This window comes from Halomonas sp. NPDC076908 (assembly GCF_050269715.1).
In the GTDB taxonomy this organism is placed as follows: domain Bacteria; phylum Pseudomonadota; class Gammaproteobacteria; order Pseudomonadales; family Halomonadaceae; genus Vreelandella.
Genome location: NZ_JBNNIW010000012.1, coordinates 1 through 114,502 on the forward strand (window position 1 = coordinate 1; position 114,502 = coordinate 114,502).

103 protein-coding genes and 1 pseudogene are annotated in these 114,502 nt (G+C 54.1%); 53 read left to right on the forward strand and 51 right to left on the reverse strand.

Annotated elements, in window-relative coordinates; translation table 11 throughout:
* Positions 1-370: 370 nt before the first annotated feature.
* Positions 371-784 carry a nucleoside diphosphate kinase regulator gene (rnk, locus tag ACQKE4_RS08925; RefSeq protein ID WP_427387921.1) on the reverse strand — a complete coding sequence of 138 codons (414 nt, stop codon included), beginning with the start codon at positions 782-784 and terminating at the stop codon, positions 371-373.
* 307 nt (positions 785-1,091) lie between these two features.
* Between rnk and rlmM the strand changes: the two genes are divergently transcribed.
* Positions 1,092-2,159: a 23S rRNA (cytidine(2498)-2'-O)-methyltransferase RlmM gene (rlmM, locus tag ACQKE4_RS08930; protein WP_427387922.1), complete on the forward strand. Its 1,068-nt coding sequence runs from the start codon at positions 1,092-1,094 to the stop codon at positions 2,157-2,159.
* Between the two features lie 20 nt (positions 2,160-2,179).
* On the opposite strand, the gene ACQKE4_RS08935 is transcribed toward rlmM, so the two are convergent.
* Positions 2,180-2,467: an antibiotic biosynthesis monooxygenase family protein gene (locus ACQKE4_RS08935; RefSeq protein ID WP_427387924.1), complete on the reverse strand. Its 288-nt coding sequence runs from the start codon at positions 2,465-2,467 to the stop codon at positions 2,180-2,182.
* A 29-nt stretch (positions 2,468-2,496) separates the two neighbouring features.
* Between ACQKE4_RS08935 and tusA the strand changes: the two genes are divergently transcribed.
* Entirely contained in the window at positions 2,497-2,751 is a 255-nt protein-coding gene (gene tusA, locus ACQKE4_RS08940; protein ID WP_427387925.1) for a sulfurtransferase TusA, read from the forward strand.
* A 145-nt stretch (positions 2,752-2,896) separates the two neighbouring features.
* Here tusA and ACQKE4_RS08945 read toward each other — a convergent pair whose 3' ends face one another.
* The 3 genes from ACQKE4_RS08945 to ACQKE4_RS08955 form a co-directional block, all read right to left on the reverse strand.
* Positions 2,897-3,592, reverse strand: a complete 696-nt coding sequence (locus tag ACQKE4_RS08945; protein WP_427387927.1) for a hypothetical protein — start codon at positions 3,590-3,592, stop codon at positions 2,897-2,899.
* 137 nt (positions 3,593-3,729) lie between these two features.
* Positions 3,730-4,731, reverse strand: a complete 1,002-nt coding sequence (locus ACQKE4_RS08950; protein WP_427387929.1) for a DUF3080 family protein — start codon at positions 4,729-4,731, stop codon at positions 3,730-3,732.
* Positions 4,731-6,149, reverse strand: coding sequence for an MATE family efflux transporter (locus tag ACQKE4_RS08955; RefSeq protein ID WP_427387930.1), 1,419 nt, complete (start codon positions 6,147-6,149; stop codon positions 4,731-4,733). Before ACQKE4_RS08955 ends, ACQKE4_RS08950 begins: the two co-directional genes overlap by 1 nt.
* A gap of 138 nt (positions 6,150-6,287) precedes the next feature.
* On the opposite strand from ACQKE4_RS08955, the gene ACQKE4_RS08960 reads away from it, so the two are divergent.
* Entirely contained in the window at positions 6,288-6,878 is a 591-nt protein-coding gene (locus ACQKE4_RS08960; RefSeq protein WP_427387931.1) for an elongation factor P hydroxylase, read from the forward strand.
* Here ACQKE4_RS08960 and ACQKE4_RS08965 read toward each other — a convergent pair.
* Both ACQKE4_RS08965 and ACQKE4_RS08970 read right to left on the reverse strand, forming a co-directional pair.
* A complete protein-coding gene (locus ACQKE4_RS08965; protein WP_427387932.1) occupies positions 6,875-7,354 on the reverse strand; it encodes a hypothetical protein in 480 nt (159 codons plus the stop codon). The two genes, ACQKE4_RS08960 and ACQKE4_RS08965, sit on opposite strands and share 4 nt — an antisense overlap.
* 13 nt (positions 7,355-7,367) lie before the next feature.
* Positions 7,368-8,219 carry a TatD family hydrolase gene (locus tag ACQKE4_RS08970; protein ID WP_427387933.1) on the reverse strand — a complete coding sequence of 284 codons (852 nt, stop codon included), beginning with the start codon at positions 8,217-8,219 and terminating at the stop codon, positions 7,368-7,370.
* Positions 8,220-8,455: 236 nt separating this feature from the next.
* On the opposite strand from ACQKE4_RS08970, the gene ACQKE4_RS08975 reads away from it, so the two are divergent.
* Genes ACQKE4_RS08975 through ACQKE4_RS08995 form a run of 5 tightly spaced genes read left to right on the forward strand, consistent with a single transcriptional unit; the run spans position 8,456 to position 15,355 of the window.
* Positions 8,456-9,697 carry an ABC transporter substrate-binding protein gene (locus tag ACQKE4_RS08975; RefSeq protein WP_427387934.1) on the forward strand — a complete coding sequence of 414 codons (1,242 nt, stop codon included), beginning with the start codon at positions 8,456-8,458 and terminating at the stop codon, positions 9,695-9,697.
* A 39-nt stretch (positions 9,698-9,736) separates the two neighbouring features.
* On the forward strand, positions 9,737-11,290 hold the full coding sequence (locus tag ACQKE4_RS08980) for a fatty acyl-CoA synthetase (protein WP_427387935.1): 1,554 nt from the start codon (positions 9,737-9,739) through the stop codon (positions 11,288-11,290).
* Positions 11,291-11,292: 2 nt separating this feature from the next.
* Positions 11,293-12,435: an acyl-CoA dehydrogenase family protein gene (locus tag ACQKE4_RS08985; RefSeq protein ID WP_427387936.1), complete on the forward strand. Its 1,143-nt coding sequence runs from the start codon at positions 11,293-11,295 to the stop codon at positions 12,433-12,435.
* A 38-nt stretch (positions 12,436-12,473) separates the two neighbouring features.
* Positions 12,474-13,661 carry a beta-ketothiolase BktB gene (gene bktB / locus ACQKE4_RS08990; RefSeq protein WP_427387937.1) on the forward strand — a complete coding sequence of 396 codons (1,188 nt, stop codon included), beginning with the start codon at positions 12,474-12,476 and terminating at the stop codon, positions 13,659-13,661.
* Between the two features lie 41 nt (positions 13,662-13,702).
* Positions 13,703-15,355 carry a fatty acid--CoA ligase gene (locus ACQKE4_RS08995; protein WP_427387938.1) on the forward strand — a complete coding sequence of 551 codons (1,653 nt, stop codon included), beginning with the start codon at positions 13,703-13,705 and terminating at the stop codon, positions 15,353-15,355.
* Positions 15,356-15,368: 13 nt separating this feature from the next.
* Here ACQKE4_RS08995 and ACQKE4_RS09000 read toward each other — a convergent pair whose 3' ends face one another.
* Positions 15,369-16,364, reverse strand: a complete 996-nt coding sequence (locus ACQKE4_RS09000) for an AraC family transcriptional regulator (protein WP_427387939.1) — start codon at positions 16,362-16,364, stop codon at positions 15,369-15,371.
* A gap of 203 nt (positions 16,365-16,567) precedes the next feature.
* Between ACQKE4_RS09000 and ACQKE4_RS09005 the strand changes: the two genes are divergently transcribed.
* Entirely contained in the window at positions 16,568-18,484 is a 1,917-nt protein-coding gene (locus tag ACQKE4_RS09005; RefSeq protein ID WP_427387940.1) for an ATP-binding cassette domain-containing protein, read from the forward strand.
* 81 nt (positions 18,485-18,565) lie between these two features.
* Here the strand turns inward: ACQKE4_RS09005 and ACQKE4_RS09010 are convergent, their stop codons facing one another.
* The gene (locus ACQKE4_RS09010; RefSeq protein ID WP_427387941.1) at positions 18,566-19,018 is read right to left on the reverse strand and encodes a universal stress protein; all 453 of its coding nucleotides are present in this window, start codon (positions 19,016-19,018) and stop codon (positions 18,566-18,568) included.
* Positions 19,019-19,213: 195 nt separating this feature from the next.
* Between ACQKE4_RS09010 and ACQKE4_RS09015 the strand changes: the two genes are divergently transcribed.
* Positions 19,214-19,756, forward strand: a complete 543-nt coding sequence (locus ACQKE4_RS09015) for a preprotein translocase subunit YajC (RefSeq protein WP_427387942.1) — start codon at positions 19,214-19,216, stop codon at positions 19,754-19,756.
* 4 nt (positions 19,757-19,760) lie between these two features.
* Here ACQKE4_RS09015 and slyA read toward each other — a convergent pair whose 3' ends face one another.
* Positions 19,761-20,213: a transcriptional regulator SlyA gene (gene slyA, locus ACQKE4_RS09020; RefSeq protein ID WP_427387943.1), complete on the reverse strand. Its 453-nt coding sequence runs from the start codon at positions 20,211-20,213 to the stop codon at positions 19,761-19,763.
* Between the two features lie 76 nt (positions 20,214-20,289).
* Positions 20,290-21,444 carry a DUF5924 family protein gene (locus ACQKE4_RS09025; protein WP_427387945.1) on the reverse strand — a complete coding sequence of 385 codons (1,155 nt, stop codon included), beginning with the start codon at positions 21,442-21,444 and terminating at the stop codon, positions 20,290-20,292.
* A gap of 331 nt (positions 21,445-21,775) precedes the next feature.
* On the opposite strand from ACQKE4_RS09025, the gene fadB reads away from it, so the two are divergent.
* Positions 21,776-23,962 carry a fatty acid oxidation complex subunit alpha FadB gene (fadB, locus tag ACQKE4_RS09030; RefSeq protein ID WP_427387946.1) on the forward strand — a complete coding sequence of 729 codons (2,187 nt, stop codon included), beginning with the start codon at positions 21,776-21,778 and terminating at the stop codon, positions 23,960-23,962.
* A gap of 23 nt (positions 23,963-23,985) precedes the next feature.
* Positions 23,986-25,164, forward strand: a complete 1,179-nt coding sequence (gene fadA / locus ACQKE4_RS09035; RefSeq protein ID WP_427387948.1) for an acetyl-CoA C-acyltransferase FadA — start codon at positions 23,986-23,988, stop codon at positions 25,162-25,164.
* A gap of 122 nt (positions 25,165-25,286) precedes the next feature.
* Here fadA and ACQKE4_RS09040 read toward each other — a convergent pair whose 3' ends face one another.
* Positions 25,287-25,763: a flavodoxin family protein gene (locus ACQKE4_RS09040; protein WP_427387950.1), complete on the reverse strand. Its 477-nt coding sequence runs from the start codon at positions 25,761-25,763 to the stop codon at positions 25,287-25,289.
* 93 nt (positions 25,764-25,856) lie between these two features.
* On the opposite strand from ACQKE4_RS09040, the gene ACQKE4_RS09045 reads away from it, so the two are divergent.
* The 4 genes from ACQKE4_RS09045 to ACQKE4_RS09060 all read left to right on the forward strand — a co-directional run bounded on the left by ACQKE4_RS09045 (position 25,857) and on the right by ACQKE4_RS09060 (position 27,853).
* A complete protein-coding gene (locus ACQKE4_RS09045; RefSeq protein ID WP_427387952.1) occupies positions 25,857-26,231 on the forward strand; it encodes a thiol-disulfide oxidoreductase DCC family protein in 375 nt (124 codons plus the stop codon).
* A 23-nt stretch (positions 26,232-26,254) separates the two neighbouring features.
* Positions 26,255-26,818 (forward strand): hypothetical protein, encoded by a 564-nt coding sequence (locus ACQKE4_RS09050; RefSeq protein WP_427387954.1) that lies wholly within the window; start codon positions 26,255-26,257, stop codon positions 26,816-26,818.
* A gap of 101 nt (positions 26,819-26,919) precedes the next feature.
* The gene (locus ACQKE4_RS09055) at positions 26,920-27,396 is read left to right on the forward strand and encodes a YbhB/YbcL family Raf kinase inhibitor-like protein (protein ID WP_427387956.1); all 477 of its coding nucleotides are present in this window, start codon (positions 26,920-26,922) and stop codon (positions 27,394-27,396) included.
* A gap of 115 nt (positions 27,397-27,511) precedes the next feature.
* Positions 27,512-27,853 carry a zinc ribbon domain-containing protein YjdM gene (locus ACQKE4_RS09060; protein WP_427387958.1) on the forward strand — a complete coding sequence of 114 codons (342 nt, stop codon included), beginning with the start codon at positions 27,512-27,514 and terminating at the stop codon, positions 27,851-27,853.
* 71 nt (positions 27,854-27,924) lie between these two features.
* Here ACQKE4_RS09060 and ACQKE4_RS09065 read toward each other — a convergent pair whose 3' ends face one another.
* A complete protein-coding gene (locus ACQKE4_RS09065; RefSeq protein WP_427387960.1) occupies positions 27,925-28,128 on the reverse strand; it encodes a putative motility protein in 204 nt (67 codons plus the stop codon).
* Positions 28,129-28,447: 319 nt separating this feature from the next.
* On the opposite strand from ACQKE4_RS09065, the gene ACQKE4_RS09070 reads away from it, so the two are divergent.
* From ACQKE4_RS09070 to ACQKE4_RS09100, 7 genes are all read left to right on the forward strand, one after another.
* A complete protein-coding gene (locus tag ACQKE4_RS09070; RefSeq protein WP_290834160.1) occupies positions 28,448-28,912 on the forward strand; it encodes an SUF system Fe-S cluster assembly regulator in 465 nt (154 codons plus the stop codon).
* Between the two features lie 79 nt (positions 28,913-28,991).
* Entirely contained in the window at positions 28,992-30,434 is a 1,443-nt protein-coding gene (gene sufB / locus ACQKE4_RS09075; protein WP_427387962.1) for a Fe-S cluster assembly protein SufB, read from the forward strand.
* Between the two features lie 72 nt (positions 30,435-30,506).
* Positions 30,507-31,256: a Fe-S cluster assembly ATPase SufC gene (gene sufC / locus ACQKE4_RS09080; protein ID WP_427387963.1), complete on the forward strand. Its 750-nt coding sequence runs from the start codon at positions 30,507-30,509 to the stop codon at positions 31,254-31,256.
* Positions 31,253-32,593, forward strand: coding sequence for a Fe-S cluster assembly protein SufD (gene sufD / locus ACQKE4_RS09085; RefSeq protein ID WP_427387965.1), 1,341 nt, complete (start codon positions 31,253-31,255; stop codon positions 32,591-32,593). The genes sufC and sufD overlap by 4 nt, the downstream gene beginning before the upstream one ends.
* 38 nt (positions 32,594-32,631) lie before the next feature.
* Positions 32,632-33,897 carry a SufS family cysteine desulfurase gene (locus ACQKE4_RS09090; RefSeq protein ID WP_427387967.1) on the forward strand — a complete coding sequence of 422 codons (1,266 nt, stop codon included), beginning with the start codon at positions 32,632-32,634 and terminating at the stop codon, positions 33,895-33,897.
* Between the two features lie 106 nt (positions 33,898-34,003).
* A complete protein-coding gene (sufT, locus tag ACQKE4_RS09095; RefSeq protein WP_427387968.1) occupies positions 34,004-34,573 on the forward strand; it encodes a putative Fe-S cluster assembly protein SufT in 570 nt (189 codons plus the stop codon).
* 161 nt (positions 34,574-34,734) lie between these two features.
* Positions 34,735-35,493, forward strand: a complete 759-nt coding sequence (locus tag ACQKE4_RS09100) for a SanA/YdcF family protein (protein ID WP_427387970.1) — start codon at positions 34,735-34,737, stop codon at positions 35,491-35,493.
* Between the two features lie 52 nt (positions 35,494-35,545).
* Here the strand turns inward: ACQKE4_RS09100 and ACQKE4_RS09105 are convergent, their stop codons facing one another.
* From ACQKE4_RS09105 to ACQKE4_RS09120, 4 genes are all read right to left on the reverse strand, one after another.
* Positions 35,546-35,992: a hypothetical protein gene (locus ACQKE4_RS09105; protein ID WP_427387971.1), complete on the reverse strand. Its 447-nt coding sequence runs from the start codon at positions 35,990-35,992 to the stop codon at positions 35,546-35,548.
* An 88-nt stretch (positions 35,993-36,080) separates the two neighbouring features.
* The gene (gene rimK / locus ACQKE4_RS09110; RefSeq protein ID WP_427387972.1) at positions 36,081-36,989 is read right to left on the reverse strand and encodes a 30S ribosomal protein S6--L-glutamate ligase; all 909 of its coding nucleotides are present in this window, start codon (positions 36,987-36,989) and stop codon (positions 36,081-36,083) included.
* Positions 36,990-37,029: 40 nt separating this feature from the next.
* Complete coding sequence (locus ACQKE4_RS09115) at positions 37,030-37,470, reverse strand: ATP-dependent zinc protease family protein (RefSeq protein WP_290834147.1); 441 nt, start codon at positions 37,468-37,470, stop codon at positions 37,030-37,032.
* A 36-nt stretch (positions 37,471-37,506) separates the two neighbouring features.
* Entirely contained in the window at positions 37,507-38,544 is a 1,038-nt protein-coding gene (locus tag ACQKE4_RS09120) for a DUF3549 family protein (RefSeq protein ID WP_427387974.1), read from the reverse strand.
* 324 nt (positions 38,545-38,868) lie between these two features.
* On the opposite strand from ACQKE4_RS09120, the gene ACQKE4_RS09125 reads away from it, so the two are divergent.
* A complete protein-coding gene (locus ACQKE4_RS09125; RefSeq protein WP_427387976.1) occupies positions 38,869-39,201 on the forward strand; it encodes a YqcC family protein in 333 nt (110 codons plus the stop codon).
* Between the two features lie 144 nt (positions 39,202-39,345).
* Here the strand turns inward: ACQKE4_RS09125 and ACQKE4_RS09130 are convergent, their stop codons facing one another.
* The 6 genes from ACQKE4_RS09130 to ACQKE4_RS09155 all read right to left on the reverse strand — a co-directional run bounded on the left by ACQKE4_RS09130 (position 39,346) and on the right by ACQKE4_RS09155 (position 47,162).
* On the reverse strand, positions 39,346-39,987 hold the full coding sequence (locus ACQKE4_RS09130) for an OmpW/AlkL family protein (protein WP_427387978.1): 642 nt from the start codon (positions 39,985-39,987) through the stop codon (positions 39,346-39,348).
* 190 nt (positions 39,988-40,177) lie between these two features.
* Positions 40,178-41,668 (reverse strand): sodium/proline symporter PutP, encoded by a 1,491-nt coding sequence (gene putP / locus ACQKE4_RS09135; protein WP_427387979.1) that lies wholly within the window; start codon positions 41,666-41,668, stop codon positions 40,178-40,180.
* A gap of 284 nt (positions 41,669-41,952) precedes the next feature.
* Positions 41,953-45,144 (reverse strand): bifunctional proline dehydrogenase/L-glutamate gamma-semialdehyde dehydrogenase PutA, encoded by a 3,192-nt coding sequence (putA, locus tag ACQKE4_RS09140; protein ID WP_427387981.1) that lies wholly within the window; start codon positions 45,142-45,144, stop codon positions 41,953-41,955.
* Positions 45,145-45,294: 150 nt separating this feature from the next.
* Positions 45,295-46,128 carry a helix-turn-helix domain-containing protein gene (locus ACQKE4_RS09145; RefSeq protein WP_427387983.1) on the reverse strand — a complete coding sequence of 278 codons (834 nt, stop codon included), beginning with the start codon at positions 46,126-46,128 and terminating at the stop codon, positions 45,295-45,297.
* 24 nt (positions 46,129-46,152) lie between these two features.
* The gene (locus tag ACQKE4_RS09150; RefSeq protein ID WP_427387985.1) at positions 46,153-46,512 is read right to left on the reverse strand and encodes a hypothetical protein; all 360 of its coding nucleotides are present in this window, start codon (positions 46,510-46,512) and stop codon (positions 46,153-46,155) included.
* A gap of 242 nt (positions 46,513-46,754) precedes the next feature.
* Complete coding sequence (locus ACQKE4_RS09155; protein ID WP_290834130.1) at positions 46,755-47,162, reverse strand: CBS domain-containing protein; 408 nt, start codon at positions 47,160-47,162, stop codon at positions 46,755-46,757.
* Between the two features lie 225 nt (positions 47,163-47,387).
* Here ACQKE4_RS09155 and ACQKE4_RS09160 point away from each other — a divergent pair, with 225 nt between their 5' ends.
* The 8 genes from ACQKE4_RS09160 (at position 47,388) to ACQKE4_RS09195 (ending at position 53,586) form a co-directional block, all read left to right on the forward strand.
* Positions 47,388-47,927: a YqaE/Pmp3 family membrane protein gene (locus ACQKE4_RS09160; RefSeq protein WP_427387987.1), complete on the forward strand. Its 540-nt coding sequence runs from the start codon at positions 47,388-47,390 to the stop codon at positions 47,925-47,927.
* 88 nt (positions 47,928-48,015) lie between these two features.
* The gene (locus tag ACQKE4_RS09165; protein ID WP_427387988.1) at positions 48,016-48,885 is read left to right on the forward strand and encodes a carboxylate/amino acid/amine transporter; all 870 of its coding nucleotides are present in this window, start codon (positions 48,016-48,018) and stop codon (positions 48,883-48,885) included.
* 62 nt (positions 48,886-48,947) lie between these two features.
* A complete protein-coding gene (locus ACQKE4_RS09170; protein ID WP_427387990.1) occupies positions 48,948-49,880 on the forward strand; it encodes an NAD(+) kinase in 933 nt (310 codons plus the stop codon).
* 2 nt (positions 49,881-49,882) lie between these two features.
* A complete protein-coding gene (locus tag ACQKE4_RS09175; protein WP_427387992.1) occupies positions 49,883-50,869 on the forward strand; it encodes a metallophosphoesterase in 987 nt (328 codons plus the stop codon).
* A 216-nt stretch (positions 50,870-51,085) separates the two neighbouring features.
* Positions 51,086-51,940: a rhomboid family intramembrane serine protease gene (locus ACQKE4_RS09180; RefSeq protein WP_427387993.1), complete on the forward strand. Its 855-nt coding sequence runs from the start codon at positions 51,086-51,088 to the stop codon at positions 51,938-51,940.
* A gap of 10 nt (positions 51,941-51,950) precedes the next feature.
* Positions 51,951-52,235: a YeaC family protein gene (locus ACQKE4_RS09185; protein WP_427387995.1), complete on the forward strand. Its 285-nt coding sequence runs from the start codon at positions 51,951-51,953 to the stop codon at positions 52,233-52,235.
* On the forward strand, positions 52,219-53,079 hold the full coding sequence (locus tag ACQKE4_RS09190; RefSeq protein ID WP_427387997.1) for a DUF2797 domain-containing protein: 861 nt from the start codon (positions 52,219-52,221) through the stop codon (positions 53,077-53,079). Before ACQKE4_RS09185 ends, ACQKE4_RS09190 begins: the two co-directional genes overlap by 17 nt.
* An 81-nt stretch (positions 53,080-53,160) precedes the next feature.
* Positions 53,161-53,586, forward strand: a complete 426-nt coding sequence (locus ACQKE4_RS09195) for a CopD family protein (protein ID WP_427387998.1) — start codon at positions 53,161-53,163, stop codon at positions 53,584-53,586.
* Positions 53,587-53,624: 38 nt separating this feature from the next.
* On the opposite strand, the gene ACQKE4_RS09200 is transcribed toward ACQKE4_RS09195, so the two are convergent.
* Positions 53,625-54,086: a DUF2231 domain-containing protein gene (locus ACQKE4_RS09200; RefSeq protein ID WP_427388000.1), complete on the reverse strand. Its 462-nt coding sequence runs from the start codon at positions 54,084-54,086 to the stop codon at positions 53,625-53,627.
* Positions 54,087-54,122: 36 nt separating this feature from the next.
* On the opposite strand from ACQKE4_RS09200, the gene coxB reads away from it, so the two are divergent.
* From coxB to ACQKE4_RS09220, 4 genes are read left to right on the forward strand one after another with little or no spacing between them, the layout of a single operon-like run.
* On the forward strand, positions 54,123-55,193 hold the full coding sequence (coxB, locus tag ACQKE4_RS09205; protein WP_427388001.1) for a cytochrome c oxidase subunit II: 1,071 nt from the start codon (positions 54,123-54,125) through the stop codon (positions 55,191-55,193).
* Positions 55,190-57,733: a cytochrome c oxidase subunit I gene (ctaD, locus tag ACQKE4_RS09210; protein WP_427388002.1), complete on the forward strand. Its 2,544-nt coding sequence runs from the start codon at positions 55,190-55,192 to the stop codon at positions 57,731-57,733. Before coxB ends, ctaD begins: the two co-directional genes overlap by 4 nt.
* A 4-nt stretch (positions 57,734-57,737) precedes the next feature.
* The gene (locus ACQKE4_RS09215; RefSeq protein ID WP_427388003.1) at positions 57,738-58,094 is read left to right on the forward strand and encodes a hypothetical protein; all 357 of its coding nucleotides are present in this window, start codon (positions 57,738-57,740) and stop codon (positions 58,092-58,094) included.
* A gap of 47 nt (positions 58,095-58,141) precedes the next feature.
* Entirely contained in the window at positions 58,142-60,286 is a 2,145-nt protein-coding gene (locus tag ACQKE4_RS09220; protein ID WP_427388066.1) for a heavy metal translocating P-type ATPase, read from the forward strand.
* A 22-nt stretch (positions 60,287-60,308) separates the two neighbouring features.
* On the opposite strand, the gene ACQKE4_RS09225 is transcribed toward ACQKE4_RS09220, so the two are convergent.
* On the reverse strand, positions 60,309-60,605 hold the full coding sequence (locus ACQKE4_RS09225) for a winged helix-turn-helix domain-containing protein (RefSeq protein WP_427388004.1): 297 nt from the start codon (positions 60,603-60,605) through the stop codon (positions 60,309-60,311).
* A 41-nt stretch (positions 60,606-60,646) separates the two neighbouring features.
* A complete protein-coding gene (locus ACQKE4_RS09230) occupies positions 60,647-61,729 on the reverse strand; it encodes a PA0069 family radical SAM protein (RefSeq protein ID WP_427388005.1) in 1,083 nt (360 codons plus the stop codon).
* Between the two features lie 173 nt (positions 61,730-61,902).
* Here ACQKE4_RS09230 and ACQKE4_RS09235 point away from each other — a divergent pair, with 173 nt between their 5' ends.
* From ACQKE4_RS09235 to ACQKE4_RS09250, 4 genes are all read left to right on the forward strand, one after another.
* Positions 61,903-62,634 (forward strand): SDR family oxidoreductase, encoded by a 732-nt coding sequence (locus ACQKE4_RS09235; RefSeq protein WP_427388007.1) that lies wholly within the window; start codon positions 61,903-61,905, stop codon positions 62,632-62,634.
* A gap of 60 nt (positions 62,635-62,694) precedes the next feature.
* Positions 62,695-63,237, forward strand: coding sequence for a DinB family protein (locus ACQKE4_RS09240; RefSeq protein ID WP_427388008.1), 543 nt, complete (start codon positions 62,695-62,697; stop codon positions 63,235-63,237).
* Between the two features lie 50 nt (positions 63,238-63,287).
* Positions 63,288-63,743: a hypothetical protein gene (locus ACQKE4_RS09245; protein WP_427388009.1), complete on the forward strand. Its 456-nt coding sequence runs from the start codon at positions 63,288-63,290 to the stop codon at positions 63,741-63,743.
* Between the two features lie 66 nt (positions 63,744-63,809).
* The gene (locus ACQKE4_RS09250) at positions 63,810-64,280 is read left to right on the forward strand and encodes a GNAT family N-acetyltransferase (protein ID WP_427388011.1); all 471 of its coding nucleotides are present in this window, start codon (positions 63,810-63,812) and stop codon (positions 64,278-64,280) included.
* 146 nt (positions 64,281-64,426) lie between these two features.
* On the opposite strand, the gene pgi is transcribed toward ACQKE4_RS09250, so the two are convergent.
* The 4 genes from pgi to ptsP all read right to left on the reverse strand — a co-directional run bounded on the left by pgi (position 64,427) and on the right by ptsP (position 71,850).
* Positions 64,427-66,094, reverse strand: coding sequence for a glucose-6-phosphate isomerase (gene pgi, locus ACQKE4_RS09255; protein ID WP_427388012.1), 1,668 nt, complete (start codon positions 66,092-66,094; stop codon positions 64,427-64,429).
* Positions 66,095-66,275: 181 nt separating this feature from the next.
* A complete protein-coding gene (locus tag ACQKE4_RS09260; protein WP_427388013.1) occupies positions 66,276-68,012 on the reverse strand; it encodes a PTS fructose-like transporter subunit IIB in 1,737 nt (578 codons plus the stop codon).
* Positions 68,009-68,980, reverse strand: coding sequence for a 1-phosphofructokinase (gene pfkB / locus ACQKE4_RS09265; RefSeq protein ID WP_427388015.1), 972 nt, complete (start codon positions 68,978-68,980; stop codon positions 68,009-68,011). Before pfkB ends, ACQKE4_RS09260 begins: the two co-directional genes overlap by 4 nt.
* Positions 68,980-71,850 carry a phosphoenolpyruvate--protein phosphotransferase gene (gene ptsP / locus ACQKE4_RS09270; protein ID WP_427388016.1) on the reverse strand — a complete coding sequence of 957 codons (2,871 nt, stop codon included), beginning with the start codon at positions 71,848-71,850 and terminating at the stop codon, positions 68,980-68,982. Before ptsP ends, pfkB begins: the two co-directional genes overlap by 1 nt.
* Positions 71,851-72,112: 262 nt before the next feature.
* Between ptsP and cra the strand changes: the two genes are divergently transcribed.
* The gene (gene cra, locus ACQKE4_RS09275; protein ID WP_427388017.1) at positions 72,113-73,102 is read left to right on the forward strand and encodes a catabolite repressor/activator; all 990 of its coding nucleotides are present in this window, start codon (positions 72,113-72,115) and stop codon (positions 73,100-73,102) included.
* Here the strand turns inward: cra and ACQKE4_RS09280 are convergent.
* Positions 73,099-73,575, reverse strand: coding sequence for a methylglyoxal synthase (locus ACQKE4_RS09280; protein ID WP_427388018.1), 477 nt, complete (start codon positions 73,573-73,575; stop codon positions 73,099-73,101). The two genes, cra and ACQKE4_RS09280, sit on opposite strands and share 4 nt — an antisense overlap.
* A 213-nt stretch (positions 73,576-73,788) precedes the next feature.
* On the opposite strand from ACQKE4_RS09280, the gene gap reads away from it, so the two are divergent.
* Positions 73,789-74,793, forward strand: coding sequence for a type I glyceraldehyde-3-phosphate dehydrogenase (gene gap, locus ACQKE4_RS09285; protein ID WP_427388019.1), 1,005 nt, complete (start codon positions 73,789-73,791; stop codon positions 74,791-74,793).
* Positions 74,794-74,803: 10 nt separating this feature from the next.
* Here the strand turns inward: gap and ACQKE4_RS09290 are convergent, their stop codons facing one another.
* From ACQKE4_RS09290 to ACQKE4_RS09315, 6 genes are all read right to left on the reverse strand, one after another.
* The gene (locus ACQKE4_RS09290) at positions 74,804-75,853 is read right to left on the reverse strand and encodes a LacI family DNA-binding transcriptional regulator (RefSeq protein WP_427388020.1); all 1,050 of its coding nucleotides are present in this window, start codon (positions 75,851-75,853) and stop codon (positions 74,804-74,806) included.
* A gap of 145 nt (positions 75,854-75,998) precedes the next feature.
* A complete protein-coding gene (locus ACQKE4_RS09295; protein ID WP_427388021.1) occupies positions 75,999-77,105 on the reverse strand; it encodes an ABC transporter ATP-binding protein in 1,107 nt (368 codons plus the stop codon).
* 72 nt (positions 77,106-77,177) lie between these two features.
* Positions 77,178-78,803: an alpha-glucosidase family protein gene (locus tag ACQKE4_RS09300; RefSeq protein WP_427388068.1), complete on the reverse strand. Its 1,626-nt coding sequence runs from the start codon at positions 78,801-78,803 to the stop codon at positions 77,178-77,180.
* Between the two features lie 45 nt (positions 78,804-78,848).
* Positions 78,849-79,691 carry a carbohydrate ABC transporter permease gene (locus ACQKE4_RS09305; RefSeq protein WP_427388022.1) on the reverse strand — a complete coding sequence of 281 codons (843 nt, stop codon included), beginning with the start codon at positions 79,689-79,691 and terminating at the stop codon, positions 78,849-78,851.
* Positions 79,691-80,674 carry a carbohydrate ABC transporter permease gene (locus tag ACQKE4_RS09310; protein WP_427388023.1) on the reverse strand — a complete coding sequence of 328 codons (984 nt, stop codon included), beginning with the start codon at positions 80,672-80,674 and terminating at the stop codon, positions 79,691-79,693. The genes ACQKE4_RS09305 and ACQKE4_RS09310 overlap by 1 nt, the downstream gene beginning before the upstream one ends.
* A 16-nt stretch (positions 80,675-80,690) precedes the next feature.
* On the reverse strand, positions 80,691-81,962 hold the full coding sequence (locus ACQKE4_RS09315; RefSeq protein WP_427388024.1) for an ABC transporter substrate-binding protein: 1,272 nt from the start codon (positions 81,960-81,962) through the stop codon (positions 80,691-80,693).
* A 419-nt stretch (positions 81,963-82,381) separates the two neighbouring features.
* On the opposite strand from ACQKE4_RS09315, the gene ACQKE4_RS09320 reads away from it, so the two are divergent.
* From ACQKE4_RS09320 to ACQKE4_RS09350, 7 genes are all read left to right on the forward strand, one after another.
* Entirely contained in the window at positions 82,382-83,899 is a 1,518-nt protein-coding gene (locus tag ACQKE4_RS09320) for a carbohydrate porin (RefSeq protein ID WP_427388025.1), read from the forward strand.
* Between the two features lie 94 nt (positions 83,900-83,993).
* Entirely contained in the window at positions 83,994-86,699 is a 2,706-nt protein-coding gene (gene malT, locus ACQKE4_RS09325; RefSeq protein WP_427388026.1) for an HTH-type transcriptional regulator MalT, read from the forward strand.
* A gap of 145 nt (positions 86,700-86,844) precedes the next feature.
* Positions 86,845-88,539: an alpha-glucosidase gene (locus ACQKE4_RS09330; RefSeq protein WP_427388027.1), complete on the forward strand. Its 1,695-nt coding sequence runs from the start codon at positions 86,845-86,847 to the stop codon at positions 88,537-88,539.
* Positions 88,527-89,642: a sn-glycerol-3-phosphate ABC transporter ATP-binding protein UgpC gene (ugpC, locus tag ACQKE4_RS09335; RefSeq protein WP_427388028.1), complete on the forward strand. Its 1,116-nt coding sequence runs from the start codon at positions 88,527-88,529 to the stop codon at positions 89,640-89,642. Before ACQKE4_RS09330 ends, ugpC begins: the two co-directional genes overlap by 13 nt.
* A 113-nt stretch (positions 89,643-89,755) precedes the next feature.
* Complete coding sequence (locus ACQKE4_RS09340; protein ID WP_427388029.1) at positions 89,756-90,280, forward strand: DUF3455 domain-containing protein; 525 nt, start codon at positions 89,756-89,758, stop codon at positions 90,278-90,280.
* Positions 90,281-90,398: 118 nt separating this feature from the next.
* Positions 90,399-90,953, forward strand: a complete 555-nt coding sequence (locus ACQKE4_RS09345) for a sigma-70 family RNA polymerase sigma factor (RefSeq protein ID WP_427388069.1) — start codon at positions 90,399-90,401, stop codon at positions 90,951-90,953.
* Positions 90,950-91,687: an anti-sigma factor gene (locus ACQKE4_RS09350; RefSeq protein WP_427388030.1), complete on the forward strand. Its 738-nt coding sequence runs from the start codon at positions 90,950-90,952 to the stop codon at positions 91,685-91,687. The genes ACQKE4_RS09345 and ACQKE4_RS09350 overlap by 4 nt, the downstream gene beginning before the upstream one ends.
* A 77-nt stretch (positions 91,688-91,764) precedes the next feature.
* On the opposite strand, the gene malG is transcribed toward ACQKE4_RS09350, so the two are convergent.
* From malG to malE, 3 genes are read right to left on the reverse strand one after another with little or no spacing between them, the layout of a single operon-like run.
* Positions 91,765-92,655: a maltose ABC transporter permease MalG gene (gene malG, locus ACQKE4_RS09355; RefSeq protein WP_427388031.1), complete on the reverse strand. Its 891-nt coding sequence runs from the start codon at positions 92,653-92,655 to the stop codon at positions 91,765-91,767.
* A 10-nt stretch (positions 92,656-92,665) separates the two neighbouring features.
* Positions 92,666-94,222: a maltose ABC transporter permease MalF gene (gene malF, locus ACQKE4_RS09360; protein ID WP_427388032.1), complete on the reverse strand. Its 1,557-nt coding sequence runs from the start codon at positions 94,220-94,222 to the stop codon at positions 92,666-92,668.
* Between the two features lie 60 nt (positions 94,223-94,282).
* On the reverse strand, positions 94,283-95,470 hold the full coding sequence (gene malE / locus ACQKE4_RS09365; protein WP_427388033.1) for a maltose/maltodextrin ABC transporter substrate-binding protein MalE: 1,188 nt from the start codon (positions 95,468-95,470) through the stop codon (positions 94,283-94,285).
* Positions 95,471-95,778: 308 nt separating this feature from the next.
* Here malE and zwf point away from each other — a divergent pair, with 308 nt between their 5' ends.
* The 4 genes from zwf to ACQKE4_RS09385 all read left to right on the forward strand — a co-directional run bounded on the left by zwf (position 95,779) and on the right by ACQKE4_RS09385 (position 100,526).
* Positions 95,779-97,284, forward strand: a complete 1,506-nt coding sequence (gene zwf, locus ACQKE4_RS09370; RefSeq protein ID WP_427388034.1) for a glucose-6-phosphate dehydrogenase — start codon at positions 95,779-95,781, stop codon at positions 97,282-97,284.
* A 1-nt stretch (position 97,285) separates the two neighbouring features.
* A complete protein-coding gene (gene pgl / locus ACQKE4_RS09375) occupies positions 97,286-97,951 on the forward strand; it encodes a 6-phosphogluconolactonase (protein ID WP_427388035.1) in 666 nt (221 codons plus the stop codon).
* Between the two features lie 42 nt (positions 97,952-97,993).
* Positions 97,994-98,656, forward strand: a complete 663-nt coding sequence (locus ACQKE4_RS09380) for a bifunctional 4-hydroxy-2-oxoglutarate aldolase/2-dehydro-3-deoxy-phosphogluconate aldolase (protein ID WP_427388036.1) — start codon at positions 97,994-97,996, stop codon at positions 98,654-98,656.
* A gap of 274 nt (positions 98,657-98,930) precedes the next feature.
* Entirely contained in the window at positions 98,931-100,526 is a 1,596-nt protein-coding gene (locus ACQKE4_RS09385) for a solute:sodium symporter family transporter (RefSeq protein WP_427388037.1), read from the forward strand.
* 108 nt (positions 100,527-100,634) lie between these two features.
* Here ACQKE4_RS09385 and ACQKE4_RS09390 read toward each other — a convergent pair whose 3' ends face one another.
* The 11 genes and pseudogenes from ACQKE4_RS09390 to ACQKE4_RS09440 form a co-directional block, all read right to left on the reverse strand.
* Positions 100,635-101,531: an SMP-30/gluconolactonase/LRE family protein gene (locus tag ACQKE4_RS09390; protein WP_427388038.1), complete on the reverse strand. Its 897-nt coding sequence runs from the start codon at positions 101,529-101,531 to the stop codon at positions 100,635-100,637.
* An 11-nt stretch (positions 101,532-101,542) separates the two neighbouring features.
* Positions 101,543-102,148, reverse strand: a complete 606-nt coding sequence (locus tag ACQKE4_RS09395) for a 2-dehydro-3-deoxy-6-phosphogalactonate aldolase (RefSeq protein ID WP_427388039.1) — start codon at positions 102,146-102,148, stop codon at positions 101,543-101,545.
* 22 nt (positions 102,149-102,170) lie between these two features.
* Positions 102,171-103,169 (reverse strand): 2-dehydro-3-deoxygalactonokinase, encoded by a 999-nt coding sequence (locus ACQKE4_RS09400; protein ID WP_427388041.1) that lies wholly within the window; start codon positions 103,167-103,169, stop codon positions 102,171-102,173.
* A 3-nt stretch (positions 103,170-103,172) separates the two neighbouring features.
* Positions 103,173-104,321: a galactonate dehydratase gene (gene dgoD, locus ACQKE4_RS09405; RefSeq protein ID WP_427388042.1), complete on the reverse strand. Its 1,149-nt coding sequence runs from the start codon at positions 104,319-104,321 to the stop codon at positions 103,173-103,175.
* 43 nt (positions 104,322-104,364) lie between these two features.
* Positions 104,365-105,087 carry a FadR/GntR family transcriptional regulator gene (locus ACQKE4_RS09410; protein ID WP_427388043.1) on the reverse strand — a complete coding sequence of 241 codons (723 nt, stop codon included), beginning with the start codon at positions 105,085-105,087 and terminating at the stop codon, positions 104,365-104,367.
* A 178-nt stretch (positions 105,088-105,265) separates the two neighbouring features.
* Complete coding sequence (locus ACQKE4_RS09415) at positions 105,266-106,213, reverse strand: carbohydrate kinase family protein (RefSeq protein WP_427388045.1); 948 nt, start codon at positions 106,211-106,213, stop codon at positions 105,266-105,268.
* A 66-nt stretch (positions 106,214-106,279) separates the two neighbouring features.
* Positions 106,280-107,147 (reverse strand): annotated as a pseudogene (locus ACQKE4_RS09420) (aldo/keto reductase).
* 60 nt (positions 107,148-107,207) lie between these two features.
* Positions 107,208-108,173 carry a glucokinase gene (gene glk, locus ACQKE4_RS09425; RefSeq protein WP_427388046.1) on the reverse strand — a complete coding sequence of 322 codons (966 nt, stop codon included), beginning with the start codon at positions 108,171-108,173 and terminating at the stop codon, positions 107,208-107,210.
* The gene (gene edd, locus ACQKE4_RS09430) at positions 108,173-110,062 is read right to left on the reverse strand and encodes a phosphogluconate dehydratase (protein WP_427388048.1); all 1,890 of its coding nucleotides are present in this window, start codon (positions 110,060-110,062) and stop codon (positions 108,173-108,175) included. The genes glk and edd overlap by 1 nt, the downstream gene beginning before the upstream one ends.
* Positions 110,063-110,279: 217 nt before the next feature.
* On the reverse strand, positions 110,280-113,378 hold the full coding sequence (locus tag ACQKE4_RS09435; RefSeq protein ID WP_427388049.1) for an efflux RND transporter permease subunit: 3,099 nt from the start codon (positions 113,376-113,378) through the stop codon (positions 110,280-110,282).
* A gap of 8 nt (positions 113,379-113,386) precedes the next feature.
* Positions 113,387-114,445 carry an efflux RND transporter periplasmic adaptor subunit gene (locus tag ACQKE4_RS09440; RefSeq protein WP_427388050.1) on the reverse strand — a complete coding sequence of 353 codons (1,059 nt, stop codon included), beginning with the start codon at positions 114,443-114,445 and terminating at the stop codon, positions 113,387-113,389.
* Positions 114,446-114,502: the final 57 nt, after the last annotated feature.

Genomic DNA, 114,502 nt, shown 5'->3' on the forward strand with positions numbered 1-114,502 from the left:
CGCCGATGGTAGTGTGGGGTCTCCCCATGCGAGAGTAGGTCATCGTCAGGCACCTATTCAACGAAGAACCCAGCCACCCGGCTGGGTTTTTTGTTTGTGCGGAAAAAAACAAGCGGTCTCCCCATTGGCCCGTTTGTCGGGAACAAACGGGAACCGCTTTAGCGGGCCCGAAGGCGAGTCTCAGGACGAGACGAGTAAAGTATCGGCAGCCATCGTCAGGCACTGATACCAAAAATCCCCCAGGGCTTGCGCTCTGAGGGGTCTTTTTTGCGTGAGGAGTGAACTGCCAACGTAATCCTCACACCTCACTATTGACTCTTACCTGCATAAAACTCCCAGACATTCATCGCTGGGAGTTATATATCAGCTACTATCGATGAAATTGCCCTTCGCGTTCCGGTTGCCAAAGTACCGCATCAATTCGTAACAGCGTTTGGCTGTTATTAGGCAGCGGCCAGTCAATAATATCACCCACCTTGAGACCGATAAGGCTTGCTCCAATCGGGGCCATCACAGACAGGCCATCTTCGGTGCTACTTAATGCATGCGGATAAACCAGCGTCCGAATCATCTGCTTATCGCGGGTAAGGTCGGTGAACTGAATCTGGCTGTTCATGCTGACCACATTCTCAGGGATCTCTTGAGGGTCAACGACCACTCCGCGACTCAGCTCGTTTTCAAGCATGTCCGCCACGGCTTGATCCTTTTCTGAAGCATCATTAATCAAGCGCTGTAAGCGTTCGGCATCAAGCCGGTTAATTAAAAGGGGTGGACGCTGCCCCATTTTGCTCTCCTTGGCAAAAGTGCGCGCTATTAATCAGCCGCATAAAACGTTATCTAGTTAGTTTTTTAATAGGTAATAAAAACAGCTCTTTCCATAAAATAAGGAAGAGCTGTTATAAAGATTCTACGCCACTTTACGACAAAAGACGATGCTCGCTTCAATGACTATAGAGGGTGCATAACTGACCGTAACAGCAAGATAAAATGCTATGATGCGGGTCGCGGTTAGCCGTTGAGGGTTATTCATCCATTATTTATGCGATGCAACGTTCCCCATCATATTGATATTCAAAGTTTGAGGTGAAAGGGTGAGTGAAATAGTACCCACTTCGTGGCTCGTTTACTGCCGTCCCGGTTTTGAAAATGATGCATTAGCTGAACTGCAGCATCACGCAGCATTAAACGACGTGGCCTGTGAGTCCTCTTATGGCGAGGGGTGGGTAAGCTTAACGCGTATTGATGGCGAGCCGGTGAACGATTTACACCGTCAAGCGGCGTTTAAAAAGCTGATTTTTGCACGTCAAAGCTTAGCGGCGCTTCCAGCGCTCACCCTATCACGTGATGACCGTCTAACGGCTATTTTAGAGCAGGTAAAAGCCAGCCGCTGGAGCTTCGAAGAGATTTGGCATGAAACGCCGGATACCAATGATGGCAAAGCCCTGGCGGGTCTTATTAAAGCACTGACCAAGCCGCTGGAAAGCATACTTAAAAAGCGTGGGGCGTTAAGGCGCAGCGCAGGCGCTAGGCGTCTGCATATTTTCTGGACCGACGGAGATCGAGTGCAGTTGGCGATGAGCTTTCCAGGCAATCGTAGCGATTTGATTAATGGTATACGCCGTTTGCGTTTTCCGTCCCGAGCACCCAGTCGTTCAACCTTGAAGTTAGAAGAGGCATGGCACGAGTTTATCCCCAAGGACGAGTGGGAAGATCGGCTTGCGCCCCATATGCAGGCAGCTGATTTGGGTGCGGCCCCGGGTGGCTGGACATGGCAGTTAGTTCAGCGAGGGATGTATGTGTACGCCATCGATAATGGCCCGATGGATACCCAATTGATGAAGACCGGGCAGATAGATCATCTGAAAGAGGATGGTTTTACCTGGGAGCCACCGCAGCGTTTGGACTGGCTGGTTTGCGATATTGTTGATAAACCCGTGCGCGTATTAGCCATGGTGGAGCGTTGGTTAATTCGGAAATGGTGTAGAGAAGCGATCTTTAACCTCAAGCTGCCCATGAAAAAACGTTGGGATGAAGTAACCCGTTGTTTAAATACGTTGGACGTATCACTTGAGAAAGCGGGAGTATATGCCGATGTGTCATGCCGTCACCTCTATCATGATCGAGAAGAAGTAACGGTGCATGTGAAGCTTAAAAATTAACGCATGTGACATTATTAGGCTTAATAGCCAGGCTCGTAAATACGAATAGTCTCGTCTTCAGTGAGTAGTGGTAAAATGCGCTGCATCGCTGTTGAGCGGGCCTCGCTTGAGTGCCACTCCTTCCATGCGCGGATGTCGCGCCATTTGGTAATCATCAGGCGGCGATCAGTATGACCAAGCTCAACAAGGGTTTCTCCACCAATGAAGCCTCTTACGCCTAAGGAGACTCGCATTGCCTCCCGAGCTGCTTGCTCAAATTCTTCTTCAAGGCCGGGCATAATTCGCCGTTCGATGATAACTTTAATCATACGCTTCGTTTCCTACGTCGAGGATATTAATGGCTGATAATACGGGTACATTACCTACTTACGATGTGCTATTAGACACCACGGGGCTGTATTGTCCCGAGCCGATTATGTTAATGCATAATAAGGTACGCGATATGTCTACTGGTCAAGTGCTTAAAGTAGTGGCTACTGACCCAGCCACAACGCGCGACGTGCCTAAATTTTGCCAGTTTCTTGGCCATGAACTGATAGAGCAGGACACGTCCTCCGCGGATGGCTACCTATACTTTATTCGTTTAGCTTAGCTATTGGGATTAACTGTTTGATTTAACCCTTCTAGGCAAATCTATAAAAAGATTAGCCCACAAAAGGTAGTCATTTGGCTGCAAGCGAGGCCGGCATCATTTGTCAGTAGCTGACCTCGCTATCAGTGGCTGCCAATAAGCTGAATTAATCGCTTGCGACTACCATCATGGCTAATGCATCTAGTGTTGCAGGGTCCTCTTCCAATATTCGATTAGCAATGTGACGTTGGAAAAAATAAACCGTTTTATGGCGAGAGTGAGCGCTATAGAGGCATTTATCGCCTAATAAAATCGGTGTCATCTTTGCCTTCTGTTCGTCAGCAAGCAGCGCGTCAAGGCTACCGTCACTGTAGAGACGCCATCCGTAAACGGGTTTCATATGCCAGGGTGAGTTGGGGTGGTTCATGCACAGCGCATGAGTGCCCAGCGTGTCAGGTATTTGCTGAATCAGAGTAACTTCGCCAGAGGCTTCATAATCAAAATAATCAGCAGCCGCAACGAGCTCATGGTATTTATGGTCAGGTGGTGTATCGAAGATTTCTTCAGTTTCAGGGTCACGATAACCCACGAAGTAGCCATTTTCCTGGCTGTTCACATCGTGGCAGGCAGCCAATGTTTCCATCCACGGCACTAAGCCAATAACACTCCCGTCCTCTCTTAACCCCCAGGCTAAAATAGGCATGCCATAGTAGGTGTCAGGACTCGCAGCGAGCTGGTAAACCATCTCTAGGCCGTCTAGCTCTGGTGCTAGTCGGACTAAACACTTTTGCGCCTGTTGACGTTGGCGCACAGTTTCCAGGTCGATGACCTGGGCAGAGCGGGGTGACAGGGATGCGCCCATTATGTCCCTCCTTGTGCTGCGTGGTCATGACAGTGGCGAAGCAGGTTCTAGCTTGCCTCTTTATTATCGTTGCTTGCTTATCTCTCTATATCCACCAATAGCACAAGTTGCTCATAAGGTTAAGGGTTCTGCTGTTTTTAATTGCGCTCACAAGAAGCGAAGCGGTGCCTAAGCGCTGTATGCTCACGCTTTGCCTGCTGAAATTGTGCCCATGGGGCCTGAGCATTTTGCAGAGATAGCCAGCGTGCTTGATATTCCTGAATAGCGGTAGGCTTGACCACTGGCTGAATATCAATGAGTTGATTGATCGCCGCTAACCAACGTTGTGCTGTGCTCGTTAAGTGCTCAGTTGGAAGGTCTTGCCCAGGGCTTAAGCAGGCGTCAGTCTCTTCGCTTTGCTGGGCGAGTAAGGCATTTGCTTCGGTTAAGCGTTGATTAGCCAGCAATAGCGCCCGCAACACTTCTGCGGTTAATGGCCGCTCTTGAAGCGTTTTTAAATGGTTTTCAAGAGTTGAGGAGTCTTGCTGCCAATTAAGATCAAATTGGTGATTCGTCATCTCTATGAGGTAATCAATCGCCGCTAGGTGGCGCAAAAAGGTACTTTCTTCAATTTCAGTTAAAGGCTGACTGGCGCGAGAAAAGCTTTTAACCCACTCACTAGAGTCGAAAATAGCGTTCCAGCTAACCAGGGGGAGCTGTGCCGTTTTAGTCTGCGTTAGATAATGTAAGCGTGCTCTGTTTTCGTCACTCAGCTGGTTAGGGGCATCGCTATGCCAGCAGGCGCTCAAGCGCTGCCACAGGGTGCGCTCATAGAGCCACTGTTGGCTGGGCGGGGCGACACGACCAAGCTGGTTATTACGTGCAGCCACCAACGACGTGATTTGACACTCGCGCAGCGCGTAAACATTGAGCATGCTATCGCGGGTTTCCGGGATATCGATAAGCCTAATCTGTCGCTCAGGAAAAGCGTCGATATTGTCAGGGGCCGTGCGCTCTATATCGCTTGCAGTTAGCTCATCAGCCAACTGTTGATGATATGTCTCCCATGATACATCAGCGGGGTCGTCGCTACCGCAGCCTACGAGCAAGGTGACACTTACGATGAGTAAACTCGCGAGCCATCCCCGTTGGGCCATCATTACCTCCAGCGACTAATGCGCTGTAAGCGCCAAGCCAGTAGTAGTGCCGCGACACTTAATCCGATAATTAAGCCAATCCAATAGCCGTGAACCCCCAATGGCGCCACCATGTCACCAACCCCCTTGGAGCCTAGCCAATGCCCACCGCCTAAACCAACAATCCAGTAAGAGAGTACCGTGATAATCATTACGATACGGGTGTCTTTATATCCTCGTAAAGCACCCGCTAAATTAACCTGTAGCGAGTCAGACAGCTGAAAAATGACCGCTAAAGCAATGATCGAGAGCGCTAACGCCTGTATTTCACTATTAGAGGTATAGAGTGCAATGACCGTTTCGGCCGTTATCCACAGCAGAAGGCTGTTTACCGCTGCCAGAATGACACTAACCACAATGCCGTTCCAAGCTACTGTACGGGCTAAAGCAAAATTCTGTTGCCCCAGTGTATTACCCACGCGGACGGTGAGTGCCATGCTGAGTGACAGCGGTAACATAAACAGTATGGTCGTGAAACTGAGTGCTATCTGATGGGCGCCGACGGTGATTTCCCCGAAGCTTGCAATAAACAGCGCAATAAAAGTAAACAGTGTCACTTCAACAAAAATGGCGACGCCAATAGGAACACCTACCACGACTAACTCTTGAATGCCTTTCCATTGCGGGAGGGTAAGGCGTTGCCAGATAGCCACACTTTTATACGTGCTTCCCTTGCGCGTGTAATAAGCCATGGCTAGTGCCATCGTCCACATGGATAGCGCAGTCGCTACCCCGCAGCCAAACGCCCCTAAGGCGGGTAGTTGCTGCACACTTTCCGGGATCCAGGTGCCCAGTAGGTCCACTAACCCATCGCCGCCATAGATCAATACGTAGTTGGCAGGGATATTGACCGCTAAGCCTACCAAGCTAATCCAGAGTGCTGGGCGGGTATGATTCATGCCATCAGAGAAGGCGCGTAGTGCCTGGAAAAGAGCAATCCCTGGCATACCAAATGCAACGGCAGAAAGGTAGGCAGCAGACTCACGGGACACCGCTTGGGGTACGTTCATTAATTCAAATATTGGCATTATTGCTGTCCGGAGCAATATGGCCGCAACGATGCCTAAGAGTAGCGCGACCCATAGCGCCTGATGGACGGCAGGACGAATAGCCGTATGGCGCTGGCCGCCAAGCAAGTGAGCAACGATGGGAGTAAGCCCCATCAAGGTGCCCGTCATAAACAGCATTAGCGGCATCCACAGGCTTGAACCTACAGAAACCGCCGCAAGAGACGTTGCATTGTGTCGCCCCGTCATCATTACATCGACAACGCCCATGCCCGCTTGAGCTAACTGAGCTCCGCAAATAGGCAGTGCTAAATGGACCAGCATACGCGTTTCTGGCCAGTACACCGATTTAACTTGTTGAGTAAAGCCGCCCAATTGATGGCTCCTAATGGGTAAGGTTATTTACGAAAGATCGTTATATTAGCAGGCTCGACTCCCTTCTGGAGGCTAGACGTTAGCTTGCAGTAACAGGGCGGGTATAATGCACCAAAATTGATGACAAATGAGGTCAATGTGAGTGACACGCAGGATCGCTGGACGCTTGAGGATATTACCGCGCTGTTTGACGGCGTTTTTGCTGAGCGTTATCAAACCCGCTTGATCCGTGGCGGTGATGAACCACTCTATCGCCCAGCGAATGCTGAAACGCCTTATCATCAGGTAATATTTGCGCGTGGTTACTATGCCAGCGCGCTACATGAAATCAGCCATTGGTGTATTGCAGGGGAGCAGCGTCGCCAACTAGAAGATTACGGCTACTGGTACTGTCCCGATGGTCGTAATGCTGAGCAGCAGAAAGCATTTGAGCAGGCTGAAATTGCTCCTCAAGCGTTAGAGTCAATTTTAACCCATGCCTGCGGGCGCGAGTTTCACGTCAGCGTGGACAATTTAGGCGGGGAAGTAGAGGCGGATTTTAGTGCTTTCGCTGCGCAGGTTGAAGCCCGTGCGCAACGCTATCTAGAAGAGGGGTTACCTGCGCGTGCTAACGCCTTCCGTATAGCCCTTATAAGCTTTTATCACCAGCAGAAGTCGTTAGCCGTGGCCGTGGCCGTGGCCGGGGGAGGCGCGTGCTTAGATCAAATGGAGGAGTCGGCTTCCTCCTAATCTTCTTCCATAAGGCGCTGATGCATCGACAGCATTACCTCAAGCTCATGCTCAGGGCGCATGGGTTCTAGCCCTAACTCACTGAACGTTTCGCGGCGTTGGCGATGCCACTCGCTTGGGGTGATCGAGGGGTAGAGTACTGATGCTGGGGCAAGCTCAACGAAGGGGTCTAGCCCATAGGTATCAAACAGCCGCGCCAGGGCCGCCTCGTCGTCACCGTTATCGCTGGTGTAAAGGGTTGCAGAGAAGTGATCGTTCTCAAGCTCTCGGATCACTTCCAGCGGACTCACACCAAGGCTTTCCAGTTCCTCAATAGTGTAAGCGCCTAGTGCATTGGTATCTTCTTTAATCCAGCTGTCGTCCGGCTGAATCAATGTTTGCTTAACACGGCCATCCGGCAGTGACCAAGCAATAGTGATCGGTAGGCCATCATCTTCGCCCGTTTCGATGGCGATAAATCCTGGGTAGTCAGCCACACTCGTACTCCTGTTAAGATTCCGTAGGAAGACGGAAAAAACGCTTGGCGGTTTGTGTTGTTGCCGCTCCTAGCTCAGCTTCGCTAATGCCTTGCCACTGGGCTATTTCACGCACTATCCACGGCAGCAATGCCGGTTCATGTCGGCGGCCCTTTAGTTTCGTTGGCAGATTCCGCGGTAGTAGATAAGGGCAGTCGGTTTCTACCATCAAACGCTCAAGGGGTATTTCACTTACCAAAGGGCGTAGATGATGGCCCCGCCGTTCATCACAAATCCACCCGGTTAACCCTATATGTAAGTCTAGGTCGAGATAACCAAACAGGGTATCGCGGTCAGCAGTAAAACAGTGCACGACCGCTTGGCTGATATCGTTTCGCCAAGCATGCAATATTTCACGCATCCGCTGGCCTGCATCACGTTCATGCAAAAAAAGCGGCAAGCCACTTTCAACCGCTGAGGCCAACTGCGCTTCAAAGGCACGCTCCTGCTCTTGCGGCGTCGAGAAATTACGATTGAAATCAAGACCGCATTCACCCACCGCGACCACTTCTGGCATGGCATGCAACGCCGCCATGGCGCGCTCAAGGTGAGTATCCCAATGGCTAGCGTCATGGGGGTGCACCCCGGCAGTAGCGTAGAGGCCAGAATACTGTTTGGCTAACGCTACCGCTTGCTTAGCGTGGGCCAAGTCGGTACCGGTGACGATCATGGTGGATACCTGCGCCGCCTGCGCTCGCTGAATAACCGCCTCAATATCACGCCCGAAGCTTTCGTGGGTCAGGTTTGCACCAATATCCACCAACGGTGTGTCAGGACGAAACTGTAGCGCTTCGGGTAAAAAATCATCCACGTAAGCAGTAGCCAAACGTGACTCCCTATCAAGATGTAAAAGCATCATTGTAACGGCATGCGCCTTCATCGACTAATGATGTATTAACAGCGGCAAGCCAAAGCGATTGGCACGAATTGCAAAAAATCTGGCTTGATAGGTAAACAGGCAAGGCGCATTACCGCCTAAGATAAAATCACGCTATGCGCACTGGATGACTGAGACTAATTCAAGAACGCCCTTTAATAACAACAAAAGAGAGCCGCATTACAATGCAACCATCTGATCGTTTATCTCACCGTTTCGTTACCTCAACCCTTGCCGCTGCTGTGCTATTGGCCAGCTACGCACCTGCTGCCGTCGCCGCTGAAGGTATTTCCGATAATGAAATACGCATCGGCTACTTAGCAGATATGTCTGGTGTTTACCGCGACCCCATTGGCCCGCTGGGAGAAGATGCCATCAAGATGGCGATTGAAGATATTGGCGGTAGCGTAAACGGAGCCAATATCGTGGTATTTAGCGCAGATGACCGCAATAGCCCTGATGTCGGTTCAAGCGTGGTACGCGAATGGATAGATGAACGCAACGTCGATATGGTCACTGGGCTGGTGGCATCTTCTGTCACTCTGGCCGCGGTGGGCCTGTTAGAAGAGGCGGATAAACTCGGCCTGGTCAATGGTGCGGTTTCATCGGGCATTACAAATGAACACTGCTCACCCAACCATATCCACTGGGTGTATGACACCTGGGCGATGTCCAATGGCACGGCAAAGGCGATTACCGATGAGGGGCATAAAAACTGGTACTTGCTGAGCGCCGATTACTCCTTTGGCCACGCCTTGGAAGCCGACGTTACACGGGTCGTTACTGAAAATGGCGGCACCATTGTGGGCAGTGCCCGTCACCCTTTCCCCAGCAGTGACTTCTCCTCGTTCATGCTCCAGGCGCAAGCCTCGGGTGCCGATGTCATTGCGTTAAATAACGCCGGTGGCGACACCATTAATGCCGTGCAAACGGCGGGCGAGTTTGGCATTACCCAAGCTGGGCAGATTTTAGCGGGCATGGTGCTGTTTAGTACTGATGTTCGCAGTATCGGGCTGGAAAACGCCCAAGGGCTGCAGTTTACTAAAGCGTGGTACTACGATTTAAACGACGAGACCCGCGCATGGGCGGAGCGTTTCCATCAGCGCACCGGCAGCATGCCGACCATGGTGCACGCGGGCCTTTACTCAAGTACACGTCACTATCTTGAAGCTATTGAAGCTACCGGCACGGATGATACGCAAACCGTTCGCCAACAAATGGCCGATACGCCCATTAACGATATCTTCGCCACTAATGGCTATATCCGAGAAGATGGCCGCATGGTTCACGATATGTATTTAGTAGAAGTGAAAACACCTGAAGAGTCACAAGATGAGGATGATCTGTTCCATATCATCCGCACGATTCCTGCGGAAGAGGCGTTCCGCCCGCTTTCAGAAAGTGTTTGCCCGCTTGTTAACAGTTAAAGGGGTATCAATTCACAATAACAAGCTATAGGAGTGGGCATGACGACACCATCACTTATTCAGCGAAACACTATAGGGGCTGCTTTAAACCGCAGTGCACGAAAATATTCACAGCAGTTGGCACTAGTGTTTGATCAACGCCAGTGGTGCTATCAAGCGCTCAACCAGGCTGCTAATCGAGTTGCCAAGGGCTTATTGGCCGCCGGGCTGACACCGGGTGACCGGTTAGCGGTGTATGGCAAAAATTCCGATGCTTATGTAATTGCTTGGCTAGCGGCTACTAAGGCTGGGTTAGTACATGTACCGATCAACTTTGCGCTAAGTAGCGATGAGCTGCGCTACATTCTTGAGCAGTCGGGAGCCGCAGGTTTGCTCAGCGATGTGAGTCTTGCCGAAAAAGTAAGCCCGGCGACCGAAGGCTTAGGGTTAGCGCTAATGGGAACCCTACATGCCGGGCAGGCGCAAGATGCTAACTGTTTTGATGTATTAGCGTATGCAACATCAGAGCAAGATAGCGAAGAGCCTGAAATAGATATCGATGGCACCCATTTAGCTCAGTTGCTTTATACCTCAGGCACCACCGCCGCACCCAAAGCCGCCATGATGCCCCATCAGGCGCTGATGGCGGAGTATATGGCCTGCATGGTCGAACTGGATATCAAAGGCAACGAGGCCATGCTCGCTGCGCTGCCGCTTTACCACTCCGCGCAAATGCATGTGTTTCTAATGCCTGCGCTGTTGTTAGGGGCGTCCGTCTATTTGCTAGAGGCACCGCTTCCCGAGTTGTGCTTAAGCGCGATAGCTGAGCACCAGATTGCGTCTTTTTTTGCCCCACCCACCGTTTGGATCAGCCTGCTGCGTCACGCTGAATTTGAGCGTTTTGATGTAAGCGCCCTGAAAAAAGCCTACTACGGCGCCTCTATTATGCCGGTGCCGGTACTTGAAGAGTTGCAGCAGCGGATACCAGGCGTAGGGCTCTATAACTGTTATGGGCAGAGCGAAATTGCCCCCTTGGCGACCGTGCTGCGACCTGAAGAGCACGCCGAGCGTCCCGCTTCCGCCGGCCGGCCCATACTGACGGTGGAAACTCGCATCGTTGACCTTGATATGAGCGATGTTCCGCCCGGCGAACATGGAGAAATCGTTCACCGCTCACCGCAGCTTATGCAGGGCTACTGGGATAAGGCGGCGATGACCGAAGAGGCGTTTCAAGGTGGCTGGTTCCACTCGGGGGACGTAGGTTATTTCGATGAAGCAGGCTATTTGTATGTCGTTGATCGCATTAAAGACGTAATTAATACCGGGGGCATCTTGGTGGCAAGCCGCGAAGTTGAAGAGGGGTTATTTAAGCATCCAGCCGTGTCGGAAGTGGCGGTGATCGGCCAGCCTGATGAGAAGTGGATCGAAGCCATTACCGCCGTGGTTGTTGTGAAAGATGGGTACCAGGTTAGTGAAGAGGAGCTGATTCATCATGCTAAAACGTTAATGGCCCCATATAAAGTACCTAAGCACATTATCTTTACCGACGCTTTACCCAAGAGCACCGCAGGCAAAATCCTCAAACGCCATCTACGCCAAGATCTCAAGGAGTGAGTATGGACGAGGAAACTAACGCGCTGTTTTACACCATGATCAAGCGCTGCCTAAGTCAGGAAGTCGCGCCTTACTACAACGATTGGGAGGCGGCAGGCGAAATGCCACGCTCGCTTTGGCATGCGCTGGGTGCGGCAGGTCTGCTCGGTATCGACCTTAACGAACAGCATGGCGGATCGGGGGCTGATATCGCCATCACGCAACTGGCGCTGGAGGAGATATCTCGCCAAGGCTTTGGTGGTTTAGCCAGCGCTTATAATATCCACGCCAATATTGTTATGCCATACCTGCAAAACCTGGGATCCACCGCCCAGCATGAGCGCTGGCTGCCTGGGATGGCTCGTGGCGAGTGTCTTGGTGCTATTGCAATGACCGAGCCCAACGCCGGTAGTGATCTTGCCGCCATGAGAACCCGGGCTACGCGCACTAATGACGGCTGGGAGTTAACCGGCAGCAAAATCTTTATCACCAATGGCCAGTTTGCTGACCTCGTGATTGTGTGTGCTAAAACCGACCCTTCCGCTGGTGCTAAAGGGGTTTCGCTATTTTTGGTCGATACCCATTTGCCCGGTTTTTCACGAGGTAAACCGATTAAAAAAATCGGTCAACACGCCAGTGACACCGCCGAGCTCGCTTTTGAGCAAATGCAGCTACCCAATGATGCGCTTTTGGGTGAAGAGGGCGCTGGGTTTCGCTATTTAATGCAGGAGCTACCCCGAGAGCGTTTAGGCGTAGGGGCACAAGCCCTTGGAGCCGTGGAGGGCGCTTTAGCACTTACCTTAGCGTATGTGCGAGAGCGTCGTGCGTTTGGTCAGCGGGTAGCGGACTTTCAAAATACCCGCTTTACGTTAGCCGAGATCAAAGCCCAGTTGGATGTGGCGCGCGCCTACTTCGAGCACTGCCTTGAAAAGTATCGCCGGGGCACCATGAGCAGCACTGACGCCGCGATTCTAAAACTTCAGCTAAGTGAGCTGCAGTGCCAAGCGGTAGATCGTTGCCTGCAGCTTTTCGGCGGTTACGGCTACACCCACGAATACCCCATTTCACGCTTCTATCTGGATGCCCGAGTGCAAACGATTTATGCCGGTAGCTCGGAAATTATGAAAGAAGTAGTGGCCCGCTCGCTGCTGGGCAAAGTGGCTTAGCCAGGTGTTTACGCACAGATTGAAGACAGGAGAGAGCCATGCGGTTGGATGATGTAGTGATTTTAGGCGGCGCACGTACCGCGATTGGTGGTTTTGGCGGTTCGCTCTCAGCAATGGCACCGTTTGAGCTGGGGGCAATAACCGCCAAAGAAGCACTCAGGCGGGCAGGCGTTGAGGGTGGTGATATCGACCATTCGGTATACGGTCACATTATTACCACCGGCCCTCAGGATGCCTACCTGGCGCGGCATATTGCGCTAGAAGCGGGCGTGCCCAAAGAGGCTGGCGCCTTCAACGTCAATCGGCTGTGTGGCTCCGGCGTTCAGGCGGTGGTATCTGCCGCCCAACAAATTGCCATGGGTGATAGCCGCCTAGCGCTGGCGGGGGGCGCTGAATCGATGTCCCGCGGGGCTTATCTGCTGCCTCCACAGGCGCGCAATGGAGTGCGCATGGGTGATGTGAATATCCAGGACCTAACCTTGGGTGTGCTTAGCGACCCCTTCGGCAGCGGCCATATGGGCTGCACTGCCGAGAACATTGCGAAGCAGTATGGCTTAAGCCGCGAGCAGTTGGATCAATTTGCCCTTGAGAGCCATCAAAAAGCGGCACGGGCGATTGCTGAAGGCCGCTTTGATGAGCAAATCGTTGCGGTGGATGTCAGTCGTGGTAAGCAAACCAGCCAATTTTCCCGAGATGAGCACGTACGCGACGGCGTCCAGCTTAGCGATTTAGCGCGGCTTAAACCCGCCTTCCAAAAAGACGGTGTAGTTACCGCAGGTAATGCCTCGGGAATTAACGACGGCGCGGCCACCTTAGTGCTTGCCCATAGCAATGAAGCCAAACAGCGCGGACTAACACCCAGAGCGCATCTGCGTGTCGCCACCACCGCTGGGGTCGATCCAACGCTTATGGGCCTTGGACCAATTCCAGCGGTGAAACGCTGCTTGCAGCAGGCGGGGCTAAGCATCAACGATATTGATGTGATTGAGTCCAATGAAGCTTTTGCTGCCCAAGCGATGGCAGTGGCCGAAACGCTCGGTTTTCCGCTAGACAAGCTAAACCCCAACGGCGGAGCGGTGGCATTAGGTCATCCTGTAGGTGCCACTGGCGCGATTTTAATTCTGAAAGCCATGCACGAGCTGGAGCGTAATCAAGGGCGCTACGGATTAATCACCCTGTGCATTGGTGGGGGGCAAGGTATCGCCCTGCTTATTGAGCGTAGCTAGCACAATCTGACCGTAACAATAAAAAGTTTACAGGAGCACTTATGCCTTCAGTCACGCCAAAAATTTTGCCTGCAGCTCCTTCTGCAACAAATCCCGCCCTGATGATTGGAGATTTGTTGGAGTCGGGCGTGCGCATGGCGGGGGATAACCAGATTGTCTACCGAGACCAAAGCCGCCATAGCTATGAACGCTTTCGCGAGCGGGTGCATCAATTGGCACACACGCTTACCTCCCGGGGAGTTCAGGCTGGCGATGTGGTAGCGGTATTAGATTGGGACAGCCATCGCTACCTGGAATGTTTTTTTGCCATCCCAATGATCGGAGCGGTGCTCCACACGGTGAACGTGCGTTTAGCCCCGGAGCAAATTCTCTACACCATGGAGCATGCCGAAGACGTTTTCGTAATTGTGCATGAAGAGTTTGTGCCGTTGCTTGAGCCGCTGGCCGACAAGCTGCCCCAAGTGCGCGGCTATTTACTCTGTCAGGAGGCCCCACAAAAAATCGATACATCATTGGCGCTGGTAGGCGAATTTGAAGCACTATTAAGCCAGCAGCCTATACATTACGACTTCCCTACCTTTGATGAAAACGCCGTGGCTACGCTGTTTTACACCACGGGCACTACTGGAAACCCCAAAGGGGTCTTCTTCACCCACCGCCAATTGGTGCTGCACACCTTGGGTGAGGCCGGTGCTTTCCAGGCACCAGGCTTTGAGCTGCTTAACCGCGATAAAGTCTATATGCCGATTACCCCCATGTTTCACGTTCATGCTTGGGGGGTTCCCTATACCGCCACATTAATGGGGGCCACCCAGGTTTATCCCGGCCGTTACGAGCCAGAAATGCTAGTTAAGCTATTGGTGAGCGAGAAGGTTGATTTCTCCCACTGTGTGCCGACTCTGCTGAATATGGTGGTTAGCGCGGAGGCGATTGCTTCCAAACAAGTCGATCTCTCCGGTTGGAAAGTGTTGGTGGGCGGCAGCGCATTAACTCAATCGCTGGCAACCAAAGCTTGGGCGTTGGGCATTGATACTCGCAGCGCTTATGGTATGTCGGAAACGTGTCCGATACTCACCGCAGATATTCTGCCGCGTGATATCGCCGAGGCCGATTTTGCGGTGCAGCTACCCTGGCGCTGCAAAGCTGGCCTGCCGATTCCGTTGGTGAAGCTGCAAGTGGTGGACATGGAGGGCAGGCCGCTGCCGAGCGATGGTAAAAGTATTGGCGAAGTGCGCGCTCAAGCCCCCTGGCTAACCCAAGCCTACTATAAAGAAGAAGCACGCAGTGCTGAGCTATGGCGGGATGGCTGGCTACATACGGGTGATGTGGGCTTTCTTGATGAGCGGGGTTTCCTGACGATTAGCGACCGCATTAAAGATGTGATCAAAACCGGCGGTGAGTGGCTCTCGTCACTAGAGTTGGAGAGCTATATCAGCCAGTGCCCAGGCATTGCTGAAGTAGCGGTGATTGGGGTGGCAGACGAACAGTGGGGAGAGCGCCCCGCAGCATTAGCTGTCCCTGTGGATCTAAACAACCCACCTACCACGGAATCTGTTCAGGCGTTTTTAGAGCAGTTTATCACCGAGGGCAAACTCAACCGCTGGGCGATTCCCAGTATGATTCGCTTTGTGGACGTTATCCCTAAAACCAGCGTGGGCAAGCTGGATAAAAAACGTATTCGTAGCGAAATTTAGGCGATTGGGCTAGCTAGCGAATGCTGCCCGCCGTGCGCGCTTTACGGTACGCGGCGGGCGAGTTGCCCGTCCATGTTTTGAAAGCCCGGCTAAAACAGGCTAAATCCTCAAAGCTCAAGGCTTCCGCGATACTGACAAGCGGCTTTTCGCTACAGGTAAGCGCCTGAATGGCGACATCACGACGATACTCATCTTTAACCGCTTGAAAATGTGTGCCTTCCTGCTTTAAATGCCGTGCCAGAGTGCGTGCTGACATATGTAGGGCATCGGCTACACTGTGAACCGTGCCTGAGGTCGTCAGATGGCGTGAAAGGTGCTCCCGCACTCGGTGAGAGAGCAGGCGATCCTCAAAAGAGACATAGAACCAGTCTGCGGGCGCGCGCTTTAAAAAAGCGCCAAGATGCTTTTTTGTCTGCCGAATAGGGTGATCAAGTAATCCCCGGTCGATATAAATCGCGGTTTGGGGTTGATCAAAGCGTACCGTGCCGGGGTAGAAGTAGAGATAATCGGCGCTATGCAGCGGCTGTGAATAGGCGCACTCCATCAAAATGGGCGGAATTTTGCGCGCAATCATCCACGAAGCGATGCCATGAAACAGCTTGAGCATCAGTTCATGAATTAAAATACGGCTTCCCATTAATGGCGCATGCTCCACCAGCGCCATTCGCGCCAAGTTTTCCTCAACAGTGAATGCATAGCCGAAGTCATCGAGCAGAATGCGAAAGAACTGGGTGTAGCGATGTAACGCTACCTGCAAATTAGGCGCATCTAGCATGCTTAGGCAGAGTAGCTTCAAGGTGCCACCCCGCAGCGGCCGGGAGAAGAAGCCGGGGGTTTCATCGTCGAGCTCGTTGACTAACCCGCGGTAAAGCTCGGCAAACTGCTCAACGGTGACTCGGCCATTAGGTGCAGTTAACAAAAACGGCGAAATGCCGGCCCTTTCCAGGTAGCGGCTGGGTGACGTGGTGGTATTTGATAAGCCTTTAAATAGCTCATTTACAAAATGCATCGAGACGGTCACCGTCACTGTCTGCCCGCCTTTAGATAAAGTATTTTTAGAGAAAGTATTCTAGATAAAATATTAATGACTCTGTGGGTAAAACGTTACCACGCTGAAGGTGAACGCTCTATAAAGATCCCTATCCATAACGTTCCCCCGCACAGGCCGCGCATGCGTTACACTGTGCGCCTCACGATTTAGGAGGACACCGCGTGACCCTGCTACGACTCGAACAGCTGCAACTCGCCTACGGCACCCATGTACTACTCAACCGCGCCGACCTAACGGTTGAAAAAGGCGAGCGGCTGGCGCTGGTCGGGCGCAACGGCACCGGTAAGTCTACTCTGCTGAAACTAGTAGCAGGGGATATCCTGCCCGATGATGGCACCATCTGGCGCGCGCCAGGTCTCAAAATTGGCGTGCTGGCCCAGGAATTACCTGAGGCATCAGGCCTGACCATTTTTGATATGGTGGCGCAGGGTTTACCGGAAGCAGGAGAACTGCTTTCCGAGTACGACCATCTTATCAATGATCCTGAGCCCGATATGGATCGCATGGCAACCCTGCAAACCCGCTTGGAAGCTATCGATGGCTGGTCTTACCACCAGCGTATCGACACGGTATTAACCCGTTTAGGCTTACCTCCCGCGGCTGAAATGAACTCGCTATCCGGTGGCTGGCGCCGCCGTGTGGCGCTGGCGCGTGCCTTGGTCGCCGAACCGGATCTGCTGCTGCTGGATGAGCCGACCAACCATTTGGACCTAGACACCATCGCCTGGCTGGAAGAGCAACTACTAGCGTTTAACGGCGCGGTACTGCTGATTACTCACGACCGGGCGTTTCTATCCAAGCTAGCGACCAATATTTTAGAGCTGGATCGTGGTCAGTTAGGTCGCTACCCCGGCAAGTACGAAGAGTATCAGGCCCGCAAGCAGCATGAGCTTGAAGTGGAAGCCCGCGAAAACGCCGAGTTTGATAAAAAGCTTGCCCAAGAGGAGGCCTGGATTCGTCAGGGCGTTAAGGCACGGCGTACCCGTAACGAAGGCCGAGTAAGGGCGCTTGAGGCCATGCGTAACGAGCGTAGCCAGCGCCGTGAGCGTCAAGGCAATGCCAATTTGACGGTAGATCGCGGGGAGCGCACCGGCAAGCGCGTTGTAGAGCTTCAAGGCGTTACTCAGCGGTTTGGCGATGACATCATCCTGCAGAATATTAACCTTGAAGTACTTCGCGGCGACCGTATTGGCTTCCTTGGCCGCAACGGTGCCGGTAAAACGACCCTGCTTAAAATATTGCTGGGTGAGTTGGAGCCAAGCGAAGGCAAGGTCCAGATGGGCACCAACCTGAAAGTGGCTTACTTCGATCAATTGCGTGCCGGTTTAGAGCTGGATAAAACCGTCTACGACAACGTCGCCCAAGGTAGTGATCGGGTAAGTGTCGGCGGTAAAGATCGTCATGTGATGAGCTATCTGCAGGACTTCCTGTTCACGCCTGAGCGTGTACGGCAGCCGGTGAAAGCGCTCTCTGGTGGTGAATCCAACCGTCTGTTGTTAGCCAAGCTCTTTACTCAGCCTGCTAACGTACTGGTTCTCGATGAGCCGACCAATGACCTAGACATGGAAACCTTGGAGCTGCTTGAAGAGCTGCTGCTTGATTTCGATGGCACATTGCTGCTGGTTTCTCACGACCGGACCTTTATGGATAACGTCGTCACTAGCATGCTGGCCTTCGAAGGAGAGGGCGTTGTGCGCGAGTACGTGGGCGGCTATACCGACTGGATTCGTCAAGGTGGCAAACTACCGCCAGCGCCTTGGGAGGGGGCTGCTCGTCAACGCACCGAGCCCACCTCTGAAGCGCCTAAAAAGGTAGCTGAAACACTGGCCGTGCCAGCCAAGAAAAGCATCAAGCTGTCTTACAATGTGCAGCGCGAGTTAGACGCGTTGCCCGCCGAGATCGAACGCCTTGAGAGTGAAGTAGAGGCGCTAGAGAATGAGATGGGCGATCCTGCATTTTATCAGCAGGAGGCAGATGTCATCTCTACTAAGCTTCAAGCGCTTGAAAAAGTACAGAAAGCGCTGGAAGTCGCGATGGAGCGCTGGATGGAGCTGGAAGCCATGGCTGCTGGCGAATAGTATCACCAACAAAAAAAAGGCGCCGCGTTGGCGCCTTTATGGTTAACGCTATCAATACCAGGGTTACTCGCAATACAGGTGTTACTCGTCGCTTTTTTCACCCTTCTTGCCCACGCGAACGGCCAGTACATCGCACTGTGCGCCATGCAGTACACCGGTGGACGTTGAACCCAGCAGCAAAGCAAAGCCGTGACGACCGTGAGAACCCACGACAATTAAATCCACGTCATGTTCGTCGGCAAAACGATGGATTTCAGTATCGGGCATTCCCACGACAACGTATTGATCGGCTTCGGGAATATGCGGGGCGGCAATTTCGGCGAGACGCTTTTTAGCGTGTTCATCCAACTGGTCTTGAATACTGGTCAAGTCCATCGGTATATCGCCGCCATAGGCAAACCCCAAAGGCTCTAGGGTGTGCATGATGGAAATTTTAGCTCCGTTATTACGCTCAGCGATGACAACGGCACGCTCAAGAATTTTGTGAGAGTCTTTGGTTAAGTCAACGGCTACTAAAATGTGGTGATAGCTCATGGCGTATCTCCTTAGCGGTGGGTACAAAGGGTAGCTTTGTAGGATGACCTTTACTTTAGATTGAGAGCCGTGTTTTAACAATGCCGTGTTTTAACAATGCTTTATTTTAACAGCGGGTTAAGCCTTAACAATGACGTGAGTCACTGTTATTAGAATAGCTCATTCAGAGTGGTTTATGTTGAAGGAAATGTAGCGATGGATTGGTTGATTATTGTCTTTATTTTGATGTTCGTTATTACCCCGGTGATGTGGCTTAAGCCGAACCCGCGCCAGAAGCGCCAGCAGACACTACGTTCTCATATCGCTAAGCAAGGAGTGGCGATAAAAATGGAAAAGCCGCCGCTGCACCATTTTAAAGGCTTGATGCCCGCTTATCGCTGGCGCTACCCTCATGATCAGCAGGGTCCGGATTTTTTGCTAGTAAGAGATAGCCATGCTAGTGAAGCATTGGAGCCGTATTACGCAGGCTGGCGATGGCGGATTGCGCCACTGCGCCCGTTGCCAGAAGCTGCAATAAAGCCATTAAAATCGTTGCTGGAGCGTTTGCCCCAAGACGCATTGGTGGTTCAATCCACTTCCCACACGCTGACACTATGGTGGTGGGAATCACAAACTGCAGAGCGTTTCACCACCTATCTTCCAGAGTTTCAGCAATTACGTGATGCGCTCCAGGGCTGCGCCGACCTACCCACTAAAAAGCCGCTCGTTGTCAATGAGCGGCCTCAGCGCCGTTACTAAATCTTCAGGAGGCAGGGCCTTCTTGATCGCGAGCCTGTATCGCTAAACCATTCGACTCTATGAGCGCCAGCCATTCATTTAACTGCTCAAGATTTTCTTCTGTTAAGCCAGCGAACATCTCTTTGCGTGCCAGCTGAGCAACGCTGTCGATTTTCTCCAGCAGCGGCATAGCGGCGGGAGTCAGATAAATTCGCTTGCTGCGACGATCATTGTCGCAGGCGCGACGTTCAATTAAGCCTTGCTCTTCAAGCTGACCAAGCGTGCGAACTAACGAAGGAGCCTCGACGCCAATAGCACGGGCGAGGTCGCACTGGGGGTGCCCTTCACCCAACCTCCACAGGTGATAAAGTGTGACCCAGCGCGTTTGTGTTAAGCCTAGGGGCGCAAGACGGCGATCCAAAATGGAGCGCCATAAATGCGGTAAACGTGCGATGCGAAAACCGATCGTAGAAGCCATAAGCAATTAGCTACCAATAAGTGTGAGTACGCGAATTGTCATTAGCTGCGCCGCTGAATGCAAGGAGTTCAACAATTCATTCAGATGCTTGAGCCTCATCATCATTAGAGCGCCCGGGTACAAAGCGCCTTAAGTTTAATCCGCTTAGGCCGCTGGCGCGTATTACTCCGTCTGCTCGAGACGCTAATTCGTCATCTTCAGACACCTTAAAACGAATTAATCCTAAACGTTGTCCGCTGCTGGTCATAATATCTACTCGCCACTCTCCAGAAGGATCTGCGGGAAAGTTTTGTTTGTGGCTCCACGCTCGATAACCCTGCTCGCGCCCACCGTTAATATTCAGTTCCACAACATCCATTGCCTGTCCATTATGATGCCAAGCATGAGTAATGATTTCACTTAATCCCCTTGGCGCTCGAATAGCGGTATAGACATAAAGTCCATTTTCACTAATGGCCTGGGGCGTTAGCGCCATTGAACCCTGTGGTACTCGCTGAGTGGTATCAAACGCAGGAGAAATAGCGCTGCTGGTCATCCACAGGCTGGCGGGCGGTACCCAAATACGTCCCAGCCAAGCGGTATAGGCGAGGACTAGTGTAATACCAAAGAAAATACACCAGCGTTTTAAAGACCCTTGTTTCAGCAGGTGCCAGAAACTGGGCAGCGCAACCAGGATGGTGATGCCCAAGGCCAGCAGCAAACTCTGCCCGGTTGTGAGGTGCACCATGATAGGCAAGGTGACCAGCAGTACCAGGAAGACGCACTGGGCATGAAACATAAAGTAAACACTGCGCCAGCGCTCAGCGACTTTAAAGTACAGTGGATCAATAATTGATAGCAGGGCCATCCCACCCACTAGCAGCGCAAACAGCGTTTGCCCGCTATTCCAAACCGTTGTCACCAAAATAAACGGCAGCGTGAAGAAAAGTGTTTCCTGGTGAATCATCTGCGCAACAAAGGTCGCGACACCGCGAGGCAGGGTGGGGTGCCCGCGCCGTGACAGCCAGCGGCTGATCAAGCCTTCCGAAAGCAGTAGTGTCCACGCAAATACTAATCCTAAGGCCAGCGCCGCACCTAACCACTGCTGACGATCCACCAGGAAGAAGCTGCCCAGGCCAGCCGCGAACGCCATAGGCGGCCACAGCCAGCTCCAAGGCTTCAATCGTTCTACGATACGCTCAATACGTTGTTGAGCTGAAGCGATACGCGTTGGAGTGAGCAGTGCGCCCATGCAAAGTAACCTGCAAAATTATAGAAAGCGTGATTCTAACAGGCTGCTGAGCTGACCGCTGATCTACTACAAATCACGCGTTTCCCATAACGACCAGCCAAATCCAACCGGTTATGCAATATGAACGGATACACCTCCGTGCTGGTCAGATTGGATTAGCGGATTAGCCAAAAGTCAGGGCTTGACGTTATCAAGCAACTCAACCAAGCTAAGACGATCAAACGACCGTATGAAATCGTACACCCTGTTTTGAATGAATACCTGAATTGAATGAATATAAGTGTGGCTAGTTCTCAGGTTAGAGCCAGCCCGAAATGTGGAGAGAGCGCGGATGATCTATCAAGGCAACGCCATCACGGTGACACGTCGTGACACCCCGAATGGCAATGACATCGCAATGCTCACTTTCGATTTGAAAGATGAGTCCGTCAATAAGCTTTCAAGTGCCGTAGTGGCAGAGCTCGGCGAAGCTGTGAAAGCTATCCAAGCCGAAGGCAGCTTAAAAGGCTTGTTAATTGCTAGCGGTAAAGACGTGTTTATCGTGGGCGCCGATATCACCGAATTTCACACGTTGTTCGATAAAGGCGAAGAGTACCTGGTTGAGATGAATCTCAAGGTACACGATATTTTTAACGCCATTGAAGACCTGCCGTTCCCTACGGTAACGGCGATCAATGGTTTGGCGTTGGGGGGCGGCTGTGAAGTATTGCTGACCACTGATTTTCGTGTGATGGGTGAAAAAGCCAAGATCGGCCTGCCAGAAACCAAACTGGGTATTTTGCCTGGCTGGGGTGGTTGCGTGCGTTTGCCGCGCCTTATTGGCGCTGATAATGCCATTGAGTGGATTGCCGGTGGTACCGAAAACCGTGCCGATGCAGCGTTAAAAGTGGGCGCCGTCGATGCCGTGGTTAGCGCTGAACAGTTAGAAGCAGCCGCGCTGGATATTCTTGACCGTGCCAACGCTGGTGAGCTTGATTACCAAGCGCGCCGTGCTGAAAAGACCAGCCCGCTGAAGCTCAACCCCATTGAACAGATGATGGCATTTGAAACCGCCAAAGGGTTTGTTGCCGGTAAAGCAGGCCCCCATTACCCTGCGCCGGTTGAATCGATCAAAGTAATTCAGAAAGGGGCTGGTGAGTCCCGTGGCCGTGCCCAGGCGATTGAAGCCAAAGCCTTCGCCAAGCTGGCGCTAAGCAGCGTCGCATTTAACTTGGTCGGCCTGTTCCTCAACGACCAAGTAGTCAAGAAAAAAGCCAGCAAGTATGAAAAGCAGGCCCAGTCGGTGAAGCAAACGGCTGTGCTGGGTGCCGGTATTATGGGCGGTGGTATCGCTTATCAGAGCGCCTCGAAAGGCACGCCGATTCTGATGAAAGATATCAAGGACGATGCCATTGAGCTGGGCCTGAAAGAAGCCCGCAAGCTATTCGCCAAGCAGGTGGAGCGTAAGAAGCTGACCACCGAACAAATGGCTGAGAAGCTTAGCAATATTCGCCCGACGCTCTCCTATGGCGATTTTGGCAATGTCGACCTCGTCGTCGAAGCGGTGGTTGAAAACCCCAAGGTTAAAGGTGCAGTGTTAGCGGAAGTGGAAGAGAGGGTGAGCGAAAACACCATTCTGACCTCTAACACCTCGACGATTTCCATTAACCGCTTGGCGCAAAATTTAAAGCGGCCTGAAAACTTCTGTGGCATGCACTTCTTTAACCCGGTGCACCGTATGCCGCTGGTGGAAGTTATTCGCGGTGAAAAAACCTCCGATGCTGCCGTTGCCGCCACCGTGGCCTACGCGCGGGCAATGGGTAAAACACCGATTGTGGTGAATGACTGCCCAGGCTTCCTGGTCAACCGCGTACTGTTCCCCTATTTCGGTGGCTTTAGTTTTCTGGTCGAGCAGGGCGCTGACTTCCAGCACGTTGATAAAGTGATGGAGAAGTTCGGTTGGCCTATGGGCCCCGCCTACTTGCTAGACGTGGTGGGTCTGGATACTGCTGTTCATGCCAACGATGTGATGGCGGAAGGCTTCCCAGATCGTATGGCCCGTGACGGTAAAACCGCCATTCAAGTCATGTACGACAATGAGCGTTTAGGCCAGAAGAACGACAAGGGCTTCTACGCTTATGAAGAAGATAAAAAGGGTAAGCCGAAGAAAGTCACCGATGAGGCCGCTTACGCGCTGGTCAAAGAAGTTGTTAAAGAGCACAAAGAATTTTCTGACGACGACATCATCGCTCGCATGATGGTACCGCTCTGCTTGGAAACCGTGCGTTGCTTGGAAGATGGCATTGTCGCAACCCCGGCGGAAGCCGACATGGCGCTAATTTACGGCATCGGCTTCCCGCCGTTCCGTGGTGGTGCGCTGCGTTATATTGATGCCATGGGCGTGGCGGAGTTCGTTAAGCTGGCGGAAGGCTTGGCTGAAGAGCTGGGGCCGCTTTACGCACCTACCGATAAGCTGCGTCAGATGGCTCAAAACAATGAGCAATTCTATTCCAGCGATAAGCCAGCCAACCAAGCTTAACCACCACCCATAGGAGATAAAAGATGAGTTTGAATCCGAGAGATATTGTGGTGGTTGACGGTGTCCGTACCGCCATGGCGAAAGCTAAAAATGGTGCTTTCCGCAATGTTCGCGCAGAGAATCTCTCTGCGGCGGCGATGCAGGCGCTATTTGCCCGTAATCCCAATTTAGACCCTTCAGAAGTAGACGATATCATCTGGGGCTGTGTGAACCAGACGTTAGAGCAGTCGATGAACATTGCTCGCAACGCGGCGATTATGACCGGTATCCCCCGCTCGGTGCCTGCACAAACCGTTAACCGTTTGTGTGGCTCTTCAATGACGGCACTGCACATTGCCGCCGCCAATATTAAGGCGGGTATGGGCGATTTCTATATCATCGGCGGCGTTGAGCACATGGAACACGTGCCCATGGCTCATGGCGTTGATGTTAACCCGGCGGCCAGTAAGTATGCGGCTAAAGCAGCCATGATGATGGGCCTGACTGCCGAGCTGTTGGGCAAGATGCACGGCGTTTCCCGGGAAGAGCAGGACAAGTTTGGCGTGCGATCCCATCAGCGCGCCCAGGCAGCAATGGAGAAGGGCTACTTCGATAACGAAATTATCGGTGTTGAAGGTCACGATCAGCGCGGCTTCAGGGTTATGGTGAAGCGCGATGAAGTTATTCGCCCAGACTCTACCTTAGAGTCCATGGCGAGCCTCAAACCTGTATTTGATCCTCGCAACGGCACCGTGACGGCGGGAACGTCCTCAGCGCTTTCTGTGGGCGCTTCAGCCATGGCTGTGATGAGCTATGAGCGTGCTCAAGCGTTGGGCTTAGCGCCAATCGCAAGAGTGCTATCAACCGGTGTGGCAGGCTGTGACGCTTCCATCATGGGCTATGGCCCAGTGCCTGCGTCTAAAAAAGCGCTTAAAGCCGCTGGCCTATCCGCTGCTGATATTCAAACCGTTGAGCTCAACGAAGCCTTTGCTGCGCAGGGGATTCCGGTACTGAAAGATCTCGGTTTTCTGGATGCAATGGACGACAAAGTTAACCTGAACGGCGGCGCGATTGCGCTGGGGCATCCGTTAGGCTGTTCTGGCTCGCGTATCTGCACCACGCTGCTAAACGTTATGCAGCAGCGCGATACCACCCTCGGTTTAGCGACGATGTGTATTGGTATGGGGCAGGGTGTTGCGACGGTGTTTGAACGGCTGAAATAACCACCTCGCGCTTAATATTTAACTCAGCACTAGAAAACGGCACCTCGCGAGCGCAAGGTGCCGTTTCTCAATAGCGCTACTGGTACGAAATGATTTCTTACAGTAAGGCTGGCTAAGTAGCGTTATACAACCCCAGTTTCAATACTAAATGCCATGGTCATGCTAAGTTCTTCTACCTGGTTGGCAAACTCAGACTGCCAGTCGCCACGCAAAATAAGGGGTGCCTGAACCCAGCGCCAGCGCAACCCTTTAATGATGGTTTCCACCGCACGCTGAGTGCCTGTGCCATCATGGCCTGCACGAATATAGAGTGCGCAGGGCAAGCCCTGTTTCATGTCTAAAACGGGATAATAGCAGCGGTCAAAAAAGTCTTTGAGTGCGCCACTCATATAGCCTAGGTTTTCCGTGGTGCCGAGTAGTAGGGCATCACATGCAAGCACGTCCTCGGGGCCCGCTTCTAAAGGGGGTTTTACTACGCAATCCACAAACTCAAGGTCAGGGTGGCAGGCGCCCCTGTAGGCTGCATCCCGAAGAAGCTGGGTGTTTTCTGAAGGTGCATGGGCAATAATTAACAGCTGTTTACGGGGTTCAGAATTCATAGCAAAGGCCACGGCGTTAAGCATGAAGCTAAATGTTTGCGACAAGTGCTGAAAATGCCACACTGGTTAGGTAATGTTGTTTAGAGAGCCTATATGCCGAGTACAATCCCCATCAATGTGTTTTACGATGCGCAGTGTCCGCTTTGTCGTAAAGAGCGGCGCCGATATGAGCGTTGGGCAGGTAAACGCTCAACTGATATCGCTTGGCTTGATGTGAGTGAACATCAACAAACCCTGCGGGAAAAGGGCGTTGATCCGGCAATGGCGCTGCGTTCTCTCCATGTCGAAGTTGCACAAGGCCAGTTGATAGAAGGCATTGATGCCTACCGCTTGTTAATGGCGCGTATTCCATTATTAATGCCGGTTGCCTGGATAATTGGCCTGCCGGGGATTAAATCAGGGTTACGGGCACTTTATGATAGTTGGGTTAAACGCCGCCTGCAGAAACAGGGCCGGTGGCCCACTTAAGGTCTAGCATAGGAAGCCTGACAATGCAGCGAAGTGTGGTAAGTATTTGGGCGGTATGTATAGGAAGTTTACTGTTGGCGGGCTGTGCCGGCGGGCAACGCCCTGCACCAACGCCGAGTCAAGCGATGCCTGAAGCGCCGGTAACCACTGCGCAGCCCACGCCAAGTATGGCTACTGCAAATACAGTACCTGTCACCGGTATGGCGAGCGATTGGGTGCCGCCGCTGTTTATCAGCCCGGAGGAAGAGGCGGCTTACTACGTTAGCCGTTTAGCAGATCGGCGCTTTATTTCAAGCTATGGCGATAGCTACAACCGCCGCCCTTGGTACATTGCCGCAGAACGATTAGGTGAGATCGGCCTTCCTGCCGTTCCGCTGTTATTTTCACGCTTAGAGACGACCGATGAGTATGAGCAAATGCTGGTGCTCTATGCGCTGCAGTTGGCCACCCAAGACCCGCAGCTAATGGTCAGAACACGTGGTGAGTATATACAGTTAGGCGTTGTGCTTGATCCGGCACATAACGCTGAAAATGCTGCAACTGCCCGGGAGTGGTGGCAACAGCACGCAACGCAGCTTAGCCTTTGAAGTGCTAACGTATGAAATACTCAGCCTATGAACGGCGAAGTTCTTCAAAGGCTGAATGTTAGACATAACTCACCAGCAATAAAATAATTCAGGAGAGATATATGGCGTTTGCACTTTCTAACATGCAGGTAACAAGCCCGGCGTTTGCTAATCATCAGGCAATTCCAGCCAAATATACAGGTGAAGCGGAAGATGTTTCCCCAGCGTTGGCTTGGCAGGGCGCGCCCGAAGGTACCAAGGGCTATGCCGTCATCTGTCACGACCCAGATGCCCCACTGGTTAAAGAAGGCAGCTATGGTTTTGTCCACTGGGTGCTTTACAACTTGCCTGGCGAGCTTGAGGAGTTAACCGAAAAGACCGCTATAGGCACGGTAGGCGTGAATGATAAAGGCGATAGCGGCTATTGTGGCCCGATGCCACCAGAAGGGCATGGTCTGCATCTTTACTATTTCTGGGTGCTGGCGCTGGACCATCAAACATCATTGCCAGAAGGGTTAACGCTGACTGAGTTACTCAAAGAGGTTGAGCCACATCTGCTAGGCATGAACCGCTTAGTGGGCACATATCAGCGCGGCTGACATATCATCGGATAGAGAGCGCTCGCTGGACATTCTGCGTAACCTGTGTAGGCTCCATCGCTTTCTTAGCCCTAATATTAGCCCTTTAGCTAAGCCTAGTGATGGAGCCTTTCTGATGAGTGATCTTCCTAACTGTCCCGCCTGTGCCTCTGAATTTAGCTACGATGATGGGCTTCAATACGTATGCCCTGAGTGTGGTCACGAGTGGTCTAAAGTAGCAGAAGAGGAGAGCGCTAATGATAGTGCAGGCGTCCGAGATGCTAACGGCAATATGTTGGTCGACGGCGACAGTGTCACGGTCATCAAAGATTTGAAGGTGAAAGGCAGCTCTCTGGTCGTTAAAGTGGGCACCAAAGTAAAAAGCATTCGCTTGGTAGATGGCGACCACGATATTGACTGCAAAATTGACGGTATTGGTCCGATGAAGCTTAAATCAGAATTTGTTAAAAAAGCCTAAGCAATTACCACGAACCAAAAAAATAGCCTCCTGTTGCCAGGAGGCTATTTGCTTTGCACGCTCTACTCTAACTAAGCGGAGGTGTTAATCAGCGTTCCAACACTTCCGCTGGTTGCTAGCTGCGGCTCCAGAGAAATAGTTTCCATTAGTGCCGCAACCTGTGCTGCTTGCCCGTCTAACGCATCTTTAAATACAGTCAGTTGGGCCTGTTGAGCCACTTGCGCCTGTTGCATTGCCAGTGATGCGCTCACTATGTTGTTTACTGCTGAATCCATGGCCAGCCTCCTTAAATACCGCGATGCCTAATGTAGTAACTGCATCAAATTCCTCCAGTACGCTATCAGGCGCTGCCTGTCAATGCAAAGTAATTATTACAGAGGAAATGCGAAGGGGAGGCGTCGATAATAGCTTTTTTAAATGATAATGATTGTTGTTTTTGATGCGATTAGCGCCGAACGTGCTGTTATTTTGCATAAATTATTAACCATTTGGCTCTAGGGCTTCACATCAAATTTATACAGGACTAAAATGGTACTCAATTAACGTGGCGTCAGCTTGATTAGCTGCGTACTGGGTACTTAAAGGGGAGTCGACATGCTTAAGCTTTCTCGGCTGACAGACTATGCCGCTGTGGTGATGGCGCAAATTGCCCGCCATTCACAGGCATCGCATGCAGCGGCAGAGTTGGCTGAGGCCGTTCAGTTGCCACACCCCACTGTGAGTAAGACACTAAAGATGTTGGCACGCGCTGGTCTATTAGTTTCCCAACGCGGTGCTCAAGGCGGTTATCGCTTAGCGCGTCCAGCATCACAAATTACTGCCGCCGACATTATCGCGGCAATTGAGGGGCCCGTTGCTATGACCGAGTGCAGCCAAGCGGAGGGCGATTGTGAACTTGTCGCCACGTGTGGTGTGGCTGACAACTGGCAACGGGTTTCACTGGCAATGCGCACACTGCTCGAGAGCGTGACGTTAGCGCATTTAGCCGATACAGCGCCGATTAAGCTGCCGGTGCAATTGCCTATTCAAACGATCAGCCTGTCGGCGGCGTCGGCCTAAGGGCGGCGCAAGTACAGCAGGCCTTATTTATTATTAAAGGCGATGACCTCGCCACCCCAACTGCCCGGAGGGTATCACCATGGCAAGCGAAGAAATGGAACAGTTGGTTCGTCGCGAATACAAAGATGGATTTGTAACGGATATCGAAAGCGACACCCTGCCACCTGGCCTGGATGAAAACACCATCGCCTTTATTTCCAATAAGAAAGGCGAGCCGGAGTGGATGCTGGAGTGGCGTCTGGATGCCTATCGGCAGTGGCTGAAGATGGAAGCGCCTTCCTGGGCGCATCTTGATTATCCACCGATTGATTACCAGTCGATCTCCTATTTCAGTGCGCCGAAACGCCCGGAAGACGGCCCTCAGAGCCTGGATGACGTTGATCCCAAACTGCTGGAAACCTATGAGAAGCTGGGCATTCCGTTGCATGAACGCGCTGCATTGGCAGGGGTTGCAGTAGATGCAGTATTTGACTCGGTATCGGTAGCGACCACGTTTAAGAAGCAGCTTGGTGAAGCGGGCGTTATCTTCTGCTCCATCTCTGAAGCTATTCGTGACTACCCAGAATTGATTAAGCAGTATCTAGGCACCGTGGTTCCTGTGGCGGACAACTACTTTGCCGCACTGAACTCCGCCGTATTCACTGATGGCTCCTTCGTGTTTGTTCCAGAAGGCGTTACTTGCCCAATGGAGTTGTCTACTTACTTCCGCATTAACGCGGCCAACACTGGCCAGTTTGAGCGTACGCTGATTATTTGCGAAAGCCGTGCCCAGGTCTCTTATCTGGAAGGCTGTACCGCCCCAATGCGCGATGAAAACCAGCTTCACGCCGCGGTAGTGGAGCTTGTCGCTCTAGATGATGCCTATATCAAATACTCCACCGTGCAGAACTGGTACCCCGGTGATGAGAACGGTGTTGGCGGCATCTATAACTTTGTGACTAAGCGCGGCGATTGCCGTGGTGATCGCTCACGGATTAGCTGGACCCAAGTAGAAACCGGCTCTGCGATCACCTGGAAATATCCTTCCTGCGTGCTGCGTGGCAAAGACAGTATCGGCGAGTTTTACTCTGTTGCCGTAACAAATGGGCGTCAGCAGGCCGACACCGGCACCAAGATGATTCACATTGGTGAAGGGACTCGTTCCTATATCGTGGCAAAAGGCATCTCAGCAGGCAGAAGTGATCAGTCCTATCGTGGCCTAGTAAAAATCGGTCCGCGTGCCAAAGGGGCGCGTAATTTTACGCAGTGTGACTCCTTGCTGATTGGCGATAAGTGCGGTGCACATACCTTCCCTTATCAGGAAATTGGCAACAGCACGGCGACCATTGAGCACGAAGCGACCACCTCTAAAATTGGTGAAGATCAGCTGTTCTACTGCCAGAGCCGCGGTATCTCGGAAGAAGATGCGGTTAGCATGATCGTCAACGGCTTCTGTAAAGACGTTTTCCAGGAGCTGCCGATGGAATTCGCCGTAGAGGCTGAAGCGCTTCTTAACGTCACCCTAGAAGGCGCGGTGGGTTAATCGTTAGTTGCTACTTCATTTAATTATATTAGTGTCGCCGTGGCGACTCGCCAGAATCAGAAGGTATTCAATATGTTGCAAGTGAATGATTTACACGTCACCGTCGAAGGTAATGAAATTCTTAAAGGCCTCACCCTGACGATTAACGCGGGTGAAGTGCACGCCATTATGGGGCCAAACGGCGCGGGTAAATCGACGCTATCGGCGGTGATCGCCGGTAAAGATGGCTACGAAGTTACCCAAGGTACGATTACCTTTGAAGGTAAAGACGTCCTTGAGATGGAAATTGAAGAGCGCGCCCAGGCCGGTTTGCTGTTGGGGTTCCAGTATCCGGTCGAGATTCCAGGGGTTAAAAACATCTACCTGCTGAAGTCTGCGCTCAATGCCCAGCGCGTAGCGCGTGGCGAAGGAGAAATGCCAGCGCCGGAGTTTATGAAGCTGGTGAAAGAGAAGCTTGGTTACATGAAAATGGACGCCAGCTTCCTGCAGCGTGCCGTTAACGAAGGCTTCTCTGGCGGTGAGAAAAAACGCAACGAGATCCTGCAAATGCTGGTGCTCCAGCCGAAGCTTGCCATGCTGGATGAGATCGATTCAGGCTTAGACATCGATGCCATGAAAGTAGTGGCTGACGGCGTTAACAGCCTACGTGCTGAAGACCGCGCTATCTTGCTGGTTACCCACTACCAGCGCCTGCTCGACTATATTATTCCAGACAAAGTTCACGTACTGGTTGATGGTCGCATTGTTAAAACCGGCGACGCTGAACTGGCTAAACAACTTGAGGCCAATGGCTACGAAGGCATTGAGGAGTCTGCGGCATGAGCGATACGCAAACCTTTTTAGACACATTGAAGGCGCGCAGCCAGCGGTACAAGGCTGAACCTACGTGGGTTGCTGCTCGTCGTCAGGCGGGCGCTGCTCGCTTTGAAGCGCTGGGTTTCCCCACCCGGCGCGACGAAGAGTGGAAGTACACTGACGTGCGCTCCATTGCTCAAGGCAACTTTGCGCTAGCCGATGACGCCGACTTCTCACCGGCCAGTGCTGCTGCGTTGACGCTGCCTATTGATGCATACCGCCTGACCTTTGTGGATGGTGTTTTCTCTTCAGCATTGTCAGATGTGGACGTGCTCCCATCAAGCGTTCAAGTGTTGCCGCTTTCCAAGGCATTGGTAGACAACCATGAAGCCGTAGGTGGCCCTCTGGGTCGGTTAACCGGTGTCGATTTTTCGCCATTCTCTGCGCTTAACACTGCCTTTATGGAAGAGGGCGCCGTCGTACGTATCGCGCCTAGTACAGTGGTTGAAAAGCCTATCCTGCTGCAGTTTTTGTCCCGCGCAGGTAAGCCAGTAATGAGCCATCCGCGTGTATTGGTGGAAGCTGGTGGGCGCAGCGAAGCGACCTTGATCGAGCACTACACCGGTGAAAGCGAAGCGACTAACTTCACCAACGTGGTTGGCGAACTGATGCTCGACCGTGGGGCGATTCTTGCTCACTACAAGCTCCAAGAAGCACCGTTGGGCGACATGCACGTGGCGAGCATTCATGTGGAGCAGGGTCGCGATACCCGCTATACCTCTTACAATCTGAGCTTGGGCGGCGCCTTGGTGCGTAACGACTTGATCAGTGACTTAAATGGCCAGGGGGCTGAGACCAATTTCTACGGTCTGTTCTTCGGTCAGGGTCGCCAGCACGTCGATAACCACACCAAGGTGAACCACAATGCGCCGCTGACGTTCTCTAATGAGAACTATAAGGGCATTTTGGATGACCGTGCCCATGGTGTGTTTAACGGCAAGGTATATGTGAAGCGCGATAGTCAGAAGATTGAAGGCTTTCAAAGCAATCAAAACCTGCTGCTTTCGGATCGCGCCCACATTGATGCCAAGCCTGAGCTTGAAATCTATGCCGATGACGTTAAGTGCTCGCACGGCACCACGACAGGTCAGTTGGATGAAGAGGCGATTTATGCGCTGCGCACCCGTGGCATCGATGAAGCAACCGCACGTGGCCTACTGACGCTCGCCTTTGCCGGTGAAGTGCTGGATAAAGTCACCTTGGATGCGATTGCCGAACGCGTTGAGCTAGCGGTCGCGGGTAAGCTGCCGGAGCGGTTTAATCTTGCTGGACTTGTTGAAGCTGCCGTCGCACTCAACGACTAGCAACCACCAGCTCTCAAGGGCTATACCAGGAGTGATTGATGCCACACACCGTTATTGAGTCGACGCCCACACGTGCGCAAGCAACCTTTGATGTCGCTAAGCTACGTCAGGACTTCCCGATTTTATCCCGTGAAGTGCATAGCAAGCCGCTAATTTATTTGGATAATGCAGCGACTAGCCAAACGCCTCAGCAGGTGATTGATGTGTTTAGCGAGTACTATTCCCGCTATAACGCTAATATTCACCGTGGGCTGCATACCCTTGCCGATGAGGCGACGGCAGCGTTTGAAGGCACGCGTCATAAAGTTCGGACGTTTCTCAACGCGGAAGACGTGCGCCAGATCATCTTCACTCGTGGCACCACAGAAGCGATTAACTTGGTCGCTCAGAGCTGGGGGCGTAAAAACCTTGCCCCCGGCGATGAAGTGCTGATTTCCATGCTGGAGCATCACTCCAATATTGTGCCCTGGCAACTGCTGGCCGCTGAAATCGGTTTTACCATCAAGGTCATTCCGGTAGAGGACAATGGCGCGCTGGATATGGCTGCTTATCGTACTTTACTTAGTGAGCGCACCAAGCTTGTGGCGGTGAACCATGTCTCTAATGCGTTCGGGACCATTAACCCGGTTCAAGAGATGGCTGCACTTGCTCATCAGCATGGCGCGTTGATTCTGATTGATGGCGCCCAGGCGGCACCCCATCAAGTCGTCGATGTGCAGGCTATCGATGCCGACTTCTATGCCTTCTCGGGCCATAAAGTGTATGGCCCCACTGGTGTAGGGGTGCTCTACGGCAAGCAAGCGTTGTTGGAAGCAATGCCCCCATGGCAAGGCGGCGGCGAGATGATTAAAGCCGTCTCCTTTGATATGGGCACTTCTTTCGCCGCTATCCCTCACAAGTTTGAAGCTGGCACACCCGCCATTGCCGAAGTGATCGCCCTTGGCCGAGCGCTGGAGTGGGTTGAAAGTGTTGGAATCAATGCTATTGGTGCATGGGAAGCCCAACTGCTCGACCACGCTACGCAGGCGGTAGGGCGTATTGATGGGCTACGCATTCTTGGTACCGCGCCGCAAAAAGCCGGCGTACTTTCGTTTGTTGTGGAAGGGGCGCACTCCCAGGATATCGGCCTGCTGATCGATCAGCTCGGTGTCGCTATTCGTACCGGGCATCACTGTGCTCAGCCGCTACTTGCCCATTTTGGTGTGGATGCTACGTGCCGTGCTTCGTTTGCGGCGTATAATACCCTCGAAGAAGTGGATCGCTTTATTGAAGCATTGCAACGTGTCATTGGCATGGTGCGTTAAGGCCGGTTCTTTAAGCATAGTTCTTTGAAGATAGCTCTTTGAAGATAGTTCTTTGAAGATAGCTCTTTGAAGATAGTTCTTTAAAGATAGTGATTTAAGGACAGTTATGGATCTTGAGCAAGTCGCTAGTCTCGAACGAGGCCAACAGTTGCCGCTCCAGCGCGATGTAGAGGCTATTGCCATTCCGTTTGGTAGCACGCAAACGTTGGCTGAAGATAGCGTTGTCAGCGTGATGCAAGCGAAAGGTAGCTCGGTGAGTGTTGGTTTTGAGGGGCGTCTCTTCTTAATTGAGGGGAGTAACTTGGATGCCCTGGGCCTAGAAGCCTTACCTCGTCCTACGCTTCCAGAAACGGCGTCAGAAGAGGAGATAGAGCAATTTGTGTGGGATCAATTACGCACCTGTTTTGACCCGGAGATTCCCGTCAATATCGTTGACCTGGGGCTGGTCTACGGCTGCCGTATTGAGCGTCTTATCAGTGGCGAGCGAATTGCCACTATTCGCATGACGCTGACAGCACCCGGATGCGGAATGGGCGATGTCATTGCAGCGGATGCGCGAAATAAGATTCTGGGCGCGCCGCAGATCAGTAAAGTACACACCGAAATTGTCTTCAGTCCCCCCTGGAGCCGTGACATGATGAGTGACGAGGCCAAGCTCGAACTTGGTATGTTTTAGGCTTTTTATGAAAAGTCGGCGAGCGAAGACTAGACAAGGCAAAAATCAACGCAAAAGCGGAGTTTACGGGTTGTAAATGAGCATTTTGAGGCGATTTTTAACGCTGTATTGTCGAGCGCAGGCAGTTTTCGTACAAAGCCTAACCCCGGCTGGGGAGCTGGATGCATAACTTTTTATTACTATGGGTAAAGCGTTTATTAATGTCGCTAGGAGCATTATTGCTGCTGGCGACATTGCTGTTTATAGCAGGCAATTTATGGGTGCTGGCCACGACGGCTGCTTACATTGAACAGGAGCCTCAACAGTGCCGCCCTGATGAGATAGGTATTGTCTTCGGCACGTCTCACTGGACGCGCAGCGGCGTGCGTAACCCTCATTTCCATGCACGTATGCGTACCGCTGCCACATTGGTCAAGAAGGCCCAAGTACAGCATTTACTGCTTTCAGGGGATAACCGTACCCAGGCGTATAATGAGCCAAGGGCGATGTGGCGTGAGCTTTATCGGCGGGGTGTGGCACCAGAACAGTTAACGATGGATTTTGCAGGCTTTAGTACCTACGACACGCTGGCACGTGCTCGGGATGTTTTTCAATTGGATCAAGCTCTGCTGATTACCCAAAGCTGGCATCTTCCCCGCGCCGTTTATATAGGTCGAGCGCTAGGGATGGATGTCACAGGCTGTGTTGCGGATGACCAAGCAATAGGCGTTGAGAGGGGACTTAAGCTGCGGGAATGGGCAGCGCGTGTGGCTACCCTAGGCGATCTCTATATCTGGGGGAGAGAGCCTTATTTCCTTGGCGCACCGGAGCCTATTGCGTTGCGACAGCCTGGTGAACGGCAAGACCCTGTTGAGTTGATAGAGGACGTGCCCGTGGATCTGCGTATGCTCTCGCCAGACGATCGCTTCACCAATCCTTAATAATTTAAGTGCCTGGTCTTATCAACGCTCAACCGTTCAGTCTTTCAAAATCTCAGCGATGCGTTTTACTCTTTTGCAGCGCATACAGCTCGCGGATAAGCTTACGGCATCCCTGCATACACTCTTCTACCACCGGTTCGATGGGGTCGGGTAGAGGGTGCGTAAAAAGAGAAGAGAGCGCCTGCATCAACACCCGTTCCTGCTCTAATAGCTCATTGATCAGCACTTGGCTATCGTTGCCGACAAAGCTTTTCAGACGACTCCAAAGCCATAAAAAGTCGTCACGCTCAACGTCTGCATCCCGGGGCAGCATTTTTAAATGCGCGCGCGCGAGCTCCTGCAGCTTACGCATATGCTTAAGCCGAGCGGTATAGTGTGGCTTTAAGGCATCGCGCAGTGAGGGCCGCAGTCGTTCAATATTGTCTTGGAAATAATCAATGCTATCGGCCAGCGCTTCCAATACGCTGTCCATCGCCACTTGGCGATTATCGAGAAACATGAGCGTCTACCTCCTTCGGTGACGCAGATTGTGGGGGTGACAGCGCCGTTTTGCCACCCCCAGAACGGATTATTTTTGCATTCGCGCCTTAGCCTTTAGGCTTGGGTGGCGCTTTACGAACCGGTACCGCATTTTTTTCAATATGTTCAATGATCATGCCAGCGATATCTAGACCGGTGGCACTCTCAATGCCCTGCAGGCCTGGTGAAGAGTTAACCTCCATAATCACTGGGCCATGGTTAGAACGCAGTAGGTCGACACCTGCAACACGCAGCCCCATTGCTTTTGCTGCACGAATGGCCGTGGAGCGTTCCTCCGGGGTAATGCGAATCACACTGGCGGTGCCACCACGGTGCAGGTTCGAGCGGAATTCTCCGTCGGCCGCCTGGCGTTTCATTGAGGCGACTACCTTATCGCCAATCACGAAGCAACGGATATCTGCGCCGCGCGCTTCCTTAATGTATTCCTGCACCATGATATTGGCTTTCATGCCCATAAACGCCTGAATGACCGATTCAGCCGCTTGATTAGTCTCTGCCAACACCACGCCAATGCCCTGCGTTCCCTCAAGCAATTTAATCACCAGCGGGGCGCCTTTCACCATGGTAATTAGGTCAGGGATATCATCTGGAGAGTGGGCAAAGCCAGTGATCGGTAGTCCCAACCCTTTGCGCGAAAGCAACTGCAAAGAGCGCAGCTTGTCCCGTGAGCGGGTAATAGAAACGTTATCATTAATAACGTAAGTACCCATCATTTCAAACTGACGCAGCACCGCACAGCCGTAAAACGTGACCGATGCGCCAATGCGGGGAATCACCGCATCAAAAGGCTCAATCTCTTCACCTTTGTAGTGAATCGAAGGGTGATGAGAAGTAATACTCATGTAGCAGCGCAGTGTGTCTACCACACGTGCGGTATGTCCACGCTGCTCTGCGGCCTCAATTAGGCGACGAGTAGAGTACAAATTGCGATTGCGCGAAAGCAGGGCGATATGCATGTAAGGGGCTCCGAGCCTAGCAAAAGGCGAGTAAAAAAGGTTAAGGCTCACCGTGTAAAAATGCGGCACCGGGTGCAACAAGCAGGCGTCGCATGGCGCGGCGTCCTAAGAGCATCGGATGGCGCATATTACTGCGGTCAGTCAGGGTGAGTTCAACAGGAAAATTTAAATCGCCCATCTGCATAGGGGTACGAATGACATAGCGCCATTCGCTATGTCCGTTAGAGCTGGTTACTCGACGACGATCATGCAAATGTAAATTGTAGCGGTGGGCCGGTGTTGTTGGCCCCGCGCTATGAGTGATAAAGCTTACCCACAGTTGACCATCTTCATCTTCATGTGTCTCTATCTCTTCTGCATGCAGGGCAGATGTGCGCGCGCCAGTGTCCGCTTTACAGCATAGGTGAAGCCTTAGCTCAGGTAACGTCACCATTTCACGTCGGCCAATCACCGCCTTGGCCTGATAGGGTAATTCCTTCACGGCTGACTCCTTGCAAATAAAAGTGACAACATCAGATTAAGCATTTCTCTGTGACATCATCATGGCTAAACGGCGTTGAATAGGGGATTCTTCAGGCGCATCACGTAGCGCCATCATTACCGGTAAGCGTAGTCTGGGAATAAGCGCTAGATCGCGTACTGCGTTGGCAAAGTCGGTACGCTCGTCTTCAGCCAAACGTTGTAGAAAAAGAGGTAGACGGCCACCATCTTCCAGATATTGCCAGCCGCGACCTGCCATTGCGGCCAATATATCTGGCCCGCTGGCGGCAGTGTCATTTAATAAAGCACTGTACCACTCACCAGCCTCGGCCGAATCGGCATTACCCACAGCACGAATGCAGGCGCTCAATGTTTCCACGTCGCCTTGTTGAGCGGCACTTTCACCACGCAGGCGAAGTGCTGACACTAACGTGTCGGAAAATGTCTGGTGCTCTAAACAGTAGCACAATGAATGAATAACAGTGGTGGGTAGCGTGGCCAGCCTAGGCGCTAACGCTTCAGCGTCAGATGGATCCATTCGGATCACATAATCAGCTATACCTTGTAATCCTAGTGCCTGCCAAGCAATGGTTTGTTGGCCGCTAAAGTAAGCTTCAACCGGCTCTAAATGCTGACTAGCAGTAAGGCCCCTGTCATGCGTAGCGCGTGCGTTAAGCATCGCTTGAAAGGTGACATTAGGTGTGAAGGAAAGAGGATTATCCTTCATTAAGTGCTCTACGTCCGCTGTTTCTTTACGGCCAACTTGAGAAACAGTGCGCCCTAATGTTTCCAGCAGTCGATTTAAAAATGCATCACGCTGGGCGGGGGCTAACAGCCCTTGCTCATCTAGGGGCAGGGCTAAGAACCAAATGGCAGGTTCGGGCATGTCGCCCAGACGAAACATAATCGCTAAGCGTGCCTGGCCTTGCCAAGGTTCGGGCCAGGCCATTTCGCCACGCTCAAAGGTGGCCAGTGTTGAGCGCGGGCATGGGGTTACGTGGCGCCCCATATGGTATAGGGAAACCTCTGCACCGCTGCGGGTGAAAAATTCATCAAGAGTTTGAATTGGTTGCATAACATCCTTCCGCGTTACAAGCCTGCACTCTACCTTGCTGATGTGACGCTGTCAGCCGCCGTAGTGGATAAAACACACTGTTTATTACAAAGCCTTAACAACGCTGATGACAATACGGTTAAAAATTAAACAACTGGGTGTAAGCCGCATGAGAGCGAGCGATGCGAGACCTTTCCATAGTTTATCCACAGGCTCGTGCAGGTTTTCTGTGGGTCTATGGATAACCTTAATCCATGGTTGAGCTGTAGCAAGCAGATCGCTGAGTAGGGATAATAGCGGGCCAACGCGTTATCCATTTAACCAAAGGTATCTGCAAACGTATTTATGAGTATTTATCAGCCACTGCAAACTGCGCTTCTAGAGCTTGAGGCGTCAATGAAAGCTGCCGATCTGTGGCGTATGCCGACACCGGATGCAGAGGCATTTGCCAGCCAGCAGCCGTTTTGCATCGACACTATGTCGCTTCCACAATGGATCCGCTTTGTGTTTATTGCACGCTTAAATGCATTAATTGATGCAGGTGCCGCGATGCCAGCTAAATGTGAGATAGCTCCCGCCGTAGCGGCATATTTGCAGCAGGAAAAAGTATTCGCGCATCACCAATTACTGGTGGTGCGGGCGGTAGAGAGAGTCGACCAGTTGGTAACAGAAAGCTAACGGTTATCGAAAACTGAATATTGTTGGAACAAAAAAGCCTGCTCGCTGAGCAGGCTTTTTGGCTGATGCAAGCTGGTGGGCCGCTTAGTGGTGGTCGGCATAGCAGCGTACGACATAGTGATGGAAAACTCAGCAGCGGATAACTTAGAAGCGGTAGCTAAGCCCCGCCATGACAACAAGCGGGTCAATCTCCACGGTTCCTGCAGAGGCACCATTAACGCTAGCATCGGTATCGATATCGATGTACCAGGCAGCGGCATTCAGCGCCCAGTTATCATCGATTAATAAATCGATACCCAACTGGGCTGCTGCACCCCAAGAGTCGTCTAGATCTAAATCGCCAATCGCCAGCTCTTCATCTGAAAAGTGCGTGTAGTTAATACCTGCACCAACGTAGGGTTGAACGCGCGACTGAGTGCCGCCTAGTGGGTAGTACTGCAGCGTTAACGTAGGTGGTAGATGTTTGGTAGAGGCAATATTGTCGCCGTTCAAATGAATATCATGTTCAAACGGCAGCGCCGCCAGCAACTCAACGCCAACTTTATCGTGGAAGCGATAACCTAAAGTGAAGGCAAAATTGGTTTCATCCTGTACATCTACTGACAGAGCACCGTTGGCCAGTGAGCCGTTGTCGCTTTTAGGGGCGATTTTGGCGACACCCACGCGGGTAAAGAAGTCACCAGCACCGTAGGCAAATGCCTGGCTGCTGACTGCCAAAGTGGCAGCGGTAAGCCCCGCAGTGAGTAGAAGAGGGAGAGATCGAGTACAGAAAGATAGGTGGCGCATAGCATCGCTCCTGACCGTTAACATGATTCGTTAGCGCGTCGTTAATGGTTGGTTTAAGTGGTCGCGAACCATGTAGCCAGTATATCTAGGAGGGGGGAAGCGTTATTGACCTGGGGCAAAGAGAAGTGCACAAACCTCCCCGTGTCGGTGTCACTGACACGGGGAAGGTTTACGATCAAGTTATAGAGGGTTAGCGGGTGATATGCTGATATTCACCAGCATCGGCAGTAATGCTGCTCACCACCATAATGGCAATAAAGGAAGCGATGAATCCGGGAATGATTTCATAAACCCCGGGACCGCCCATGAATTCCCCGTTCCAGCCCAAGGCAATCCAGATCATGACGGTGGCGGCACCTACCACCATACCCGCGATGGCGCCAGCACCATTAGTGCGCGACCACATCAGTGATAGGATAATCAGCGGACCGAACGCCGCTCCAAAGCCTGCCCAAGCGTTACTCACCAGTCCCAACACCTGCGAGTCTTCGTTAGAGGCAATAACGGCAGCAACGATGCCCACCAGCACGACACAGACACGACCTACGGCCACAGACTGTTGCTCAGTTGCGTTTTTGTGCAGGAACAGGCGATAGAAGTCCTCTGTCAGTGATGATGACGCCACCAGCAACTGACTGGAAATGGTACTCATAACCGCAGCAAGCAGTGCCGCATAGAGGAAACCAGTGATCAGCGGGTGGAACAGCAAATTGGCTAGGATAATAAAGATTGTTTCCGGATCCTGGACATCTAAACCATTACGGATGGCGTAGGCCCGGCCAAATATACCCAGTGAAACGGCACCAATCAGGGAAATAAGCATCCAGCCCATACCAATGTTGCGGGCAACAGGAACATCTTTCTGTGACCGGATAGCCATGAAGCGCACAATGATATGTGGCTGCCCGAAGTAGCCCAGCCCCCAGGTAACCGCAGACAGCCACCCTATAAAGGTGAGTCCCGATGTCCAGGATAACAGCGTGGGATCGACTTCATTCAGGGTCTGAGACGTTTGGGAGAAACCGCCGCCACCTTCGCCGAACAGCACAACTGCAGGCATGATGATTAACGCTAACATCATGATGCAGCCTTGCACGAAGTCGGTCATGCTCACGGCCAGGAAACCGCCGACAACGGTGTAAATAAGCACCACGCCTAGTGTGATCATGACGCCCATGGCGTAGTTGCTCATATCACCGAAGTTATAAATCCCGGAGAACGCACTCTCAAACAGCTTGCCACCTGCCACTAGGCCGGACGCGGTATAGACTGAGAAAAAGATAACGATAACGATGGCGGACACCGTTCTCAGCGACATTGCCCGTGTGGGGAACCGGTTTGCCAGAAATGCAGGAATGGTAATCGCATTGCCGTAATGAATCGTCTGTTCACGAAGACGCGGTGCGACCAATACCCAGTTGAAGAAGGCACCCACGAGCAGGCCAATACCGATCCAGGCCGAGCCCAAGCCTGATACGAACATCGCTCCAGGCAAACCTAGCAGCAACCAGCCGCTCATATCCGAAGCGCCAGCCGAAAGGGCTGCTACTTGCGGGCTGAGGGTTCGGCCACCCAGCATGTAATCTTCAGATGAAGACGTCGATTTGCGCATGGCATAAACGCCGATGGCGATCATGAGCGCAAAGTAACCAAATAAACTAATCCAAACACCAGTAGCCATGAAATCTCTCCAGTTCATCAGGACGGAGCAAGCTCCGACAGGTTTATGCGCTTACCAAGAGGAGTCTGGTTGTTGCGCACACTTGTTGTTATTAACCCCTTTCCTTATTCAGGTTACTGGCCTCTGACAAACGTCCGCCTAGGAAGTCGTCCGAAAGATTAATCGTATCCCCCATACCCAGCGTCAGCAGCGGGTACGCTACGCACGTGAGAGCATTCCCTATATTGTTTTCCGCCATAAGTTAGTTTCCTGTTCAAGAGTTCAGGTTGTTATGGATGAGCCTTTTACTCATCACCAAGCGCCAGCAGTGACGCATTCCCGCCTAAAGCAGCGGTGTTATTAGTAATGGTTTTCTCGGTCACAAAGCGTTGCAGGTAGTGAGGACCACCGGCTTTAGGGCCGGTGCCGGAGAGGCCTTGACCACCAAATGGCTGCACACCCACCACCGCACCGATAATATTGCGGTTAATGTAAACATTGCCTACCCGCATTTTCTGCGCTATTTCAGCGGCAAATGATTCGTTGCGGCTATGCACGCCAAATGTCAGGCCATAGTTGCGACCATTGATATCGTTAATGACCTTATCCAGCTCGGTGGCTTTGTAGCGCACGATATGCAGTACTGGCCCAAACTGCTCGCGGGTTAGCGCATTGATACTGTCAATCGTGAAGGCAACAGGGGCCACAAAGATGCCGTTTTGGGTGTGCTCAGCGGCCATTAATGTTTCAGCGACTAAGCGGTTTTCGCCTTTCAGTTTCTCGATGTGTGCGAGCAGCCCTTTACGTGCATCTTCATCAATCACAGGCCCTACATCGGTGCCCAAATCGCGCGGATCACCAATGTGGAGCTCATTCATGGCACCCTTGAGGATCTCAATCACACGGTCTGCGACATCGTCCTGTAGATACAGAACCCGCAGCGCCGAGCAGCGCTGCCCCGCGCTCTGAAACGCGGATTGAATCACATCCACCACCACCTGCTCGGGCAGGGCGGTTGAGTCAACAATCATCGCGTTCATGCCGCCGGTTTCAGCGATTAAAGTGGGCAGTGGCGCATTTTCCCGTGCCGCCAATGCGCGATTGATGATGTGGGCGGTATCGGTACCGCCAGTAAACACCACCCCGGTAATGCGTGGGTCAGAGGTTAATACACTGCCCACAGTGGGGCCGTCACCAGGAAGAAGTTGAACCACATCGTGTGGCATGCCCGCTTCGTAAAGCAGCTCAATAATACGGTGCGCCACAATGGATGTTTGTTCCGCCGGTTTAGCCAGTACGGTGTTGCCTGCTACGGCGGCCGCAACGACTTGACCGCAGAAAATGGCAACGGGGAAGTTCCAAGGGCTAATCGCTGCAAATACGCCTTTGCCACCCATAATCAAACGGTTTGACTCACCGGTAGGGCCAGGCAGCTCAATGGTATGGCCGAAGTCTTCCTCGGCACGCATCGCATAGAAGCGACAGAAGTCGACGGCTTCTTTAATCTCGTCGACGCCGTCGGTCAGCAGCTTGCCGCCTTCCCGTGAACATAATGCCATTAGCTCTGGCATATGCTCTTCCATCAAGTCCCCTAAACGACGCACAATCGCGGCGCGCTCGGCCACCGGGGTTGCATCCCAACGGGGGAAGGCGGCCCATGCGGCGTCAAGCGCTTTCGTCGCTTGCTCTTTGCTGGTCCACTGCACGCTGCCTAGGGTCTGGCGTCGATCATAGGGGCTGGTCACGCTATGGGTATTGGCCGCATCGTCCGCGATGTCAAAAGCCAGCAGCGGCTTGGCCGTATACTGCTTATCCATAAACGCGGCCATCTGCTCCATAAGCGGATAGTAATGGCTGCGGATATTTAGGTTCACGCCACGTGAGTTGCGGCGTTTGGGGCCATAAATATCTTTGGGGAGCGGAATATTCATGTTGGCCAAGCTTTTTTGCTGGCGCAAGGTTTCAATCGGGTGCTTGCACAGCCACTCGACCGGTACGTCTGGGTCGACTAGTTGGTGAACAAAAGAGGAGTTGGCACCATTCTCGAGCAGGCGGCGTACTAGATAGGGCAGTAAGTCTTTATGGGCGCCGACCGGGGCATAAATGCGGCAATAAGTGCCTGCTGGTGCGCGCTCAAGAGCGGCATCGTAAAGGGCTTCGCCCATACCATGTAAGCGCTGAAATTCGAACGGACGGCTGTCGCGGTTGGCGAATTCTAAAATCGTCGTGACGGTATGGGCGTTGTGAGTCGCAAACTGCGGGAAAATGCGCCCATCAGTGTCACTGGAGAGCAAGAACTGCGCGCAGGCAAGGTAGGCAACATCGGTGCCTGCCTTGCGGGTAAATACCGGGTAACCATCGACCCCCAACTGCTGAGACTCTTTAATCTCGGTATCCCAATAAGCCCCTTTAACCAAGCGAAGCGGAATTTCATCGCCTTGTTGGTCAGCCAACCGATTGATGTAGTGTAGTACCGGCAGCGCGCGCTTTGAGTAAGCCTGAATGACTAAGCCGAAGTGTCCCCAACCTTTGGCAGCCTCACTTTCGTAAACCGCCCGGAACACTTCCAATGAAAGCTCCAGCCGGTCCACTTCTTCAGCATCGATAGTAACGGCTACATCGAGTGCGCGGGCTTGAGTGACCAGCTTGATTACCGTATCGACCAGCTCAACAAGTACTTGCTCACGGCGGCCAAACTCATAACGAGGATGAAGTGCGGAAAGCTTGATAGAGACAGAAGGTGCCGGGGTTTTATCGCCGAGGGTTTTACATGTTTTACCGACCTGCTCGATTGCGCGGGCGTAGTCGTCAAAGTAGCGCTTGGCATCGACGCGGGTACGCGCCGCTTCACCTAGCATATCGTAGGAGTAGGTGTAGCCTTTATTAAATAGCGGCTTGGAGCGTTTAAGGGCTTCGTTAATATCGCGGCCAAGCACAAACTGCTTGCCCATAATCTTCATCGCTTCATACATGGCGCGGCGAATAACCGGTTCGCCCATACGATTAACCATGCGATTGATAAAGGTAGCAGGCTGCCCCTCTTTAGGATGATCAAGCTTAAGCACGCGGCCAGTCATTAACAGGCCCCACGTGGAAGCATTAACCATCCATGAGTCGCTTTTACCGACGTGGGCCTGCCAGTCTGCGGGGCCAAGCTTGTCTTCAATCAGCGCATCAGCGGTGGCTTTGTCGGGAATACGCAGCATGGCTTCCGCCAGACACATCAACATCAAACCTTCGTGGGTATCCAGGCTGTATTGCTGAAGCAGCTCGTCGATTGTGTCGACGGCGGTATCCATTTTGCGCACATCTTGAACCAATGCAGCGGTATTGGCTTCAATGCGGTCAAAGTCGTCGCGGTCCGCATCTAACACTTTGATCAACTCGCTGACATAGGCGTTTTCATCTACTAAGTAGTGGTCGCTTACCCGTGTCATGAGAGTGTCGAGATCAGTTTGCCAGATGGCAGGGTCACGCATTTTCTTGGCATTGAGCATTGAAGCCCCCGAAAGTCTGAACAGAACGAATGGGTATAAGGGCATAGCGCCCAAACTGATAAGCGAATGTAGAACGCGGTCACGTTAGGTGTATGCCGTTTTCAAGGCAAAACGTGTCAATTCCACGGCAAGAAAAGCAACACTACGACTTTAGTGGAGTTTTTGCTGGCCTGCCAGCGGCCCTAAGGGGCGTTTTGATGCGTTGGCCGTAACGGGCGGCGCATCGCATTGGCGCAGCTTGCGAGGAGACAGGCCATAGCTGCGTCGAAACGCATGGGAAAGCGCGCTCTGATTGGCAAAGCCCGTTTGAATAGCAATATCAGTGAGGGGGAGACGGCTCTGTAAAATCAGTTGGCGCGCCGCGTGCAGGCGCTGGCGCTTCACATACTGCCAAGGTGATAATCCCGTTTGGGCACGAAAACAATCAGAAAAGTGTGCCTCGCTTAGGCAAGCCAAGCGCGCAAGGTCCGCTACCCGTAGCTCGTCGGCTAAATGCTGACGTATAAAGCGGTCAATACGGGATAAGTCTAATCGTTGCTGTGCAGCACCTTGGGTTGTGCCAAGCCGCGCTTTTAGTGAGCCTAGCAGCGTGGCTGCTAAGCGGTCTTGCTGAAAAGATACGTCTGAGGTATCAAAGTCTTGGGCAAGCTCGCTTTCCATAAATGCCAGGTAGTGACGCAGTGCATTATCCAGCGCAAAAAAACGTGGCGCATCGAATAACGCTACTAGCTCACGGTTTTCACCGGTCAATGCAGGCGCATCCTCAGGAAGGTCGAGAATTAACTGCCGATTATGCCCATTACCTGAGTAGTAGTGTTCGTGATTAGCTGGGACGATGCAGCCTGAAAACGCGTTTACCCGGCCACCCAATCCTTCGATTTCAAATTCCGATGAACCACGCAGAGTAATCACGATCTGATGGAAATCGTGAGAATGATGGTGGGTTGCACTGGCTAGCGGAATTTGTCGAATGATGCTGGGCATAGCAGGCCTCTTAAACCTTAACAGCTACTGCTGGCGGAGAGCAGTATGGGCGGACAAATGATCGCGAAGCACTTTAAGTTCTGCCTGCCCCTCTTGATTGAGTAGCGGCTTACCTTGAGCAATCAACCAGCGTCTACCGTGCTGATCCATTAAGTGGGCTGCTCGCCGCCTAATGCCGTCTAGGTACTCATTATGACGGATCGGGTAACCAATAATGGTATTCCACTCGGTTTCGCTTACCTGACTGGCTAACGCTTTATCAAACAGGGCAATTAAATCCTTGGGCTCAGTGCGATACCGTGGTGTGCTTGAGGTCATTAGTACCAGCATGACGGAGCCGAGCACCAACAAGCATACTCCCGACACTAATAAATACAGCGCCATTCGCTGTGCTCCCAAGCGGTCTCAGTGAATAAAATAGTCACTTAATTATACGCCGCAAGCTGCTTAGTACGAAAAATTTTAATTTTTTACGAACTTTTTCTTCACAGCTTGTCTGAGTTAGTACAGACAACATCGCGATAGCAGTCGCTAAATTTGTTGTTCTGGCTCTTTGTTTTGATCCCTTGCTTCCGCTACTCATTGAGTAGCGGTTTTTTTTGGTCAATCAATAAGTTGTTGGATATTTAGTGGCGACGAATAGTCAGCAGGGCGATCAGGATATCACGTCTGGTAACAATCCCCACTAACCGCTGCTGTTCAATGACCGGGTACACCTTGGGTTTGGCACCTAGCATTTCCTGAGCCAAGTCGGTAATACTTTTATTGGGTGACACGCTGAGGACTTCATGGCGCATTAGCTCTCTGACTAAGGGGGCTTCGTCATCATGATAGATGCTATCCAGCACACGGCCCAAGACATCCTGTTCTGAGATAAAGCCAACTAGGCGCCCAGCGCTATCAACGACCGGCGCCCCTGGCAAACGGTGGACGGCTAATCCCTGGGCTAAGGTAGTAATTGAAGCATCCGGTGAGACGCGGTAGCAATCTCGGGACATGATGTCGCGGACGATGTGGGGTGTTGTTGTATTCATAAAAAGCACTCCTTACGCATCGTGTTCAGCTAACGTATTCAAGCCATTTTTTAGCTATGGGTAGATATTTTCAGCTATGGATGGATAAGTGCATCACAGGCGCTATTGTCTGATAATCAGCTTTTGTTGGCCCTAATGCAGTATCGACTTCTTTACTGTAGGTGATTTACCCGAACAACGTAGAGTTAGCACCCTGGCTTTATTCAACGCTTTAAGGAGCCTCTGATGGATGCACGCGAATATCTAAACCGTAAAGGAGTGGGTCTGGACCGTGATCCTGACCGTCCAAATACGTTGGAAGAGAAGGCCTGGGAGCGGGCACGTGGCTCTGGCCACCAGCGTCCTAAATCTGGCACGCCCCACGATTGGGAAGATTGGGAGCGTCATCACAATGACTTAGCTGAGGGGGCAGAAACGTTAGAACAGAAAATCGATAAAGAGGCTCATCGACTAGCCCAAGAAAGGGCGGCAACAGCAACAGCAGCAGCGCAGCCAACGGCTAGCGCGGTGGAGCACTTTACACCCCCGCCTAAAGTGGAGTCAGCCCCAATTCAAGTTGTCGCGCCGCTACAACAGGCACAGCAACCCATGCCGGAGCCAGCTGGCTTAACGCTTGCTTATCAGGCATTGGCAATTCTGCTCCCACCACTTGCCGTAGGGCTAACCAACGGCGGTAGTAAGCGTGTGATGATCAGTGCGGTATTGACGATAGCAGGCTGGATGCCGGGCGCTATCTATGCATGGTTATGGATTCAGCGCCGTTAACTAATTTGATGTCATTACGTTTACTGCTTGGCACTTTTTGTCAGGTGCGTATAATTCGCGTAAACCATTTTATAAAATGAGGTTTACGATGAGTTATCTGATTGGCGTAACGGCGCTGTGGGCATTCTCCTTTTCGCTGATAGGGGTTTATTTAGCAGGGCAGGTCGACAGCTATTTTGCAGTGCTGTTAAGGGTGACGCTTGCCATGCTGGTGTTCCTGCCTTTTTTACGCCCCAGCCTGCTGCGTGGTAAGCAGCGCTTAGCTTTAATGGGTCTTGGCGCCATTCAACTGGGTGTGATGTACACCTTCTTCTATCAATCCTTTCTGCTGCTGTCGGTACCTGAAGTTCTGCTTTTCACCATTTTCACACCTATTTATATTGCCTTGCTGGACGATATGCTGTTTGGCCGTTTTACCCCGATCTACTTGGTCACCGCGTTGCTAGCGGTAGTAGGTGCGGGCGTTATACGCTACGACGGCGTTGATAGCGGTTTCTGGGCGGGTTTTTTAGTCGTGCAAGGGGCAAACCTTTGCTTTGCCCTCGGGCAAGTGGGCTATCGTCGTCTAGCGGCTGATTTACCACCGACGTTAGCTTGGCATAATGTTTTTGGCTGGTTCTTTATTGGCGCTATGTTAGTGGCACTGCCCGCTTATCTTCTCTTTGGTAACAGTGCGGCACTGCCAACCACATCGCTGCAGTGGGGTGTATTGGCGTGGCTTGGTTTAGTGGCTTCAGGCGTGGGCTATTTTGCTTGGAACCAAGGGGCCACCAAGGTGGATGCGGGTACGTTAGCGATTATGAATAATGCCTTGGTGCCGGCAGGCTTAATCGTCAATCTAATCATTTGGAACCGTGATGCAGATATTCCGCGTCTATTGCTTGGCGCACTTATTATGGCCGCTTCTTTATGGTTAAACCATTGGTGGTGCCAGCGTCGCCAAGTAGCCGTTAATTAGGCTATTTGCCCGTTAGGTAAGGTGTCTCCATAATGGTGGCTTATGCTAGCGAGAGTCGGCCCATGTGTAACACCTTACAATCACTATCCATGCCGTCTTCAAACGGCCGATCAGGCACACCTTTTAAAACGATTGGTCTGATTGGCCGCTTGGGTAGCGAAAAAGTGGTCGATTCCCTTCAGCGACTAGTGACCTATCTTGTCGCGCATGATTACAAAGTGTTGGTAGAGGATCGTACCGCCACGGCTTTGCCGCATCATGGCCAGCCGGAAGCAAGTCGCCGAATGCTAGGTGAGCTGTGTGATTTGGTCATTGTAGTGGGTGGCGATGGCAGCTTATTAGGAGCCGCACGCGCCCTATGCCGAAGCGGAACATTAATTCTAGGCGTTAACCGTGGCCGGCTCGGCTTTTTAACCGATATTTCTCCGGATGAGCTTGAAACTCGCGTAGGGGAAGTCTTGGCGGGGGAGTTTGAGGTTGAGCAACGCTTCTTGCTCGATGCCGTGCTTTATCGCAATGGCGTTGCAGTGGGCAATGGCGAGGCCTTAAATGAAGTGGTACTGCACCCAGGTAAAGCGGTGCGCATGATTGAGTTTGAGCTGTTTATTGATGGTCAATTTGTGTATAGCCAGCGCAGCGATGGCTTGATTGTGGCCACGCCCACCGGTTCCACGGCCTATGCGCTCTCTGGGGGCGGGCCCATTATGCATCCCAAGCTGGATGTAGTGACGCTGGTGCCAATGTTTCCCCACACGCTATCAAGCCGACCCATTGTCATTGATGCCGCCAGCGAGATACGCATTCATATCGGCGAAACCAATCAGTCCTATCCGCATATTAGCTGTGATGGCCAAACCCGGGCGGTGGCAAAGCCTAACGATGTGCTAGTGATTACCCGTAAGCCTGAGCGCGTCCAACTGGTGCACCCGATTGGTCATAATTTCTATGAAGTACTGCGCAGCAAGTTAGGCTGGAGCCATCGGTTGGGGGATTGAGTATGGAGGGGTACGACCTAATTGGTGATGTACACGGCTGCGGCGCAACGCTGGCTTCATTACTCGAAAAGCTGGGCTATCATCAGCGCGCTGGCGTGTACTGTCATCCACGCCGCAAAGTAATTTTTCTCGGTGACCTGATCGATCGCGGGCCACGTATCCGCTTAGCGGTGACCATCGCCCGCCGAATGGTCGAGCAAGGAGAGGCGTATATCGTGATGGGAAATCATGAGTACAACGCCCTGGCGTATACTCACCCCGCGCCTGCAGGTAGCCACAAACGCTGGCTGCGAGAGCATACGCCACGTCATAACCGGATTATTCAGGATACTCTGGAACAGTACCGTGATTACACTAACGAGTGGGAAGATACGCTTGCTTGGTTCAAAACCATTCCGCTTTGTTTGGAACTAGATGGTATTCGCGTGGTGCATGCCTGTTGGGATGGAAATCTGATTAACGAGCTAAAGCAACGTCACCCGGATTGTTGTATGGACGCGCAGTTTTTGGTCGAATCGACAGACGCCTCAACCCAGGCATTTCGAATTTTAGATCGACTCACCCGCGGCCCTCACGTCTCGCTGCCGAAGGGAGTCGCGATACACTCTGGCGATGGCTTTACGCGGCAAAGTTTTCGCGCCCACTTTTGGGCGGAGGCGCCGGAGCAGTGGGGCGATGTGGTTTTTCAGCCCGATAACCTGCCGGGAGATTTAGAAACACGTGAACTGACCAGTCAAGAACGGCAGAAATTAAGTTACTACGGGCCCGAGCAGCCCCCGCTGTTTATTGGTCACTACTGGTGCGAAGGCATTCCCGCACTACCTGCCAGTAATATCGCTTGTCTGGACTATAGTGCCGTTAAGTATGGTCGTTTGGTGGCTTATCGATGGAGTGGAGAGACGGCATTAAACGCCGATCACTTTGTCTGGATTAAGGTTCCGAAAGAGGAGCGTGCGCTGCCGAAACCATGGGAAATTGACTTCGATTAGGATAGTGTTTTTTGTGATACATAACGTTACATAATTTTTGCAAAACAGCTGAACTAACCCTGCTGCCGGCTATCAGAGTAAGTGTTCCCTTGAATGATCCCTTGCTTTTTACCCGGCGGTTTTCACCGCCGGTTTTTTTTGTTTGCAATTTTTTCATGTGATCAACCCCACCCGCAGCGGCTAGCGTGCCGCCAGCGCTTTGATTAGAGAGATGATATGCATCCAGTGATGCTTCTACCGGATCACGCGGATACAAGCGAACTGCGCCAAGCGCTTTGGCAGCATCGCATTGGTCACCGCATTACCGATGAGCAAGATGGGCAATTATTATGGATCGCAGATCCCCGGCAGCAGGATGAATTGAATGCCCTGGTAGAGCGCTGGAAACGTGGTGAGCCATTAGTGCTCAATCAAACGGCTAAGCAACGCTCGCAAAGTATAAATACGTCGCTCATATCCCTTCGCAAAGTGCCCGTTACAGCACTGATGATTGTGATTAGCTTAGTGGTATTTGCACTGATCGGGATTTTTGGCGACCAATTGATTGTTAGCCTAACCATTGTGCCGATAGGCATTGCCGGTGGTGAGTTGGTGTTCGGCACGCTGTCTCAAACGCTAGCATCGGGCCAAATATGGCGCGTGCTATCGCCTGCTTTTCTGCATTTTGGCTGGATGCATCTGATTTTTAATTTGATGTGGGTATGGTATTTCGGTCGCCAGATTGAGGCACTGCAGGGCAGTCGTACCATGCTGTTGCTGCTTATTGTGGCGGGCATTGGTGCGAATATAGCGCAGTATATGACTGGCACCGTATTGTTTGGCGGTATGTCTGGGGTGGTGTATGCCTTATTGGCGCATGTTTGGCTAATGTCGCGGCGGGTGCCACAAAGCGGTTTCTTTGTGCCACAAATGTTAGTGGTATTTATGTTGGGCTGGATGGTGTTCACCATGACGGGCATTGCGGGCAGTGTAGGGTTTGGCAATGTCGCTAATGAAGCGCATTTGGGCGGGCTACTCGTGGGGCTTGTCACAGGCTGGTATTATTCATCCCGCCGTTTGAAAAATCGTTAAGAGGCCTGCAATGAGCGAAATGACGTTTGAGAAAATGATCAACCAAATGACTCCAGCGATTTACGAGAGTCTTAAACAGGCCGTTGCGCTGCGTAAATGGCCCGATGGCCGTCGCTTAACGCCTGAGCAGACAGAGCTGTGCCTGGAAGCCGTGATGCGCTATGAAGCAGAAAATAACGTGCCGGAGGAGAACCGCGTAGGCTATTTAGAGCAGCGTACCTGCGGGGCGGCCGCTACTGGCGCAGGCGTATCGCCTGAAATGGCCGTTTTGGCACGGGATGCCTCGCGTGATTGAAGTGGCAGCACCGGGTTTTTCAGTACAGGGCTGTTTAAGCAAAATGGCAGCAGCACTACCCAGCCGTCATGAAGAGCATGTGGTTTATCATTTACGTGCAGGTGAACACCGGCTGGCGCTGAATGAGCGCATTGGTGAGCCGCTTAGCCTGCGTTGGAGCGGCGCGATTGCCTGCACCCATTGTGGGCGGGCGACTAAAAAAAGCTTTGCCCAAGGCCATTGTTATCCCTGCTTTAAGCGGTTAGCCCAGTGCGATACCTGCATTATGAAGCCGGAAACCTGCCATTTTTTCCAGGGTACTTGCCGGGAGCCTGAGTGGGGTGAGCGACACTGCTTTCAGCCTCATGTGGTCTATTTGGCCAATTCGTCGGGTCTGAAAGTCGGCATTACCCGCAAAACGCAAATGCCGACACGCTGGCTAGACCAGGGCGCGATTCAGGCGTTACCAATACTGGAAGTCGATACGCGCCAGCAATCCGGATTTGTCGAAATGCTCTTTAAGGAGCAGGTGGCCGACCGTACCAATTGGCGTGCCATGTTGAAGGGCGACGTGGATACGATGGATTTAGTGGCTGAACGCGATCGGCTGTTGAGTCTGCTAGCCGATGGGTTGAATCAACTGCGCGATACCTATGGTAGTGACGCCATTCGTGCTGTAGACACGCCCGCGCAACACTTTCATTACCCGGTTAGCGTCTTCCCAGCTAAAGTGGTATCGCACAACTTTGATAAGCAGCCGCTGGTAGAGGGCGTGCTGCAGGGCATCAAAGGGCAGTATTTGATCCTTGATAACGGGGTGATTAACCTTCGTAAATTCACGGGTTACGAGATACAGATAAGTTAAAACGGGCTAGCCACAGCGCGGCGATTTGGCTAAGGTTACGGGGTAAACCGATCCCGCCTTATGCTACGCAAGGAAGCTTCAATGCCCTGGCTTAAACTGCTTCACATTGCCGCGCTAGTGATTTGGTGCGCTTCGCTGCTTTATCTTCCTGCCTTACTGAGTCAGGCGCTGCAGCTTCGTAAAGACTCTGGCTTTGCTCAGGGCACACCACCCATGCCGCGTTTTTTTTATAATTCCATCGCTACCCCAGCAGCGCTGGCCGCGATTGCCTCCGGAACACTGCTGTTTTTGCTCCACGGTTTGCTGGGTGGCTGGTTGATTTTTAAACTGGTGGCCGTGGTCGCCATGGTGGCCGCTCATGGTAGCTTCGGCTGGCTCATTTTGCGTTTAGAGCAAGGCCACTACCGATGGGTTAAACCCGCCAACTGGGTAGCGCTGTTCGTTGCGTTGGCAGGTATTATTGCAGTGCTCACCTTCGTGCTGGCGAAGCCATTGGACTGGAGTTAGTGGCAATGTCATCGAATGTAGCGAGGCCTTCCAATGCGTCAGTCGTCAACATCAACACCCACGGCGTGTTCATAAACCAACTGGCCACCGAGCCAGCCCGCCAGCGCAATCAGGCCGCCTGTAATCAGCGAGACAGTCAAACCCCAGGGCATAATAGCGCTGGGGTCGTTGAGGCGCAGCAGCCAGTTAAACGAGGCCAGAGAGAGCATCACAACGGCAACGATGGCGTGGCTCCAGCCGGTAATCAAACGACGAATACGCTTCACTGTTACCAAGTCAATAATACCGGCAACGCTTGCGATCCAGCCGCCAAATGCACCTACGCCCGCGAGCCACAGACCGGTACGGGTCCAGAACGGATCACTGGTGTACCAAAAAGCCAAATCGCTTGCCACCAAGGCCATCAAGGCCGCAACGGGGAAATGAATCATCACTGGGTGCAGCGGGTGGCCAGCGAGGGACGCGCGGCTTTTAATCGAGCGTTGGGGAGATTTTGCCATGGTCACTTCCTGTGGGCAGAAAAAGGGAATCAAGGAATGAGGGAACGAGACAAGCAAGATGCTGCCCCGCTGAGTATTCAACGCTTAACCCGCCAGCGGGTCAACCAACTTGCAGTAGTATTGACTGTTTTCACTACGCTTTTTTTGACAGGTTGCGCGGGTGACAGGTCCATTTTAGACCCTGCTGGACCAGCTGCACGTGACGTGGTGTTGATCTGGTGGATCATGCTGGCCTTTGGCACGGTCGTTCTGATTGCCGTCACTGCGCTATGGCTATATGCGTTCAAACGCAAGCATGTTATACGCACACCAGTTGAAGAGCGGCGTATCGCACGTCGCTGGATTCTTGGGGGCGGTATTTTGCTTCCCGTCGCCAGTATTACCGCACTATTAGCTTTCGGTGTTCCGGTTGGGCAACGCATGTTGCCACTACCGCTGAGTGAGCCGCCGGAAGTCATCGAGGTTATCGGCCACCAGTGGTGGTGGGAAGTTCGCTATCCAGGGGCAGAAGGAGGAGAAGTCGTCACTTCCAATCAACTGATCATGCCTGCTGGCGAGCCGGTCGACTTTCATGTCTCCGGTGCCGATGTCATTCACGCTTTCTGGGTGCCGAGGCTGGGCGGCAAGATCGATATGATCCCTGGTCGGGTGAATCGAATTCGTTTAGAAGCGGATGAACCTGCGGTATTTGGCGCCCAGTGCGCCGAGTTTTGTGGCGTGGGTCACGCCCATATGCACCTTTACGTAGAGGCGGTTGAGCGCGAAGAGTACGACGCTTGGCTAGCTGAGCGACAAACGGATCAGTTGGCGGCATTGGCCGTTAATGACCCACAGCATGAACCTGCCAGGGAGGCATTTATGACCCATTGCGCAAGCTGCCACCGGGTAGCGGGAGTATCGTCTGGTGAAGTGGGGCCAGATCTTTCCGATCTCGGTAGCCGCACAAGCCTGGGTGCCGGGGTATTAGCCATGGAAGCAGGCGCGGTTAATCATTGGCTTAATAATCATCAAACGCTTAAACCCAGCAATAAAATGCCCCCACACGATGATATTGAATCTGCCACCTTGGAGTCCCTGGGTGCTTGGCTGGAGACCTTGACCCCATGACGACGATTAATCGCCAAGCAGCGCCCCAAGACCCGCAAAATCCCAAAAATCCTCAGGGGTTGCACGAAGATCTGCATGAAATCTGGGGCAACCCGCGGGGGTTAAAAGCACTTACCATCGTTAACCACACCACCCTTGGTCTGCGGTTTATGATCACCGGCATGGTGTTTTTCTTGATTGGTGGCATTCTCGCCATGCTGGTGCGCACCCAGCTGGCGCTGCCCGGTCAAGACTTTATGTCGCCGGATATTTATAACCAAGTCACCACCATGCACGGCACGGTGATGATGTTCCTGTTTGCTATCCCAATGCTCGAAGGGTTAGCTATTTATATGATTCCCAAGATGATCGGTGCCCGGGATCTGGTCTGCCCCAGGCTGACATCGCTGGGGTACTGGTGCTATCTGTTTGGCGGCATCATCCTGACGTTTAGCCTGGTCATCGAAATGGCGCCAGACAGCGGGTGGTTTATGTACACGCCGCTGAGTAGTAGCGAGTACGCACCTGGTCTAGGCTCAGACTTTTGGTTATTAGGTATCACCTTCGTTGAAATTTCGGCGCTTTCTGCCGGGGTAGAGCTGGTCGTTTCGATACTGCGCACGCGTACTCAGGGCATGGCGTTGCACAAAATGCCGCTGTTTGCGTGGTATATCCTTGCGATGGCACTGATGATCGTAGTGGGTTTTCCGCCGTTAATTTTGGGCAGCATCCTGCTTGAGCTTGAGCGCGCGGTAGGTATGCCGTTTTTTGAAATTGCCGGTGGCGGTGACCCGATCCTATGGCAGCACCTATTCTGGCTGTTTGGCCATCCTGAGGTTTACATCATTTTCTTACCGGCAGCGGGTATCGTCTCCACGCTAATTCCGGTGTTTGCTGGTAGGCCGATTGTCGGTTATGGCTGGGTTGTTTTTGCCATTATCGTGACGGGCTTTATTAGCTTTGGGCTATGGGTTCACCACATGTTTACCGTGGGCATACCGCAACTGGCCCAAGCGTTCTTTTCGGCAGCCAGTATGTTGGTGGCGGTGCCTACGGCCATTCAGGTATTTGTCTGGCTGGCTACGCTATGGTTAGGCAAGCCCAAAATGAAGTTACCGATGTTGTGGATCGTAGGCTTCTTGGTGATCTTCGTGTGTGGCGGCTTGACCGGCGTTATGCTGGCACTGGTGCCGTTTAATTGGCAGGTGCACGACACCCACTTTGTGGTGGCGCATATGCACTATGTATTGGTGGGCGGCATGTTCTTCCCGCTGATGGCTGGGCTGTACTACTGGCTGCCGTTGTTTTCAGGGCGTATGCCTTCCGAAACCATCGGCAAATGGGGCTTTTGGCTCACCTTTATCGGCTTTAATACCACTTTCTTGATCATGCACTGGACCGGCCTGCTGGGTATGCCACGGCGTATCTACTCCTACGAAGAGGGCACCGGTTGGGATATTTTCAACTTGATATCGTCAGTGGGTGGCTTTGTCATGTCGGCGGGTATTGCCATGGTGCTGCTGGATATTGCGCTGCACTTCCGGTTTGGCAAGCCCGCCAAGCATAACCCCTGGAATGCCGATACACTTGAGTGGGCCAACAGCATGCCGCCGAGTGCCTATAACTTTGTCAGCCTGCCCAAAGTAGATACCCGGCACCCATTATGGGATAACCCAGATCTACCGCGCGCCATGGCGGAAGGCGAACATAGCCTTTCAGTGGCGACGAATGGCCGACGTGAAATGTGGGGCACTGACCCCATCACCGGCAAAATACGCGAGATTATTCACCTGCCAGGCAACTCCTGGTGGCCGCTGTTTGCTGCAATGGCGCTGGCAGTGGTGTGTATAAGCCTATTGACGCGAGTCTATCTGCTGGCGGGTGTTGCAGTCATTGTGGCGGGGATATTTCTGCTGCGCTGGTCCTGGGAAAATGGTGCGCATCCTAAAGCCGCACCCGATGCACGCGTGACAGCAGGTGACCCGCCGTTGCATTCGCGGACGATGGATGGCCCTGGTTTATGGGCGATGTCGATCACGATGCTCGCCAATGGCTCATTTTTTATGTCTTACCTATTTGGCTGGTTCTACCTGTGGACGGTGTCACCCGAGTGGCGTATGCCCGAGACCTCGCCGCTGTCACTGATTGCCCTTATCGTAGCGGGTGTGGCACTCACCTTCGGCGCCGGGTTATTGGAAAAATGTGTGCGCGGCTTGCGCCAAAAACGCGACGCTGGGTTAGCGATTGGCATGTACACCATTAGTGCCCTGGGCTTTGTACAGGTAGCGATTACGCTGTGGGTGTTGCTGAGTGCAGACTTGGCGGTGACGGAAACAGCGCATGATGCAATCATGATGGTCGGGCTGATATATGCTCTTTTCCATGGTGGTTTGGGTGCCATTCTTACCTTAATGCAGGGCTTGCGGGTCGGTTATGGCTATGTGGGCGCTCATGCACCCTTCGAGCCCGCGGTGGTTGCCCAGCTGTGGCGTTATAACGTAGTGACATTCTGGATACTGGTGGGCGCGCTTGCAGTACTGCCACGCGTAATAGGGAGCTAAGCTGATGACGTCGACTATGCAGCGTTTGCACTTAACTCATCCATTGCATTTTGTGATTGGCTTAACCCTTTGGTGTGTCTGGTTTGTCGCTGTTTATGGTGGGCATGCGGTGGCCTGTGCTGTGGCACCGCCTGCCCCCGAGCAGGGTGTTTTTACCCTGGTTAATGCCATCCTTTTGCTGGTTAGTATCGTATCCATTGCGTTATTGGCAGCGTTAACCTTGGGCTGTTGCCGCGAAGCAAAACGTCATGAAGGGCGCTTACGCTTTAATGCAGCAGTTTCCGCTGGACTATATCTGTTTTCAACGCTAGGCGTACTATTCGCAGCGTTGCCTATTATCGGCATTCCGCCTTGCCTGTAAGCACGACGCTTCACAGCGAGGAAGAAAAGCTCTATACCCTCCACGGCATGTGGTGTACCAGTTGCGCTCTAGCCGTGGAGGGCTCCCTCAAACGCCTTGATGGTGTACGTGATGTTAGCGTGCACTATCCAAGTGCCACCCTCTGTATCAATGGCACTGCCGCCGTGACGCAACTAGCAACTCTTGCCCCAAAGGTAAAACGCCTGGGCTACCGGCTGACTGAACTCGAGCCGGTGGCAGATGCCCATGCGCGATTAGATGAGGAGAGCCGCTATTTAACGCTTCGGCTGATGGTCGGCTCGCTATTTGGCATGTGGACCATGCTGGCTTCATTGCTGATTTACGCCGGTGCACTGCCTAGTGAGCAGGTCGAGTTAGTGGTGGCGTGGGTGTCGGGGGCTTTTTCGCTTCCTGTGGTGCTGTTCTCTGGTGTGCCTTTTTATCGTGCCGGATGGCGCACGCTGCTGGCTAAACGTCCCGGTATGGATGTTTTGGTCAGTCTTGGGGTTATTGGAGCGGTGATCGTTTCATTTGGGCTGCTCTGGCGCGACTCGTCTGAAGTGTATTTCGATACGGCCGTCATGCTGATTGTGCTTTTGTTGGTAGGACGGCTGGTGGAAACGCTTTGCCGCCACCGTGGGCTAAAAGCACTGGATGCCCTGGCACTGCCTGATGTGAACATAACGGCTTGGCAAGAGGAAGCCTGGATATCACGACCTGTAGCTGAAGTGCACACCGGGATGCGCGTGGAGCTAGCTCCCGGTGAGCTGGTGGCCCTTGATGGAACCCTAGAAGGCCCAGGATGGATCGACACCGCCTCACTGACCGGTGAAAGCTTACCGCGCCACTTTAATGCCGGGCAGACCGTATATGCTGGCTGCCGCTATCTCGGCGCCACACCCTTAGTGATGCAGGTAAGCGCGGGGGTAGGTAAGCGCCGGTTGGATAAGCTGTGCGATGAAATGCGTCGTTATCAAGCCAAAAAAGGCGAGCTTCAGAAGCTTGCTGATCGCTTTGCCGCCTGGTTAAGTCCCTTAGCGCTCCTCCTCGCGCTGGTTACGCTGCCCGCTGCGTTGTTATTTGGGGTGGGGTGGGAAGATGCCTTTGTGCGCGCACTTTCGGTGTTAGTTGTGGCATGCCCTTGCGCCGTGGGGCTTGCAGTACCGCTAGCAAGTCTTGCGGGGAGTGGGCAAGCCATGCAGCAGGGTATTGCACTGCGAGATCCTGCTGCCCTCGAAACCTTGGCGCGTATTCGCTCGGTCGCGCTGGATAAAACGGGTACCTTAACCACCGGTAGCCATACGGTGCTTCACTGGCAGGCGCGGCAGGGAATTGATTTACCCACGTTACAACGCAAGCTCAGTGTCGCCGTTGTGGGAAGTGAGCACCCGCTCGCGCAGGCGTTAGTGCGCTGGTCGGATAATCACCGTGGCCAGCATCCCGAGCAGTGTATAGAAGTAAACGAATCGCCAGGGGAAGGGCGCCGTGTACGATTAAGTAGCGGTGAATGGTTAACCCTAGGTAGCGCTAAGTGGCTTGCTAGTCAGTGCATTGCGCTTCCTCCCGAGGCGGAAGACGTCACTCTGGCTTTTGCTTCTCAAGTAATGGTAGCCGATGAGGCGGGCTGGTTAGCGACGCTCTATCTCACCGATCAACCGGTGAGCGATGCTGAGTCTAGTGTCAAACGCCTTATCGCTTCAGGTTATGTGGTGGCGATGATCAGCGGTGACCGACAGGGTGCGGTGAGTTGGTTAGGCGAACGGGTTGGGTTAGCCCGGGAAGCTTGCTACGCTCAGCGCTCACCTGAAGCTAAAGCGCGACTATTGCAAGGGCTGCCATCGCCAACGCTATACGTGGGAGATGGTTTAAATGACACCTTGAGTCTGGCGGCGGCCGATGTGGGTATCGCACCATTAAGCGCTAGCGAGGCCGCCCGAGAAGGGGCTTCGGCGCAGCTAATGAAGCCGGGGATTGGCGGTGTTGTGAAGCTACTTAGCGTTGCCAAGCGCACCCGGCGCGTGATGGTTCAAAATCTGTTCTTTTCGGCGCTCTATAACACTTTGGCGTTGGGGCTGGTGATAATCATGGCGATACCACCGCTAGTCGCCGTTCTAGCCATGGCGGCTAGTTCGTTGACGGTGACTCTTAACGCCGCACGTCTGGCCTGGGCAGATCCGCATGATGAGGCTTAAACGACCGGTTTACTCTCACTTGTCATGAATAGCCAAGTGCTTGTTTAAGCCGCTCAGCATGTTGGGCCACCCAGTGGGGATCTATCGCGCCCCAGTCACGAATTTGGTAGCGGCCAATATTATGGCGCTCGCCCTCGTCTTTCATAAATACACACTCGATATCCAGCTCAGCTAGAGAGGCAATCGTGTCTTGTGCGGTTCGCCTCGGCATGCCGGTGGCTTCCATCAGCATGGGTACGCTAGCCACCCCTTGCTCAATCAAATGCGCTACATATAAGCGGCGATAAAAGCTTGATTTGGTTTTGCTAAGATCGGGCATTGGGCTTCCTTGGCAGCGAACTTATTAACGTTTCTGTTAGCTTAAATGAATAAATCCCCTTGTGCCCGCGGTGGTCTAAAATCTCGCGTATTTAAGCCCTGCTCGGTGCGATCCTGCATGTTCCATTGGCGGCTGGCACGGGCGAAACGTTGTGCAATCAAATCCGCAAATACCCCTTCACCGCGAAAGCGCTTTCCAAACTTGGCATCATAAGCTTTACCGCCGCGGCACTGGCGCATTAGGCTCATCACTTTAGCGGCGCGCTCTGGGTAGTGCGCTTCTAGCCAGGCTTCAAATAGCGGCGCGACTTCATAAGGTAAGCGCAGCAGCATCCAAGCAGCGGTGCGGGCGCCCGCGCGGCTGGCCGCTTCCAAAAGCTTTTCGATTTCATGATCGGTTAGTCCGGGGATCACTGGCGAAATCAGCGTGCCCACCGGAATGCCCGCCGTGTTCAGTTCGCGAATCGCCCGTAAGCGCGCCTGAGGCGATGCCGCCCGTGGCTCTAAGGTGCGTTTTAGATTAGCATCCAGGCTGGTTAAGCTCACAAATACGCGGACCAAACGGTGCTCGGCCATTTCGGATAGCAGCTCTAAGTCCCGCAGCACCAGGGTACTTTTAGTCACAATCGTAACGGGATGACGGCATGCCAGCAGTAGATCAAGTATTTGTCGAGTGGTTTGGTGTTTAGCTTCAAGCGGTTGATAGCAGTCGGTATTACCAGACAGATTAATCGGCCTACAGATATAGTTCGGATGGCACAGTTCTTCCGTTAACCGCTCAACTAAACCGCTACGAGCGATTAGCTTAGTTTCAAAATCTAACCCCGGCGATAAATCCCAATAGGCGTGTGAAGGCCGTGCATAGCAGTAAACGCAGCCATGCTCACAGCCGCGATAAGGATTCAGTGAGCGGTCAAAAGGTAAATCTGGCGACTTGTTCCAGGAAAGAGCGCTTTTGCTTACTTCTTCGCGTACTTCTGTGGCGATCGTGGTGGATGTTTTCTCCCGCCACCAACCGTCGTCTTCCGTCTCGCTGCGGGTAGGCGCAAAACGGTTATGCGGATCGTAAGTAGCTCCGCGGCCCTTATAGACCGTTGGTTGGTCTGGTTGGCTAAGAGATGCCATAGATCCACCTCTTTTTTTTGCATGATTTTATATACAGTAGTTGTGTGAGTGAAAGAAATCAATAGTGCGTCGGTGGCAACGCCTGATGGATGGTAAAAGGGAAGCTATCCAAGTAACGGCCACAGGGTTAATCTGATGGTAGGTTTGTGACCAAAAGCATCAAAGGGGGGATTATGTCGAAAGTGGTGATTGTGACTGGGGGTGGCCGGGGTATCGGTGCTGCGACTGCAAAATTGCTGGCGGCTAAAGGCTATGCAGTGTGCGTCAACTATATTGCTAATAGCGCACGGGCGGATGAGGTGGTTGATTGTATTAATCGTGCTGGCGGCCGAGCGTTTGCTCACCAAGCGGATGTTAGCAGTGAAACTGAGGTGGTCCGTCTATTTGATGCAACAGAAGCGCACTTTGGCAATGTGACACATTTGGTTAACAATGCAGGCGTTCTGTTCACTCAATCTAAACTGGTTGATATCGAGCTTGAGCGTTTCAACCATGTACTTAATAGCAATGTGGTTAGCTGTTTTCTTTGTTCGAGAGAAGCTGTTAGACGCTTCACATCAGGTGGCGCCATCGTTAATGTTTCATCGCTTGCCTCCCAAACAGGCTCGCCGTTTGAGTATGTGGATTACGCCGCATCAAAAGGGGCTATGGATACCCTGACCAAAGGGTTGTCGCGCGAAGTGGCCGCTGCGGGGATTCGTATTAACGCGGTTCGTCCCGGTTTTATCTATACTGATATGCATGCCGATGGTGGTGAGCCTGGTCGAGTAGACCGTTTAGCACCGCAAATTCCCATGCAACGTGGTGGTACCGCAGAGGAAGTGGCAAATACCATTGCTTGGTTGCTTTCGGATGAAGCTTCATACGTTACCGGGTCGTTTATTGATGTCGCTGGGGGGCGATAACGACGTTATCTAAGCGTTTGACAGGAATGCTGTTTTTGACATGGAAAGGTCTTTGCACTCATGAAAATTCAACAACACTTAAAGCTAATGGCCACTTATAACGAGTGGATGAACGCCCAGGTATACGATGCCGCTAGCAAGCTAAATTCAGCTGAGCTTATGGCAGATAAAGGCGCTTATTTCGGCTCTATTTATGGCACGCTGAACCATATTGTTGTGGCTGACACTATTTGGCTTAAGCGTTTTGCCACCCATCCATCTTCCACTGCAACGCTTGCAGTCATGGTTGCGCTGCCGATGCCAGAGCGCCTTGATCAAGTGATGTTTGATGACTTGGAGGGGCTAAAAGCGCATCGTCAATGGTTGGATAGCGTGATTATCAATTGGGTCGCAGCACTGACAGATGAGGACCTAGAGACCGTATTGAGTTACCACAATACAAAAGGGGTTCCGGCCATCCACAGTTTCTCAAGCCTGCTTTTTCACTTCTTCAATCACCAAACCCACCACCGCGGGCAGGTAACCACGCTGCTCTCCCAAGCCGGTTTAGATATTGAGGTTACCGACTTGCTGGCGCTGATACCGGATGAGGCTCAACCGTGATGCTTAACCAGCCAGCTTCTAGCCCAGCACCACCGCGTTAAGGATAGCTAATGAGACCCTTCTCAATTCTACTGATACGTATATTGGCAATTTACCTTGTGCTTAATCCATTGTTAGCAGTGTTGCCGATACTATTCAGTCCTGGTTCGGCTGAGCTAGTCGATGAATGGGTGCCTTTCATGGTGGCAGGCGTGTTAATGCCGATGGGAGCAGGCCTTTTACTGTGGTTTTTTGCCAGTGCATTGGCGAAAAAAATCCATGGTGGTACTGACCCTGAGTCCGGTGTAACGCTGAGCGAGACAGGCTTGGTGCGAGCAGGCAGCTTCTTAATTGGCGTTTATCTATTTATCCAGCATATGGGCATTGTGTTCAGCCAATATATGTCGGTAGGGTTTATCGCCTATGGCTCATTAATTGTTATCGCGCTGAGTGTATATTTGATTGTGGGAGTGGGTTCTATAGGTATGCTTTATAAGAAAATAAAGTATGCTGGCAGTGGCTTATAAACCAAGGTAAGTGCAAATGCAGGAATCCAGTTGTGGATCCTGCCAGCCTAGAGAAACGAGCGCTAAATGATCAAGCTGGAAAAACTTGATGCACCGGATGTGACTGAAGTGCGCAGCGTCACGGTGCGCGATGATCAGTTGAAATTTGTGGGCACCGCTCAAGAGTTTCTCGCTGATAGCGGTGCGGCGACGCATCTGCATGTGATTAAACACAATGATCAGGTGGTCGGGTGCTTTAAAATCGATATAGCCTACGCCGAGAGCTATGATTTTTGTACGGTTGGCAGCATAGGCTTACGCACATTTCTCATTGACGCCAACCAGCAGGGTAGAGGGGTTGGAACGTTGGCGGTAAAAGCGCTGTTTCCCTACCTAAAAGAAAACTATGCGAATTATCCCCGAATCTACCTGACGGTGAACGCCAAGAACCCTGCGGCTCACACCTGTTACCAAAAGGCAGGCTTTCATGAAACAGGAGAGCAATACCTGGGTGGGGCTGCGGGGCCTCAACATATTATGTATTGGGACATTCAGTGATCAGCACGTTGTCCCCAAGCGATAATGAGCCCGTTCTGACTTCCTAATTCGTTGATGTTATAAATCTTACTGTATAGGGGCAAGAATAAGCGCCTTGGCTTTCTTAAACCAAGGCGTTTACTTTTCTACCTGTTTACCAGACTAGCCTAGCGCTTCTTCTTGGCAGGTTTCTTATCAGCACTGGCCGATGCGCTCTCCTTCTCGCCGCTACCGCCGCTGGGGAAGTGCGCTCGCACCAGTTCCAGCAAGCCTTGGGTAGAAGCATCGAAGTCGGCAGCGTGGGCGTCGATACGCTCGCTTATTTCACCAGCGATACGCTTGCCGAGCTGCACGCCCCATTGGTCAAAGGAGTTAATATTCCAGATCACACCTTGGACAAAGACCTTATGCTCGTAGAGTGCAATTAGCGCGCCCAAGTTTTTTGGCGTTAGCTCGTCTAGCAGTAGCGTGCTGGAAGGGCGGTTGCCGGGGCAACTGTAGGGGTCGTGCTGGCTAAGCTCTTTGCTGTCCCCTTGGCTGCCTTCCATAAAGGCGTTGGCCTGGGCGAGCATATTGGTCAGCAGCGCAAAGTGGTGATCTTCTACGCCAGGCTCGGGTTTAAGCGAGGCGATAAAATCGATGGGCACGTAGCGGGTGCCTTGGTGCAGTAGCTGGAAGAAGGCGTGCTGACCGTTGGAGCCAGTTTGCCCCCAAACAATTGGGCCGGTTTTGTAGTTCACCGGGTGGCCGAAAATATCCACCGACTTGCCGTTAGACTCCATATCCAACTGCTGCAGGAAAGAGGGCAGTTGGTTCAGCGCTTGGTCATAGGGCACGATGGCTTGGGTTTCGGCACCAATAAAGTTGATGTACCAAACGCCAATCAGCGCCATTAGCACCGGCATGTTCTTGGAGAAAGGCGCATGGATAAAGTGGTTATCCATCTCATGTGCGCCTTCCAGCAGCTCAATAAAGCCCTCAAAACCTATCGAAAGTGCAATCGGCAGGCCTATGGATGACCACATTGAGTAGCGACCGCCTACCCAGGCCCAAAACTCAAACACGTTCTCTTCGCGAATACCGAACTCCATCGCCGCTTTGCGGTTAGTGGAAGCGGCAATAAAGTGCGCGCCCACATCGGCATCGTCGCCTGCGTTTTCGACAAACCAGCGCCGTGCGGTCTTGGCGTTGAGCAGCGTCTCTTGAGTAGAGAAGGTCTTGGTAGAGACTATAAACAGTGTGGTCGCAGGGTCGAGGCGCGAAAGCACCTTCTGAATATGGGTGCCGTCCACGTTGGAAACGAAGTGGAAGTGCAGCTCCGGATGGCGGTATTTAAGCAGCGCACGAACCGCCATATTAGGGCCAAGGTCAGAGCCGCCAATACCGATATTGACCACATCTTTAATGCGCTTACCGCTGTAGCCTTTCCACTCGCCACTGCGCACGGCTTCAGAGAACAGTTTGATCTGCTCGCGGGTGCGGGTGATCTCCGGCATAACGTCTTCGCCGTCTACATAGACCGGCTCGTCACCTAAGTGACGCAGAGCGGTATGCAGCACCGGGCGGTTTTCGGTGACGTTGATAATATCGCCGGAGAACATCTGGGCCCGGCGTTGTACTAGCGCAGAGTGGTCGGCCAGTTCAATCAGCTTGGTGAGCACCTCATCGGAGACATGATGTTTGGAGTAATCTAAAAACAGCCCACCCACCCGTAAACTCATCTTTTCAAAGCGCTGCGGGTCATTGGTGAAATAGTCACGAATGCGGTCGTTAGCGGTTTTGTCGCGCAGGCGTTCAAGCGCCTGCCAGGTAACACTACGAGTGAGCTGAAACATAGGACGATCCGTTTGTTATAAGTGAAGGTAGCGACCAAAAATGTGTTATGTAAAAATACTACATAAAAAGCACGAAAGAGTAGAGCGAGTTGATTATAAAAAGCGGGTTAACTGCGTAAGGCAACGAACTTTTAGGGCAGGCGCGTTTGCCTGCCCTTTGTTGTCGGAGTGGGTTAAAGCGTTAACTGGTGACGGCTACTTGAGCAGCGCCACGCTTGATAAATGCATAGCCTAGTCCCGTGACCAATGAGCCTGCCACAATTGCACCTAGGTAGAGCAGTGCTGGCGTGATGGCATTAGGAATCAGCAGTACAAAGATACCGCCATGGGGCGCCATCAGCTGTGCACCGACCAGCATAGAGAGTGCGCCGGTTAATGCGCCGCCCGCGATACAGGCTGGAATGACACGCAATGGATCTTTAGCGGCAAACGGAATCGCGCCTTCACTGATAAAGCATAGGCCGAGTACAAACGACGCTTTACCCGCTTCACGCTCAGGTTGAGAAAACTTATTACGCGCCACGAAGCTGGCAATACCCATACCAATAGCGGGCACCATGCCTGCGGCCATAATTGCCGCCATTGGGGCATAGGTTTGTGACGCCAATAAGCCAACGCCAAAGGTATAAGCGGCTTTATTGACTGGCCCACCCAAATCGAAGCACATCATCGCGCCTAACAAAATTCCCAACAGTACGGCGTTGGTGGAATCCATGGCCGCCAGGAAGCTGGTGAGACCTGCCATGATAGCGGCGACTGGTTCACCAATCACATAGATCATGACGAGGCCAGTGACCAGGCTGGCCACAAACGGAATAATCAGGATTGGCTTGAGGGATTCGACGCTGGAAGGCAGCTTAACGTAGCGGATAACCGCCAGGGCCACATAGCCAGCTAAGAAACCCGCCAAGATACCACCGATAAACCCGGCTTCAATATTAGCCGCGAGCATGCCGCCAATCATACCCGGCGCTATGCCCGGTCGGTCGGCAATGGAGTAAGCGATATAGCCAGCCAACACCGGGATCATCAGTGCAAAGGCGGTGCCGCCGCCGATCTGCATGAGCGCTGCGGCCAGGGTGCCCTCTTGTTCGAAAGCATCGATGCCGAACATAAACGACAGCGCAATCAGCAAGCCACCCGCGACTACCATCGGCAGCATGAAGGAAACGCCGGTGAGTAGATGCTTATAAACACCTTTCTCTTTCATTCCCTTGTTGTCGCTTGAGTCCTTGGTTGAGCTACTGTTTTCAAGCGCAGCGTTCTCCAGCGCTGCTTCAATGGTGAGGCGGGGCTTTTTAAGCGCATTGCCGGTAGAGGTGCGGTAAACACGTTTGCCAGCAAACCGTGAAGGGTCGACTTCGATATCACAGGCCAGTAGCACCACATCAGCCTGGGCAATTTCTTCCTTGGTTAAACGGTCTTGAGCGCCTACTGAGCCCTGGGTTTCCACGCGAATGGCATGGCCCATCGCTTTGCCGGCTTCCGCCAGCGCTTCGGCAGCCATAAAAGTATGCGCTACGCCGGTTGGGCAGGCGGTCACGGCAACAATTTTCTTCCCGCCTGCTGCACTGGAGGTAGCGGGCGTGGTTGAGCCTGTTGGCGCACTAAAGATCGGCGCTTCGCGCTTAGCCCGGGCAAGAAAGCCGTTGGGGTCAGGTAGGGCACTGGTAGTGGGCGCTTGGAATAAGCGCTTGCCTTCGAAGCGCTCGGCGGCTGGTATATGATCTGCGGCAACTACAATCAAATCGGCGTTGGCGATTTGCTCGGCGGTAGCGGCTTGCAGCGGGGCAATTTCGCCGTGCATCTCCACATGTACCGACCAGCCTTGGCGCTGGGCCGCTTGTTCCAGGCGCTTGGCAGCGAGGAAGGTGGTCGCCATACCGCTGGGACAGGCGGTAATCAGAATAATGTTCATAGCGTAGCTCCCTCGGTGATGGTGTCGTCAAGACGCCGTATCCGGGTGTGTTGTAAGAGTGAGTCGAAATCCGCAGCGTTAGGCTTGCCCACGCCGACATGGCGCACCGCCTCGGCTGAGAGTGCCGTCGCGAAGCGCAGGGTTTGTTCAGCGTCGTGCTGGTTAAGTAGCCCGTGGAGCATACCTGCGACAAAGGTATCGCCAGCGCATACCGTATTGGTTGCAGCCACCTTTGGCGGCGTGGCGTGCCACGCACCCTGGGCGTTAACCCACAGCACGCCTTCGGCACCCGCTGAAATTAGCGCGTGCTCCACACCGCTTTCATGCAGCCGCTTAGCGGCACTTAAGCGTGCCACCGCTGACGTCATTTCCTCACCCGCCCATTCGGCAAGTTCTGTTTCATTGGGTTTGACGCCCGCCGGGTGGGTCGCGATAGCAGTAGTGAGTGCCGGGCCACTGGTATCGACCCAGAGCGGAACGCCGCTGGCGTTTAAGTGCTTCAATAACTGGCTGAAATCCGCCAGCGAGAGGCCAGGGGGCAGGCTGCCGGACATCACTATTGCTTGTGGAGGTGTGGCCCCCGCCAGCTCGGCATCAAGCGTGGCAATTAACGCTTCCAAGTACACCGCCTCAATCGGCATGCCGGGGCCATTAATATCGGTGACGCGGCCACTCTGCTCGGCTAGCTTGGCGTTAATTCGGGTATTGCCAGGAACGCGCACAAAGGCATCGGTTACCCCCAGCTGTTGAAAAGCGAGTGCAAAAGGAGCGTCATTCTCGCTGCCTAAAAAGCCGCTGACCGTGACCTGATGGCCAAGACCAGCCAATACCCGTGCAACGTTGACGCCTTTGCCTGCGGCTTCCAGCTGCGCGCTGTTGGGCCGGTTTACGCTGCCCAGCACTAACGCCTCTAGATTAAAGGCTAAATCCAACGCTGGATTCAGGGTGATGCATAACACGCGAGCCATTAGCGCGCCTCCAGCGCATCGCGCACTTCGTCACTGGTGGCTTGTGAAAGGGCGAGCTGAGCGCTGGCCTGGGCCTCTGCAAGATCGAACTCTCGCAGGCGTGCTTTGACCAGCGGAATCTGTCGTGCACTGACGGAAAGCTCATCCACGCCGAGTCCTACTAACACCGGTATCGCCACGGCATCAGAGGCCAGCTCGCCACACACGCCGACCCACTTGCCTTGGCTGTGGGCAGCCGCCACGGTCATTTGGATTAACCGAAGTACGGCCGGGTGCAAGCCATCGGCCTGAGCTGAAAGCTCCGGATGGCCGCGATCAATCGCCAAAGTGTACTGGGTTAAATCGTTAGTCCCCACCGAGAAGAAGTCCACTTCAGCGGCAAGGCTTGGCGCCAGCAGCGCGCTTGAGGGGACTTCAATCATTACCCCAAGCTGCACATCGGTGGCGCGCTCGGAAGAGGGAATCTCCTGCATAAGTCGGTCGTAAATGGCTTTGACTGCGCGGAACTCCGCAATGTCTTTAACCATCGGCAGCATGATGCGCAAAGGGCTGTCTTTGCCGGCCATCAACAATGCGCGGAGCTGGGTTTCGAGAACGTCGGGTTGGGTCAGCGCCAAGCGAATACCGCGCAGGCCAAGGAAGGGATTGTCTTCCTGAGGAACTGGCCAGTAGGGCAGCGGTTTATCACCGCCGACATCTAAGGTGCGCGCCACCAGCGGGCGGCCATCTAATGCTTCAATCGCTTGGCGGTATTCGCCAATTTGGGTGGCTAAATCTGGGGCGCTGGCGTGAGCCATAAACAGGAATTCGGTACGCAGCAGTCCAACGCCTTCTGCGCCGCGCTCAACCGCATCAGCGGCGTGGGCGGTATTGCCGAGGTTGGCGGCGACCTCGATTCGGTGGCCGTCACGGGTTTGGGCGATATCAAAGCGGGTCTCCCAGGCGTCCGCTTCCCGCTGTTGCAACTCAGAAAGTTGTTTTTCGGCACGCTGTAGACGCTCTTCTGAAGGATTGAATGTTACCCGACCACGCTCACCGTCCAGAATCATCATACTGGCGTTGTTAAGTGCCATCACCGCTTGTCCGGCACCAACCACCGCAGGGATCCCCAAGGCGCGGGCTAGAATGGCGCTGTGGGCTGTAGCGCCACCGCGTACGGTGAGCAGACCGCGCACCCGGGAAGTGTCCAGCCGGGCTACATCGGAAGGGCCGATATCGTCCATCACCAGAATATAGGGGTGATCCGGCGGTTCAGGAAGGCTGACATCGCAGAGTACCCCCAGTACTCGGCGGCCCACATCGCGCAAATCGGCAGCGCGTTCGGCCAACAGGCGGTCGGCGAGCATCTCCTGGGCGTGGGCCGCGGTTTCAATCGCCTCCCACCAGCCTGCTTCTGCTGATCGGCCTTCACGTATGGCATCGCTAGCGGCGTGGTAAAGCTCGGGGTCATCCAACATCTCTTCGTGCATTGAGAGAATGTCCGCCACCTCGCTACCCGGTGCATTGCGCACTAAGGCCTGCAGTTGGGTGGCACCCTCTTTTAGCGCTGCGCGCAGACGGCAAAGTTCATGCTCTGCATCTTCAGCATGCTGAGAGTAGTCAAACGTCAGCGGCCGAACAACAAACACTGGTGCGATGGCCAAGCCGGGGGAGGCGGCCACACCGGTATGGGGAGTGTCGGCACTGAGGGGAACCATGTCCGCTTTCGGCGCAGTGTTCATTTGCTCGCTGTCGCGGCCGCCGTCAAAGGGCGTGACTTTCTCGCCTAAACCAGACTCAATGGCGTCGGCTAAGGTATTTAATGCGTGATCTGCCTGCTCACCTTCGGCTGAAAGTACTAGCCACTGGCCGCGCCGGGCGCCTAAACCGATGACTTTGGTTAAGCTTGCCGCTGAAACAGGGGTGGCGCTGCCTTCTTCTAAACGTACATTAATCGCTATTGCCTGAGCGCGGGCCGCTTGCACCAGTTGTTTCGCTGGGCGTGCATGTAAGCCATGAGGGTTAAGGATACGTACCCGGCGCGTTTGCGTGCTGGCGGTTTCACCCGCTAGCAGCGCCAGTAGCTGATCACTATTGCGGCTAAGCAGAGTGTCGCTGGCACCGCTATCCAAGAGTGCCATCAGTTGTTCCAACAGTGGGCGATGGGCATCGCCATGGGCCGCTAGGCAAAAAAGCGCATGCACCGGGTATCCGGCGCTTTCTAGCGAGTGATCGGCAGGCGTGACGACCCCTAGCGCGGGTTGATTCACCCCCTGCGAACTGCTCGCCAACCACAGTCCTTTGCCCAGCCAGGTAGGTTCAACAGTGGCGACGGCGCTAATAAAGCTGTTATCGACGCAGCCGCTTTGACGCAAACGGGCGGCGGCAGCAAGTGCTAGCTCTTGTGGGTCGCGAGCGGGAAAGTTGACGCACAGCGTGTCGGTATCCAGGCGTGGCGTAAGGGTTGGCTTAGAGAGCAGGCGCGCTACATCGGCCGCGGAGGTGGCGTTCGCTAGCAGTTCGGAAACGCCTTCGCGATCCAGCACGTGGGTAAGCTGGCGGAGAATATCCAAGTGTTCATCGTTTTGTGCCGCAATAGCGACCAGTGCATGCACACGTTGGCCGTCGTGCCACTCAATGCCTTGGGGAAACTGGAGTACCCTGACGCCGGTGTGTTTAACATACTGACGGCTTTCCTGTGTTCCGTGGGGGATGGCAATGGCGTTGCCTAGGAACGTTGATGACTGCGCCTCGCGGGCGTGTAGGCCGTCGCGGTATTCGGCCTCAACTAATCCGGCTTCTACCAACGCTTCAGCAGCACTGTCCAGGGCGGTTTGCCAGCTGTCTGCATGGCGGCCTAACAAGATGTCATCGTGGCCGAGTGTTAACATAGTGCTCTCCTGTAAACGCGTTCAGGTAACGTTTTATGACGATTTATCCGCGCTGCACCCCAATTCATTATGGGGCTAAACACTTGGTCGTAGATGCCGTTAGGCTGGCTGGATGAATCGTGTCACCTGTGTATAGTGGCTATGCTGAATCGATTCACTTTATGACACAAGTGCTGCGTGTTTAGACTTTGGTCGGGTAAATGGAAACTTGCCAATAAACGCCACATTTGACAACAACATAGCTACACCAAGAGGAATCCGCATGACACTTGCTGATATTGCTCGACTGGCCGGCGTTTCCCGTACCACCGCCAGTTATGTGATTAATGGGCAGGCCGAGCAGCGGCGTATCAGTACGGCAACAATTGAAAAAGTGATGGCCGTGGTGCGTCAGCACCGGTACCACATTGATCCTCAAGCGGCTGCACTGCGTCGCGGAGCTAGCCGCCTTATTGGGCTTATCGTGCCCGATTTGGAGAACATCAGTTACGCACGGTTAGCGAAGCGTTTAGAGCGCGGCGCCCGAGAAAAGGGCTATCAGTTACTGATCGTAAGCTCGGATGACTGTGCAGAGAGTGAGCGTGCGCTAGCCCTGGCACTGCGTGCGCAGCGCTGTGAGGTGTTGATAACTGCCAGTTGCCTGCCCGGCGACGACAGCTTCTATGCTGATTTAGTGCAGGAAGGGTGGCATGTGGTGGGGATGGATCGGGGCTTAAATCCGACCTTATTTGCCAGTGTGGTGAGTAATGACCGAGAGGCGGCGCACTCCTTAACCCTCTCGGTGATCAGTGAGTCTACCCACCGTATTGCTTGGCTTGAAGCGATGCCGGAGCTGTCGATTAGCCGTGAACGGCGGGCAGGCTTTCAGGCGGCCTTAAAAGGGAAGGCTATTGAGCCGCTCTATTTAAGCGGTTCGCACTATGAGCGCAGCGAGGGGGCGCGTTTAGCGGCCCAGCTGTTAGATGAGCAGGGCGGCGCTGATGCGCTGGTGACTGCATCTTATGCGTTATTGGAAGGTGTATTTGATGTGTTCCTGGAGCGGGGAGGCTTACCTGAAGATATTCGTTTGGCCACCTTTGGTGACCACCGCTTGCTGGACTTCCTTCCTCAGCCGGTAAACTCTGCATTGCAGGATTATGATCGTATTGCCGAGCTCACGCTGAATTGCGCGTTAACGGCTATGAATGGCCATGATGCCCATGGTTTGCAGGTGGTGGCCCGCCACCTGCATACCCGCAGGCTTGAGCGTTAAACCGTTCTTGCTTGCGCCCAGGCGTTGGCGTCAGGGATCAGCATCTCATAGCTTTCACTTAGATAAGGCGAGGAAACCAGGAAGTCTGCGCTGGCTGCATTGCAGGCGACAGGGACATTCCAGAGCGCTGCCAAGCGCAGCAGGGCTTTCACATCCGGGTCGTGAGGCTGGGGTGAGAAGGGATCCCAAAAGAAGATCAGAACATCAAGGCGCTGCTCAGCAATCCTTGCACCAATCTGCTGGTCACCGCCCAAAGGGCCGCTCATGAGACCCTCAACGTCCAGTCCCAGTGCATCTTTAAGCCGCTTGGAAGTGGTGCCCGTGCCAATCAGTGTGTGCTGGCTAAGTGTCTCCTGCCAGCGGGTTGCCCACTCCAGCATTTCACTCTTCTTGCCATCATGGGCTATCAGCGCAATACGTTTACGCGCTTGCAAGGTGCGGATAGTTTGACGAGGCGGTTGTGCATCACTCATGGCGTAACCCTCTTACTTGAATCGGCTTCGCGAATCAGTTTTTAGTATTGGACGACAATACTGTTTATATAGTAATTTTACTACATATTGGGTGATTAATAGTCTGCTGGGGCGATTGTAACGTTAAATATCGACCTGATGATGCTTAAATACGTATTTTTAGTAATTTTTTTACTGAATGTAACGCCTGCTAAAATCGATTGAGGAGCCATCATGATAATAAGAGTTGCGATTAACGGATTTGGCCGTATTGGCCGCAATGTACTGCGCGCCCTCTACGAAAACAGCTACCGTGACCGTATTCAGGTCGTTGCTATTAATGATTTAGGCGACCCGTCGTTAAATTCGCACTTGTTGCGACATGACACGGTGCATGGACACTTCCCCTTTAAAGTAGAGCACGATGCTGAAAGCATCACGGTGGATGGGGATCGTATTGCGATTTCATCGGAGCGCGACCCGGCACAGCTTCCCTGGGCATCAATGAACATTGATTTGGTCATGGAGTGCACCGGGCTATTTACCAAGCGTGAAGCGGCGGCTAAGCACATTTCTGCGGGGGCTAAGCGCGTGTTGATCTCTGCACCCAGCCCCGACGCCGATGCCACCATTGTGTACGGTGTCAATGATGATGTGTTGACCGCTGAGCATACGGTGGTGTCTAACGCTTCCTGCACCACCAACTGCTTGGCACCGGTGGCCAAAGCGTTGAACGACGCGGTAGGCATCGAGAATGGTTTGATGACCACCGTGCACGCTTACACCAACGATCAGAATCTTTCCGATGTTTATCACTCTGATCCGTACCGGGCGCGAAGTGCCACGCACTCAATGATTCCGACCAAAACCGGCGCTGCAGCAGCGGTGGGATTGGTGCTGCCGGAGCTGGCGGGCAAGTTTGATGGTCTGGCCGTTCGCGTGCCGGTGATCAACGTTTCGCTAGTGGATCTCACCTTTACTGCCGGGCGTGACACCAGCAAAGAAGAGATCAACGCCATTGTTGAGAAAGCCGCGGCTAACTCGCCGGTATTGGCAGTGAATGCCGAACCACTGGTCTCTATCGACTTCAATCACGACGCTAACTCATCGACCTTTGATGCCAATCATACCCGTGTGAATGGCCGCCTAGTCAAAATCATGGCCTGGTACGACAACGAGTGGGGCTTCTCCAACCGCATGCTGGATACCGCACTGGCTATGCAGGCGACGGTTAAGTAAACAAACTTTGCTAAGGGCAGGTATCGCCCAGCAGCAGCTCGGTTTGCAGCAGCTGTTGGGCAAGGGGGACGCGGCCCAGAATCATCTGCGCCGCCACCCGCCCTTTACCCACGCTATCCTGGCGAACCGTGGTTAACCGCGGTGCCCGGTATTGCCCTTCGGCAATGCCGTCAAAGCCGGTGATACGTAATTCCTCGGGTACCCGAATCCCACGCTGTTCGGCCAGCGTCAGCGCCGTGAGTGCAATCCGGTCAGACATGCACAACAACAGGTCAGGACGCTGTTCTTCAGGCTGATCAAGGATCTCGGCAATGACCGGCGCGCATACCTCAAAGGTATTCTCCTCAATATTCCACAGCGGTACCTGATCGGTATCCACGCCTTTCTCGCCAAGCGCAGTATGAAACCCTTCCAGACGAGCGCGGCTAATCGTACTGGTGTTGGGTAGTAGGGTGTGTTCGGGGGTAACACGGCCGTTGCAGGCCTCTTTGGTTAAGCGCAGGTTGATGATCGCGGGCCGTTTAGGTGGTGCGCGAAGCGCATGCAGGGCGATTTTATAGCTGGCAGCGGTATCATCGATATGCACTGTGGGGCAGCCTTCAATATCAAAATCTACGGCTACCAAGGTGCGCTGGGTGGGCAGTTCATCCAACAGTTTATTGTTGGGCATAAGCCCATAGACAATAAAACCATCGGCGATATTGGCGGATCCTGGCGGCTGTGATGCGTGGCCGCGTCCAGGCAGTAGCAGCAGTGTATGGCCATGGGCATCGAGCACTTCGGCAACCCCGGAGAGAAACTCGCTGGCCACGGCATCGTTCAAGCTGTACGTCAGGCTTTCCGCAAGAATCACCGCAATAATCCGCGAACGGCCTGTGCGCAGGCTGCGCGCCTTGGCATCGGGGCCGCTGTAACCCAGCCGTTTGGCCTCTTTAAGTATCCGTTCGCGTAGCGTCGGTGAAAGCTGATCCGGGCGGTTAAACGCATTGGAAATCGTCGCGGTGGAAACGCCGAGCGCTTGTGCAAGATCCTTTAGTGTCATCCGGCGGTGAACAGTCACGGTGAGTCCTTTGCAGGCTAATTATAGTAATGGCACGCGCAAGCATAGCGACCCTCTTGCGCTGTTGCTACCCAATGATAAATGAAGGGGAGGCTATGCACATCCAGAGGGTCGCTCATTGCTGCAGGTTAGCCGAAGTGGCCAGTTAAGCTGCCGCGCGCTGAGCCACGCTGGGCAGTGCGTCACCGCTTTGATTAAATAAGTGTACGTAGTCAGCGTCGGCGACTAGCGAAACCTGCTGCCCCTCCTTCCACTGACTGGGTGCTTCACTGCGATGTATAAGCAGTATGTTGCCCTCTTTTGGCTCAAGGTAGACGTAAACCTCATTGCCCAGGTATTCCACGTTGACGATGTCGAAGCAGTTATTTCCGGCGGGGGCGGCTAGTCTCATATGCTCGGGACGCACGCCGATGGTCAATGGTTCGCCGTTACTCAACTGCTGAGCATCCTGAGGCAGGGCCAATTCGCCAATTCCTGTTGACCGCACACGGCAGCCGTTGGGGTCGCTGGCCATCAGTTCTGCGGGCATAAAATTCATGGTGGGAGAGCCAATAAAACCCGCTACAAACTTGGTCGCTGGGCGCTGGTAAAGTTCGTGGGGGCTACCGACCTGTTCAACGTGGCCGCCATTGAGCACCACAATTTTATCGGCCAGGGTCATGGCTTCCACCTGGTCGTGGGTAACGTAGATCATGGTGGAACCCAGGCGATTGTGCAGCCGGGCAATCTCGTTGCGCATCTGTACCCGCAGCGAGGCATCCAGGTTGGAGAGCGGCTCGTCAAATAGCAGAATGCGCGGCTCGCGCGCCATGGCACGGCCCATGGCCACCCGCTGGCGTTGACCGCCAGAGAGCGCTTTAGGCTTACGGTGCAGTAGCTCTTCCAACTGCAGAATCTTGGCGGTGGTCATCACCCGCTCGTGCACCGTCTCTTTGGCGGTTTTAGCCAGCTTCAGGCCAAAGGCCATATTGTCGTAAACGGTCATATGCGGATAGAGCGCGTAGGACTGGAATACCATGCCGACGCCGCGCTCCCGGGGCGGTAAGTCGTTAACCACGGTTTCGCCAATGCACAGGTCGCCATCGCTAATCGACTCCAAACCGGCGATCAGGCGCAAAAGCGTCGACTTGCCGCAGCCGGAAGGGCCTACGAACACCACAAACTCACCGTCGCCAATATGTAGATCCACATCGTTAATAATGTGATCACGGCCAAATACTTTATTGACCTTGTTTAAGGTAACGCTTGCCATAGGTGACTCCTTGCCGACCTTAACGTTTATGCGCTACCAGGTCGGCTTGTTGTTGTGTGCGGTTGTATGCGATTAACGCTGATGGGCGGCACGCATAAAGGCTGCTTGGTACGCGGGCAGGGTTAAGCTGTCGCCGTCGCGCTGGCTACTAAAACCGTGGCCTTCCATATCACTTTCAATGGGTAAGGGCAGAGAAACAGTTTGCGTTTCGGCGCTAAGGTTGAAAACACACAGCAGCGTCTCATCGCCTTTCTGACGGGTAAAGCCAAGCAGCGTTTCGCCTACATCGACCAGTGTTAAGTCGCCATCGAACAGCGCCGCGTGTTGGCGGCGGAAAGCCAGCATACCGCGCACCGCATTCAAGGTGGAGTTGGCATCATCCTGCTGACGGCTAACCGCCAGGTCACGGTGACTGGCTTCCATGGGCAGCCATGGCTCTACCTGGGAGAAACCACCTTGTGGGCTATCGCTCCAGGGCATTGGCGTGCGGCAGCCATCGCGACCTTTGAATTCCGGCCACAGCACCTTGCCGTAAGGGTCTTGAATGCGTTCAAAGGGCACATCCGCTTCCGGCAGGCCCAGCTCTTCGCCTTGATAAAGGCACACACTGCCACGTAGCGAAAAGAGCATGGCCAGTATGACTTTGGGATAAGCACGGGGGTCTTCCCCCGCACCCCAGCGGGTGGCGCTGCGTACCACGTCGTGGTTCGAGGTTGCCCAGCAGGGCCAGGCATCACCCGCCAGACGCTGGAAGCGTTCGATTACTTCCCGCAAGTAGCGCGCAGAGTGGGGCTTGTTGAGTAGATCAAAGGTGTAGGCCATGTGCAGTTTATCGCCACCGGCGGTGTACTCGGCCATGCGCTCAAGTGGGTTGTCGTCACCGATTTCACCTACGGTGGTCGTGCCGGGGTACTCATCCATCAGCGCCCGCAGGTCTTTGAGGAAGTCGAGGTTTTCCGGGCGGCTAAGATCATACACATGGCGCTGCCAGGTGTAGGGGTTGGCTTCCGGTGCGCCCAGGGTTTTGGCTTCGCCTGTCGGCACTGGCGGATTGTCCCGCAACTCGGCATCGTGGAAGTAGAAGTTAACGGTATCCAGGCGGAAACCGTCCACGCCCAGATCCAACCAGAAGCGCATATTATCCAACTGCGCTTGACGGGCTTCCGGGTTATGGAAGTTGACATCCGGCTGGCTGGTCAAAAAGTTATGCAGATAGTACTGCTGGCGGCGTGAATCAAACGTCCACGCTGGGCCACCAAAAATCGACAGCCAGTTATTGGGTGGGGTGCCATCCGGTTTGGGGGCGGCCCATACAAACCAATCAGCCTTTGGATTGGTACGATCCTGGCGGCTCTCTTGAAACCAAGTGTGCTGGTCAGAAGTGTGGCTAATCACCTGGTCAATCATCACCTTTAGACCCAGAGAGTGGGCCTTTGCCAGCAGTTCTTTAAAGTCATCTAAAGTGCCAAACATCGGGTCGACATCGCAGTAGTCGCTGATGTCATAGCCGAAATCGAGCATAGGCGAGGTGAAAAATGGCGATAGCCAGATACCGTCCACGTTTAGAGAGGCAACGTAATCCAGCTTTTCGGTAATGCCTTTAAGGTCGCCGATACCGTCGCCGCGGCTGTCCATAAAGCTGCGCGGGTAAATCTGATAGATAACGCCACCGCGCCACCAGAGTGTGTTGTCTTGCAGTGTATTTGTCTGCATTGGGGAATCCATAACTGACATAAAAAATCCTTAGCCTTTAACGGCGCCTGCGGTCAGACCTGACACAATGCGGCGTTGGAAAATAATCACTAAAACAACCAGCGGTACGGTGACCACTACCGAGGCGGCCATAATCGGCCCCCAAGGCAGTTCATAGGCGCTGCCGCCCGACAGCAGCGCGATGGCGACAGGCACCGTGCGCTGGGTGTCGGTGAGGGTGAACGTAAGGGCGAACAGAAACTCGTTCCAGGCGGCGATAAAGGCGAGAAGCCCGGTGGTCGCCATGGCAGGCCACATCAGCGGCAGAAATACCTTGGTGATCGTCACCCAGGGGGTGGCGCCATCCATAATCGCGGCCTCTTCCAGCTCCATGGGTAACTGCTTCATAAAGGTGGTGAGTACCCAAACGGTGAACGGTAGGGTGAAGATGGTGTAGCTTAAAATCAGCCCGGCGGGATTGTTGTAGAGGTTGAGCGCACGAATGACTTCAAACAGCCCAGAGAGCACTGCCACCTGGGGAAACATCGACACGCCCAGAATCACCAATAGCACGGTGGAGCGACCTCGGAAGCGCACCCGGCCCAGAGCGTAAGAAGCCGTAATGCCGAGCAGCAGGGCGATAAATACCACGCTAAACGCCACCACTATCGAGTTGAAGATAGCGCGTAGGAAGCTGGTTTGGCTGAAAATATGGATGTAGTTATCAAAGTTCCAGGAAGAGGGCCAAAGCTCTACCCGAAACAGATCGCTAGAGGGTTTTAACGAGGTGACCACCGCGTAGTAGAAGGGGAACACGGCGTATAGCATGATCAGGACAATTAATGCCCAAAAACCGATACGCTTGGCAATTTTGCCCAGTTGACGAGTCGTCATCAGTCACCTCCCAATTGGATTTGTTTACGCCCCATGTAGAGGTAGGCGATGGTGGCCAGGGCGATGATCAAGAACAGCAGCGTAGAGGCGGCGCTGCCGTAACCCACGTCCTGAAATTCGACCAGCTGCTGGCGGGCGTAGACTGACATCGACATGGTGCTGGTGGAGTTGGAGGTCAGCACGTAGATCACATCGAAAACCCGCAGTGCATCCAGTAGTCGGAATATCACCGCGACCATCAGCGCCGGGGTAATCAGCGGCAGCGTGACCTTGAAGAACACCCGCACGGGGTGAATGCCATCTACTTCTGCGGCTTCGTAGCAATCTTTGGGCAGCATCTGTAGTGCGGCGAGCACCAGCAGGGCAACGAAGGGAATGGTTTTCCACACATCGACCATAATCACCGCCCACATGGAGTAGGTGGCGCTGGCGGTCCAGGCAATCGGGTTATCAATAATGCCGACGTTCATTAACAGGTGGTTAATGATGCCGAACTGATCATTAAGCATCCACGCCCACATCTGTGCCGACACAATGGTGGGAATGGCCCAGGGGATCAGCACGGCAGCGCGCACAATCACCCGACCCTTAAACTCGGCATTAAGAATCAGCGCGACAATGACGCCAAAGATGACTTCTAGCGTTACCGATACCACCGAGAAGTAAACGGTGTTCCACACCGATCGCCACCAAATAGGGTCGGCCAGTACCCCATACCAGCGGCCATCTTCGTAAACTAAATAGTTTTCAAAACCGATTAAATTGGCCGCCCCCAGGTCAGACAGCGATGCATCGGTAAAGCTGAGAAAAAAGGTGCGTACGAGCGGCCAGCCTGCGACCAGCGTCAATGCAATTAGCATTGGGGCTAAAAACAGCCAAGCGGCTTTGACCCGCTGACGGCGTACTTTGGTGCCACGGCGTGGCGCAGTCGCTAAAGAACGCGCCCTGGCGGGCGCGTTTTCTTGCTTGATGGAGGTCGACATAGCTCAGGCTCCGGGGTTACCAGTTACGACGCTTCAAACGAGCCAGCTCAGCTTCAAGGTCAGCGACCGCCTGGGTGCCATCCTTAGTGCCAGAAAGTACATCGTGGGAAGTGCTGAAAAACGCGTTGCTCACCCGTCCATAGGCATCGCCCGTAGGCGCAGAGGGGCGGGCGACCGCGTTAACAAAGGTTTCGTAAAGCGTGCCAAAGAAGGGCACTGCCTCAAGCACTTCATCATCCTGGTAGAGCGCATCGATTGTCGGGTTGTAAGAGGCTTGAATGGCGCGACGCTTCTGCTCCTCTTCGCCGGTCAAAAAAGCGACCAAGTCGACGGCAAGCTCAGGGTTGTCACTGTAGCGTGAAACGGCAAGGTTCCAGCCGCCCAGGCCAGCAGCACTTTGGCCATTTTCGCCGCCAGCGGGTAGCTGGGTAACGCCTACTTTGTCGCGCACATCGCTATCGTCGCTTTGTGCCAGCGCCCAGGCGTAGGGCCAGTTGCGCATAAACACCGCATTGCCGCCCTGGAAGACGCCCCGCGCCTCCTCCTCGGTGTAGTTGAGTACGCCGTCTGGCGCGATATTGCCAATCCAGGAAGCCGCGAGATCAAGCGCCTCGGCAGCGTGTTCGTTATTAATGCTGACCTCGCCATCCGCTTCTACTACTGTGCCACCGCCAAAGCTGGCGACCCACTCCAGGGCGTTAACGGTTAATCCCTCGTAGGCACGGCCCTGGAATACAAAGCCCTGCATGCGATCGTTGCCCTCGGCGCGTTCGGCGTCTTTAATTTCACGGGCAATCTCAGTGAGCTCTTGCCAGGTGGATGGCGCTTCATGACCGTACTTTTCCAGCAGATCTTCGCGATAGTAGAGCACGCCAGCATCGGTAAACCAGGGCATGGCGACTAAGCGGTCATCAATGGTGTTATTGGTGACGATGGCTTCAAAGTGCCCGGCAGCGGCGTCTTCGCCCAGCACTTCGCGCAGATCAAGCAGGTGGTTGGCGAGCAAGCCAGGCCATACCACATCGATCTGCATCACATCGATATCGCTGGAGTTGGCCGATAGAATCTGCTGATAGAGCGAAAGGCGCTCGGTGGAAGAGTTTGGGGTGGAAACGACATCAACAGTGTGGCCGGTTTTCTCTTCCCACGCGGCCACACCCTCTTGGCAAAGGGTTAGCTCAGCGCCTACCGCGCCGCAAGAAATGGTTAGATCGGCTGCTTGGGCGTAGCTGTGCATTCCAGCGGTGCTGGCCAGTGCGATGGCGGTAGTGATTAAGGTTTTTTTCATAATGGCGTACCTCGGCGTTTATTGTTGTGGTTGGCGTTACATCGATTATGGCGCTAAACGGCTTACTTAATCGATTAAGATCATGCCGCTCAGTTAGCCGTTTTGGCGCAGCAAGTTCAATAGCGACTTTTGTCTAATGGGTTTATTTTGGGTAACGCTAATTAAACAGATTGACTAAATAAGTCCTTAGACATTGGTCGTTAATTAGCAATTGGTGGTTGGTAATTACTCTCTTAATCGATTAAGTTTTGGCTACCTTTCCTTAAGCATCGTGGCGTTTAGCAGCAAAGCCACTACCCCCTGGGCGAACCGTGCAAGGGAAGTGTGATCGATTCGATCTTAATCGATTTAGATAAAAGCGCTTACGAGCAGGCGCTTATAAACAGCCGCTTGCCAATAACAATAGGGTATTCAAAACAATGCACAAAATGACATTTAAAACGCCGTTAGCAATTGCTATTGCCACCGCCAGCTTAGGGATAAGCGGTGTCGCTTCGGCACAGATGACCATGGAGCAGCGCTTTGCCGAGCTGGAAGCCCGCATCGAAGCAGCGGAACAGCGCGCCGATGACGCCGAGCGCCGTGCCGAAATTGCCGAGCAATCCCAGGCGACCGGCGTGGCTACAGAGAGCGACGCGGAGATTGAAGAGCGTCTGGCGCGCGTTGAGCGTCAAGCCAGTGGCGAAGAGGGTTTTTCGTTTAACGTCTATGCACGCTCCGGTTTGCTGTTAGGGGAAGATCGCAAAAGCATTGATGGTGGTCCATACGTAACCCCTGCAGGGCCTCTTGGCGGCGCTGTGGGCCGGTTAGGTAATGAGCCGGATACCTACACTGAAGCGATCCTTAACTATCGCATGCAACATGATAATGGCGCTAAAGCCCGCTACACCACGATGCTGGCAGCGGGAACCAACTCAAGCAACGATTGGGTAGGGGACGACACTAACCTAAACGTACGCCAAGCGTATGCTGAGTTTAGCGATCTGCCGAGCTTTACCGGCGCATTCGAAAACGCTTCGATCTGGGCAGGTAAACGCTTTGACCGCGATAACTTTGATATTCACTGGCTCGATAGCGACGTTGTTTTCCTCGCCGGTACCGGTGGTGGTGTCTACGATGTGCAGCTCGCTGACAACTGGAAATCCAACTTCTCTCTGTACGGCCGAAGCTTCAGCGACTACCCCGTGGTTAATCGGGAAAACCCTGGTCTAGATGGCAACAGCGACACGGATAACCTTATTCTTACCACTAATAATTACTTCGGTAATTGGCAGGTAATGGCCAACGCCATGTCGGCGGCCGACAACGATGAACGCGATATTGGCGTGGGCCAAACCGCCGCCGATAGCGGTTGGCACACCATGGTCGCGTACCACGGCGATAGCTTTTTCGGCATGGGCGAGGGTAACTTTAAAGCGGCTGTGCTACACGGTCAGGGCTTAGGTGCTGAGGTGAAAGGGCTCGGTAGCAGCGGTGATTTAACCGAAGACGCCACGGCGACAAGGCTGGCCGTTTACGGTACCACCTACCTTGCCCCACAGTGGCGTATTGCCCCTTCGGTACTGGCAGAAGTTAGCGATGATCGCTTTGCCGATGGAGACAGCTACACCTGGGCAACGCTTAATATTCGTCTAGCCAACGAAATTACCCAGAATTTTGAAATGCAGTATGAAGGTAGCTACCAATATATGGATCTTGATCCAAATGGCTTTAGTGGCCGTGAGGCAGTCAGTGGTAACTTCGGTAAATTCACTATCGCACCGACCTTTAAACCTGAAGTGGGTGGTTTCTGGAAACGTCCTGAAATTCGCCTGTTTGCTTCTTATACTGATTGGGACGCCGAGCTAAACGGCTATACGACAGAAGACTCTTTTGGTAACGATGGCTTTACCGGCGGTCAGTGGAGCTTCGGGCTGCAGTCAGAAATATGGTTCTAAACGATGCAAGTTGATTGATCCGTTACCTGTTTCTTCTCCAATGCATTTTGCCCGCGCTCTGTCGCGGGCTTTTTTATTCGTTTCAGGAGGGGGCATGTCACTGCTGCAGGAAAAGCTAAAAGCACCCTTGCTGCCGCTAGGCGTAGTAGCAAGGCCGCGGCTGAATGATTATTTCGCCTTAAATGAGCTCACTCGGTTGCTAATGGTGCAAGCACCCTCGGGCTATGGCAAAACCACGCTGCTCGCCGAACGGCTACCGGCTCTGGAGCAAGAGGCGGCCTGGCTCCGCCTTGATCCGCGCGATAATCAGCCCGAACGCTTTTTAAGCTACTGGCAAGCAGCCATTAATGCGCTACTGAAAGAGTCTGCGCCGCTATCACCGGTGGCTGCAGAGGCAGAGTGCGTTGAGCAATTGGAGCACTGGCTGGGCGAATTGCCTGAGCAGCGCTCGCCGTGTCGATTGGTGGTAGACGCGTTTGAGCATCTTACCCACCCCGATATTTTAGCGGGGCTTGCCCACTGGCTTCGCCACCAGCCCCCTTGGCTGACGCTTACGCTGACCAGCCGCTCGCGTCCTGGGTTAGGGCTAGCGAGTCTGCGCTTACGCGGTGAGCTGGAAGAGATTGACTTAAGCACTCTGGCCTTCGATAGCGAAGAAGCGCACACCCTCTGCGCTGAGCAGCTTAGCTTCCCGCCCACCCGGGTAAGCCTTGAGCGGGCGCTGCGTAGAAGCGGCGGCTGGGTAATGGCGCTTAACTGGCTGGTGGAGAGAACTACCACCCGAGCCGGGTTTGATGCGCTGGTCGAGCGATTATACGGCGGGCACCCCGACTTTGTGGCCTGGTTTGATGAGCTAATGGCAGAGGCATTGCCGCTCAACGAGCGCGAGCTGATGCTGCAGCTAGGGGTGCTAGAGCGTTTCTCCCCTGAACTAATGGCCCGCCTGCTGGAAGGGGAGCGATTAACCCAGCGGCTTGAAGCCTTTGAGCAAGCGGGGCTATTTATTGAACGACCAGACCCGCATGCTCAGTGGTACCGCTTTCAACGGCTGTTTGGTGAGTACCTCCGACATCGCCGTCATGAGCTTAGTTTGGCCACCCAACGAGTACTCCACCAGCGCGCAAGCCAGGCATGGCTTGCCTTGAACGATCCGATAATGGCTCTGCGCCAGGCGATACTCGCCGAGGCACCCGATGACGTGGCAAGCCTACTGACCACCCAAGGGCCCGCCTTGCTGGCAAGCGGTGCCTATGCACTTTTGGCCAAGGGTTTCGCACTGCTCGGTGAGCCACGGCTCTCTATCAGTCCGGAGCATACACTGCTCTATGGCTGGGTCTCCCATGCTCAGTTTCAGTTTGATATTGCCGCACGCGTGATTGGCTGGATTGAAGCGCAGTTGCACGCGCCAGAGTGGCAGCTGCTTAGCGCTGAATTCGCGACGCTGCGCGCTCAGTTGGCGATTAATCAAGGCAACGCCGAGCGCGCCGCACCGCTGGCCGAGCAAGCGCTAGCCGTGCCCGCCCGCTATTTAGCTTCCACGCCGCTGACTGCCACCGCTATCTTGAGCGAGGCGCGCTTTGTGCTGGGCTATTTGGAAGAGTCGCTGCAGCGGGTGCGCGAGGTAGAGCGCCAGGCCCGCCAGCGTGACGATCACCAACTGCTGCTCTGGTCGTTTTGTCATCAGTCGGAGACGTTGGTGGCGCAGGGGCGCCTACAGGCCGCCTACGATATTCAGGAGCGTGCCTTTGCGCATTTGGAGCGTGCCGAGCTCGAACATCTGCCTGTGGCGGAGTTTCTGTATCGCATTCGCAGCCAGGTGCTGTGGGAGTGGCACCGGCTGGACGAAGCCGAGCAGGCTGCGCTGAAAGGGATCGCCGTGCTGGATAATCAGGGTGAGCGCTGGACACTTCAGTGCCATATCCAGCTCGCCAAAGTCGCCCAAAGCCGCGGCGACCAGGCTCAGTGCGCTGACCACATTCGGCGGCTGCGTAAAATCCTTGCCGAAGGCGATTACCATATCGACTGGGTCGCCAATGCCCACGCCACCCTGCTGGCCTGGTGGCACTCCACCCAGGACTTAGATGCGGTAGAGCGCTGGCGCCAGGAAGCGCCGGTCCCCATCACCGAAGGGGCCACCAACCACTTTTCCCAGTGCAATGTGCGCAACCACGCCCGGGCGCTCACGCTGCTGGGGCGCTTTGATGAAGCCTGCACACTATTAGAGGCCCTTGAAGTGCACACCCAGCGCTTGGGGCTGGTCACGGATGCGAACCGTAACCAGCTCTGCTTAGCCGCAGCGGCGTGGCATGCAGGAAGAGAGGAGCATGCCTGCCAGCATATGCATCAAGCGCTGAGCTTGGCTTCCCGCACCGCCCTAGTGGGCAGCTTTCTGCGTTTGGGCAAACCGCTAGGGGAGTTGCTGAATAGGTTGCTCAACAGCGGCACCTTGGATGCCTTAGAGCAGGCCAGGGCAGAGCGTTTGTTGGCGCTGGCAGGCCGCCAGAAAGATTTTGGCAGTGCCCGACGCTTAATGCTGGATGAAACGGTGATCGCCGATATTGTCGCCCGGCCCGATGTGCCCGAGCTGATCCGCACCTCGCCGCTCACCCGCCGGGAGTGGCAAATCCTGGGACTAATTCACGCTGGGCTTTCAAATGAGCAGATCGCCGAGCAGCTGTCGGTGGCGCCTACCACCATCAAAACCCATATCCGCAGTCTCTATCAAAAGCAGAATATTCGACGCCGCGACGAAGCGATTGCCCTGGCGGGGCAGTTGCTGGCGCATATTCAGGGGGAATAAGTCGATAGACGGGCTACTCCTAACGCCTACGCCCAGCGTCACCCTGGGGGGAGGATTTTATCTTGTGAGTAACCCTGCATCATGCCAAGTAATCAGCAAAAACTATGTCAAGAACTGTGACAAGAACTATGGCAAGGACAAAACAATGATGCAGACACCCTCTACTTCCCACTACGTTGGCAGCCAAGGGGCTGACTGGTGGCGCGGCGCCGTGATTTATCAAATCTACCCGCGCAGCTTTATGGACAGCAACGGCGACGGCATTGGCGACTTAAAAGGCGTGATCGATAAGCTCGATTACATCGCCTCGCTTAACGTCGATGCGATTTGGCTGTCGCCGTTCTTCACCTCGCCGATGAAAGACTTCGGCTACGACATCAGCAACTATCGCGATGTTGATCCGATGTTTGGCACCCTTGAGGATTTCGACCGTTTGGTCGAGGGTGCCCATGCCAGAGGGCTAAAAGTTACCATCGATCAAGTCATGTCGCACACCGCCGACCAGCATGCCTGGTTCGAAGAGAGTCGCCAAAGTCGCGATAACCCCAAAGCCGACTGGTACGTTTGGGCCGACCCTAAGCCCGATGGCGCGCCGCCCACTAACTGGCAATCTGTATTTGGTGGCAGCGCTTGGCAGTGGGACACCCGCCGCTGCCAGTACTATCTACATAACTTCCTGGCTAGCCAGCCGGATTTAAATTTCCGTACGCCTGTGGTGGTCGATGCCATGCTGGAGGAAGTGCGCTTTTGGTTAGAACGGGGCGTAGATGGCTTCCGGCTGGATGCGGTGAACTTCTGCACCCACGGCGAGCTAAAAGATAACCCGCCGCGCCAGGAGATGACCGAAAGCTTTTTAGGCGTTCGCCCCGACAACCCCTATGGCTACCAGCTTCACCAATACGATAAAACCCAGCCGGAGAACCTGGTGTTTCTGGAGCGGCTGCGCGGGCTGTTGGATGAGTATCCCGGTACCACCAGCGTGGGCGAGGTGGGCGACGACGACGCCTTGGGCGTGATGGCAGAGTACTCCCAGGGCGGTAAGCGGCTGCACATGTGCTACTCGTTCAACCTGCTCACCGACAAATCCGACCCCGGTTACTTGCACAAAACATTAACCGAAATGGAAGCGCGTATTGGCGATGGCTGGCCCTGCTGGGCGCTAGGCAACCACGACGTGACGCGGCTGGCAACTCGCTGGCAGGCGGAAGGGCAACTGGAAAAGCTGCGCCTCTATATGGTGTTTCTACTCACCCAGCGCGGTAGCGTATGCCTTTATCAAGGTGAAGAGTTGGGGCTGCCCGAAGCTCAGCTGACGTTTGAACAGTTGGTTGACCCTGCGGGTATTACCTTCTGGCCTGCCTATAAAGGCCGAGACGGCTGCCGAACGCCGCACCCCTGGCAGGCGGACGCTCGTCACGCGGGCTTTAGCAGCGCCACGCCCTGGCTACCGGTGCCTGACACTCACGCTAGCCTCGCCGTTGACCAGCAAGATAACGATACTGATTCATTGCTCAATGCCTATCGTGATTTTTTAGCCTTCCGCCGTACTCAGCCTGCGTTGGTGAAGGGTGATGTGCGCTATCACCCTGTTCGTGACGATGTGCTCTGTCTTGAGCGCACCTACCAGCAAACACGTTTACTGATTGTATTGAATTTTAGCGGCCAAACGGTCACCCGTTCGTTACCTGAAGGCGCTGAAGCCATCGCCGATGCCCCCGCGTGGCTAACAGGTGAGTGGCAGGGCAGCCAACTGCCGCTTCCGCAACTCTCCCTTCCGCCTTATGGCGTGGCCATTGCCCGCTGCTCCCAGCTTGAGGAGAACGCACCATGGGACGCCTAACGTTAAGTGGTATCGGTAAATCTTTTGATGGCGTGGAAATCTCGCGGGATATCGATCTCACCATCGAAGACGGCGAGTTTGTCGTCTTTGTTGGCCCCTCCGGCTGCGGAAAGTCCACGCTGCTGCGCATGATTGCCGGGCTTGAAGATATCAGCGAAGGGGATATGCAGCTGGATGGCCAGCGGATCAACGAGATTCCGCCCCAGGAGCGGGATATCGGCATGGTGTTCCAATCCTACGCCCTCTACCCGCATATGAGCGTGGCCGAGAATATGGCCTTCGGCCTGAAGCTGGCCCGCACCGACAAAGCGGAAATTCGCCGCCGCGTTCAACACGCCGCTGAGATGCTGCATCTCACCGAGCTATTGGAGCGTAAGCCCAAAGACCTCTCCGGCGGCCAGCGCCAGCGGGTAGCCATTGGTCGCACGCTGGTCAAAGAGCCTGCCGTGTTTCTGTTCGACGAGCCGCTCTCTAACCTGGATGCCGCGCTGCGGGTGGATATGCGGGTGCAGATCGCTGCGCTGCATAAACGCTTAAACGCCACGATGATCTACGTTACCCACGACCAAGTGGAGGCGATGACGCTGGCTGACCGCATTGTGCTGCTTTCCCGGGGAAGAATCGCCCAGGTAGGCGCGCCGCTCTCGCTTTATCACTTTCCCAAAACCTTAGAGGTAGCGGAGTTTATCGGCTCGCCGCGCATCAATACCTTCCCGGTCACGGTAGTTGACCCGGGTGAGCGCCAAACGGTGGTGCGTTTGCCTAATGGGGAGACACTGACGGTGGCGGTCAATGGCAAGCACCTCCATTCCGGTGATGGCGCCACTTTGGGATTGCGGGCGGAAGATTTTGTATCGCTTGAACAGGCAGAGGCTCGGCTGACAGCGAGATTAATGGTGGCGGAAAAGCTGGGTTACGAAACCCTGGCGCATCTGCAGGTGAACGGCATCGACGCTACCTTAACTCAGCGTTTGGATGGCTTAACGCAACTAACCGAAGATCAAACGATCGACTTGGGCTTAGCGGGCCAGCATTGCCATCTTTTTGACCTTAAGGGGAATGCCTGCCCGCGGCAGGTGGTGGTCGATGGGGTAAGCCAATAATCGATCTTTTGATTATTTTTCAATAAAAGTGCATCCAATACGTCTCCTCGCGGGTAATCCCTATACAGGCGCTATTTAAGGCGGCTGATAAAAAACCTTTTAGGAGACTGAAAATGACCATCCAACCTCTTACGCGTGCAGCACTTGCCGCTACCTTGATTGCATCCTTCAGTCACGTCGCGCTGGCAGACATGACGCCCGCGGAAGTCCAGGTGCCGGACGGCAACACCGTCGCTCTCGAAACCGTGGGCGTTGGCGCTATTACCTACATGTGCGAAACCCAGGACGACGGCAACATGGGCTGGGTATTCAAAGGCCCCCACGCTGCGCTTAACGACAGCGAAGGCGCACAGGTAGGAAGCTACTACGGCCCGCCAGCCACCTGGGAAGCGTTGGATGGCTCAAAAATTACCGGCACTCAGCTAGCCACGGCCGCTAATGGTGATGGCAACATTCCACTTCAATTGGTGGAAGCCAACCCGGCTGAAGGCGAAGGCGCCATGAGCGGTGTTAGCTACATTCAGCGCCTCAACACCCAGGGTGGCGTTGCCCCGAACGTGGCCTGCGATATGGATCACGACGGAGCCACCGCGGTAGTGACCTACCAGGCGGACTATATCTTCTGGGCTGCTGAATAAGTCGACTGGAATGTTAATTCCGCTGGGGGCTCGTTTGTCGAGTCCCCAGCGGCTATGCTGTCTCTGAGAACGACGACTGGCGTCGGTGCCGTCACCAGGGAGCTGAGGTTTGACTGACGTGTCTTCAGAATTTGATCATGCTGCGGCATTAGCCAACTGTGCCCGCGGCGAGCATGACGCCTTGCACCAACTCTATGTTCATGAGGGTGCCAGACTATTAGGCGTCGTCATAAGAATCGTCAAAGATCGTGGTATGGCCGAAGATATTGTCCACGATGCTTGTCTTAATATTTGGCAGCGTGCCGATAGTTTTGATCCCGCCAAAGGGTCCGCGCGAACGTGGATATTTAGCGTGGCGCGTCACCTGGCACTGAACGCTATCCGTTATCGCGACCGTGAAGTCACTTTTGATAGTCACGATCCCACCGAATTAGATCTCGATGAACATTTTCAGCACGCCTCCGTTGCCGATGAAACCTTCGATTGGCAAACCGGCCAGCGGATGGATAGCTGTTTGGAAGAGCTTGAGCCGGAGCGGCGTAACTGCGTACTCCACGCCTATGTTGATGGCCTTAGCCACGCGGAAATTGCTGCGCATACCGGCGCGCCGCTGGGAACCGTAAAAGCCTGGATCAAACGCAGTCTGCTGCGCCTACGGGAGTGTATGGCATGAGCCACCCCAGTCAGCACGAACACGAAGACGACCATACTTTAGCGGGTGAATACGTGCTGGGTACGCTGTCGTTAGAGCAGCGTAAGGCGCTAGAGGCCCGGCTACCTAACGAGCCTGAATTGCAACAAGCCGTGATGGCTTGGGAAGAGCGTTTCTTGCCCTATACCGCTATCACCGAACCGGTAACGCCTTCTGACTATTTATGGCCGCGTATTGAGCGCAGCCTAGCGTCACGGGAAACGCTTGCTAAGCGTGCTCGACCTGCTACTGCCGTGCCGCAAAGGCCTCGGCGTATGCTGCACAGTCTGCCGCTTTGGCGTGGCGCTGCCGGGTTTGGCTTAGCGGCGGCGCTGGTGATGGGAGTGATGCTGGCCAACGTTACCGATGAGCCGGCAACCCCTGAATACATGGTGGTGCTGTTAGCCCCGCAAACCCAATCAGCCGGGTGGGTGGTGCAGGCGGCTAACCGCCAGGAAATCCAGTTGATTCCCCTCGGCACCTTTGAAGTGCCAGAAGGTAAAGCGCTGGAGTTCTGGACTAAAGCCGATGATTGGCAAGCGCCGGTATCGCTAGGCCTGGTCGAACCTGGGCAGCCGTTGCGCCTGCGTTTAGACCAGTTGCCGCCCCTGGAGGACAATCAGCTTTTCGAGTTAACCCTGGAAGATGAAACTGGCTCACCCACCGGACTGCCCACCGGGCCTATCGAGTTTATCGGCCGTGCGGTCGAGATTTAGCGGGTAAAGAAATGGCGCTAATCAAGATTAGCGCCGAAGTGGGCTGTACAAGCGAGTCAATCGCCACAAGCCAGTGGTCAGCCTTTCACTCCGCCCGCAGTTAAACCGCCAATAATCCAGCGCTGGCAGATCAAGAACGCTATGGTAATGGGCAGTCCTGAAAGCACCGCAGCAGCGGCAAAATTTCCCCAGCGCTGATTGTGGTCGGCCAGGTATTGCTGAGCGCCTACTGCCAAAGTTAGCTTGTGCTCATCGACCAGCAGCACCGAGGCCATGGGGTACTCCATGATGCTCATCACAAACGCAAGGATGAAGACTACCATCAAGATGGGTATCGATAACGGTAGCAAGATATAGCGAAACGCCTGCCAGGTGCTTGCGCCGTCCACCATCGCCGCTTCTTCCAACGAGCCATCAATCGACTCAAAGTAGCCCTTGATCGTCCATATATGCAGTGCCACCGCACCAAGCGAGGCGACAATTAGCGCGCCGTGGGTATTTATGCCCAACCAGCCCACAAACTGTCCTAGCCGGTCGAATAGGGCGTAGAGCGCCACCAGCGAGAGCACTGCTGGGAACATCTGAAAAATCAGCATGCCTTTTAGCAGCGGCTCCTTGCCTTTAAAGCGCATGCGGGCAAAGGCGTAGGCGCTGGTGGTTGCTAACATAAGAATTAATACCGATGACACGACTGCTACTTTGATGGAGTTCCATAGCCACAGCAGTACCGGAAAGGGTGGCTGGACGATGCTACCGTCCGGGCGCTCCCAGGGAATGCCCAGCGCCAGTGACCAGTGCTCCAACGAGAAGCGCTCGGGAATCAGGCTGCCAGAGGCAAAGTTGCCCTCACGAAACGAAATTGAGATGACCAACAGCAGCGGAAACACGATCAATGAAACAAAACCGATCAGCGCAAGATGGGCTGCTATTCGACGCATGCCAATGGAGCGGGGTTGAACCATCGCCATCGTAAACCTCCTAAACCTTAACCTTGGAAAGGCGCAAATTAAGCAGCGACATGCCCGCCACCAATAAGAAAATAAGCGTGGCGATGGCAGCTGCCAGACCGAAGTTCTGCCCGGCATCCTGAAAAGCGATGCGGTAGGTATAACTGACTAACAGGTCGGTGGTGCCCGCCGGAGTACTCGCGCCAAGAATATCCGGATTGCCTCCCGTGAGCAGCGCAATCAGTACAAAGTTATTGAAGTTAAAAGCAAATGCAGCAATCAATAACGGCGTTAGCGGTTTGATAATCAGCGGCAGGGTAATCTTGAAAAGGTTGGTCAGCGGGCCGCCGCCGTCGACTGCGGAGGCTTCATAGAGATCCTGGGGAATGGCCTGGATGAGCCCCATGCACAGTAGCAACATATAGGGGTAGCCTAACCAGGTGTTGACGATCAGCAGCATGGCGCGTGCCAACCATGGGTCAGTAAACCACTCTGGACGAACGCCAAACAGCGTATCCAAAATCATATTCACTTCACCGAAGTGCTGATTAAACATGCCCTTGAAAATCAAAATCGAGATAAACGCAGGGACGGCGTAGGGCAGTATCAGCAGCGTTCGATAAATGGCTTTGCCTTTGAGCTGATTCCACTGCAAGAGTGACGCCAGTACAAAGCCAACCGCCAGGGTAAAGACCACCGTTAGTGCAGCGAAAACAAACGTCCATACAAAAATCTGCATGAACGGCCCGCGAATATCAGGGTCGGTAAAAATCTGTGTGTAGTTGGTGAAGCCCACGTTAACGGGCCAGCCGGGCGTGATTCGCTCGCCGTTATCGGCCACAAAGAAGCCAATGCTGTGGTCGGGGGTTAATAGCCGTTCGTCACGGCGGTCGTAGAGCGAGCCATCGTCACGGGCTTCAAAGCGGTCTAGCATGGGGGCGAACTGACGAATGCCCGCCATACGCAGTTCCGTGCCGTCGGGGGTGAGTAATCGCAGCCCCTGTAACGCACTCCTTGCCTGAATAAGTTCACGCATGGGCAAAGCGTCATGAGTGGGGGCAGCGCTGGCTGCTTGCAGGCCAACTCGGCGTGTTTCTTGATTGGCCAGATTGAGCGGGGACGATACAAAACGCTGTGTGCCACTCTCAAGCAACACACGTGTTAGTTCACCTTCACGGTAGAGCGTTAAATCAAACGCCGCGTCGTCCTCCTGGTAGGTTTGGCTTAACAGCTGGCTACGCACGCGCTCTTCAGAGAGAAGGTTGCTAGAGCTGTAGTTACTAAAACTAATGCCAATGGTGTAGAGCAGCGGGAAAATTACAAACACACCAAGCCCGGCGACCGCTGGAAAAATATAGCGATGGCTCATCAGCGTACGCTTGGTAAACACCACGCCCAGAGAGCCCCCCAAGACTAAAAAAAGCAGCGCAAACATCCACTGACCATTCAGGTGAAAAGCCAACACCAACCAGAAGAGAGCGATGAGCATTAAGGCAATGACACCACGCATGGCCCAGCGGGTGTAGCGTTCGGTGAAGTGGCGGGAGCGGTGGCGCGGAAGGCCACGAGACGCATTGGTGGTATACATAATGACTTCCTGCAGGCTGGCCGACGGCATGCGCCGCCAGCCAGAAAGGACATAAAAGGGCTACTGGCGCATACGACGTGCGGCGGCATCCAGCGCTTCCTGGGGGGACTGGCGCCCACTGCCGATGTTTTGCAGCGCGGGCTCCATGGCTGCCCAGAAGGCGCCCATTTCAGGAATGTTCGGCATCGGCATACCGACTTCAGCGTTCTCGAGGGTGGCCGCGATGTTGGGGTTATCGGCCAGTTCCGCCTGATAGTCGATATGCGCTACCGCGCCCAGCGAGCCATCGCTGTTGAACGTACGCATACCCTCTTCGCTGAGCAGGTAGTTTTCCAAAAACTCGACCGCTAAAAAGTCGTTGGGCGTGGCGGAGTTAATCATCGCGGTCATTACGCCGAACATCGGTTTGGCGCGCTCATCGCCCACCCTGGGCAGTAGCGCAACGCCGTAATCAATGCCACTGCGTTCCAGGTTGGGCCATGCCCAGGGGCCGCTGATCATGGTGGCGACTTCGCCGCGGTTGAAGCGGGTATCCATCAGGTTGTAGTCGGTGCCGCGGGGCAGTACGCCACTCTCGATAAGCTCGACCAGCTGCTCAGCCCCTTGCAGCGCACCTGCATTGTTAACCCCGATGTCACTCACATCAAAACCGCTATCGGTCTGCTTAAACGGGTAGCCACCGTTGGCGGCTAATAACGTCCAGCCGTAATAAGGTTCGCTGTAATCAAACAGAATGGCTTTTTTGCCTTCTGGGGCCAGCGTGGCGTCTAACGCCATCAGCTCAGCAAAGCTCTCTGGCGGCGTGTCTACCAATGCCTTGTTGTAAATAAGGCCGAGAGACTCAACCGAGATCGGGTAGCCGTAGGTGTCGCCACTCCATAAGGCAGCTTCCCAGGTGAAATCAAAAAAGCTGTTTCGAAAACTTGCGCTGGGAGAGACGGGGGCTAATAAGCCGCTTTGAGCCCATTCCCCCATTCGGTCATGGGCCCAAATCACAATATCCGGCCCTTGGCCACTACCCGCCGCCTGTTGAAAACGGTCGGTCAGGTTGTCCGGGAAGACCACCTCAACTTCGATGCCCGTCTCTTCAAGAAACTGATCGGCCAGCAGCTGAATGCCTTCCTGGCCCTTGTTGTCGCCCATCCAGATGGTTAAGCGGTCATCTTCGAACGCGAAGGCTGGTAGGGTAGCGCTGGCAGCCAGAGTGGCTGTGAGTAACGGCCTGATAAAGTAGCGTAGCGTTGCCATCGAGTAATAACCTCGTTGTTGTTGTGGTCATTTTGGTGTTGTGGTCATTTATTTATCAACTTCCGCAGAGTGGCCAATTATGCGCAAGGTCACCTCATCCTTAGGGGGCGTAGCAGTGGCGTATATCAAGGGCGTAGAGTAAAAGTGGAAGGAAGAGGTTTGATGCGAGGCGCTGAGTGCGTAGATAGAGCAGAATTCGTGGTTGTTTTGTAGTAAAATTACACGAATTATTGCGTACAATACCCGTATTACGGTAAATTTTAGGTAATCTAACTACATTAGATGCCTAATTATAAACAGGAGTGACGATGAGCCAGTCCACTGCTTCCCAAGGTGCACCGCTGGGCGATCCGAATCACGCTATTGATTTAGCGCTGTTTGGGGCGCTGGGTGATCTTGCCATGCGCAAGCTATTTCCTGCCTTATACCATCTTGATCGCGAAGGCTTGATGCCCGAAAGCACGCGTATTATGGGGCTGGCCCGTCATGAGCACGACGTTGCGTCATTTCGCAAAATGGTTAACGAGGCGCTGCAAAAACGGCTGAAAAGCAGCGAGCAGGATAAGCAGAGTATCGAGCGCTTTCTCGCCCGCTTGGATTACTTAAAACTCGATTTTTCAAGCGTTGAGGGTTATGACGCTATTCGTCAGTGGCGCAAAGGCTCACCGCGTCCCATGGTGGTCTATCTTTCCGTTGGTGCGTCTATTTATGGCGATATCTGCCGCCATCTGCAGGCCAGTAAAAGCCTGGACGATGAGGCCCGCGTGGTGGTTGAGAAACCCATCGGCTATGACCTGCACTCCTCGGTTGAAATTAACGACGCCATCGGTCAAGTGTTCCCTGAATCGCGGATTTACCGTATTGACCACTATTTGGGCAAAGAGACCGTACAAAACCTGATTGCCCTGCGTTTTGCCAACCCGCTGTTTGGCACCCAGTGGAATCAGAGCAACATCTCCCATGTGGAAATTACCGTTGCTGAAAAAGTAGGCATCGAAGGGCGTTGGGGATATTTCGATCAAGCGGGCCAACTGCGGGACATGGTGCAAAACCACCTGCTGCAGCTGCTGTGCTTAATCGCCATGGATCCGCCCTCTAACCTGGATGCCGACGCCATCCGCGATGAGAAGGTCAAGGTGCTTAAAGCACTTAAACCGTTTGTGGGTGAAGCACTTGGGCGTGATGTAGTACGTGGCCAATATATCGCCGGTACTAGCGATGGCCAGTCGGTGCCGGGTTACCTGGAAGAAGAGGGTGCCAACACCCAGAGCCAGACCGAAACCTTCGTGGCCATGAAAACCGAAGTGGCTAACTGGCGCTGGGCAGGCGTGCCGTTCTACCTGCGCACCGGTAAACGCATGCCGGAGAAGCTCTCGCAGATCGTCATTCACTTCCGTCAGCAGCCCCACTATATCTTCGACCCGGATCAGCGCGGCATCGCTTCGAATAAACTGATTATTCGCCTGCAGCCGGAAGAGGGCATCGCCCTGCAAGTGCTGACCAAAGATAGTGGCCTGGATAAAGGCATGCGCCTGCGTCCCGGTCCGCTGCATTTGGACTTTAACAGTGCGTTTCCCAAATCGCGGATACCCGATGCCTACGAACGCCTGCTGCTGGAAGTCATGAAAGGCCAGCAGTACCTGTTCGTGCGTCGCGATGAAATCGAACACGCCTGGCGCTGGTGCGACCAACTTATTGATGGTTGGAAACAGCGTGACACGCCGCCGCGCCGCTACCCGGCGGGCTCTTGGGGCCCGGTCGCTTCCATTGCCATGATTACCCAGGATGGCCGCAGCTGGTACGAGGATTATTAATATGAGCCAAGCACGTCAACAGCTTGCTGAGCAGCTTGCCGAAGCCGTTTTTCAGGCGCTACACGAAGACTTAAACCACCAGGAACGCGCGCTCCTGGTGGTCTCTGGTGGCTCAACGCCGGTGCCTTTTTTTAAGGCGCTGGCGGCTAAGTCGCTGCCCTGGGAGCGGGTAGAGGTAACGCTTGCGGACGAACGCTGGGTCGATGAGCAGAGCAGTGACAGCAATGCCAAGTTAGTACGTGAGCACCTGCTACAGGGCGAGGCATCGGCGGCTACATTTATACCGTTAACTTGCAGTGCGGCGACACCTGAAGAGGGTGTCGATGAAGTCACCAAGCAGGTGGAGTCGCTGGCGTGGCCTGCCAGCGTGGTGATTCTAGGTATGGGCGGCGACGGCCACACGGCGTCACTGTTCCCCGACAGCCCTGAGCTAACGCTGGCGCTGGCGACTGATGAGCTATTAGTAGCCGTAAGAACCCCTAGCCAGCCGCAGCCCCGGATTACCTTTTCCGCTGACCGCCTGCATCAGGCGCGGCGGCATATTCTGCATATTACCGGCGATGACAAACGCGCCGTATTGGCCAAGGCACTCAACGGCGACGACGTTCGTCAGCTGCCTATTCGTGCCTTTTTAACCTGCCCGTTGGCAATTTACTGGGCGCCTTGACTAACTGCCTTAGCCAATAACAATTTGCTTGGAGACTCACTAATGACTATCGACAAACAGTTACCTTCTACGCGCACTGCAGAGCTGGATAGCATCTGCTTGAAAGCCGAGGTGATTCCGGTCATCACTATCGAGCGTTTGGAAGATGCGGTACCGCTAGGCCGCGCCCTGGTAGAGGGTGGCTTAACCGTTTTGGAAGTGACCCTGCGCACCGACTGCGCGCTAGAAGCAGTGAAGCGTATGCGTGAAGCGTTGCCCGGTGCCAGCATTGGCGTGGGCACGGTGCTGACGCCGGCGCAGTACCGTCAGGCCGAGCAGGTTGGCGCTGACTTTGTGGTAACACCCGGCGCAACCGAAGCCCTCTATCGTTACGGCGTTGAAAGCCCGGTGCCCATGCTGCCGGGGGTCTCGACGGTTTCTGAACTAATGACCGGCTGGCAGTACGGCTACCGTCGATTCAAGTTCTTCCCTGCGGAATCCAGCGGTGGTGCCAAAGCGATCAAGGCGTTTGGCGCGCCGATTCCTGAAGCCCGCTTCTGTCCCACAGGTGGCATTACGGTAGACAACGCAGACACCTATCTCTCACTGCCTAACGTGATGTGTGTGGGCGGTTCCTGGTTAACCCCCAAGGCGATGGTAGAAGCGGAAGATTGGGAGGGTATTCGCGAGCTGGCGCGCCAAGCCGCCGAGCGTTTTCATCACTGAAAAAACCACCGTTAATTGAACATTAAGTAGTAAGTGCCAGCCCTAGTTACGGTTTTTAAACGCCTTGTTTAAGAACATAACTAGGGTTTTTTATAGCGAAAATTTCTCATTCGCGTATCTTAGCCGGCTGCATAAGACCAAAGGCTTATTACAGGCTTATATTCAGCTCGTCTAAAATGGCTGTTCAATATGTCTGACATTTTATGCATCGCGCATCTATTACATGCGTGCCACCGATAACGATTAACTTGCAGCGATTAAGAGGTGAGTCAATATGCACGCGTTGACCCTGGCGTCATTTCTATTTTTTACAGGGCTGGTCGCCTTTATCACTTGGCGCATCACCCGCCGAGATGACCACTCAAGCACCAGCGGCTACTTTCTTGCAGGGCGAACGCTTACCTTCCCGTTGATTGCTGGCTCTCTGCTGATGACCAACCTCTCCACCGAGCAAATGGTGGGCCTCAATGGGGCGGCCTTTTCTGATGGCTTAAGCGTAATGGCCTGGGAAGTGGTTGCGGTTATTGCGCTAGTAGCGTTGGCGCTGTTCTTCCTGCCGCGGTTTTTGAAAAGTGGTATTGCCACACTGCCGCAACTGCTTGAAATTCGTTTCGATAAAACGACTCAGCTCATCACGAACATTATCTTTCTGCTCGCCTATGCGGTGATTCTGCTGCCGATCATCCTCTATTCAGGAGCCATCGGCCTGCAGGGAATGCTCGATCTACAGGGATTAACCGGCATTGAGTCGTCTACCAAGCTACTGTGGCTAACGGTGTGGATCGTCGGCATTATCGGTGCGGTGTATGCCCTGTTTGGCGGGCTGCGCACGGTAGCGGTCTCGGATACGCTTAACGGCGTCGGGCTGCTGATCGGTGGCTTTGTGATCGTCTATTTCGGCCTGCAGGCAGTGAGCGGCGGCACGGGTATCATGGAGGGCTGGAGCATCCTCAAAGAGAGCGACCCGGATAAACTTAATTCGATTGGCGGTTCTGATCAGCAGGTGCCGTTCTTTACCCTGTTTACCGGCGTTTTCTTAATCAACCTGTTCTACTGGAGCACCAACCAGCAGATTATTCAGCGCACCTTTGCGGCTAAGAACCTCGCCGAAGGCCAAAAGGGCGTTCTGTTGACCGGTCTCTTCAAACTGCTGGGCCCACTCTATCTCGTGCTACCGGGGATTATTGCCTATCACCTCTATGCTGATCAGGGCGTGCGCGCCGATGAAGCTTACGGCCACTTGGTGTTTAACGTACTGCCGCCCTATTTAACCGGATTTTTCGCTGCCGTTATGGTCGGTGCAATTCTGTCGTCGTTTAACTCAGCGCTTAACAGCACCACAACGATTTTCAGCCTGGGTATCTATAAAGGGGTGCTGAACAAAGAGGCAACCGAAGAGCAGGTGGTTAAGTCAGGTAAAGTGTTTGGCTGGATCATGGCCATTCTCACCATGATTATTGCGCCACTGCTGGCTGGTCAGGAGAGCCTGTTTGGTTACCTGCAGAAGATGAACGCGATTTACTTTATTCCGATTCTTGCCGTGGTGCTGGTCGGGCTGCTAACCAAACGTGTTCCGCCGATGGCGGCTAAAATTGCCCTGGTGGGCGGCTGCTTGTTGATTGCCGCCGGTTACTTTGTGCCACCCTTTACGCTGCTGCCGCAGATCATGCACGAGTTCCACTTCGTGGCGCTAGTGTTTGTGTTGCTGGTCGTTATGATGCTGATCATTGGCAAACTGCGCCCAAGGGAAACCGACTGGGTTCAGCAGGATAGTGGCGATGTGGATCTCACCCCCTGGAAAGGCGCGGTGCCTGCCGGTATCGTGTTGGTGGTGTTAGTGATTGTGATGTATATAAGCTTCGCTGGCTGATGACTCACCATTTTCGCTAATGGGTGAGGCTGTAACAGAAAGGCCCCGCTAGTATCTGCTAGCGGGGCCTTTTGCTGGGAGGTTCTTGGGAGAGGGGGTGTGAAAGCGTTATGCGAAACGAAGCGGTGGCTCAGCTAATCCTGCGATGCCGGTTTCGACCACATAAAGCGAGCCTGCAGTGGGCTCTTGAGCAAGCTGTTCAGCACTGAATCCCTCTTGTGCCGTGGTGATATACAGCGTTTTCAGATCAGGGCCTGCAAATGCGGGGCACGAGGGTTGGCTGACCGGTAGCTTGACGCGGCCAATGATCTGGCCATTGTTATCCAAACGCACAACCTGACCGGCGCCCCAGAGTGCTAACCAGAGGCAGCCTTCGCTATCGACGACGGCGCCATCGGGGTTACCTAATGTCGTGGAGAAATCTGCCCAGGGCTGCGGCTCACCTTTGGGCCAGCCTTCGCTATCGAGCGTCCAGCGCATTACCACGCCGGTAGCGGTATCGGTGAACCAGGCAAACTCGCCATCTTCAGAAAAACAGATGGCATTGGGAATAGTCAGGCCTGAGCGCAAAAGAGTGAGCTTGCCGCGATGCAGGCGGTAAAGGCTGCCAGCGCCTTTTTCGGCTTTTTTACCCATGGTGGAGAGCCACAAGCTGCCATGGCGATCAATACGGGCGTCATTGCTACGGGTAATCGGGTTGTCGGCTTCGAAATCGCAGAACCTTTCAACAGCAGCATTAACAGGATCGAAGCGGCTGAGGCGATCTTCACCGACGAGTAGCAGGCCGCCCCCTTCCAGCGGTGCGGCGAGGGATACCATGTGATCAAGCGGATAGTGGCCGCTTTCGCTGCTGGCTGGGGATAACCAGTGCAGCTGCTGTTCGAGAATATTGCACCAGTAAAGGCGCTGGTTTTTGGCGTCCCACTGGGGGCCTTCACCCAGCATACAGCGACAATCGACCACTAACTCGGCCTGCCACGTTGAAACACTTATGTCTTTTGTCATGCTTGTTCTCCTTATTGTTCTCCTGCTAACCAGGCATCGACAAGGGCGTGAGCCTGTTTCCCCACCTGAGAAGCACTTTGGCCAGGTTTATATAATGCACTGCCAAGGCCTGCGCCATCGACACCCGCTGCGCGCCACTCGGCGAAGTTATCGACCCCAACGCCTCCCACAGCGTACAGCAGCGTTCCTTCGGGAAGCACAGCACGCACGGCTTTCATGCCCTCTAGACCTACCTGCACCGCGGGGAAGAGTTTAAGCCCGGTGGCCCCCGCATCAAGCGCATCAAAGGCCTCTGAAGGTGTCACAATACCAGGCCAGCTCGCCATGCCGAGTCTATGCGTCTCTTCAATCACCGCAGGCCGGCAGTTGGGAGAAACGATTAAGCGCCCTCCAGCAGCGTGAACTTCACGCACCTGGGCCGGAGTGAGCACCGTACCTGCTCCAATGACCGCGCGCTCGCCAAATGCCTCGACCAAGCGGCGGATGCTCTCCAGTGGGTTGGGTGAGTTAAGAGGTACCTCAATCTGGGTGATACCTGCGGCCAGCACCGCTTCCGCGACATCCACGGCCTCATCAGGCGTTACACCGCGTAAAATACCAATCAGTGGCAGAGACATAGCCAATTTCTCCAAGCTTAATTTATTTTAACGCGTGATGGGCGAGGCGCAGGCCCGCTAAGACGGCGGTGTCGCCATCCACATGTTGTGTCTGATAGCCGATTGCATTGAGCGCCAGCGTATAGCGCTGGCTAAGCGCCCGGTTGCCAATCAGCATGATGGGCTTATCGTTGGGGCACTCACGGCAGGCACCAGCAAGCTCAAGGCCAATGGCGAGCCCAGAGAGCCTGGCCGCCAGCACGGCCCCACGCGTATCGCCCGCAGGTAGCCGGCCATCGAGTAAATCCTGGGCGCGCAGGCCAAATAGGCGGCTACTAAAGCTTTCCGGTGCTGCATTAATCTCGCGGACTGCCGAAGTAAAGGCTTCACGGCAAGCTGCATCGCTAAGACCATCCCTCGCTGCTGAGGGCGTAGAAACGGAGTGCTTCAGCACCGACTGACTGGCGAGCAGTTGGTAAAGCTCGCCAGTCAGGTAGGTCGAAAACCCGCTAACCGCGCCCGCTTCCAGGGTTGCCCATTTGGCGTGAGTGCCCGGCAGGCAGGCGAGGCCAGTAAAATCTGGCGAGTCAGCGACGAGTCCTGCCAGTTGGGTCTCTTCACCGCGCATCACATCAAAGTGAGTTGCAGTACCGCGGGTTTGGCTTAAACCAGGCAGCAGGTAAACATCTAGCCGGTCACCCGTCAGCGTTGGTGTCACAGCGCCTTGGCTAAGCTGGTCAAGCCGCGTGGGTACCGGCAAATAGGCGGCTTCCAGCCAGCCCTGGCGGGCGCCTGCCATGCCGCACACCATCACCTTAGTCTTGCCGCTGGCGGGTAGCCAGTCGCCCACCAGTCGCAGCAGCTCGGTTTCGTACTCGTCGGCCTTTAGAAACAGCATGCCCTTGTCGCTACTGGCTTGGGCAAGCACCTGGTCGTGTTGATCCAGCCCCCAGGCACGCAGATTGCTGGAGCCCCAGTCAACGGCAATCCAGGTCAGTTGGTCTGCAATGTCGGGTGTTTCACTCATCTCGGTTGATCCCATGGCTTACCACTCCGCAATAGAGCCATCTTCATGAGTCCAGACCGGGTTGCGCCAGCGGTGGCCCACTTTGGCGCGCTCCTCAACGAACTCCTCGTTGATCTCGACACCAAGGCCTGGGCCTTGGGGAATGGCACAGAAGCCGTCTTCAATGGCGAGGGCTGATTTATCGACCAGGTAATCAAGGACGTCGTTGCCCTGGTTGTAGTGAATGCCCATGCTCTGCTCTTGAATGAAGGCGTTGTGGCTCACCGCATCCAGCTGTAGCGACGCCGCCAAAGTCAGTGGGCCGAGTGGGCAGTGGGGCGCCAGGGCGACGTCGTAGGCTGAGGCCAGGGCGGCGATTTTGAGGCCTTCGCTAATGCCACCGCAGTGAGAAATATCCGGCTGAATAATATCGATCATGCCATCGGCCAGCAGGTCTCGGAACTGAAAGCGGGTATGCAAACGCTCGCCGGTCGCCAGTGGGTAGCCCAGGCCGCCTGCGATATCTTTCAAGCAGGGCAGATGCTCCGGTGCAACCGGTTCTTCCACAAACATCGGGTGGAAGGGCTCTAGCTCGCGCAGCAGTGCTTTGGCCATGGGGCGGTGTACGCGGCCATGGAAGTCGATACCAATACCTACATCCGGGCCCACCGCATCGCGGGCTTCTGCCACCCGGGCGACAGCTTCATCGACCTTGCGATGTGAATCGACGATTTGCATTTCGGGGGTGCCGTTCATTTTAAAGGCCGTGAAACCTTTTTCGACCAGCGCTTTAGCGCCAACGCCCACGTCGCTGGGACGGTCACCGCCGGTCCAGGCGTACATGCGCATTTTGTCGCGCACGGCACCGCCTAGCAGCTGGTGAACGGGCACACCCAGGTCGCGGCCTTTAAGATCCCACAGCGCCTGGTCAATACCGGCAATCGCACTCATTAAAATAGGCCCGCCGCGATAGAAACCGGCGCGATACATGATGTTCCAAAGATGCTCAATTCGGTGCGGGTCTTGGCCGATCAAGTAGTCAGAGAGCTCGTGCACGGCGGCTTCAACGGTAGCGGCGCGGCCTTCAATCACCGGCTCTCCCCAGCCGTAGCAGCCTTCGTCAGTCTCTATTTTCAGGAACAGCCAGCGCGGGGGAACTTGCCAGGTTTTGAGTTTGGTAATTTTCACGTTCGGTCATCCTTCTGAATAGGAAATATTCATTGAGTCGCTGTTAACTGACGATGCCAAGGTCGATGGCCGTGCGGCGCAGCACTTCTCTCGCGGCGGTTTCTGCGGCGCTGGCATCGCGGCTGCGGATGGCGTCGAGCACCTGGCGGTGGCGCGCGAGACTGTCGTCCAGGGTGTCCGTGTGGTGCTGCGAGCGATGTATCAACGCCATGATCGAAGGGCGCAATAAGTGGCCCATTTGCCGCCAGACTAAATTGTGGCTGGCCCGGTAGGTGGCGTCGTGAAAGGCGACGTCGTACTCGGCGTGCTGGGCACGTGAATCAACACTGCCTGCGCTGCTTTCCATGCCTGCATAGGCGCTCTCCAGACGCTCTATGTCTTCAGCCTGAGCTGCCTGGGCAGCGAGCCCTGCGACCACCGGTTCAGCAGAAAAACGAAAGGCGTAGATGGCCCGCACCAACTGCGGGTCAAGATTGACCAGCCCGGTCATCCATTCGCTCATCAGTGGGTCGAGTAGATGCCAATCACCCATCTCGCGCACCAGCGTGCCTCGGCCCGCGGTGCGCTCTAATAGCCCCGCAGCGGTGAGGCTGGTGAGTGCGTTACGCACTTGGTTACGGCTAACGGCAAAGTGTTTGCCGATATCCAGCTCACGGGGGAAAACATCGCCTGGCTGCCAGTGGCCTGCCAAAAGTGCTTGGGCAAGTAAACGAGCTAAATTTTCAGCTCCGCCCTGATGCGGTGGAAGGGCGTCTAGCGTCATCATATTTCTCTTTTTATGGTTCTAACAATCGCTAGTCTAGTAAATGTCTGACATTTAAGCAAGCGAGCCGCTTTAAACATAAGTCCGAATTAGGTTGGCGACGAGCCGACCCCTAAGAAGCATAAAAAAAGCGCGCCCGTGTGGGGCGCGCCATTTTTTAATGGGTTATAGCTTTACTTACTTAGCCAATATCCGCTCGCGTTGGCAGCGCTGCATAAGCGCCTGGCCGGGTGACCGCATGGGCACCACAGCGGCAGGCGGTATCCACCGCGCGGTGGAGAAAATCAGCATCGTTCTGCCAGTTTTCATTGATGCCGTGGGCCGAGAGCTCTGCCAACAGCCCGCCAATAAAGGCGTCACCTCCGGCGGTGGTATCCACCGCTTCCACTTTGGGTGGCGCAATGCGCTGGTCGATACCGACGCCTTTGAGTACAACGTCGTTTGGGCCGTCGGTAATCAAAATAACTTTTACCCCTGCCGCCAGCCGTTCTGAAAGCCACGACTCTGCAGGATGATCGGCGCGCAAGTAGTCGAGCTCTTCCTGAGAGAGCTTGAGCAGCTCAGCGCCATCTAGTAGTTGCGTAACTAGGCTGGCATCCGCTTCGCCGTCGGGCCACAGGTTGTGGCGCAGGTTGGCATCGACACTGACAAGGCAGCCTGCGCGCTTGGCCATGGTGGCCATCGCCAGAGTAACGTCGGCGATCTCTGGGTCGGTTAGGCTGTTACTGCACAAGTGCAGAATGGCGGGGTTCTCGAAGACGCCGTGGGGTAAATGCTCAAGGCGATAAAGCAGATCCGCAGCGGGCGGGCGATAGAAATCAAAAGTGCGTTCGCCCACGTCATCCCGGGAAACGAACGCCAGCGCCGTGCGGGCTTCTTGGGTAAATACCACGCCGCTGGTGTCGACACCGTGGCTTTTGAGTTCACGTACCAAAAAATGCCCAAACGTATCGTCGCCCACCATGCCTAAAAATTGGCTAGGAACGCCCAGGCGGGCGCAGGCGACCGCCACGTTAGCGGGAGCACCACCGGCATAGGGTGTAAAGGTTTCCTGGGCATCTGTCGCCGCCCCTAAGCGGCTGGAGAGCATATCAACCAGCGCTTCCCCAAACGCGATAACTGGCGTCATCATTGGCTCCTTAGTGTGATTAGCTTAATAGTTGTTTTGTACCGCGTCGTTTTATACAAAATAGCCTTATGCCACGCAGTGGCCGCGGGCGGCTTCCAACAATTCATACCAGGCTTCCCGGGGTAGCGTGGCTGGGCCTTTGAGCATATCGTTGATTCGCTCAGGTTTAACGCTGCCAATCACCGGCACTGGCGAGTTGGGAAGACTACGCAGCCATGCCAGCGCTAAAGCGCTGGGAGAGCTATCAAGCTCTGTCGCCCACTTCGCCAAACATTCGCCAACGGCGCCTTGCATTAGCTGCCCACCTGCCAGGGGCGACCACGCCATGGGCGCGTGGCCATCGGCACATAGGTCATCAAAGTCGCCGTCAAATAGCGGCGTCGTGTGGGCAATCGAGAGCTCGATCTGGTTGGCTGATAAGCGGTGATGCATGGTGCCCTGCAAGCGACGCCACTGGCTGGGAAGGTGATTGGAAACCCCCGCCGCGCCAATTTTGCCTGCTTCAATGGCGTCATCCAGGGCGCGGCCGGTCGCTTCTGCGTTCATCAGCAGATCGGGGCGATGGATCAGGAAATGATCGAGGCGTTCGACATTCAAGCGTACAAGTGAGGCATCAAGCGCTATTAAGATACGCAGGGCTGGCATTGTAGTGCTTTACCTTACCCGAACCGGGGGCGGGGTTGTCGTTAGCGATGCTCGCTTTGGTGACAACCTTGACCCGCTGAGCCAGATCAGGGCGAGCCCGTAGCGCGGCGCCAAAAAGCGTCTCCCCTTGGCCGCTGCCGTAAATGTCCGCATGGTCAAACCAGTTAAGGCCCTGTTCCAGGCGCGCTTCGATCCAGTCTGCTAATCGGTCCGGTTCGTGCATAGCGGGTGTTTCGTGCAGGCGCATCATGCCGAGCAGAAACGGCACATCAAAGGTGGCGGCGGGCATAGCAGGTTCCGTATTGATGTTGTTAGAAATTTGTTTAATAAATTTTGCTAGAAATTGTGATCAGAAAACTTCTTCGTTATGCAGTGCTTCGGCGGCACCTAGCAGGCCCGTCCAGGGTGCAGTGACCGCCCACACGGGGATGTCAGCGTTATAAGCACCCATACGGCCTTTGTTGACAAAAGCGGAGCGCAGTTCGCTTTTCGGCAGCCACTCCAGCAAGCGGGGAAGAATGCCGCCGCATAGATACACCCCACCCCTTGCGCCCATGGTCAGGGTGGCGTCGCCGCACACATCGCCAAGAATTTTTAGAAAGCGCAGCAGGGCAGTCGTGGCGAGGCTATCGCCTTCATGGGCCGCTGTGGTCACCTCCGCTGGGCTGGTAAAGCGCGGCGCCATTCCCTCAAGGGTGCAGTAGGCTTGATAAAGTTCCAATAAACCCTGACCGCACAAGATGCGCTCTACGCTCACCCGTTTGTGACGCTGCAGAAATACATCCAACAGTGCCCGCTCGGTACTGTCCGTGGGGGCAAAAGTGACGTGGCCGCCTTCGGTGGGCAGCGGAATCCAGGCGTGTTGCCCAGGAAACACCCCGGCAACGCCCAGCCCGGTGCCCGGGCCGATGATTAAGCGTGTGGAGTGCGCCTGGGTGTAACCCGGCTGAACCTCGACCAAATCACTGGATGCCACATGGGGGACGCCCAGCGCCTGGGCGGTAAAATCGTTGATGACCTTGAATAGCGATAGATTCAACTGTTGCTGAACGTCGCTTTTCAAAAAATCCCAGTGGTTATTGGTCATTTTGACCCGTTCAGCGTGAACGGGGCAGGCAAAAGCTAAACACGCCTCTTGAGGCGCGTTGTCACCGGTGGCGCCCACGCGGTGCAGGTAGTCCTGAACCGCTTCTATAACGCCGGGGTAGTCGGCGCAGGGTAGGTTCAAAATATCGTGGGGGGTTACTTCACCGGGAGAAACCAACGCCAAGCGTGCGTTGGTTCCCCCTATGTCGCCGATAAGTGCCGGTCGCATCAGGCGTCCTCTTGAGAGATTTGCCCCTGCTGGCGGGCAAGGTCATCGGCTTCAAAACCACCAAACACCCCTGCGCCTTCCTCACCGCGCATAGCCAAATGGCGGAAGCCACCAAACAGCTCGCGACCCAGGCCGACATGGTAGTGATCCAAATTGCCGATATGCAGCTCACGCTTGGCCCAGGTAGCAGGGTCGACCTTGGCTTCCAGCGTGCCCGCATTGGCATCCAGGCGGATAATGTCGCCATCGCGCAATTTCGCCAGCGGTCCGCCATCTAACGCCTCAGGGCTTATGTGTATTGCTGCCGGTACTTTGCCGGAAGCGCCGGACATGCGGCCATCGGTGACCAGCGCTACTTTAAATCCGCGATCCTGTAGCACGCCTAAGAACGGGGTCAGCTTATGCAGCTCGGGCATGCCGTTAGCTTTGGGACCCTGGAAGCGCACTACCACGATAACGTCGCGGTCCAGCTCGCCGGATTCAAAGGCGGCTTTCATTTCGTTTTGGTCTTCAAAGATTTTGATCGGCGCTTCAACGATGCGGTGCTCTTCGGCAACAGCGGATACTTTGATCACGCCACGGCCTAGGTTGCCTTTCATTACGGTAAGGCCGCCAGTGGGGGCGAACGGGGCCGCTACTGGGCTAAGCACGTTTTCATCCAGGCTTTTTTCCGGGCCTTCTCGCCAGACGATTTTCCCATCTTCCAGGAAAGGCTCCTGGGTGTAGGCAGTTAAGTCGGTGCCAAACACCGTGGGAATATCGCCGTGAATTAAGCCTGCACCCAGCAGCTCACGGAACAGGTAGCTCATGCCGCCAGCCGCCTGGAAGTGGTTGATATCTGCTTGGCCGTTGGGGTAGACCTGCATCACGCTGGGAGTAACCGCGGAAAGCGCTGTGAAGTCATCCCAGTTCAGGGTAATGCCCGCAGCAGCGGCCATGGCGATCAGGTGCAGCGTATGATTGGTTGAACCGCCGGAGGCCAGCAAGCCGACGACCGCATTAACAATGGCGCGCTCATCAATCTGTTGATAGAACGGGCGATAGTTGCCGCCGGGTTCGGTGTTGCGAATCGCCTGTTCGGTGGCGTAGCGGGTTAGTGCTTCGCGCATCTCGGTGCCGGGGTTCACAAAAGAAGTGCCGGGCAGGTGTAAGCCCATCATCTCCATCATTAACTGGTTGGAGTTGGCGGTACCGTAAAAAGTACAGGTGCCGGGGCTGTGATAAGAGTCAGATTCGGCTTCAAGTAGGACATCACGGCCCACTTTGCCTTCCGCATAGAGCTGACGGATGCGCGCCTTCTCTTTATTGGGTAAGCCACTGGGCATAGGGCCTGCGGGTACAAACATGGCGGGCAAGTGACCAAAGCGCGCCGCAGCGATAAATAGCCCAGGAACAATCTTGTCGCATACCCCCAGGTAGAGCGCTGCATCAAACATATTGTGCGATAGGCCGATAGCCGCTGACATGGCAATCACATCGCGGGAGAACAGTGAAAGCTCCATCCCCGGCTGGCCTTGAGTCACACCGTCGCACATGGCGGGAACACCCCCGGCAAACTGGGCGGTAGAGCCCATATCCCGCGCGGCAGCTTTAATCGTTTCGGGGAAGGTTTCCAGCGGCTGGTGCGCCGAGAGCATATCGTTGTAGGACGAGATAATGCCTAAGTTGGCGCTGTTCATCAGCTTGAGTTCGTTCTTATCACGCGGATTACAAGCCGCGAAACCGTGGGCTAAGTTGCCACAGCTTAGCTCAGCACGGTGTACGCCACGCTTATGCTGGTCCGCCATGCGCTGCTCATAGAGAGCACGACGCTCAGCAGAACGCTCACGAATGCGCTGGGTAACCTCAGCAACGGTGGAATTTAACGTAGCAGGTGTTGAGCTCGGCATAGGGACCTCTGCATGATAGAGACGGTGTGTGAGAATTGTAGTTATTTTACATTTTTTGACGTCGATATAAGAGACTTTACGGCAATAAAAACTAATTTTGTAGTTTTACTACCTCGTTTGGTGGTTCGATCAATCAATTGACCACACCTTCTAGTATGAACCATATAGTGTGTACCATAGGGTAGTGTGAACCATAGGGCGTGGTCGTGCAGGCTGATTATTGCTCCACCTCGTCGCGTTTAATTGAAAACAGCATGGCATAAAGCGTGGGTACCGCAATCAGCGTCAGCAACGACGCGAAGGCCAAACCTCCCATAATGGTCACCGCCATGCTGTTAAAAAAGGCGTCTGTTAACAGCGGTAGCATGCCCAGAATGGTAGTGCCCGCGGCAAGAAATACTGGTCGTAAACGGCTGACGCTGGCATCTATCAACGCGGTGAAGCGCTGCGTACCCTCCTTAATTTGCCCATCTATTTCATCGACCAGCACAATGGCATTTTTCATCAACATGCCGGACAGGCTGAGCATTCCTAACAGTGCGGTGAAAGAGAAAGGCAGGCCGGTCACTAATAGGCCAATGACCACACCGCATACCGACATCGGCACTACCAGCCAAATGATCAGCGGCTGCTTGAGTTTGCCGAACAGTAAAATCGAGGTCAGCAGCATAATCAGCAGGCTAATCGGTAGCTGCTGCCCTAAGGCTTCCTGGGCATCGCCAGAGTCCTCATGCTCACCGCCCCATTCCAACCGATAACCCGGCGGCAGGGAAATGGCTTCGATCTCCTGGCGAATAGCGTCAAACGCTTGCGCGGCAGTATAGCCCTCTGCGGGGTCGGCCCCCACCGTCAGCGTACGCACCCGGTTGCGTCGCTGTATCAGTGCTTCTTCGTTTTGCAGCTCAAACTCAGTAACTACTTGGCTTAGGGGCACAAACCGTTGCTGGGCACCGCTCCATACATTGCGGTCCTGCAGCAGCGATACATCATCACGCTCTGCCGCAGGTGGGCGGGCGACGATGGGTAGCAGGTGCTCGCCTTCGCGATAGGTGCCTGCACGAATGCCTGATGAAGCGAACTGCAGCGTTTGGGTAATATCTTCCCGGGTGACGCCGGCAATGCGGGCCCGCTCTTCGTTAATGCGTGGTGCGACGATTAACTCTTGCTGGCGCCAGTCGATGCGCTGATCAATCAAATAGGGGCTGGCATCCATACGCTGCTGCGCATCTGCGGCCAGTTCCCGCAGTACGCTAGGCGAAGGGCCTTGGAAACGGGCCTCTATATTGGCCCCATCACCAGGGCCAAACTGAAGCCGCTGGGTACGTACCTGCGCACCGGGTAACGTTTCGTTCAGTTCACGGTAAAATTGCCGATCAAGCTCAGGAATGACATCAAGATCTTCGGTACGCACGATGAACTGCACATAGGCGGTATTAGGCTGCTCGGGGGCGTAGGTCAGCATAAACCGGGTGGCGCCCTGGCCAATAAAGCTGGCCACTGAAACAACGCCTTCTTGCTCCAGAATATACGCTTCTATCTCCTCGGCACTGCTGGAGGTGGCGCGAATATCGGTGCCTTGGGGCAGCTCGACGTTAACAAAAAACAGCGGCGTGCTGGAGTCAGGGAAGAACGACTGGGGAATCAGCGTAAATGCCCACATACATACCGCGGTAATGATAACCAGCATGGAGATGGTGATGATCCGCAAGCGTAACGCAAACAGCAGAAGCCGACGATAAACCCGATAGAAGATGCCGCCGTAAAGGTCGCGTGTGCTGTCGCTACTCTCGTTCTCCTCTGTTGGTTCGTCTGCCTGCTCCTCAGAAGAGGGCTCTGTTTTGCGCAAAAGATAGTAGCCAAATAGTGGGGTGACGATGATAGCCAGCAGCCAGCTCAGCATCAGCGAAACCAGAATCACCATAAACAGTGAGTAGAGAAACTCACCGGTCACATCATCGGAAAGCCCAATGCCAGCAAAGGCCATAATGCCGATGACGGTGGCGCCCAGCAGCGGTAGCTGAGTGCGTTTAGCGGCATTACCAGCAGCTTCTTTAGCGTGCTGGCCGCGCTTAATGTTGGTCACCATGCCCTCGGCGACGACGATAGCGTTATCTACCAGCATGCCCATGGCAATAATCAGCGCGCCTAGCGATATACGCTCCATCTCGATCCCTAGCAGGCCCATAAACAGCAGCGTACCCAGCACCGTGAGCAGTAGGGTGCTACCGACCACGACGCCTATCCGCCAACCCATGGCCAGACACAGCACGCCAATCACGATGGCCACTGACATCAGTAGGTTGAGCAGAAAGTCATTGATGGCATCGTTAACCACATTATGCTGTTCGTACAGCGGGTGAAGCTCAACCCCAAGCGGGATTCTGCTTTTTAATTCTTCTAAGCGCGCTTCCACTGCCTCACCCACTTCAATAATGTTGTCAGTGGCTACGCCCGCAATACCAATCGTAAATGCGGCTTGGCCGTTATAGCGGATCAGTTGGCTGGGTAGCTCTGTGGGCTGACGAGACACATCCGCGATATCCACCAGTGATATCTGCTCAGTGGTGCCGGGGCGGCCAATGCGGATTGCTTCAATCAACGCCGTGCTATCAATCTCGCTGCGGGCCACTAACCGCACCTGACGGTCACCAACACGCAGGCTGCCTGCATCCTTAACGGCATTTTCCGTTTGAATAGTATTGATGATCTGGTCGATCGGTATGCCAAGCGTGGTGAGGCGCTCATTAGAGATATCGATATAGATGCTTTCTTCGCGCTCGCCAGCGGTGGTCACACGGGCAACGCCAGGCACGGCAAGTAGCTCCCGCTGTAGAAAAGTGGAAATATCGCGAATTTCTCGAGTGGTGAAACCGTCAGCGGTCACCGCATAAAACAGGCCGTATACCTCACCAAAATCATCGTTAATCTGGGAGCCAATGACGCCATCAGGCAGATCCCCTTGGGCATCATTGACCTTATTGCGTAGCTCATCCCAAATCTGCGGTAGCTCGTGGCTACGGTAATTGGCGTGAACCTCTACTTGAATTTCAGAGCGTCCGGGAAGCGATTTTGATTCGATAATATCGATCTGCTCCATTTCCTGGATCGCACGTTCAAGTCGCTCGGTGACTTCCTCTTCCACCTCGGTAGCCGTGGCGCCGGGGTAGGGGGTGTTAATAATCGCATTGGGTATGGTGAAGGAGGGGTCTTCAAGTTTACCGACGCTATTAAAGCCCCAGAGGCCCCCAAAGAAACAGATCACCACGACGAGCCATGTATAAAGAGGCCGTTCAATCGACAGCTTGGCGATATTCATAGGGCCTCCTACAGCGCTGCGTCGAGCGGTTTGACGTGCATACCTTCGCGCAACTGCTGCACGCCAGCGGCTGCAATCGATACGCCAGATTGGAGGCCGGCAATAATGATGACGTGGTCACCGCTCACTTCACCCACCGTGACTTGCTGAGGTGAGACAGTCTCGTTTTCCGGGTCATATACCCACACCCTAAAATCACCGCCCTCGCTATGATCCAGCGCGCTGGCAGGCACTATCATCACTGAGGAGGTCAGGGTGTCTTCCATCTCTATAAAGACGGTAGCGGTAGTGCCGGGTAAGGCGATAAGAGGCACACCTTCAGCAGGGGCAAACTCAATTTGATAGGTTTGCGCGACTTCGTCCGGTTCGGTGACGTGCTCACGGTAGATCAGCGGGATTCGCTCGCCGGGCAGCGTGGCGATTTCCGCCTCCACATTAAAAGCGCGGTCGTTTTCCAAATGCTGCATGAGTGCTTCAGGCACGTTAATGCGAATACGCAGCTCGGAAATATCCTGGATGCGCACCACCTCGGTATTCGGCGGGACGGTGGTATGATTCTCCACGAGTCGCCGGGTGATCAGAGCATCAAACGGGGCGTAAAGCGAGGTATAGGCAAGCTCTTGTTTCGCGCTTTCCAACTGCGTCTCGGCGAGTTCCGCATCAGCCCGGGCTGCATCCAATACAGATTCAGAGACGGCATTATGAGAGTAAAGGTTGCGCTGTCGATTGAGATGTCGACGGGCTTGCTCAACCTCTGCTTCTGCACCACGCACTTGCAGGGCGTAATCCGTAGGGTCTAGCTGCGCGATTAATTCGCCACTAGGTACTGTGGAACCTTGCACAACGGAAAACGTTTGAATGCGACCTCCCACCTGAAAAGCAAGATTGACGGTGCTAACGGCATCAACGCGGCCCACAAAACGTCGGCTGGGAAATAGATCCTGTTGACCGGTTTCAAACAGCTTTACAACTTGGGCAGGGGGCTCCTGAGGTTCTTCATCATTGGAGCAGCCGATGAGCAGTAGTGCCGTTGCTAGTAATACTATCCATGAGTGTTGGGGCTTCATTCATTGCCTCCCTGCAGGCGTTGATCCGTTTGTAAGCGTTAGCGTTAAGTGTGCTCA

Excerpts from the sequence above, each read along its gene's own strand:
- rnk (WP_427387921.1), bottom strand. The coding sequence starts at position 784 with ATGGGGCAGCGTCCACCCCTTTTAATTAACCGGCTTGATGCCGAACGC.
- ACQKE4_RS08935 (WP_427387924.1), bottom strand. The coding sequence starts at position 2,467 with ATGATTAAAGTTATCATCGAACGGCGAATTATGCCCGGCCTTGAAGAA.
- tusA (WP_427387925.1), top strand. The coding sequence starts at position 2,497 with ATGGCTGATAATACGGGTACATTACCTACTTACGATGTGCTATTAGAC.
- ACQKE4_RS08945 (WP_427387927.1), bottom strand. The coding sequence starts at position 3,592 with ATGGGCGCATCCCTGTCACCCCGCTCTGCCCAGGTCATCGACCTGGAA.
- ACQKE4_RS08950 (WP_427387929.1), bottom strand. The coding sequence starts at position 4,731 with ATGATGGCCCAACGGGGATGGCTCGCGAGTTTACTCATCGTAAGTGTC.
- ACQKE4_RS08975 (WP_427387934.1), top strand. The coding sequence starts at position 8,456 with ATGCAACCATCTGATCGTTTATCTCACCGTTTCGTTACCTCAACCCTT.
- ACQKE4_RS08980 (WP_427387935.1), top strand. The coding sequence starts at position 9,737 with ATGACGACACCATCACTTATTCAGCGAAACACTATAGGGGCTGCTTTA.
- ACQKE4_RS08985 (WP_427387936.1), top strand. The coding sequence starts at position 11,293 with ATGGACGAGGAAACTAACGCGCTGTTTTACACCATGATCAAGCGCTGC.
- bktB (WP_427387937.1), top strand. The coding sequence starts at position 12,474 with ATGCGGTTGGATGATGTAGTGATTTTAGGCGGCGCACGTACCGCGATT.
- ACQKE4_RS08995 (WP_427387938.1), top strand. The coding sequence starts at position 13,703 with ATGCCTTCAGTCACGCCAAAAATTTTGCCTGCAGCTCCTTCTGCAACA.
- ACQKE4_RS09000 (WP_427387939.1), bottom strand. The coding sequence starts at position 16,364 with ATGCATTTTGTAAATGAGCTATTTAAAGGCTTATCAAATACCACCACG.
- ACQKE4_RS09010 (WP_427387941.1), bottom strand. The coding sequence starts at position 19,018 with ATGAGCTATCACCACATTTTAGTAGCCGTTGACTTAACCAAAGACTCT.
- ACQKE4_RS09015 (WP_427387942.1), top strand. The coding sequence starts at position 19,214 with ATGGATTGGTTGATTATTGTCTTTATTTTGATGTTCGTTATTACCCCG.
- slyA (WP_427387943.1), bottom strand. The coding sequence starts at position 20,213 with ATGGCTTCTACGATCGGTTTTCGCATCGCACGTTTACCGCATTTATGG.
- ACQKE4_RS09025 (WP_427387945.1), bottom strand. The coding sequence starts at position 21,444 with ATGGGCGCACTGCTCACTCCAACGCGTATCGCTTCAGCTCAACAACGT.
- fadB (WP_427387946.1), top strand. The coding sequence starts at position 21,776 with ATGATCTATCAAGGCAACGCCATCACGGTGACACGTCGTGACACCCCG.
- fadA (WP_427387948.1), top strand. The coding sequence starts at position 23,986 with ATGAGTTTGAATCCGAGAGATATTGTGGTGGTTGACGGTGTCCGTACC.
- ACQKE4_RS09040 (WP_427387950.1), bottom strand. The coding sequence starts at position 25,763 with ATGAATTCTGAACCCCGTAAACAGCTGTTAATTATTGCCCATGCACCT.
- ACQKE4_RS09045 (WP_427387952.1), top strand. The coding sequence starts at position 25,857 with ATGCCGAGTACAATCCCCATCAATGTGTTTTACGATGCGCAGTGTCCG.
- ACQKE4_RS09050 (WP_427387954.1), top strand. The coding sequence starts at position 26,255 with ATGCAGCGAAGTGTGGTAAGTATTTGGGCGGTATGTATAGGAAGTTTA.
- ACQKE4_RS09055 (WP_427387956.1), top strand. The coding sequence starts at position 26,920 with ATGGCGTTTGCACTTTCTAACATGCAGGTAACAAGCCCGGCGTTTGCT.
- ACQKE4_RS09060 (WP_427387958.1), top strand. The coding sequence starts at position 27,512 with ATGAGTGATCTTCCTAACTGTCCCGCCTGTGCCTCTGAATTTAGCTAC.
- ACQKE4_RS09065 (WP_427387960.1), bottom strand. The coding sequence starts at position 28,128 with ATGGATTCAGCAGTAAACAACATAGTGAGCGCATCACTGGCAATGCAA.
- ACQKE4_RS09070 (WP_290834160.1), top strand. The coding sequence starts at position 28,448 with ATGCTTAAGCTTTCTCGGCTGACAGACTATGCCGCTGTGGTGATGGCG.
- sufB (WP_427387962.1), top strand. The coding sequence starts at position 28,992 with ATGGCAAGCGAAGAAATGGAACAGTTGGTTCGTCGCGAATACAAAGAT.
- sufC (WP_427387963.1), top strand. The coding sequence starts at position 30,507 with ATGTTGCAAGTGAATGATTTACACGTCACCGTCGAAGGTAATGAAATT.
- sufD (WP_427387965.1), top strand. The coding sequence starts at position 31,253 with ATGAGCGATACGCAAACCTTTTTAGACACATTGAAGGCGCGCAGCCAG.
- ACQKE4_RS09090 (WP_427387967.1), top strand. The coding sequence starts at position 32,632 with ATGCCACACACCGTTATTGAGTCGACGCCCACACGTGCGCAAGCAACC.
- sufT (WP_427387968.1), top strand. The coding sequence starts at position 34,004 with ATGGATCTTGAGCAAGTCGCTAGTCTCGAACGAGGCCAACAGTTGCCG.
- ACQKE4_RS09100 (WP_427387970.1), top strand. The coding sequence starts at position 34,735 with ATGCATAACTTTTTATTACTATGGGTAAAGCGTTTATTAATGTCGCTA.
- ACQKE4_RS09105 (WP_427387971.1), bottom strand. The coding sequence starts at position 35,992 with ATGTTTCTCGATAATCGCCAAGTGGCGATGGACAGCGTATTGGAAGCG.
- rimK (WP_427387972.1), bottom strand. The coding sequence starts at position 36,989 with ATGCATATCGCCCTGCTTTCGCGCAATCGCAATTTGTACTCTACTCGT.
- ACQKE4_RS09120 (WP_427387974.1), bottom strand. The coding sequence starts at position 38,544 with ATGCAACCAATTCAAACTCTTGATGAATTTTTCACCCGCAGCGGTGCA.
- ACQKE4_RS09125 (WP_427387976.1), top strand. The coding sequence starts at position 38,869 with ATGAGTATTTATCAGCCACTGCAAACTGCGCTTCTAGAGCTTGAGGCG.
- ACQKE4_RS09130 (WP_427387978.1), bottom strand. The coding sequence starts at position 39,987 with ATGCGCCACCTATCTTTCTGTACTCGATCTCTCCCTCTTCTACTCACT.
- putP (WP_427387979.1), bottom strand. The coding sequence starts at position 41,668 with ATGGCTACTGGTGTTTGGATTAGTTTATTTGGTTACTTTGCGCTCATG.
- putA (WP_427387981.1), bottom strand. The coding sequence starts at position 45,144 with ATGCTCAATGCCAAGAAAATGCGTGACCCTGCCATCTGGCAAACTGAT.
- ACQKE4_RS09145 (WP_427387983.1), bottom strand. The coding sequence starts at position 46,128 with ATGCCCAGCATCATTCGACAAATTCCGCTAGCCAGTGCAACCCACCAT.
- ACQKE4_RS09150 (WP_427387985.1), bottom strand. The coding sequence starts at position 46,512 with ATGGCGCTGTATTTATTAGTGTCGGGAGTATGCTTGTTGGTGCTCGGC.
- ACQKE4_RS09155 (WP_290834130.1), bottom strand. The coding sequence starts at position 47,162 with ATGAATACAACAACACCCCACATCGTCCGCGACATCATGTCCCGAGAT.
- ACQKE4_RS09160 (WP_427387987.1), top strand. The coding sequence starts at position 47,388 with ATGGATGCACGCGAATATCTAAACCGTAAAGGAGTGGGTCTGGACCGT.
- ACQKE4_RS09165 (WP_427387988.1), top strand. The coding sequence starts at position 48,016 with ATGAGTTATCTGATTGGCGTAACGGCGCTGTGGGCATTCTCCTTTTCG.
- ACQKE4_RS09170 (WP_427387990.1), top strand. The coding sequence starts at position 48,948 with ATGTGTAACACCTTACAATCACTATCCATGCCGTCTTCAAACGGCCGA.
- ACQKE4_RS09175 (WP_427387992.1), top strand. The coding sequence starts at position 49,883 with ATGGAGGGGTACGACCTAATTGGTGATGTACACGGCTGCGGCGCAACG.
- ACQKE4_RS09180 (WP_427387993.1), top strand. The coding sequence starts at position 51,086 with ATGCATCCAGTGATGCTTCTACCGGATCACGCGGATACAAGCGAACTG.
- ACQKE4_RS09185 (WP_427387995.1), top strand. The coding sequence starts at position 51,951 with ATGAGCGAAATGACGTTTGAGAAAATGATCAACCAAATGACTCCAGCG.
- ACQKE4_RS09190 (WP_427387997.1), top strand. The coding sequence starts at position 52,219 with ATGCCTCGCGTGATTGAAGTGGCAGCACCGGGTTTTTCAGTACAGGGC.
- ACQKE4_RS09195 (WP_427387998.1), top strand. The coding sequence starts at position 53,161 with ATGCCCTGGCTTAAACTGCTTCACATTGCCGCGCTAGTGATTTGGTGC.
- ACQKE4_RS09200 (WP_427388000.1), bottom strand. The coding sequence starts at position 54,086 with ATGGCAAAATCTCCCCAACGCTCGATTAAAAGCCGCGCGTCCCTCGCT.
- coxB (WP_427388001.1), top strand. The coding sequence starts at position 54,123 with ATGAGGGAACGAGACAAGCAAGATGCTGCCCCGCTGAGTATTCAACGC.
- ctaD (WP_427388002.1), top strand. The coding sequence starts at position 55,190 with ATGACGACGATTAATCGCCAAGCAGCGCCCCAAGACCCGCAAAATCCC.
- ACQKE4_RS09215 (WP_427388003.1), top strand. The coding sequence starts at position 57,738 with ATGACGTCGACTATGCAGCGTTTGCACTTAACTCATCCATTGCATTTT.
- ACQKE4_RS09220 (WP_427388066.1), top strand. The coding sequence starts at position 58,142 with ATGTGGTGTACCAGTTGCGCTCTAGCCGTGGAGGGCTCCCTCAAACGC.
- ACQKE4_RS09225 (WP_427388004.1), bottom strand. The coding sequence starts at position 60,605 with ATGCCCGATCTTAGCAAAACCAAATCAAGCTTTTATCGCCGCTTATAT.
- ACQKE4_RS09230 (WP_427388005.1), bottom strand. The coding sequence starts at position 61,729 with ATGGCATCTCTTAGCCAACCAGACCAACCAACGGTCTATAAGGGCCGC.
- ACQKE4_RS09235 (WP_427388007.1), top strand. The coding sequence starts at position 61,903 with ATGTCGAAAGTGGTGATTGTGACTGGGGGTGGCCGGGGTATCGGTGCT.
- ACQKE4_RS09240 (WP_427388008.1), top strand. The coding sequence starts at position 62,695 with ATGAAAATTCAACAACACTTAAAGCTAATGGCCACTTATAACGAGTGG.
- ACQKE4_RS09245 (WP_427388009.1), top strand. The coding sequence starts at position 63,288 with ATGAGACCCTTCTCAATTCTACTGATACGTATATTGGCAATTTACCTT.
- ACQKE4_RS09250 (WP_427388011.1), top strand. The coding sequence starts at position 63,810 with ATGATCAAGCTGGAAAAACTTGATGCACCGGATGTGACTGAAGTGCGC.
- pgi (WP_427388012.1), bottom strand. The coding sequence starts at position 66,094 with ATGTTTCAGCTCACTCGTAGTGTTACCTGGCAGGCGCTTGAACGCCTG.
- ACQKE4_RS09260 (WP_427388013.1), bottom strand. The coding sequence starts at position 68,012 with ATGAACATTATTCTGATTACCGCCTGTCCCAGCGGTATGGCGACCACC.
- pfkB (WP_427388015.1), bottom strand. The coding sequence starts at position 68,980 with ATGGCTCGCGTGTTATGCATCACCCTGAATCCAGCGTTGGATTTAGCC.
- ptsP (WP_427388016.1), bottom strand. The coding sequence starts at position 71,850 with ATGTTAACACTCGGCCACGATGACATCTTGTTAGGCCGCCATGCAGAC.
- cra (WP_427388017.1), top strand. The coding sequence starts at position 72,113 with ATGACACTTGCTGATATTGCTCGACTGGCCGGCGTTTCCCGTACCACC.
- ACQKE4_RS09280 (WP_427388018.1), bottom strand. The coding sequence starts at position 73,575 with ATGAGTGATGCACAACCGCCTCGTCAAACTATCCGCACCTTGCAAGCG.
- gap (WP_427388019.1), top strand. The coding sequence starts at position 73,789 with ATGATAATAAGAGTTGCGATTAACGGATTTGGCCGTATTGGCCGCAAT.
- ACQKE4_RS09295 (WP_427388021.1), bottom strand. The coding sequence starts at position 77,105 with ATGGCAAGCGTTACCTTAAACAAGGTCAATAAAGTATTTGGCCGTGAT.
- ACQKE4_RS09305 (WP_427388022.1), bottom strand. The coding sequence starts at position 79,691 with ATGACGACTCGTCAACTGGGCAAAATTGCCAAGCGTATCGGTTTTTGG.
- ACQKE4_RS09310 (WP_427388023.1), bottom strand. The coding sequence starts at position 80,674 with ATGTCGACCTCCATCAAGCAAGAAAACGCGCCCGCCAGGGCGCGTTCT.
- ACQKE4_RS09315 (WP_427388024.1), bottom strand. The coding sequence starts at position 81,962 with ATGAAAAAAACCTTAATCACTACCGCCATCGCACTGGCCAGCACCGCT.
- ACQKE4_RS09320 (WP_427388025.1), top strand. The coding sequence starts at position 82,382 with ATGCACAAAATGACATTTAAAACGCCGTTAGCAATTGCTATTGCCACC.
- malT (WP_427388026.1), top strand. The coding sequence starts at position 83,994 with ATGTCACTGCTGCAGGAAAAGCTAAAAGCACCCTTGCTGCCGCTAGGC.
- ACQKE4_RS09330 (WP_427388027.1), top strand. The coding sequence starts at position 86,845 with ATGATGCAGACACCCTCTACTTCCCACTACGTTGGCAGCCAAGGGGCT.
- ugpC (WP_427388028.1), top strand. The coding sequence starts at position 88,527 with ATGGGACGCCTAACGTTAAGTGGTATCGGTAAATCTTTTGATGGCGTG.
- ACQKE4_RS09340 (WP_427388029.1), top strand. The coding sequence starts at position 89,756 with ATGACCATCCAACCTCTTACGCGTGCAGCACTTGCCGCTACCTTGATT.
- ACQKE4_RS09350 (WP_427388030.1), top strand. The coding sequence starts at position 90,950 with ATGAGCCACCCCAGTCAGCACGAACACGAAGACGACCATACTTTAGCG.
- malG (WP_427388031.1), bottom strand. The coding sequence starts at position 92,655 with ATGGCGATGGTTCAACCCCGCTCCATTGGCATGCGTCGAATAGCAGCC.
- malF (WP_427388032.1), bottom strand. The coding sequence starts at position 94,222 with ATGTATACCACCAATGCGTCTCGTGGCCTTCCGCGCCACCGCTCCCGC.
- malE (WP_427388033.1), bottom strand. The coding sequence starts at position 95,470 with ATGGCAACGCTACGCTACTTTATCAGGCCGTTACTCACAGCCACTCTG.
- zwf (WP_427388034.1), top strand. The coding sequence starts at position 95,779 with ATGAGCCAGTCCACTGCTTCCCAAGGTGCACCGCTGGGCGATCCGAAT.
- pgl (WP_427388035.1), top strand. The coding sequence starts at position 97,286 with ATGAGCCAAGCACGTCAACAGCTTGCTGAGCAGCTTGCCGAAGCCGTT.
- ACQKE4_RS09380 (WP_427388036.1), top strand. The coding sequence starts at position 97,994 with ATGACTATCGACAAACAGTTACCTTCTACGCGCACTGCAGAGCTGGAT.
- ACQKE4_RS09385 (WP_427388037.1), top strand. The coding sequence starts at position 98,931 with ATGCACGCGTTGACCCTGGCGTCATTTCTATTTTTTACAGGGCTGGTC.
- ACQKE4_RS09390 (WP_427388038.1), bottom strand. The coding sequence starts at position 101,531 with ATGACAAAAGACATAAGTGTTTCAACGTGGCAGGCCGAGTTAGTGGTC.
- ACQKE4_RS09395 (WP_427388039.1), bottom strand. The coding sequence starts at position 102,148 with ATGTCTCTGCCACTGATTGGTATTTTACGCGGTGTAACGCCTGATGAG.
- ACQKE4_RS09400 (WP_427388041.1), bottom strand. The coding sequence starts at position 103,169 with ATGGGATCAACCGAGATGAGTGAAACACCCGACATTGCAGACCAACTG.
- ACQKE4_RS09410 (WP_427388043.1), bottom strand. The coding sequence starts at position 105,087 with ATGATGACGCTAGACGCCCTTCCACCGCATCAGGGCGGAGCTGAAAAT.
- ACQKE4_RS09415 (WP_427388045.1), bottom strand. The coding sequence starts at position 106,213 with ATGACGCCAGTTATCGCGTTTGGGGAAGCGCTGGTTGATATGCTCTCC.
- glk (WP_427388046.1), bottom strand. The coding sequence starts at position 108,173 with ATGCGACCGGCACTTATCGGCGACATAGGGGGAACCAACGCACGCTTG.
- edd (WP_427388048.1), bottom strand. The coding sequence starts at position 110,062 with ATGCCGAGCTCAACACCTGCTACGTTAAATTCCACCGTTGCTGAGGTT.
- ACQKE4_RS09435 (WP_427388049.1), bottom strand. The coding sequence starts at position 113,378 with ATGAATATCGCCAAGCTGTCGATTGAACGGCCTCTTTATACATGGCTC.
- ACQKE4_RS09440 (WP_427388050.1), bottom strand. The coding sequence starts at position 114,445 with ATGAAGCCCCAACACTCATGGATAGTATTACTAGCAACGGCACTACTG.